The organism is Roseibium sp. MMSF_3544 (genome assembly GCF_030732845.1).
Lineage (GTDB): Bacteria > Pseudomonadota > Alphaproteobacteria > Rhizobiales > Stappiaceae > Roseibium.
Window position 1 is genome coordinate 57,672 of record NZ_JASHKA010000010.1, and the last position, 114,236, is coordinate 171,907.

The 114,236-nt window shown below is 58.1% G+C and carries 107 protein-coding genes, 1 tRNA gene, 1 other RNA gene and 1 riboswitch (1 of these 110 only partly in view); of the genes, 64 read left to right on the forward strand and 45 right to left on the reverse strand.

The annotated features are described in order from the left end of the window. Positions 1-46: 46 nt before the first annotated feature. The 5 genes from RBB47_RS15760 (at position 47) to RBB47_RS15780 (ending at position 5,474) form a co-directional block, all read left to right on the forward strand. A complete protein-coding gene (locus RBB47_RS15760; RefSeq protein ID WP_305986799.1) occupies positions 47-1,873 on the forward strand; it encodes a M3 family oligoendopeptidase in 1,827 nt (608 codons plus the stop codon). Positions 1,874-1,907: 34 nt separating this feature from the next. After that, entirely contained in the window at positions 1,908-2,798 is an 891-nt protein-coding gene (locus RBB47_RS15765; protein WP_305986800.1) for a DUF3445 domain-containing protein, read from the forward strand. A gap of 101 nt (positions 2,799-2,899) precedes the next feature. Further along, a complete protein-coding gene (locus RBB47_RS15770; protein WP_305986801.1) occupies positions 2,900-4,279 on the forward strand; it encodes an AarF/ABC1/UbiB kinase family protein in 1,380 nt (459 codons plus the stop codon). A gap of 162 nt (positions 4,280-4,441) precedes the next feature. Next, the gene (locus RBB47_RS15775) at positions 4,442-4,723 is read left to right on the forward strand and encodes an aa3-type cytochrome c oxidase subunit IV (RefSeq protein WP_305986803.1); all 282 of its coding nucleotides are present in this window, start codon (positions 4,442-4,444) and stop codon (positions 4,721-4,723) included. Positions 4,724-4,802: 79 nt separating this feature from the next. Further along, on the forward strand, positions 4,803-5,474 hold the full coding sequence (locus RBB47_RS15780) for an RluA family pseudouridine synthase (RefSeq protein WP_305986804.1): 672 nt from the start codon (positions 4,803-4,805) through the stop codon (positions 5,472-5,474). Between the two features lie 102 nt (positions 5,475-5,576). Here RBB47_RS15780 and RBB47_RS15785 read toward each other — a convergent pair whose 3' ends face one another. The 3 genes from RBB47_RS15785 to rpsU form a co-directional block, all read right to left on the reverse strand. Continuing rightward, a complete protein-coding gene (locus tag RBB47_RS15785; RefSeq protein ID WP_305986805.1) occupies positions 5,577-6,161 on the reverse strand; it encodes an NAD(P)H-dependent oxidoreductase in 585 nt (194 codons plus the stop codon). 120 nt (positions 6,162-6,281) lie between these two features. Beyond that, a complete protein-coding gene (locus RBB47_RS15790) occupies positions 6,282-7,136 on the reverse strand; it encodes a tetratricopeptide repeat protein (RefSeq protein WP_305986806.1) in 855 nt (284 codons plus the stop codon). 168 nt (positions 7,137-7,304) lie between these two features. Further along, entirely contained in the window at positions 7,305-7,532 is a 228-nt protein-coding gene (gene rpsU / locus RBB47_RS15795; RefSeq protein WP_207142267.1) for a 30S ribosomal protein S21, read from the reverse strand. 650 nt (positions 7,533-8,182) lie between these two features. On the opposite strand from rpsU, the gene RBB47_RS15800 reads away from it, so the two are divergent. Then, positions 8,183-9,580, forward strand: coding sequence for an MATE family efflux transporter (locus RBB47_RS15800; protein ID WP_305986807.1), 1,398 nt, complete (start codon positions 8,183-8,185; stop codon positions 9,578-9,580). 1 nt (position 9,581) lies between these two features. Here RBB47_RS15800 and RBB47_RS15805 read toward each other — a convergent pair whose 3' ends face one another. From RBB47_RS15805 to RBB47_RS15815, 3 genes are all read right to left on the reverse strand, one after another. Then, positions 9,582-10,676 carry a 5-(carboxyamino)imidazole ribonucleotide synthase gene (locus RBB47_RS15805; RefSeq protein ID WP_305986808.1) on the reverse strand — a complete coding sequence of 365 codons (1,095 nt, stop codon included), beginning with the start codon at positions 10,674-10,676 and terminating at the stop codon, positions 9,582-9,584. Positions 10,677-10,700: 24 nt separating this feature from the next. Beyond that, on the reverse strand, positions 10,701-11,195 hold the full coding sequence (gene purE / locus RBB47_RS15810; protein ID WP_305986809.1) for a 5-(carboxyamino)imidazole ribonucleotide mutase: 495 nt from the start codon (positions 11,193-11,195) through the stop codon (positions 10,701-10,703). Positions 11,196-11,332: 137 nt separating this feature from the next. Further along, a complete protein-coding gene (locus RBB47_RS15815; protein ID WP_305986810.1) occupies positions 11,333-11,530 on the reverse strand; it encodes a YdcH family protein in 198 nt (65 codons plus the stop codon). 365 nt (positions 11,531-11,895) lie between these two features. On the opposite strand from RBB47_RS15815, the gene RBB47_RS15820 reads away from it, so the two are divergent. Continuing rightward, positions 11,896-12,075, forward strand: a complete 180-nt coding sequence (locus RBB47_RS15820; protein ID WP_305986811.1) for a YdcH family protein — start codon at positions 11,896-11,898, stop codon at positions 12,073-12,075. A 57-nt stretch (positions 12,076-12,132) separates the two neighbouring features. Here the strand turns inward: RBB47_RS15820 and RBB47_RS15825 are convergent, their stop codons facing one another. Beyond that, entirely contained in the window at positions 12,133-13,767 is a 1,635-nt protein-coding gene (locus tag RBB47_RS15825; RefSeq protein WP_305986812.1) for an acyl-CoA synthetase, read from the reverse strand. Positions 13,768-13,863: 96 nt separating this feature from the next. After that, on the reverse strand, positions 13,864-14,628 hold the full coding sequence (locus tag RBB47_RS15830; RefSeq protein ID WP_305986813.1) for a sulfite exporter TauE/SafE family protein: 765 nt from the start codon (positions 14,626-14,628) through the stop codon (positions 13,864-13,866). 171 nt (positions 14,629-14,799) lie between these two features. Between RBB47_RS15830 and RBB47_RS15835 the strand changes: the two genes are divergently transcribed. Further along, the gene (locus RBB47_RS15835; RefSeq protein ID WP_305986815.1) at positions 14,800-16,707 is read left to right on the forward strand and encodes a propionyl-CoA synthetase; all 1,908 of its coding nucleotides are present in this window, start codon (positions 14,800-14,802) and stop codon (positions 16,705-16,707) included. 136 nt (positions 16,708-16,843) lie between these two features. Continuing rightward, the gene (locus RBB47_RS15840; protein ID WP_305986816.1) at positions 16,844-17,635 is read left to right on the forward strand and encodes an SDR family NAD(P)-dependent oxidoreductase; all 792 of its coding nucleotides are present in this window, start codon (positions 16,844-16,846) and stop codon (positions 17,633-17,635) included. A 60-nt stretch (positions 17,636-17,695) separates the two neighbouring features. Here the strand turns inward: RBB47_RS15840 and RBB47_RS15845 are convergent, their stop codons facing one another. The 8 genes from RBB47_RS15845 to RBB47_RS15880 form a co-directional block, all read right to left on the reverse strand. Continuing rightward, complete coding sequence (locus RBB47_RS15845) at positions 17,696-18,589, reverse strand: DMT family transporter (RefSeq protein WP_305986818.1); 894 nt, start codon at positions 18,587-18,589, stop codon at positions 17,696-17,698. 2 nt (positions 18,590-18,591) lie between these two features. After that, on the reverse strand, positions 18,592-19,467 hold the full coding sequence (locus RBB47_RS15850) for an ABC transporter permease (protein ID WP_305986820.1): 876 nt from the start codon (positions 19,465-19,467) through the stop codon (positions 18,592-18,594). Continuing rightward, a complete protein-coding gene (locus tag RBB47_RS15855; RefSeq protein ID WP_305986821.1) occupies positions 19,464-20,471 on the reverse strand; it encodes an ABC transporter permease in 1,008 nt (335 codons plus the stop codon). Before RBB47_RS15855 ends, RBB47_RS15850 begins: the two co-directional genes overlap by 4 nt. After that, positions 20,468-21,271 carry an ABC transporter ATP-binding protein gene (locus tag RBB47_RS15860; protein ID WP_305986822.1) on the reverse strand — a complete coding sequence of 268 codons (804 nt, stop codon included), beginning with the start codon at positions 21,269-21,271 and terminating at the stop codon, positions 20,468-20,470. Before RBB47_RS15860 ends, RBB47_RS15855 begins: the two co-directional genes overlap by 4 nt. Next, a complete protein-coding gene (locus RBB47_RS15865; protein ID WP_305986823.1) occupies positions 21,258-22,082 on the reverse strand; it encodes a dipeptide/oligopeptide/nickel ABC transporter ATP-binding protein in 825 nt (274 codons plus the stop codon). The genes RBB47_RS15860 and RBB47_RS15865 overlap by 14 nt, the downstream gene beginning before the upstream one ends. Beyond that, a complete protein-coding gene (locus RBB47_RS15870) occupies positions 22,072-23,442 on the reverse strand; it encodes an ABC transporter substrate-binding protein (protein ID WP_305986825.1) in 1,371 nt (456 codons plus the stop codon). The genes RBB47_RS15865 and RBB47_RS15870 overlap by 11 nt, the downstream gene beginning before the upstream one ends. 391 nt (positions 23,443-23,833) lie before the next feature. Then, entirely contained in the window at positions 23,834-24,844 is a 1,011-nt protein-coding gene (gene dmeF / locus RBB47_RS15875; RefSeq protein ID WP_305986827.1) for a CDF family Co(II)/Ni(II) efflux transporter DmeF, read from the reverse strand. Between the two features lie 263 nt (positions 24,845-25,107). Next, positions 25,108-25,884 carry an amidohydrolase gene (locus tag RBB47_RS15880; RefSeq protein WP_305986828.1) on the reverse strand — a complete coding sequence of 259 codons (777 nt, stop codon included), beginning with the start codon at positions 25,882-25,884 and terminating at the stop codon, positions 25,108-25,110. 83 nt (positions 25,885-25,967) lie between these two features. Here RBB47_RS15880 and RBB47_RS15885 point away from each other — a divergent pair, with 83 nt between their 5' ends. Genes RBB47_RS15885 through RBB47_RS15900 form a run of 4 tightly spaced genes read left to right on the forward strand, consistent with a single transcriptional unit; the run spans position 25,968 to position 29,615 of the window. Next, on the forward strand, positions 25,968-26,699 hold the full coding sequence (locus RBB47_RS15885) for a GntR family transcriptional regulator (RefSeq protein WP_305986829.1): 732 nt from the start codon (positions 25,968-25,970) through the stop codon (positions 26,697-26,699). Between the two features lie 23 nt (positions 26,700-26,722). After that, the gene (locus RBB47_RS15890) at positions 26,723-27,673 is read left to right on the forward strand and encodes a tripartite tricarboxylate transporter substrate binding protein (protein ID WP_305986831.1); all 951 of its coding nucleotides are present in this window, start codon (positions 26,723-26,725) and stop codon (positions 27,671-27,673) included. A 3-nt stretch (positions 27,674-27,676) separates the two neighbouring features. Then, positions 27,677-28,126, forward strand: a complete 450-nt coding sequence (locus tag RBB47_RS15895) for a tripartite tricarboxylate transporter TctB family protein (RefSeq protein ID WP_305986833.1) — start codon at positions 27,677-27,679, stop codon at positions 28,124-28,126. 1 nt (position 28,127) lies between these two features. Continuing rightward, positions 28,128-29,615 (forward strand): tripartite tricarboxylate transporter permease, encoded by a 1,488-nt coding sequence (locus RBB47_RS15900; RefSeq protein ID WP_305986834.1) that lies wholly within the window; start codon positions 28,128-28,130, stop codon positions 29,613-29,615. A 45-nt stretch (positions 29,616-29,660) separates the two neighbouring features. Here RBB47_RS15900 and RBB47_RS15905 read toward each other — a convergent pair whose 3' ends face one another. Continuing rightward, positions 29,661-31,514, reverse strand: a complete 1,854-nt coding sequence (locus tag RBB47_RS15905) for an ABC transporter transmembrane domain-containing protein (protein ID WP_371932796.1) — start codon at positions 31,512-31,514, stop codon at positions 29,661-29,663. Positions 31,515-31,772: 258 nt separating this feature from the next. On the opposite strand from RBB47_RS15905, the gene rpmE reads away from it, so the two are divergent. After that, a complete protein-coding gene (rpmE, locus tag RBB47_RS15910; protein WP_008196026.1) occupies positions 31,773-31,997 on the forward strand; it encodes a 50S ribosomal protein L31 in 225 nt (74 codons plus the stop codon). A 280-nt stretch (positions 31,998-32,277) separates the two neighbouring features. Here rpmE and RBB47_RS15915 read toward each other — a convergent pair whose 3' ends face one another. Together RBB47_RS15915 and RBB47_RS15920 are read right to left on the reverse strand one after the other, a co-directional pair. After that, positions 32,278-32,820, reverse strand: coding sequence for a DUF1465 family protein (locus RBB47_RS15915; RefSeq protein WP_371932797.1), 543 nt, complete (start codon positions 32,818-32,820; stop codon positions 32,278-32,280). A gap of 416 nt (positions 32,821-33,236) precedes the next feature. After that, complete coding sequence (locus tag RBB47_RS15920) at positions 33,237-33,431, reverse strand: DUF1192 domain-containing protein (protein WP_305986838.1); 195 nt, start codon at positions 33,429-33,431, stop codon at positions 33,237-33,239. A 147-nt stretch (positions 33,432-33,578) separates the two neighbouring features. Here RBB47_RS15920 and RBB47_RS15925 point away from each other — a divergent pair, with 147 nt between their 5' ends. The 3 genes from RBB47_RS15925 to RBB47_RS15935 all read left to right on the forward strand — a co-directional run bounded on the left by RBB47_RS15925 (position 33,579) and on the right by RBB47_RS15935 (position 36,894). Beyond that, positions 33,579-34,583: an NAD(P)H-quinone oxidoreductase gene (locus tag RBB47_RS15925; protein ID WP_305986839.1), complete on the forward strand. Its 1,005-nt coding sequence runs from the start codon at positions 33,579-33,581 to the stop codon at positions 34,581-34,583. A gap of 154 nt (positions 34,584-34,737) precedes the next feature. Then, a complete protein-coding gene (locus RBB47_RS15930) occupies positions 34,738-35,475 on the forward strand; it encodes a DUF1013 domain-containing protein (protein WP_305986840.1) in 738 nt (245 codons plus the stop codon). A 219-nt stretch (positions 35,476-35,694) separates the two neighbouring features. Continuing rightward, positions 35,695-36,894, forward strand: a complete 1,200-nt coding sequence (locus RBB47_RS15935) for a winged helix-turn-helix domain-containing protein (RefSeq protein ID WP_305986841.1) — start codon at positions 35,695-35,697, stop codon at positions 36,892-36,894. 13 nt (positions 36,895-36,907) lie between these two features. Here RBB47_RS15935 and RBB47_RS15940 read toward each other — a convergent pair whose 3' ends face one another. Then, complete coding sequence (locus RBB47_RS15940; RefSeq protein WP_305986843.1) at positions 36,908-37,384, reverse strand: DUF2141 domain-containing protein; 477 nt, start codon at positions 37,382-37,384, stop codon at positions 36,908-36,910. Between the two features lie 13 nt (positions 37,385-37,397). After that, a complete protein-coding gene (locus RBB47_RS15945) occupies positions 37,398-38,291 on the reverse strand; it encodes a sterol desaturase family protein (protein ID WP_305986844.1) in 894 nt (297 codons plus the stop codon). 87 nt (positions 38,292-38,378) lie between these two features. Here RBB47_RS15945 and RBB47_RS15950 point away from each other — a divergent pair, with 87 nt between their 5' ends. Genes RBB47_RS15950 through RBB47_RS15960 form a run of 3 tightly spaced genes read left to right on the forward strand, consistent with a single transcriptional unit; the run spans position 38,379 to position 40,309 of the window. After that, positions 38,379-38,969 carry a TetR/AcrR family transcriptional regulator gene (locus RBB47_RS15950; protein ID WP_305986845.1) on the forward strand — a complete coding sequence of 197 codons (591 nt, stop codon included), beginning with the start codon at positions 38,379-38,381 and terminating at the stop codon, positions 38,967-38,969. Next, positions 38,962-40,125 (forward strand): aromatic ring-hydroxylating dioxygenase subunit alpha, encoded by a 1,164-nt coding sequence (locus tag RBB47_RS15955; protein ID WP_305986846.1) that lies wholly within the window; start codon positions 38,962-38,964, stop codon positions 40,123-40,125. The genes RBB47_RS15950 and RBB47_RS15955 overlap by 8 nt, the downstream gene beginning before the upstream one ends. A 1-nt stretch (position 40,126) precedes the next feature. Next, positions 40,127-40,309: a hypothetical protein gene (locus RBB47_RS15960; protein ID WP_305986847.1), complete on the forward strand. Its 183-nt coding sequence runs from the start codon at positions 40,127-40,129 to the stop codon at positions 40,307-40,309. A gap of 12 nt (positions 40,310-40,321) precedes the next feature. On the opposite strand, the gene RBB47_RS15965 is transcribed toward RBB47_RS15960, so the two are convergent. Both RBB47_RS15965 and RBB47_RS15970 read right to left on the reverse strand, forming a co-directional pair. Next, positions 40,322-41,008, reverse strand: coding sequence for a M50 family metallopeptidase (locus RBB47_RS15965; protein WP_305986848.1), 687 nt, complete (start codon positions 41,006-41,008; stop codon positions 40,322-40,324). 101 nt (positions 41,009-41,109) lie between these two features. Then, on the reverse strand, positions 41,110-44,163 hold the full coding sequence (locus RBB47_RS15970; protein WP_371932798.1) for an AAA family ATPase: 3,054 nt from the start codon (positions 44,161-44,163) through the stop codon (positions 41,110-41,112). Between the two features lie 352 nt (positions 44,164-44,515). Between RBB47_RS15970 and RBB47_RS15975 the strand changes: the two genes are divergently transcribed. Next, complete coding sequence (locus RBB47_RS15975) at positions 44,516-44,764, forward strand: hypothetical protein (RefSeq protein WP_305986849.1); 249 nt, start codon at positions 44,516-44,518, stop codon at positions 44,762-44,764. A gap of 370 nt (positions 44,765-45,134) precedes the next feature. Here RBB47_RS15975 and RBB47_RS15980 read toward each other — a convergent pair whose 3' ends face one another. Beyond that, entirely contained in the window at positions 45,135-45,614 is a 480-nt protein-coding gene (locus RBB47_RS15980; RefSeq protein WP_305986850.1) for a hypothetical protein, read from the reverse strand. A 244-nt stretch (positions 45,615-45,858) separates the two neighbouring features. On the opposite strand from RBB47_RS15980, the gene RBB47_RS15985 reads away from it, so the two are divergent. From RBB47_RS15985 to RBB47_RS16005, 5 genes are all read left to right on the forward strand, one after another. Further along, positions 45,859-46,569: a glutathione S-transferase family protein gene (locus RBB47_RS15985; RefSeq protein ID WP_305986851.1), complete on the forward strand. Its 711-nt coding sequence runs from the start codon at positions 45,859-45,861 to the stop codon at positions 46,567-46,569. A gap of 147 nt (positions 46,570-46,716) precedes the next feature. Further along, positions 46,717-47,214, forward strand: a complete 498-nt coding sequence (locus RBB47_RS15990) for a GNAT family N-acetyltransferase (RefSeq protein ID WP_305986976.1) — start codon at positions 46,717-46,719, stop codon at positions 47,212-47,214. A 139-nt stretch (positions 47,215-47,353) separates the two neighbouring features. Then, positions 47,354-49,150 carry an FAD-dependent oxidoreductase gene (locus RBB47_RS15995; protein WP_305986852.1) on the forward strand — a complete coding sequence of 599 codons (1,797 nt, stop codon included), beginning with the start codon at positions 47,354-47,356 and terminating at the stop codon, positions 49,148-49,150. Continuing rightward, positions 49,147-51,027: a 2-oxoacid:acceptor oxidoreductase subunit alpha gene (locus tag RBB47_RS16000; protein WP_305986853.1), complete on the forward strand. Its 1,881-nt coding sequence runs from the start codon at positions 49,147-49,149 to the stop codon at positions 51,025-51,027. Before RBB47_RS15995 ends, RBB47_RS16000 begins: the two co-directional genes overlap by 4 nt. Beyond that, positions 51,027-52,076 (forward strand): 2-oxoacid:ferredoxin oxidoreductase subunit beta, encoded by a 1,050-nt coding sequence (locus RBB47_RS16005; protein WP_305986854.1) that lies wholly within the window; start codon positions 51,027-51,029, stop codon positions 52,074-52,076. Before RBB47_RS16000 ends, RBB47_RS16005 begins: the two co-directional genes overlap by 1 nt. Positions 52,077-52,186: 110 nt before the next feature. Here the strand turns inward: RBB47_RS16005 and RBB47_RS16010 are convergent, their stop codons facing one another. Next, on the reverse strand, positions 52,187-53,221 hold the full coding sequence (locus tag RBB47_RS16010; protein WP_305986855.1) for a peptidoglycan -binding protein: 1,035 nt from the start codon (positions 53,219-53,221) through the stop codon (positions 52,187-52,189). A gap of 6 nt (positions 53,222-53,227) precedes the next feature. Next, the gene (locus tag RBB47_RS16015; RefSeq protein ID WP_305986856.1) at positions 53,228-54,217 is read right to left on the reverse strand and encodes a flagellar motor protein MotA; all 990 of its coding nucleotides are present in this window, start codon (positions 54,215-54,217) and stop codon (positions 53,228-53,230) included. A gap of 371 nt (positions 54,218-54,588) precedes the next feature. Here RBB47_RS16015 and RBB47_RS16020 point away from each other — a divergent pair, with 371 nt between their 5' ends. The 3 genes from RBB47_RS16020 (at position 54,589) to RBB47_RS16030 (ending at position 59,850) form a co-directional block, all read left to right on the forward strand. After that, a complete protein-coding gene (locus tag RBB47_RS16020) occupies positions 54,589-55,710 on the forward strand; it encodes a hypothetical protein (RefSeq protein ID WP_305986857.1) in 1,122 nt (373 codons plus the stop codon). A 127-nt stretch (positions 55,711-55,837) separates the two neighbouring features. Continuing rightward, positions 55,838-57,178: an SWIM zinc finger family protein gene (locus RBB47_RS16025; RefSeq protein ID WP_305986858.1), complete on the forward strand. Its 1,341-nt coding sequence runs from the start codon at positions 55,838-55,840 to the stop codon at positions 57,176-57,178. Next, the gene (locus tag RBB47_RS16030) at positions 57,175-59,850 is read left to right on the forward strand and encodes a DUF6493 family protein (RefSeq protein WP_305986859.1); all 2,676 of its coding nucleotides are present in this window, start codon (positions 57,175-57,177) and stop codon (positions 59,848-59,850) included. Before RBB47_RS16025 ends, RBB47_RS16030 begins: the two co-directional genes overlap by 4 nt. 34 nt (positions 59,851-59,884) lie before the next feature. Here the strand turns inward: RBB47_RS16030 and RBB47_RS16035 are convergent, their stop codons facing one another. Beyond that, complete coding sequence (locus tag RBB47_RS16035) at positions 59,885-60,451, reverse strand: TetR family transcriptional regulator (protein WP_305986860.1); 567 nt, start codon at positions 60,449-60,451, stop codon at positions 59,885-59,887. 107 nt (positions 60,452-60,558) lie between these two features. Between RBB47_RS16035 and RBB47_RS16040 the strand changes: the two genes are divergently transcribed. Continuing rightward, complete coding sequence (locus tag RBB47_RS16040; RefSeq protein WP_305986861.1) at positions 60,559-61,335, forward strand: SDR family oxidoreductase; 777 nt, start codon at positions 60,559-60,561, stop codon at positions 61,333-61,335. A gap of 51 nt (positions 61,336-61,386) precedes the next feature. On the opposite strand, the gene RBB47_RS16045 is transcribed toward RBB47_RS16040, so the two are convergent. The 11 genes from RBB47_RS16045 to tkt all read right to left on the reverse strand — a co-directional run bounded on the left by RBB47_RS16045 (position 61,387) and on the right by tkt (position 73,904). After that, positions 61,387-62,955, reverse strand: coding sequence for a radical SAM protein (locus RBB47_RS16045; protein ID WP_305986862.1), 1,569 nt, complete (start codon positions 62,953-62,955; stop codon positions 61,387-61,389). A gap of 33 nt (positions 62,956-62,988) precedes the next feature. Beyond that, on the reverse strand, positions 62,989-64,158 hold the full coding sequence (locus RBB47_RS16050) for a PAS domain-containing protein (RefSeq protein WP_305986863.1): 1,170 nt from the start codon (positions 64,156-64,158) through the stop codon (positions 62,989-62,991). A gap of 105 nt (positions 64,159-64,263) precedes the next feature. Next, positions 64,264-65,064 (reverse strand): inositol monophosphatase family protein, encoded by an 801-nt coding sequence (locus tag RBB47_RS16055; RefSeq protein WP_305986864.1) that lies wholly within the window; start codon positions 65,062-65,064, stop codon positions 64,264-64,266. Positions 65,065-65,134: 70 nt separating this feature from the next. Beyond that, positions 65,135-65,698 (reverse strand): elongation factor P, encoded by a 564-nt coding sequence (efp, locus tag RBB47_RS16060; RefSeq protein ID WP_094074798.1) that lies wholly within the window; start codon positions 65,696-65,698, stop codon positions 65,135-65,137. 157 nt (positions 65,699-65,855) lie between these two features. Next, positions 65,856-66,962 carry a tetratricopeptide repeat protein gene (locus RBB47_RS16065; RefSeq protein ID WP_305986865.1) on the reverse strand — a complete coding sequence of 369 codons (1,107 nt, stop codon included), beginning with the start codon at positions 66,960-66,962 and terminating at the stop codon, positions 65,856-65,858. Between the two features lie 35 nt (positions 66,963-66,997). Further along, complete coding sequence (locus tag RBB47_RS16070; protein WP_305986866.1) at positions 66,998-67,639, reverse strand: thiamine phosphate synthase; 642 nt, start codon at positions 67,637-67,639, stop codon at positions 66,998-67,000. Positions 67,640-67,779: 140 nt separating this feature from the next. Then, positions 67,780-68,847 (reverse strand): class II fructose-bisphosphate aldolase, encoded by a 1,068-nt coding sequence (gene fba / locus RBB47_RS16075; protein ID WP_305986867.1) that lies wholly within the window; start codon positions 68,845-68,847, stop codon positions 67,780-67,782. Between the two features lie 226 nt (positions 68,848-69,073). Further along, positions 69,074-69,442: a VOC family protein gene (locus RBB47_RS16080; RefSeq protein ID WP_305986868.1), complete on the reverse strand. Its 369-nt coding sequence runs from the start codon at positions 69,440-69,442 to the stop codon at positions 69,074-69,076. A gap of 20 nt (positions 69,443-69,462) precedes the next feature. Next, on the reverse strand, positions 69,463-70,656 hold the full coding sequence (gene pgk, locus RBB47_RS16085; RefSeq protein WP_305986869.1) for a phosphoglycerate kinase: 1,194 nt from the start codon (positions 70,654-70,656) through the stop codon (positions 69,463-69,465). Between the two features lie 105 nt (positions 70,657-70,761). After that, complete coding sequence (gene gap / locus RBB47_RS16090; protein WP_305986870.1) at positions 70,762-71,772, reverse strand: type I glyceraldehyde-3-phosphate dehydrogenase; 1,011 nt, start codon at positions 71,770-71,772, stop codon at positions 70,762-70,764. Positions 71,773-71,915: 143 nt separating this feature from the next. After that, positions 71,916-73,904 (reverse strand): transketolase, encoded by a 1,989-nt coding sequence (tkt, locus tag RBB47_RS16095; protein WP_305986977.1) that lies wholly within the window; start codon positions 73,902-73,904, stop codon positions 71,916-71,918. 441 nt (positions 73,905-74,345) lie between these two features. On the opposite strand from tkt, the gene RBB47_RS16100 reads away from it, so the two are divergent. The 7 genes from RBB47_RS16100 (at position 74,346) to RBB47_RS16130 (ending at position 78,266) form a co-directional block, all read left to right on the forward strand. Continuing rightward, positions 74,346-74,624 (forward strand): DUF4164 domain-containing protein, encoded by a 279-nt coding sequence (locus RBB47_RS16100; protein ID WP_305986871.1) that lies wholly within the window; start codon positions 74,346-74,348, stop codon positions 74,622-74,624. 22 nt (positions 74,625-74,646) lie between these two features. Then, a complete protein-coding gene (locus RBB47_RS16105) occupies positions 74,647-75,027 on the forward strand; it encodes a cell division protein ZapA (protein WP_305986872.1) in 381 nt (126 codons plus the stop codon). Between the two features lie 97 nt (positions 75,028-75,124). Beyond that, positions 75,125-75,279: non-coding RNA, 6S RNA (gene ssrS / locus RBB47_RS16110), on the forward strand. A gap of 50 nt (positions 75,280-75,329) precedes the next feature. After that, entirely contained in the window at positions 75,330-75,908 is a 579-nt protein-coding gene (locus tag RBB47_RS16115; protein ID WP_305986873.1) for a 5-formyltetrahydrofolate cyclo-ligase, read from the forward strand. A gap of 14 nt (positions 75,909-75,922) precedes the next feature. Further along, positions 75,923-76,753, forward strand: a complete 831-nt coding sequence (locus tag RBB47_RS16120; RefSeq protein WP_305986874.1) for a TIGR00282 family metallophosphoesterase — start codon at positions 75,923-75,925, stop codon at positions 76,751-76,753. Between the two features lie 102 nt (positions 76,754-76,855). Then, the gene (locus RBB47_RS16125; RefSeq protein WP_305986875.1) at positions 76,856-77,602 is read left to right on the forward strand and encodes a YebC/PmpR family DNA-binding transcriptional regulator; all 747 of its coding nucleotides are present in this window, start codon (positions 76,856-76,858) and stop codon (positions 77,600-77,602) included. 454 nt (positions 77,603-78,056) lie between these two features. After that, entirely contained in the window at positions 78,057-78,266 is a 210-nt protein-coding gene (locus RBB47_RS16130; RefSeq protein WP_305986876.1) for a hypothetical protein, read from the forward strand. On the opposite strand, the gene RBB47_RS16135 is transcribed toward RBB47_RS16130, so the two are convergent. After that, entirely contained in the window at positions 78,255-79,016 is a 762-nt protein-coding gene (locus RBB47_RS16135; RefSeq protein WP_305986877.1) for a sulfite exporter TauE/SafE family protein, read from the reverse strand. The genes RBB47_RS16130 and RBB47_RS16135 overlap by 12 nt on opposite strands. Before the next feature lie 179 nt (positions 79,017-79,195). On the opposite strand from RBB47_RS16135, the gene ruvC reads away from it, so the two are divergent. The 18 genes from ruvC to serA all read left to right on the forward strand — a co-directional run bounded on the left by ruvC (position 79,196) and on the right by serA (position 98,983). Then, a complete protein-coding gene (gene ruvC / locus RBB47_RS16140; RefSeq protein WP_305986878.1) occupies positions 79,196-79,711 on the forward strand; it encodes a crossover junction endodeoxyribonuclease RuvC in 516 nt (171 codons plus the stop codon). Further along, positions 79,708-80,325 (forward strand): Holliday junction branch migration protein RuvA, encoded by a 618-nt coding sequence (gene ruvA / locus RBB47_RS16145; protein ID WP_305986879.1) that lies wholly within the window; start codon positions 79,708-79,710, stop codon positions 80,323-80,325. The genes ruvC and ruvA overlap by 4 nt, the downstream gene beginning before the upstream one ends. Beyond that, positions 80,322-80,567, forward strand: a complete 246-nt coding sequence (locus tag RBB47_RS16150) for an endonuclease (protein ID WP_305986880.1) — start codon at positions 80,322-80,324, stop codon at positions 80,565-80,567. The genes ruvA and RBB47_RS16150 overlap by 4 nt, the downstream gene beginning before the upstream one ends. Next, positions 80,557-81,597 carry a Holliday junction branch migration DNA helicase RuvB gene (ruvB, locus tag RBB47_RS16155; RefSeq protein ID WP_305986881.1) on the forward strand — a complete coding sequence of 347 codons (1,041 nt, stop codon included), beginning with the start codon at positions 80,557-80,559 and terminating at the stop codon, positions 81,595-81,597. Before RBB47_RS16150 ends, ruvB begins: the two co-directional genes overlap by 11 nt. Before the next feature lie 173 nt (positions 81,598-81,770). After that, positions 81,771-83,825 carry a methyl-accepting chemotaxis protein gene (locus tag RBB47_RS16160; RefSeq protein ID WP_305986882.1) on the forward strand — a complete coding sequence of 685 codons (2,055 nt, stop codon included), beginning with the start codon at positions 81,771-81,773 and terminating at the stop codon, positions 83,823-83,825. Between the two features lie 80 nt (positions 83,826-83,905). Beyond that, entirely contained in the window at positions 83,906-84,361 is a 456-nt protein-coding gene (ybgC, locus tag RBB47_RS16165; RefSeq protein ID WP_305986883.1) for a tol-pal system-associated acyl-CoA thioesterase, read from the forward strand. A gap of 264 nt (positions 84,362-84,625) precedes the next feature. Then, positions 84,626-85,333 (forward strand): protein TolQ, encoded by a 708-nt coding sequence (gene tolQ, locus RBB47_RS16170; RefSeq protein ID WP_305986884.1) that lies wholly within the window; start codon positions 84,626-84,628, stop codon positions 85,331-85,333. A gap of 3 nt (positions 85,334-85,336) precedes the next feature. Continuing rightward, positions 85,337-85,789, forward strand: a complete 453-nt coding sequence (gene tolR / locus RBB47_RS16175) for a protein TolR (protein WP_305986885.1) — start codon at positions 85,337-85,339, stop codon at positions 85,787-85,789. Between the two features lie 6 nt (positions 85,790-85,795). Next, positions 85,796-86,740 carry a cell envelope integrity protein TolA gene (locus RBB47_RS16180; protein ID WP_305986886.1) on the forward strand — a complete coding sequence of 315 codons (945 nt, stop codon included), beginning with the start codon at positions 85,796-85,798 and terminating at the stop codon, positions 86,738-86,740. A 110-nt stretch (positions 86,741-86,850) separates the two neighbouring features. After that, entirely contained in the window at positions 86,851-88,134 is a 1,284-nt protein-coding gene (tolB, locus tag RBB47_RS16185) for a Tol-Pal system beta propeller repeat protein TolB (RefSeq protein ID WP_305986978.1), read from the forward strand. 144 nt (positions 88,135-88,278) lie between these two features. Beyond that, a complete protein-coding gene (gene pal / locus RBB47_RS16190) occupies positions 88,279-88,764 on the forward strand; it encodes a peptidoglycan-associated lipoprotein Pal (RefSeq protein WP_305986887.1) in 486 nt (161 codons plus the stop codon). A gap of 267 nt (positions 88,765-89,031) precedes the next feature. Continuing rightward, a complete protein-coding gene (gene ybgF / locus RBB47_RS16195; RefSeq protein ID WP_305986889.1) occupies positions 89,032-89,994 on the forward strand; it encodes a tol-pal system protein YbgF in 963 nt (320 codons plus the stop codon). Next, the gene (gene tilS, locus RBB47_RS16200; protein WP_305986890.1) at positions 89,966-91,351 is read left to right on the forward strand and encodes a tRNA lysidine(34) synthetase TilS; all 1,386 of its coding nucleotides are present in this window, start codon (positions 89,966-89,968) and stop codon (positions 91,349-91,351) included. The genes ybgF and tilS overlap by 29 nt, the downstream gene beginning before the upstream one ends. 171 nt (positions 91,352-91,522) lie before the next feature. Next, positions 91,523-93,439 (forward strand): ATP-dependent zinc metalloprotease FtsH, encoded by a 1,917-nt coding sequence (gene ftsH / locus RBB47_RS16205; RefSeq protein WP_305986891.1) that lies wholly within the window; start codon positions 91,523-91,525, stop codon positions 93,437-93,439. 174 nt (positions 93,440-93,613) lie between these two features. Next, entirely contained in the window at positions 93,614-94,957 is a 1,344-nt protein-coding gene (gene glmM, locus RBB47_RS16210; protein WP_305986892.1) for a phosphoglucosamine mutase, read from the forward strand. A gap of 217 nt (positions 94,958-95,174) precedes the next feature. Next, entirely contained in the window at positions 95,175-95,987 is an 813-nt protein-coding gene (locus RBB47_RS16215) for an outer membrane protein (RefSeq protein ID WP_305986893.1), read from the forward strand. 156 nt (positions 95,988-96,143) lie between these two features. Beyond that, entirely contained in the window at positions 96,144-97,322 is a 1,179-nt protein-coding gene (locus RBB47_RS16220) for a phosphoserine transaminase (protein ID WP_305986894.1), read from the forward strand. 74 nt (positions 97,323-97,396) lie between these two features. Continuing rightward, a complete protein-coding gene (gene serA, locus RBB47_RS16225; RefSeq protein WP_305986895.1) occupies positions 97,397-98,983 on the forward strand; it encodes a phosphoglycerate dehydrogenase in 1,587 nt (528 codons plus the stop codon). A 93-nt stretch (positions 98,984-99,076) separates the two neighbouring features. On the opposite strand, the gene RBB47_RS16230 is transcribed toward serA, so the two are convergent. Next, complete coding sequence (locus tag RBB47_RS16230; protein ID WP_305986896.1) at positions 99,077-99,979, reverse strand: DMT family transporter; 903 nt, start codon at positions 99,977-99,979, stop codon at positions 99,077-99,079. 179 nt (positions 99,980-100,158) lie between these two features. Here RBB47_RS16230 and RBB47_RS16235 point away from each other — a divergent pair, with 179 nt between their 5' ends. The 5 genes from RBB47_RS16235 (at position 100,159) to RBB47_RS16255 (ending at position 107,007) form a co-directional block, all read left to right on the forward strand. Further along, complete coding sequence (locus tag RBB47_RS16235; RefSeq protein WP_305986897.1) at positions 100,159-101,430, forward strand: MFS transporter; 1,272 nt, start codon at positions 100,159-100,161, stop codon at positions 101,428-101,430. Between the two features lie 196 nt (positions 101,431-101,626). Continuing rightward, positions 101,627-102,919 carry an adenylosuccinate synthase gene (locus tag RBB47_RS16240; RefSeq protein WP_305986898.1) on the forward strand — a complete coding sequence of 431 codons (1,293 nt, stop codon included), beginning with the start codon at positions 101,627-101,629 and terminating at the stop codon, positions 102,917-102,919. Positions 102,920-103,171: 252 nt separating this feature from the next. Continuing rightward, a complete protein-coding gene (locus tag RBB47_RS16245) occupies positions 103,172-104,956 on the forward strand; it encodes a hypothetical protein (protein ID WP_305986899.1) in 1,785 nt (594 codons plus the stop codon). A 76-nt stretch (positions 104,957-105,032) separates the two neighbouring features. Continuing rightward, a riboswitch (TPP riboswitch) is annotated at positions 105,033-105,139 on the forward strand. Positions 105,140-105,284: 145 nt separating this feature from the next. Then, positions 105,285-106,043: an ABC transporter permease gene (locus RBB47_RS16250; protein ID WP_371932803.1), complete on the forward strand. Its 759-nt coding sequence runs from the start codon at positions 105,285-105,287 to the stop codon at positions 106,041-106,043. Positions 106,044-106,065: 22 nt separating this feature from the next. Continuing rightward, positions 106,066-107,007, forward strand: a complete 942-nt coding sequence (locus RBB47_RS16255) for an ABC transporter substrate-binding protein (protein ID WP_305986900.1) — start codon at positions 106,066-106,068, stop codon at positions 107,005-107,007. A gap of 121 nt (positions 107,008-107,128) precedes the next feature. Here RBB47_RS16255 and rpoH read toward each other — a convergent pair whose 3' ends face one another. Further along, on the reverse strand, positions 107,129-108,019 hold the full coding sequence (gene rpoH / locus RBB47_RS16260) for an RNA polymerase sigma factor RpoH (RefSeq protein WP_305986901.1): 891 nt from the start codon (positions 108,017-108,019) through the stop codon (positions 107,129-107,131). A gap of 175 nt (positions 108,020-108,194) precedes the next feature. Continuing rightward, a complete protein-coding gene (locus RBB47_RS16265) occupies positions 108,195-109,220 on the reverse strand; it encodes an RluA family pseudouridine synthase (RefSeq protein WP_305986902.1) in 1,026 nt (341 codons plus the stop codon). Between RBB47_RS16265 and RBB47_RS16270 the strand changes: the two genes are divergently transcribed. Together RBB47_RS16270 and RBB47_RS16275 are read left to right on the forward strand one after the other, a co-directional pair. Continuing rightward, positions 109,219-109,575 (forward strand): hypothetical protein, encoded by a 357-nt coding sequence (locus RBB47_RS16270; protein ID WP_305986903.1) that lies wholly within the window; start codon positions 109,219-109,221, stop codon positions 109,573-109,575. The genes RBB47_RS16265 and RBB47_RS16270 overlap by 2 nt on opposite strands. Positions 109,576-109,737: 162 nt before the next feature. Further along, positions 109,738-109,813 (forward strand) — tRNA-Glu (locus RBB47_RS16275). A gap of 61 nt (positions 109,814-109,874) precedes the next feature. On the opposite strand, the gene RBB47_RS16280 is transcribed toward RBB47_RS16275, so the two are convergent. The 3 genes from RBB47_RS16280 to RBB47_RS16290 form a co-directional block, all read right to left on the reverse strand. Continuing rightward, positions 109,875-110,657: a DeoR/GlpR family DNA-binding transcription regulator gene (locus RBB47_RS16280; protein WP_305986904.1), complete on the reverse strand. Its 783-nt coding sequence runs from the start codon at positions 110,655-110,657 to the stop codon at positions 109,875-109,877. 61 nt (positions 110,658-110,718) lie between these two features. Beyond that, on the reverse strand, positions 110,719-112,095 hold the full coding sequence (locus tag RBB47_RS16285; protein WP_305986905.1) for a hypothetical protein: 1,377 nt from the start codon (positions 112,093-112,095) through the stop codon (positions 110,719-110,721). A gap of 421 nt (positions 112,096-112,516) precedes the next feature. After that, the gene (locus RBB47_RS16290) at positions 112,517-113,122 is read right to left on the reverse strand and encodes a DUF1134 domain-containing protein (protein WP_305986906.1); all 606 of its coding nucleotides are present in this window, start codon (positions 113,120-113,122) and stop codon (positions 112,517-112,519) included. Positions 113,123-113,279: 157 nt separating this feature from the next. On the opposite strand from RBB47_RS16290, the gene RBB47_RS16295 reads away from it, so the two are divergent. After that, positions 113,280-113,735 carry a YHS domain-containing (seleno)protein gene (locus RBB47_RS16295; RefSeq protein WP_305986907.1) on the forward strand — a complete coding sequence of 152 codons (456 nt, stop codon included), beginning with the start codon at positions 113,280-113,282 and terminating at the stop codon, positions 113,733-113,735. Positions 113,736-113,947: 212 nt separating this feature from the next. Then, positions 113,948-114,236 carry the 5' end (the start) of a histidine phosphotransferase ChpT gene (gene chpT / locus RBB47_RS16300; protein ID WP_305986908.1) on the forward strand. 356 nt of this gene lie beyond the right edge of the window, so 289 of the gene's 645 nt are visible here — the first part of the coding sequence; it begins with the start codon at positions 113,948-113,950; the stop codon falls past the right edge of the window.

Genomic DNA, 114,236 nt, shown 5'->3' on the forward strand with positions numbered 1-114,236 from the left:
ACAGTTCGTTGCCCCGGCCAGGGGCGACCCCTCACCGGAGAAAAACATGCCTCTGCCGCGCCCTGTCCATGCAGCTCAGTCCGCAGCATCTTCCGACGTCGGAAACCTGCCCGAATGGGACCTGACCGATCTTTACCCGTCGATGGACTCACCCGACGTTGCACAGGACCTGAAAGAGAGCCTAGACCGCGCGACGACGTTCGAGGCCTCCTACAAGGGCCGTCTCTCCGAGATGGCCGAAAACAATGTGTCCGCGCTGGTGACGGCAATCCGGGCCTATGAGGATCTGGAAGACCTCATGGGTCGACTGATTTCATTTGCCGGCCTTGTCTATGCCGGAAACACGATCGATCCGGCGGCCCAGAAGTTTTATGGCGACATTCAGGAGCAGATCACGACCGCAAGCTCGCATCTGCTCTTCTTCACTTTGGAAATGAACACAGTTGATGATGCGGTCATGGACGCGGCGCTCAAGGACGCGCGGCTGGCTCATTATCAGCCGTGGATCGAGGACTTGCGAAAGGGCAAGCCCTACCAGCTCGAAGATCGGGTCGAGCAGTTGTTCCACGAAAAATCGGTCACGGGTGGAAATGCCTGGAACCGTCTTTTCGATGAAACAATGGCGTCGTTGACATTCGACGTAGAGGGAGAAAAACTGGCGATCGAGCCCGCGCTCAACCTGCTTGTGGATCCCTCGCCAGACAAGCGCCGTCAGGCTTTCACGGCGCTGAACGAGACATTTTCGGAGAACTTGAGAACCTTCGCGCTGATCACCAACACATTGGCGAAAGATAAGGAAATTTCGGATCGATGGCGGAATTTCAAGGATATCGCCGACAGCCGGCATCTGGCCAACCGGGTCGAGCGGGATGTGGTCGATGCGCTGGTTGCTGCTGTTCGTGACGCCTATCCGCGTCTGTCGCACCGCTATTACCAGCTAAAAGCCAAATGGCTTGGCGTGGAGCAGCTCAATAGCTGGGATCGAAATGCACCGCTGCCGGACGCCGACACGCGTGTCATTCCCTGGACAGAAGCCAAGGATACGGTTCTGTCTGCCTATGACGCGTTCTCACCCGACATGGCCGAGATTGCGGGCCGTTTCTTCGACAAGGGCTGGATCGACGCCCCGGCCCGTTCCGGCAAGGCGCCGGGCGCGTTTGCGCATCCGACGGTCCCCAGCGCGCACCCTTATGTTCTTGTGAACTACCAGGGCAAGATACGGGATGTGATGACGCTGGCCCACGAACTTGGCCACGGTGTGCATCAGGTGCTTGCCGGACACAACGGGCCCCTGATGGCGCCGACACCGCTGACGCTTGCCGAAACGGCCAGTGTTTTTGGCGAAATGCTGACCTTCAAGTCGCTGCTCGCGAAAGCGGATAACCCGCGCACGCGCAAGATCATGCTGGCGTCGAAAGCCGAAGACATGATCAACACGGTGGTGCGTCAGATCGCCTTTTATTCGTTCGAGAGAAAGGTGCACACGGAGCGGCGCAACGGAGAATTGACTGCGGACAAAATCGGTGAGCTTTGGATGTCCGTCCAGGGCGAGAGCCTGGGACCTGCGATCAAGTTGAACGAGGGGTATGAAACCTTCTGGACCTATATCCCGCACTTCATTCACTCGCCGTTTTACGTCTATGCCTATGCGTTTGGCGACTGCCTGGTGAACTCGCTCTTTGCGGTCTATGAAGACGCAGAAACGGGGTTCCAGGAAAAATACTTCGACCTCTTGAAGGCCGGGGGCACCAAGCACCACTCCGAACTGCTCGCCCCGTTCGGACTGAGCGCGTCGGATCCGGACTTCTGGAAGAAAGGCCTTGCGGTCATCGAACGCATCATCGACGAGCTCGAAGAGCTGGACAGCGCCTGAGCAGTTCCGTGCGGCTGACAAAGAAACGACCTGAATGACGCAAGCAGCCCCTCCGTTTCTGCATCGTCCGTATGATGGAACGAGCCAGCCGTTTACCGTTGGGCTCAGGCCCATCGGTGAGGAGATCTGGCTTGAGCCGGACACACTTCATGGCCGCCACCTGGAGGTAAAGGAAAGGCTGTTTGCCGACAGTCTCGATTCGGTTTTCAGAGCTGAAGACAACACGCAGGCGTCACAGCTCGAAGTTCTTGAACTCGTCGTGGAGCACTTGCGACGGCTCCACGGAAACACGCACGAATTCAAGACCGGCCGTGTGCGGCTCATTGAGACTGGGCGGGAAATCAGCCTGGAGGAACCTCCGCCGCTGCTGACCGCGTCAAGGCTCGTGCAGGAAGATCTGGTGATCATGCGTCCAGGTCCAGATGGCTACCGACTGGTTGCAGCGTCCCTCTGCTTTCCCTCGTCCTGGCGGCTTTCGGAAAAGTTCGGCTTGTCCATGACGGGCATCCACGAGGGCGTTCCCGGTTTCAATGGCGGGCGGATGGGTCAGGTCGTCGCGCGCCTTTTTGAAAACCTCAAGGCGGAACAGCTTCTGTGCCGTTTCAACTGGTCGATCTATCCTGACGAAAACCTGCACCACCCACTTCCTGAGCGTATTCCGTTCAAGGTGTCGGGGGAAACGTTTGCCAGGCTGTTCTTAAGAGTGGAACGACAGACACTGCGCCGGCTGCCGCAAAGCGGTGATATTCTGTTCACGATCAAAATCCACCACGACCCGCTCGAAGTGTTGTCTGCGCAGGAAGACAAATCGGAGATCGCCTCGGGGCTAAGGGCGCAGTTGCTGGAACTGGATGCAGATCAATTGCGCTACAAGGGTTTGGTCAAGGCCCGCGATGAGATTGCGGCTACCTTGGCCCGGATATGACCTTCATGCGGCACCTGGTTGATTGGTCCGACTGGATTTATTTGCCGTAGTTCATATCTGGAGACAGAGAGAAACCGATTTAGAACGGAGCCGCGCGCAAGATGCCGCAGTCCAAGGACAGGGAAAGCAACCGATTGAGTGCCCGCATGGGGCGTTATGCCAAAGTCGGCACGAATATGGGGGGAATCGCCGCCAAATTCGCCGGTGCGCGGTTCTTCGGCATGAACCTGGATAATGCGAAAAACGCGGCTGAGCTGGCGGAAGCACTCGGGGGGCTCAAGGGCCCCTTGATGAAAGTGGCGCAGCTCCTGTCGACGATCCCGGACGCCTTGCCACCCGAATACACCACCGAACTAGCGAAACTGCAGGCAAGCGCCCCGCCAATGGGCTGGGCGTTCGTCAAGCGCCGGATGCGGGCGGAACTCGGTGCGGACTGGCAAAGCCGATTTGCCGAATTTGGTCGGGAACCGGCTGCTGCCGCGTCGTTGGGCCAGGTGCACCGGGCGACCGCACAGGATGGGCGCGTACTGGCCTGCAAGCTGCAATACCCTGACATGGCATCGGCCGTTGAAGCCGATCTGAGCCAGCTTCAGATGCTGTTTTCCCTGCACAGGCGAATGAGTCCGGCCATCGATACGCGTGAGATTGCCAAGGAAATCAGTGCACGGGTTCGCGAGGAACTGGACTATGTGCGCGAGGCTGCTCACATCGCGATGTACCAGGAGATCCTGACGGATTACGAACAGATCCGGGTGCCGAGCGTCATGGCTGACCTGTCGACACGACGTTTGCTGACGATGGGCTGGCTTACCGGCAAACCTCTACTGGAGTTCAAGGAACACAGCCAGGAAGAGCGCAATCTTCTGGCGAAAACGATGTTTCATGCCTGGTGGCATCCTTTCAGCCACTTCGGCGTGATTCACGGTGATCCGCACCTTGGCAACTACACGGTTTTCGAACAGGAAGGGACGCCGGCAGGCATCAACCTGCTCGACTATGGCTGTATCCGCATATTCCCCGACGCTTTCGTCGAAGGCGTTGTCGAGCTTTACCGCGGTCTTCTGGAAGAGGACAACGACCGGGTCGTGTCAGCCTATGAGCGCTGGGGCTTCAAAGATCTGAAAAAGGAGATCATCGAGGTTCTCAATATCTGGGCAAGGTTCATCTACGGTCCGCTGCTGAGCGACCGCGTCAGGTCCATTGCTGACGGGGTTTCTGCCGCCGAGTACGGCCGCAAGGAAGCTTTCAAGGTACATTCGGCCCTCAAGCAGTTGGGGCCCGTGACGGTACCTCAGGAATTCGTCTTCATGGACCGGGCTGCCATTGGCCTCGGGGGCGTCTTTCTGCACCTGCGCGCGCAGCTGAATTTCTATCAGCTCTTCAACGAGCAGATCGAGGGTTTTGAAGCGGCCACGGTCCGGGACCGACAGGCGAGGGTGCTTCAATCGGCGGGTCTCGGAGGGGCCTCTCACGCGGCCTGAGTGCGGATCACAAGCCGGATTTTGACCGGTTCTGCAGCAAATTTCCCCGATCATGCCAAAAAGTCGCGTCCTTCGCGTCCATTTGTGCATCTGTCGTCATTGCCGAACCCGAAGTCTTTATTGTATGAAGTTTGCCAATTGTGAATTTCCCTTGGAGGACTTATGGCTGACGAAAACACGTCCGGGATGGACTACGAAGCGCACGAACGCACTTATGAGGGTTTTATCAACTTCTCCAAAGTCGGTACGGTCGCCGTCCTTAACATTGTTCTTTGCCTGATTCTCTTCGCCTTCGGCGGCACGACCGCAGTTGTCTTTGGTTGGCTGATGTTGATTGCAACCGTGGTCGCCTCTGCAATCGGTCTTGCCCTTGGAGACGCCGGCTGGATCCCGCCGACCGCCGTTTTCGTGCTCACCGGTGTCCTGGCGATCCTGCTGGTCTGACCCTTACCGGTTGATCGACTGAAAGCTCAATGAAGGCGTGGTCCTGTGCCACGCCTTTTGTTTTGACCCAGTGCGAAGCATGACAGCACCCGAGATCAGCACATTCGTCTACAAACCGCCGCAGCAACCGTATTTGTCGGTGCTCCACTGCGACGACGATCTGCTTGTGATCGACAAGCCAAGTGGCCTCTTGAGCGTTCCTGGAAAGGCCACGGAACATTCCGACTGTCTGGAAAGCCGGGCCCGTCATACCTATCCCGAGGCGCGGATCGTACACCGGCTCGACATGGATACGTCGGGAGTCATGGTGCTTGCCATGAATGCCGCCGCACACCGGCATCTGGGTTTGCAGTTCGAGCGCCGGAAAATCCGGAAAACCTATGTGGCTGATATCTGGGGGCATCCGGAAACCGACAACGGTGAGGTGGATCTTCCCCTGATTTGTGACTGGCCGAACAGGCCGAAGCAGATGGTGAGTTTTGAGCACGGGAAACCGGCCCTGACGCGCTGGGAGGTCCTGGAGCGCGGACTCAGGACAACGCGCGTACGCCTTTTTCCGCACACGGGACGCTCTCACCAATTGCGTGTTCATATGCTGTCCCTGGGGCATCCGATCATCGGTGACCGGTTTTACGCTGATGGTGAGGCGCTTGCCGCATCGTCGCGACTGGCGCTCCACGCCGAGAGCCTCGAGTTTCATCAGCCAACTGGTGGCGAACGGATAACGTTCCGCTCCAAGTGTCCGTTCTGACGGTTGTTCGGCAAAGTTATTGCAAATCTTTGGAAACCGAACGGTTTCCTCCAGCTTTGCGCATTTCATCCAAACAAGTTCATTCCGGCTAGTTCAGCCAGATTATTGAGCCCTGGCCCCGAGCGATTCCATTGTCTTCAGCCAGCGGTCAACCTGTGCGGCATCGGCGTGTTCGACCATGCCGAAGACCGTAGACCTGACCGGTTTGAAACCGACGAAGCCAAGGATGTTTCGCTTCAGGCTTTTCAGGCTGTGGGCGCCGTACCAGAATTTGTAGGCAAGGGCCGGCATGCCCGCCGTCAACACGACCCGTGCCGATTTGCCGAGCATCTTGCCTTTCGGCCAGCGGTCTTCCGGCGAACGCTCGAAAGCGGTGTCGTAATGAAGTAGCTGTTCCAGGAAGCCCTTTGTGTATGCCGGCAATGTGCCGAGCCAAAGCGGATAGATCAGAACAAGGTGATCCGCTTCAAGCAGGACGTCGCGCGCCGGTCCAAGGGCTTCGGGGCTGGGTTTTTTGGTGAAATCAGACGGTATGCGCAGGATTGGGAAGTCGATATCCGCAACGCGAATAAGGCTTACGCGGTGTCCGGCATGTTCAGCACCATTTGCGTAGGCCTGCGCAAGCGCGTGGCAGAGGTGACTGTCGTCCGGATCCGGATGACCATCCAGGATCAAAAGGGTTTTCATAGGGCCTTCCATCTGTGCTGAAACTGATGAAGGAAGGTCTCAATGATATCTTCAGGCGGTCTGTTTGCGTTGATCTGGATCAGCCGCGCCCGGCACGCGGTTCCCGCTTGCCGATAGTCGTCAGCCCTGACCGACGCGGCCAAGCCCTTCGCGCGCAAGCTTGTTCGAATTGTCGAGCGTCATCGCCCTTGTGTAATTGCGGCGGGCATCCTGCGGCTTTCCGAGCATCTCCAGGGCGAGGCCGCGGTTTGCCCAGGCAACGGACGAATCCCGGTCAAGATTGACCGCCATTGACAGATCCTCGAAGGCGGCAGTCGGGTCGTTGACGGCCAGATAGGAAATGCCGCGGGCGATATAGGGCGCGCTGGCTTTCGGATTGAGGCCGATCGCCGTTGCGAAGTCCTCGATCGCGAGGCTGTCCTGTTTCTGGGCCTGATAGATGAGACCGCGATTGTAGAACGCGCGCGCATCACTGCTGTCGCGGGTGATCACCGAATTGAAGTCGGCGAGAGCGGCGCCGTAGTTGCCCTGCTGGCGATAGATGTTGCCCCGTCCGACATAGGCAACGTCATAGTCTGGCTTGATGTTGATCGCGCGGGTGTAGTCGGAAACCGCGAGATCGTTCTGCCCCTGCCGACGGTAAACCAGTGCACGGTTCGCATATGTCTGGAAAGACTGCGGATTGAGCTGCAGCGCGGTGTTGAAATCTGCAATCGCCAGGTCAAGTTTACCTGCCTGTCCGTAGGCGATGCCGCGCGTGCTGTAGGCGGTCGCGTCGGATGGATTGGATTCAATGACAGCTGTCAAAGACGCGATGTTGGTCGACGAGCCGGCGGACTTATTGACCGGAACATCATCATAAACACCAGACGTGTTGCACGCAGCCAGCAGTGTCGCCAGGCTGAGCAGGGTCGCGTGTGGCAGAAACTTGCGCATGCGGCACATATGCTCTCTTACAGTCAAGCGATTGGACATGCCGTTCATCTGCCTCCAATAGGGCGGTAATGTGGCTGCGGTTTTTTAACTGGCTCAAGTCCAGAACAAACTTTGCAAAACGCCAAAAAGCCGACCGTTACTTCGGTCGGCCTTACGGCAAACATGCATTGAAAAGGCGGTTATGCCGCCGGGGCCACTCCAGCCGGATTAGCGGCGAGCGGATTTGCCCGGAACAAGACCTTCGCGCTGTGCCCGCTTGCGAGCCAGCTTGCGTGCGCGGCGGATGGCTTCAGCCTTCTCACGCGCCTTCTTCTCAGACGGCTTTTCAAAATGGCCGCGAAGTTTCATTTCCCGGAAGATGCCTTCGCGCTGCATCTTTTTCTTCAGCGCCTTGAGCGCCTGATCGACATTGTTGTCGCGAACCAATACCTGCACGCGTAATTTCCCGTTTTCTATGCTCTGCGGTCAAACCGCAGACAGATTTAGACGTTGATTAAAGCGAGGTCTCGCCAACGATCCACGGCGCTCCCGAAATCACGCAGTGAATGTCCGTTGCAGTCACCTGGCTGCAATGCTTTCACTTGTGTACAGGAACCTGATCGCCGCTGACGCGTCGCTCACATAAGCGGGGTAGATACCAGAACGAACCCTGCCTGTCCACAGTCATTCGCGAGAAATACGACCAAATCGGTCGCCGATTTCGGTCCACAGCAGAAGAAAGATGGACAGCGCACTCAATGGGCAGTAGAGCTGATTTTCCCACCGGAAGCCAGAGCCCTTTTGGACGATACGAACTCACTTTACGGACTCAATTCGGCTCTCATCCAAGGCGCGGAGCGCAGCGTGATGTGGGGTATGGAGCACGCTCCGCAACGCTGGAGATGAACTGAATTGGTCCACCGGAGGTCCGCTTTTCAGGGCCTCCAGACGTCGTTGCGCTCTACTTGCGGTCAGCAAGACCACCACGCGGATCGCGTCAAACCGGCGAACCCGAAAACGGGTCGAGTGGCGTCATATCGCTCAAAAGGGCTATTACTGCCTCGCTCAAGCAGGCACGTCTAACGCCCTCATTATTGGAGGAAACAATGGCGCGTCCTGCGTCAGGAGAGCCCGAAGCAGCCAAGGGCCAATCGTTGTGGCGAAGCGACATTGTCCCGACGCTGTCGCTGGGCATGCCTTTGGCCGGAGCGCAACTCGCACAGATCGCGATCAATGCGACGGACGTCGTTATGATCAGCCGGCTGGGTGCAACCGAACTTGCCGCCTCCGTGCTCGCCTTCAATTTCTACATGCTGTTGTGGTTCTTCGGCATGGGTATCCTGCAGGCGGCCATTCCGCTCGCAGCGCGTGCGCGCAGTCAGCGGAGGCCGCGCGACCTCAGGCGCGCCGTGCGCATGGGCTTCTGGGTTTCAGTGTATTTTTCGGTTCCGGTCTGGGTGGTGCTTTTCTTCACCGAGCACATTCTGCTTGCGCTAGACCAGGACCCCGAACTTGCAAGGCTTGCCGGCATCTACATGCGCGTTCTCCAGTGGACCATGCTGCCGGCTTTGCTGATCATGGCTGTTCGCGGGTTCCTGACCGTCATGGAACGCACCCAGGTGGTGCTTTGGGCAACAATTGCGGGCGCGGTCATCAACGCGATTGTCGACTACCTGCTGATCTTCGGCGAATTTGGTTTTCCCCGCCTGGAGCTGGTCGGTGCGGGCATTGCCTCTGTCTTCAGCGCCACGAGCACGTTTTTGTTCCTGCTCGCTTATGCGCTTTGGCATCCCAAGCTTCGGCGCTACAACATCCTGGGTCGCATCTGGCGCTCGGACTGGCCTGTTTTCTTTCAGATCCTGCGCATAGGAACGCCCATCGGACTGACGATTGTCGCCGAAGGGTCGCTGTTCACGGCATCAGCGATCATGATCGGCTGGCTCGGCGCCGTCCCGCTTGCCGCGCACGGGATTGCCCTTCAAATCGCTTCCATCACCTTCATGGTGCCCGTGGGACTGTCCATGGCCGCAATGACCCGGGTCAGCCTTGCAGCCGGTCGCGGCGACCGGCAGGGGGTCGGCAGGGCCGGCTGGAGCGCGCTTGGCGTCACGATGGTCTTCATGGGCTGCTTTGCCGTTCTGTTCTGGACGCTGCCCGAGACGCTCATTGGGCTCTATCTCGACTTCAACGATCCCGATTCGCAGGAGGTCCTTGCCTATGGCGTGTCGTTCCTCCTGGTTGCGGCCCTGTTCCAGCTTGCCGATGGCGGACAGATCATCGGCGTCAACAATCTGCGCGGTCTGGGCGACACGGCCATTCCGCTGCTCTACGCGCTGTTCGGCTATTGGGTTGTCGGCCTCAGCCTGTCCTATGGGCTCGGGTTCATTGCCGGTTGGGGCGGGGTCGGCGTCTGGTTCGGGCTGGCGGCCGGATTGGCATTTGTGGCGCTTCTGGCCAATACCCGATTTGCACGCAGGGAAAAGCTCCACCTCGTGAGGATATGATCTAGACGGTTTTTGCCGAAATGCGGTTGACGTGACCCATCTTGCGGCCTTCGCGAGTCTCCGCCTTGCCGTAAAGATGGAGCCGTGCATTCGGCTCTTTCAGCACCTCATCCCTGGTATCGGCTTCAAATCCGATCAGGTTCTCCATGATAACGTCGGAGTGCCGGTCCGCGGCGCCAAGCGGCCATCCCGCAACGGCACGAATGTGCTGGTCAAACTGCGAGGTCAGGCAAGCGTCCTGGGTCCAGTGTCCGGAATTGTGAACGCGTGGTGCGACCTCGTTGACGAGAAGCTTTTCCGTCGAGCCGTCGCGGACCAGGAACATTTCCACGCCCATGACGCCGACATAGTCCAGCCCGTTCACGATCTGCTCCGCCATCTTGCGGGCAGCCTCCAGCGTGTCTTCAGAAACGCCGGCCGGTACGGTCGAGGTCTTCAGAATGTGGTTTTCGTGGTGGTTGCGCGCAATGTCGTAACTCTTGCAGCTGCCGTTGAGATCCCGGGCGACGATCACGGAGACTTCGCAATCGAACGGGATCAGCGCTTCCAGAACGGCCGGAACGGCGCCGATCTTGTCAAAGGCGCCTGGAATGTCCGCTGCGCCACGAATCATAAGTTGGCCCTTGCCGTCGTAGCCGAACCGCCGTGTTTTCAGCACGCCTTCGCCGCCAAAAGTCGCGAGGGCATCCTCCAAGTCCTCTTGCGAGTTGATGTCCGCATAACCGGCAATCGCGACGCCGGCGCCCGACAGGAATTGTTTTTCGAACAGACGGTCCTGCGACACTTCGAGGGCGCGCACGCCGGGGCGCACCGGGACCCTGGCGTTCAGGTGTGCGGCCGTGTTGCCTGGCACATTCTCGAATTCGTAGGTCACAACCGAAACAGCATTTGCAAACAGGTTCAGCGCATCGACATCTTCATAGGGGGCAACGGTGAAGGTCGCGCTCACGTCAAAGGCCGGACTGCTCGGATCCGGGCAGAAGATATGGGTCTTCAAACCAAGGCTGGCTGCGGACTGTGCAAGCATCCGTCCAAGCTGGCCACCGCCGAGAATGCCGATCGTGTCGCCGGGGCTGAGCTTATTTGCAGATGTCATCGGTCTGTCCCGTGCCGGAGGGAATTACAGGTTTTCGCTGGTCGGGACTTCGGCAACAGCGGCCGTGCGTTCCGAGCGGTATGAGTCCAGGGCTGCCTCGATCACGGAATTGCTCAGTGCAAGGACAGCCGCGGCCAGCAGGGCAGCATTGGTCGCACCGGCTTTGCCGATTGCAAGGGTTCCGACGGGAATACCACCGGGCATCTGGACGATCGACAAAAGGCTGTCTTCGCCTGACAGCGTCCGGCTTTCGACCGGAACGCCAAACACGGGCAACGGCGTCAGTGATGCCGTCATGCCGGGAAGGTGGGCCGCGCCGCCGGCTCCTGCGATGATAACCTTGAAACCGTTGGCCTTGGCACTTTTCGCGAAATCGTACATGCGTTCCGGCGTGCGGTGCGCAGAGACGATGCGTGCCTCGTAGCTCACCCCGAGTTCGTCGAGCGTATCCGCCGCGTGCTTCATTGTCGGCCAGTCGGACTGGCTGCCCATGATGATTGCGACATCCGCGTTTGCCATTGTTTGCTCCACTAAACGGGGGGCTCAGAAAGGCGCGGAGTATAGGCAGCGCCGCGCGCATCGCAAGTCGGAAACGTGGGTTTCAGGAGAATTTCTGGAGGGCTGTCACTTTGGCGGCGACAAGCGGTGTTTCAAGCTCAGGCGATGATGTCTGGAAACAGCTGGTCTTCCAGTGCCGTAATGCGGTCCTTGATCATCAGCTTCTTTTTCTTCAGGCGCTGAAGTTGCAAAACGTCGTGGTTCGATGTTGCCGCAAGGGCCTCCACGGCAACGTCAAGATCACGGTGTTCCTGACGAAGCTGTGCCAGCTCCATTCGCAAAGCATCAGTATCCATTTGCGCCCTCGATTCCCCCGACTGCTTGAGTCATTTCGTAGTCCATTTCACTGCCGGCGGGCAAGATAGCATCTTTCGCAGGCTTGCGACCGGATTAAAGCGGCCATCCGGTGCGGGTCCCGCCAGATAAAATGCCAAAAACTTGAGCAGGCGGAAAACCTGTGAACTGGCAAAATTTCCGTCGTGATTTTTCTTGCGTTTTTAAGCGGTTATTAGAGCGCAATTCTTCAGGGTTTTCTAAGCATGATGGCACGAATGCATAATTTGACGGCGAAATGGATAAGATATGCGGATTCTGCAATCGACAAGGTCCGATTTCCTGTGGCACGATGGTAATGTTGAGCCAACAGACAGGAGGTTTATCCATGTCAATGCAGTCGCATCTCGAAGAACTTGAGCGCCGTCACGCGGAAATGAAACGCAAGATTGAAGACGCCCTGTTGCACCCGAGTACAGACTCCCTGGAATTGGCTGACATGAAACGACAAAAGCTCAAGATCAAGGACGAGATTGAGCGAATACGGCAAGAAAAGACCCTCCACTAGGGGTATTACCGAACGAGGATCGAAACGCCGCGCATCGCGCGGCGTTTTTGTTTTACGTCACAGGGTTTTGGCCTGCTCTCTCAAGGCGAATTTCTGGATCTTGCCGGTGGAGGTCTTGGGAAGCTCGCAGAAGACGACCGTCTTGGGGGCCTTGAAGTTGGCAAGATGCTCCCTGCAAAACCCGATCAGATCAGCCTCACTCACTTCAGAGCCCTCTTTGCGCTCAACAAAAGCACACGGCGTTTCACCCCATTTCTCGTCGGGCCGGGCAACGACTGCGGCAGCCTGCACGTCCGGATGTTTGTAAAGGACGTCCTCGACTTCGATCGATGAGATATTTTCCCCTCCGGAAATGATGATGTCCTTGGACCGGTCCTTGAGCTGGATATAGCCATCGGGATGCATCACGCCGAGATCGCCGGAGTGGAACCATCCGCCACCAAAGGCCTTCTGTGTCGCGTCTTCGTTTTTCAGGTAGCCTTTCATCACGACGTTGCCTCGGAACATCACTTCGCCGAGGGTTTCGCCGTCGGATGGTACGGGCGCAAGCGTTTCCGGATCGAGCACCTTGAGGTCTTCCAGCGCGACATAACGAACGCCCTGCCGGGCCTTTTTTTGAGCCTGCTGTTCAAGCGTCAATCCGTCCCATTCGGCTTTCCAGTCGTTGACGACGGCGGGACCGTACACCTCCGTCAGGCCGTAGAGATGGGTCACATTGAAACCGGCGGTTTTCATTGCGGCGAGGACGCTTTCGGGCGGCGGCGCGGCAGCGGTGAAGAATTCGACTTCTCGCTCGAGATCCCGCTTCTGGTCCGGGGCAGCGTTCAACAGCGTCGACATGATGATCGGCGCGCCGCACAGATGGGTCACGCCTTCATCGGCAATCAGGTCCCACATGGCCTGTGGACGGACCCAGCGCAGGCAGACATGGGTTCCGGCAACGACGGAGATCGACCAGGGAAAACACCAGCCGTTGCAGTGGAACATCGGCAAGGTCCAGAGATAGACCGGATGCTTGGCCATAGATGCCGTGATCACGTTGGCCTGGGCCAGCAGATAAGCACCGCGATGGTGGTAGACCACGCCCTTCGGATTGCCGGTCGTGCCTGAAGTGTAATTCAGCGTGATGGCGTCCCATTCGTCATCGGGCAGGGACCATTGAAACTCCGGGTCGCCGGTTTGCAGAAAGTCCTCGTAATCCAGATTGCCAAGCCGTTCTCCATCTTGCGGGAACTCGGGATCGGAATAATCAATCACCAGCGGTTTCACCGAGGCCATCGACAGGGCTTCCTTGACAACCGGAGCGTATTCGCGGTCGGTGATCAGCACCTTGCAGTCGGCATGATCGAGCTGGAACGCAATGATCGCCGCATCCAGGCGCGTGTTCATCGAATGCAGCACCGCCCTGGTCATCGGGACGCCGTAGTGGGCCTCTAGCATGGGCGGTACGTTGGAGAGCATCACACTGACCGTGTCGTTCTTGCCGATGCCACGGGATGCAAGCGCGGACGCCAGCTGTCGGGCACGGCGATAGAACGTCCGGTAATCGGTCCGCTGATTGCCGTGAACGATGGCGATCTTTTCGGGGAACACGTCTGCAGATCGTGCCAGGAAACTGAGCGGACTGAGGGCCGCGAAATTGGCTGTGGTCTTATCAAGTCCCTGTTCATAGGGGCTGATGCTCGCGTCCATTGCCGTTCTCCCAATTTATCGCTCTGTTTTGGCTATCAAATCCGGAAATTCCGGGCGGCGCAATCTTCTCCGGCAGATTGATAACACCGGCTGTTGTCAGGACAAAAGACCGGCCACGCCGTCATAGGTGAGCTTAAGGCCGATGATGGCCATGAAGACATAGATGAAGGCATAGAACGTTTCTGCCTTGACGTGGCGCACCAATTGAACGCCCACCAGCGTTGCGATGAACGCTATCGGAACGAGAATTGCGGACGTCGTCAGATTGGTCGTGTCGAACTGGCCGAGGAAAAAATAGGGAACCAGCTTGATGGCATTGCCCGTGGCGAAAAAGATCACGGCGGTCCCGGCATAAATCGCCTGAGGCATACGCAACGGCACGGTGTACATCTGGTAGGGAGGGCCGCCGGTGTGGCTGATGAAGCTGGTGAAACCGGCAATACCGCCCCAGAAATACCCCTTGGCCGCGTTGTGCTCGGCGGCCTGGGCCTGCTTGCGCCGTTTGAACACATAATCGGCGACGAAGGCGATGGAGATCAGGCCGACGAGCAGCCTGACGAAGTCGTCATCGACATAGGCGGCCGTCGCCCAGCCGATGCCGATACCGATGATGGCGGCGGGCAGCAGGATCGACAGACAGTGCCAGTCAGCGCGACCCTTGTAGGCAATGAGCGCGACGATATCCATCAGGACCAGGATCGGCAGCATGATCCCGGCTGCCTGGACAGGCGATATCACCAGCGTCAGGATCGGTACGGCGAGCATGCCCATCGTGCCGCCAAAGCCGCCCTTGGACAGGCCGACGACAATGACCGCAGGGATCGCGGCCGAATAAAACCAGGGATCGTTTATCGGGATCATATGGCGGAAAGATCGGTTGGATACATGGCAGGGACGCGGGAAACAAGCACGCCAGAGTGCTTACGTAAAGTCCCGACCGTCTAATTGCTTACGTTATGAGACTTGCATTTCCGCCTTCCCTTACAGCACTCTATCGCAAAATGCCGACGCGGCTTTTTGGGAGGATTTGACATGGCGAGCCGGTATCACGAGGTCTACCAGGATTGGAAGGACAACCCTCTCGGGTTTTGGAAAGCGGCGGCGTCCGAAATCGACTGGGTGTCCACGACCGACACGGTGTTCGATCCGGATCACGGTCAATATGGCCGCTGGTTTCCGGACTGGGAGTGCAACACCTGTTACAACTGCCTTGACCGCCACGTGGAACGCGGCCGCCCGGGGCAGCCGGCACTGATCTACGACAGCCCGATCACCGGCAAGACGGCGACCTACAGCTTTGCCGAGCTGCTGGCAGAAGTTGAAGCCATGGCGGCGGTTTTCAGCGATCAGGGCCTTGAGAAAGGCGACCGGGCGATCATCTACATGCCGATGATCCCGCAGGCGGTTATGGCAATGCTTGCCTGTGCGCGCCTTGGTGTCATCCACTCTGTCGTGTTCGGGGGGTTTGCGGCCAACGAACTCGCGACACGCATTGACGATGCCTCTCCCAAGGCGATCATCGCCGCGTCCTGCGGGATAGAGCCGGGCCGGGTCATTGCCTACAAGCCCCTCATCGATCAGGCGATCGAACTGTCCACGCACAAACCGGAAGCCTGTTTCGTCTTCCAGCGCGAGGAACAGGGCGCGGACATGATCGAGGGACGTGACCACGATCTCGGCAAACTTGCCGGAGATGCAAAGGCCGCCGGACGCAAGATTGCGCCGGTAACCGTCAAGGCGAATGATCCCCTCTACATCCTCTACACCTCTGGCACGACCGGTCAGCCGAAAGGCGTTGTCCGTGACAATGGCGGCCACATGGTGGCTCTCAAATGGACCATGTCGAACCTTTACGATGTCCAGCCCGGCGAAGTCTTCTGGGCTGCGTCGGATGTCGGTTGGGTGGTGGGCCATTCCTACATCTGCTACGCGCCGCTTCTTCACGGCTGCACGACGATCGTGTTCGAGGGCAAGCCCGTTGGAACACCGGATGCCGGCGTGTTCTGGCGCGTGATTTCCGATCACAACGTGGTATCGCTTTTCACCGCGCCCACAGCGTTCCGGGCAATCCGCAAGGAAGACCCGAATGGCGAATTGATCAAGAAATACGATCTGTCGCAGTACCGGTCGCTGTTTCTTGCCGGCGAACGCGCAGACCCAGAAACGGTGAACTGGGCCATTGATCAACTTCAGGTGCCGGTGATCGACCATTGGTGGCAGACGGAGACCGGCTGGTGCATCGTTGGCAACCCGCTCGGCCTTGGCCAGCTGCCGGTCAAACCGGGCTCTCCGACCGTGCCGATGCCCGGTTACGACGTTCAGGTTCTGGACGACGCCGGTCACCCGCTGGGAGCAAACACGCTCGGCAACATCGTGGTGAAGCTGCCGCTGCCGCCGGGTGTTCTGCCAACACTTTGGAACGCGGACAAGCGGTTCTTCGATTCCTATCTCGCCGAGTTTCCCGGCTACTACAAGACAGCCGATGCGGGCATCATCGATGATGACGGGTACCTGTCGATCATGGCGCGGACCGACGACATCATCAACGTGGCCGGACACAGGTTGTCGACCGGCGGCATGGAAGAGGTTCTTGCGACCCACCCGGACGTTGCCGAGTGTGCCGTCATCGGCATTGCCGACAAGCTGAAGGGCCAGTTGCCCTGCGGTTTCGTGGTGCTGAAGTCGGGCGTGGAGAGATCGCACGAAGACATCGAAAAAGAGCTGGTGAAGCTGGTTCGCGAAAAAATCGGACCTGTGGCGGCTTTCAAGATCGCTATTACCGTCGACCGCTTGCCCAAAACCCGCTCGGGCAAGATCCTTCGCGGGACCATGCGGCAGATCGCGGACGGCGAAAGCTACAAAATGCCGGCGACGATCGACGATCCCGCGATTTTGGATGAGATCACCGACGCCTTGAAATCTCACGGGATTTCAGCCTAGCGGCAGCAGCTTACGTAGCTGGATGGCTTCATCAGCCATCGACATGGACGTCTTTGGAACTTAAGGTCGGGCCGCTAGGAAGCGGCCCGCATCGTTTGTGCGGCGCTCACATTGTCAATCAGCCGTGAGGTTTTTCGTGTCTTTGGAAAATAAGGTTGCCATCGTAACAGGCGCCGCTCAGGGGATTGGGTTTGCCGTTGCCAAGCGGTTCCTCATGGACGGGGCCAAGGTCGTCATCGCCGACATCGACGACACGACCGGCGAGGAAGCGGTGGAAGATCTGTCGACCCTCGGCGAGGTCATTTACATCCATTGCAACGTGGCCGAACGCCTCGATGTGCGCAACATGGTTGCCGAGACACTCAACGCCTATGGCGACATCGACATTCTGGTCAACAATGCCGGCATCGTCGGCGGCGCCGATTTTCTGGAGCTTGAGGAAGACGACTTTGACCGGATCCTTGGCGTCAACCTGAAAGGCGCGTTCTTGTGTTCTCAAGCCGTTGCACGCCACATGGTGGAGAAAATCGAAGGCGGCGGTGACCCGGGCTGCATCATCAACATGTCATCGATCAATTCGGTTCTCGCGATCCCGAACCAGATCCCGTACTGCGTTTCCAAGGGCGGCGTGTCGCAGCTGACCAAGACAACCGCCCTGGCCCTTGCTCCGCACGGTATCCGGGTCAATGCCATCGGGCCGGGGTCGATCATGACCGAAATGCTGGCGGCGGTGAACAGCGATCCGGCGGCCAAGCAGAGGATCATGTCGCGCACACCGCTGTTGCGCATTGGCGAGCCGTCGGAAATTGCCGGTGTCGCCGCGTTCCTGGCGTCGGAAGACGCAGGATATGTCACCGGTCAGACGATTTTCGCCGATGGAGGACGGATGCCGCTGAACTACACAGTGGCCGTGCCTGAAGAGGACTGATTGGGCAACTGCAAGCAGAGCCATCGATCAAATAAATGCGCCACCCTTTTTACAGTCAGATCAGCGCAGGGCCGTCTGAGCCTTCGGTGCCCTGTCTTTAAGGGCAACGACAAGTGTCGCGCAAATGATGCAAGCGGCAGCGGCGTAAAAGGCCGGCTCCGGTAGAATGTCGAAGAAGAGCACATCTGCGATTACGGCAAACACAAGCGACAGGTATTCAAAGGCGGCCAGTTTCGAGATCTCGCTGTACTGATAACTCAGTGTCATCAGGATATGCGCAATGCCGCCAGCAAATCCGGTGCAGACCAGCAGGCCCAGTTGGTGCCAGCTCGGCGTTGTCCAATCGAAGGGAAGGGTCGCAAGTCCGGCAATGGTGCATGTGAGTGCAAAGTAAAAAGCTATGGCGCCGGCGTTTTCTGTCAGGGCAAGGCTGCGAATTTGTATCTTTGCACCTGCGGTCAGGATTGCCATCGCCAAGGCAAGGCCAACACCGGTCAGATAGGTGACGTCGACACTGGCGCTTGTTGCGGTCGGCAGGATCAGAACCAGCATTCCTAGAAAACCGAACAAAACACCGAACCAGCGCGCGGCGTTGACGGTTTCCTTCAGCAGAATGGCTGCCAGGACAACGGCGAGAACAGGAGCCATGTAGCCGATGATCGAAGCATGCGACAGCGGCAGGTACTTCAGGCTCGCGAAACTCGCGAACATGGCAAGGCAGCCGAGGATACACCGGGCGACATGACTGCCAGGGCGTCTTGTCCTGAGCCCGGATGGAAATTCTCGTGTCCACATCAGGAACAGTACCAGCGGGATCAACGCAAATGCACTTCGGAAGAAGACGACCTGGCCAACAGGAATCTCGTCGGACAGCCATTTGATGAAAATAACCATCAACGTGAAGAAGAATGTGGCACCGACACGCAAGCTGATGCCTTTGAAGTCGATCGACATATCTAATCCGAAAGTGCTTCGCCGCCGATGAGATCACGCAGCCTGTCGCCGGTCAGGTTGATGGACAGAACTGTCACAAGGATCGCCAGCCCAGGAAAGATCATCAGGTGCGGCGCGGTTTGCATATAGGCTTTGCCGTCCAGCAACATGGCACCCCACTCCGCGTTTGGAGGCTGAACGCCAAAGCCAAGAAAACTCAATCCTGAAATGGACAAGATGGTCCGCGACCAGGAATTGGTCCACAACACGAGAAGGCTGGGGCCGACATTCGGCAGAATGTGACGGCTCAATATGAGCCATGACGGCAAGCCGTTCAGCCTTGCCTGGGTGACAAAATCCCTGTGAGCAAGATCAACACTGAGCCCGCGCACCAGCCGGGCGAATCTCATCCAGCCGACCAGTATCAGCGCCATCACCATATTGGTCGTGCTCGGTCCAAGGACACCGGCGATCGTGACTGCCGCGATCAGTTCTGGAAAGGCAAAGAAACTGTCAGTCACGCGCATCAGTGTTGTGTCGGCGGCACGACCGAAGTGACCGGCTGCCAGGCCGACAATTGTCCCAACAACAGCCCCGATCGATGTGATCAGGAACGCGAGGCCAATCGACCAAACACCGCCATAGAGGATCCGCGTTGCGACATCCCGGCCAAGCTGATCTGTGCCGAACCAGTGTTCGGCGGACGGAGGCGAGAGGCGATTAAGGAAATCCGCTGCGTTCGGTGCATAGGGCGTGAACGAAAACCCGGCCGCGACAAGTGTTCCAAGTACAAGCAATCCGATGCCGAGATTGAGGAGAAAGCGGTTGAAGTCCCGCTCCCGCATTTTTTTCTCGAGACTGGGCTCCTCCGGAAGAACCAGTTTTTCAGCCACTGTCATGACCGGGCACCTTTCCGGATATCAGCGTCTTTGAACGCGAATAGCGATGTTCGCGGATCCAGAAAATCCTGAAGGATCTCGATCAACGTGTTGATGAAGACATAAACAAGCGCGAAGAACATCACGAGAAAAAGGATCAGCGGATAGTCTCGCGACAGAACCGCCCCTGCGAGGAGCGATCCAATCCCGCCGCGAGCGAATGTCAGCTCAACGATAATCGTGCCTTCGAGCAAGGCGGCAACGTCCAGTCCGATCATCGTGAGTGCGGGAATGGCCGCGTGGCGCAGGATGTGCCGCCAGAAAATTTCGGCCTCGCTCACTCCCCGTAGCCTAAGTGTTTCAACATAAGGTGCAGACTTGGCCTCCAGAAAAAAGGCACGCATCAGACGTGTCTGCGATGCGGTGATCCAGAAAGACAGGGTCAGGGCAGGCAGAACGATATGTGCTGGCGTTCCGGTTCCGTAAGCGGGCAACCAGCCGAGGTGGGCCGCGAAGAGCAGGATTAAAAGCAGTCCGAGCCAGTAATTCGGCATCGCGGCGCCAATGGAAGCGAGAGCGACGGCGCATCGGTCCGCCAGGCTCCCGGGCCGCCAAACCGAAATTGCGCTCAGACAAAAGGCTGCGATCAAACCAATCGTGAGCGATGTGGCAGTGAGCGTCAGGGTCTCGGTGATGTTGGCAAGGAAGACATCCCAAACGGGTGTATTGGAAGCAAATGAATTGCCGAAATCTCCCTGAACAAAGCGCATGAGCCATTCAAAGAACTGCACAAAAAAGGGCTCGTTCAGCGAAAACTCCTCACGAATACCTTCCAGAATTTCCGGCGGGAAACCGTTTGCGTCCGGATAGCGCGCATGTGCAATGGCAGCCGCTTTGTCTCCCGGGGCGAAGAACGTCATTGTGAAGGTTATGAGGCTGACCCCGAATAGCACAGCCAGTAAACCCACCAATCGCCGACCGCTGGACGCGAAAATCTGTTTCAGCCGACCCCAATGATCCGTCATGAGTACACCTCTGCCGGTCGGCCGGAACTTAGGGGTGCTTGCGGCAGACTGCCCAGGTCCCGCGCGGCTTCGATGAGGTCACGACAGTAGCGGCTTGCCGGTTCTGCAAAGAACGAATTTGCCACCTGATAGGCTTCGACCTTGCCGTCTCGGAGCACCAGCATCTGATCGGCAAAAGCTGCGGCAAAGCCAAGGTCGTGGGTCACAATGACAAATGTGATGCCGTAGCGCTCCTGAATCTGTTTCATGGTCTTGGCGATTTGCTTCTGCACGATGGCGTCAAGCGCGCTGAGCGGTTCATCAAAGAAGACGAGATCCGGGCTGGCGATGAGCGCACGTGCGAGACAAGCGCGCTGTGCTTGGCCGAGCGATACTTCAGATGGCTTTCGCGTTGTCATCTCACTGGGCAAATCGACGTCGGAAAGCACTGTCGAAACGGCGTTTTCGAGGTTGGCCTCAGAGAGATTTTTCGAAAAGATGCTTTCAGCAATCGAGGCGCCCAGTGTCAACTTGGGGTTCAAGGCAGCGATGGGGTCCTGCATCACCCACCGGCTTCCCTTCAAACCGGGGCGTCCTTGCCAATGGCCGGCATGCGTCACGGCGAAGCCGGTTTTCGGGTTGAAGACAAGCTGTTCAAAGCGTGCCGGCATCAAGCCATTCAGTGCTTTGAGCAGACTGCTTTTGCCGGACCCGCTTTCACCAGCCACGCACAACGTTTGACCACCGGGAAGCGAAAAGGAAACATCGTCCAGGATCAAATTGCCGGCGATGGAAAGGCTCAAGTGGTCAACTGACAGCATCGAACGACTGCTCGGCAGTGATGGAACCGGACGATTGCGGGTTGCTTAGAACTGTCCAGTCCCGATGTTTTACAAGCAATCGCCCATAGTCGGATTGCGGCGAGGAGAGAAGCGTTGCGGTTTCACCAAACTCGACAACGCGTCCGGAATTCATAATGGCAGTGCTGTGCGCGTTTCGAGCGGCAAGAGATAAATCATGGGTCACGATCAAGACCGCGATGTCATGCAATTCCGCATATGCCTTGACTGCACGGAGCACCTGGGCGGCAATGAGTGGGTCAAGGGCTGATGTCGGCTCGTCCAGAATGAGCAAACGTGGCTCTCCGATCAGCGCCATGGCCACAAGCAGACGCTGTTGCATACCCCGGCTCCACTCATGCGGAAAACTCCTGCCGAATGGCTTCAGCCCAAGTTGTTCAAGAAGCTGTTTCTGCCTGTCAGTAAAATCGCTAGCGCCGGTGATGATCCGGGACGCTTGCCGCCATTGCCAGGCCAGGCGTTTGAGGGGATCGAATCCCTGGTCAGGATTCTGCGGAACATAGGCAATTCGCTCAGGCTTTCGCGCATTTTGCAACAACGGAAAGTGGGTCTCTTTTCCGTTGAAAACCAGTCGGCCCTCAAAGGGGCTCGCGGGACGCGTTAAACCCATCAGGCAGCGCAGAAGTGTCGATTTGCCTGCACCGGACCCGCCGACGACGGCAACGCACTCACCGGTCTTGATGCTCAAACTGACATTGCTCAGAACCACCTGCCGGCCGATGCGGGCCGACAGGTTCTCGAGTTTCAAGAGCAGGTTACGATCATTCGGCAAGCGTCAGATCCGGCGTCACAAGGTAGGTTTCTGCCGGGTGGATCTTGTAGCCCTCCACCTTACCATTACCAACGGACACTTGTGTCTTGTGGAAGACTGGAATCAGCGGCAATTCGGAATTGATGATCTCTTGAATGCGGTCGTAGTGCTCCTTGCGGACTTCATCATCGAAGTTTTCGCGGCCCTTCTTCAGAAGCTCATCCAGTTCCTCGTTGGAATAGCCGGAGAAATTGTAACCGACCCCCGATTCGACCAAAGTGCTTGGGAAGTAATCCGGATCGCCCTGCGGTGCGGTACCCCATGCCTGAAGGTGCATATGGATTTCACCGGCCTTCAAGGCTTCGTTGTTGGCATCATACTCGGCCATGGAAATCTCGGATCCGATTCCGATTTGCTGAAGCAGCGCCTGTGTGATCTCCAAGGTCGGGCGCAATGCAGCACGGCCTTCATATGAGCGGATCTTGAGGGAAACTTCTTCGCCGTTCAGTTCCCGGTTACCGTCGCCGTTTGTGTCGATGATCCCGGCTTCGTCCAACAGCGCCTTGGCTTTCTCCGGATCATAGTCCAGAGACAGATCGGCGTTGGCCCAAGAGGCCATGGTCGCGGGAAATAGGCTGTTCGCGACTTCGCCGCCGACGCCGTTCAGGGACGCGGCAACAATCGTCTCGCGGTCAAGGCCGAGGGAAACAGCCGTGCGCAGTGTGTCATCGACAAGCGGACCGTCGGCTGTCCTGACCTGGAAAAAGAAGAGCCGGGTGGTTGGGTTGGAGAACAGCTGACCTTCGCCCTTTTCCTTCAAAGCAGCGTAATCCGGCTCCGGATAATTGGTCACAAGATCAACATCACCCGCCTGAAGTGCCAACGCAGCAACAGCGGGATCAGACAGCGCATCCATGACAATGCGATCAAGCTTCGGCTCTCCACCCCAGTAATCTGCAAACTTGCGGGTCTGATAAGTCTTGTCCGTCTCAGCCATGACGAACACGAACGGGCCCGTGCCGATAAGTGGCAATTCGTCGGTGCCTTCTCTCAGGACAGCCGCAGACGGTTCGGTAAGAGACCACAAGAAAGCGGAATTCGGTGATTTTGTCTTGAACACCAAGGTGTGGTCGTCTTCAGCCGTGATGCTCTCGATGCCGAGCAACCTGGACAGCCGGGGATTGTGGCCAGGGTGCCCTTCGATATCCAGCTTTTCGAAGGAAGCCTTTACATCTTGCGCGGTCATAGGCGACCCATCATGGAACTTGACGTCCTTGCGAAGCGTCAGTTTCCACTCGGTTGGCGAGATGTTTTCGTATGTCTCAGCCAAGCGCGGCTGCATGGTCATGTCGTAGCCAAGGCCGATCAAAGTCTCCGACACACCGGCTCGGTTGCTAAGCCAGCCATTTTGCCTCGCTCGGGGATCCGGCACACTGCTCTTGGGTCCGAAAGGGACAGCAATACGCATGGTGTTTTCGTCGGCGTACGCTTGGAACGCGGGCATCGCAAATGCGGCGATTGCAATTGCACCCGCGCTCAACAAGGCGGGGATGGACAAACTGATTTTGTGAGTAGACACGATAGGCTCCGGGTGCGGAAAACGTGAGTATAGGATGCAGCTTTTGCCTATATGTAATAGTATTACATTTCAAGCAAAAAACCACTCAACCCATCACGCAAATCGGTTGCAGTCCGCGGGGTGATGGCCCGTGTCATCCTTCGACCGATCAACCTGCCGTCGGCGGACAAATCTGGTGCCTGAAGGGGACTGATCAGGCCGCCTCATTCGAAGTGGTGCAGCGGTGCACTTCGACCGTGATGTGGGCGATTCCGAGGTCCTCCGGTACCAACGATTTATAGTGGTTTGGCCCGTGAGATTGATGACTCACGATCGTGACCTCGGCCGCGTGCTGTCCCTGGCCGATCGCCCAGACATGCACGTCCGCGATCCTGTCGCTCTCATCTGCCATAAGCGCGCTGCGCAGCTGATCGACCACCCGATCCTCCGCCTGCCAGTCCAACAGGACCTTTGCCGACATGCGCAGTAGGCCAAAGGACCAATGTGCGACGAGAATGGCGCCGACAATGCCCATGACCGGGTCGAGCCAGTTCGCTCCGGCAAACTTGCCTGCGAGAAGCGCGAGGATCGCCAGGAGGGAAGTCAGCGCGTCGGCCAGAACATGGAGATATGCGGCCCGCAGGTTGTGGTCTCTGTGGACTTCCGATGTCGTGTCCGCAGCATGGTTGTGGTCATGATGATGTGCGTGATCGTGATGATGGTGGTGATGGCCATGGTCGTGCCCGTGATCATGGTGGTGATGATGCGGGGTGGAGGCGAGCAGCCAGGCGCTGGCGCCGTTGACAAGAAGCCCGAGCACCGCGACCAAAATCGCCTGGTCGAAACTGATGAGCACCGGATTGAACAGCCGCTCGATGCTTTCCACGGCCATGAGCGCGGCAAACCCCACCAGAAGGATCGCGCTGGCGAAAGCCGCCAGGCTGTTGACCTTGCCCGTACCAAAGGAAAAACGCCGATTGGCAGCTTGCCGCCGCGCATAAACATAGGCCGCCACGCTTATTCCGAGTGCAGCCGCGTGGCTTGCCATATGAAGCCCGTCGGCGAGCAACGCCATCGAACCGTAGTAAAGTCCGGCGATGACTTCCACGACCATGAAAACGGCCGTCACAATGACGATGATGAGTGTCCGCCGCTCACCAGGCCGTGCCTTGTCCTGACCGAAAACATGGTCGTGCGTCCAAGTGGACATGTCTTTGGTGTGCATTTTGAAGACGCTCCCGGAATTGACTGGACTGGCTCGCTGCGTACGACTCACAGATGAGTTTATGAACCGCAGAGAAGCTGGTCCACAACTCTGTCAGGCAGGCGCACTGAGACCGGTGGACTGTGAGGACGGCGCCGCGGCGGCACCGTCCATCCAGCCCGATGGAAAGACGCAAAGGACAGCACACAGTCTGCACTTGGTTAAATTTAGCTTTTGTAGCAGGCGGTCTTAACCTGTCCGTTTCAGGTCAGGTTGCCATGCCCCTAACCTGAAAGCCCGAACAGTTTTTTCACGGCTAAGCCATCGTCAATGGTTTTCCAGCGTTCAGCAAAATCGTGAACCTGAGACTCGATCGCCTGGCCTTCGTGTTGTGTGTGTGGCCAGTCGCTTCCCCACACAACGTGCCCCTCGTCGAGCAGTCGTAGCAGCTCTTCTCCATGAGAGGTGAGATCAAAGGGTGTGCGATAGGGTGCTGAAAACTTGTAGAAGATGTTTGATCGGTCGTGAAGTAATCTGACGGCCTTGATCATCGGGTCGTCGACCGGTTTGCGTTCCGATGGCAGGCCGAAATGATCGATCACCAGGTTCAGACCCTGATCCGCCAAAACCGGGAGCAGTGGAGCAAGACGCGGCCCTTCCAGATGAATCTCCAGATGTAGATTGCGAGCCTTCAGCTTTTCAAAAAAAGTCTGACATTGCATCGATAGAGGGATCGGGAGGTCTGCGCCGCCAACAAGATTCCACCTCAGACCGCGTATCCCGGTCTCGACCAGCCGGTCCAGTTCCGCGTCGTCAATGTCGACAGGAACCACCGCAACGCCAGCAAATTTGTCCGGATCCAGACGCTTCAGGGCGTCGCAGAGTTCCGAATTGTCGGTTCCCAAAAAGCTGACCTGAACGATCACACCACCTGTGAGTCCATGACGATCGAGCGTTTTTTTCCAGGTGGAAAGCGGCGCTGCTGTTTCCGGGACATACCTTGCTTGCGAGATTGCACTGACGGCCTCGTACACATGAGCATGGCAATCGAACTGAAACATATCTCGCACCTCCAAATTCATATATATGACTAGTTGACTAAATCAATCAAGCCTGATTTAGTGTGATGCACAGGAGGAAGTTTATGGCCACCAGTTCGTTAAGCTCGGATGATCGTCTGCCGGCCTATGTGAGGCTGCGGGACACGCTTACCGCGCGCATTGCTGCGGGTGAGTGGACGCCGGATGCGCCGATACCGTCTGAAATGCGTCTGGCCAAGGAATACGGACTTTCCGTCGGCACTGTCCGCAAGGGCGTCGATGGGCTCGTCGATGAAGGCTTGCTTGAGCGGCGGCAGGGATCCGGGACATATGTGCGGGCGCCGTCCTTCGACGCGACCCTGTTCCGCTTTTTCCAGCTTCGGGAAGCCGACGGCTCTCAGCTGGCCATTCCATCGAGCCAGTTGATCGTACGCGTTGCTGCGAAGGCGCCCGAGGAGGCGGCCGATGCGCTTGGAACAGATCGCGTGATCAAGACGCTTCGCCTTCGCAGTCTCTCCGATCTGCCGGTTCTTTACGAGGAGATCTACGTTCCGGCGGACCGTTTCGAGGGCTTTGTCGAATTGCCAGCAGGCAGTTTCGGACCGTTGCTCTATCCGCTTTATTTCGAGCACTTCGGCGTGCTGGTCAAACGCGCCATTGATGATCTGTCTTTCGGCAAGGCCAGCGAAACCGTTGCCCAGCGGCTTCGGCTGTCGGCCGGAGACCCCATGGCTGTAATCCGCCGCACGGCCTTCGATCTTGAAGACAAACCGGTCGAATGGCGTATCGCACACGGAAGTGCGGCGCAGTTTCGCTACCGCAGCGAAATCTCTTGATGTGACTTTTCAGGGAGGAACAAATGAAATTTTCAACAACACTTGCCTGTCTCGCCGCGACAGCGGTTCTGGCAACGCCGGCTGTGGCGGAGTATCCGGAGCGCAGCATCGAACTGACCATTCCCGCCGGTGCAGGCGGGGGGACCGACACGAGCGCGCGCAAACTTGCGATTATTCTGGAAGAAGCACTTGGCCAGTCCATTGCGATCCTGAATGTTTCCGGCAGCGGTGGCTCCGTCGGTGCGACGCAGTTCATGCAGGCCAAACCCGACGGGTATTCACTCTTTGCGACCTGGAACAGTCCGCTTACAACGGTGCCCCAGGTGCAGAATGTCGCTTATTCACTCGACAGTTTCACGCCAATCGCATCGACGTCGGAGACCGCCTATACACTGTGCGTGAAATCCGACTTCCCGGCGACCGACGGAGCGGGTTTTCTTGAGGAACTGGCCGCGAACCCGGGCAAGTATACCTATGCCAACGATGGCATCGGTGGAACGATGCAATTGGCGGCTGAGCGTATTTTCCAATCCAAGGGAATTGATGCAGTTGCCATTCCTTTCGGCGGAGCCAAGGAATCGCTTCAAAATTTCCTCGGAGGTCACGTCGACATCTACGGCGGCTCCATCTCCACGGTCTTGCCTCATGTCGAGGCTGGAACGGCTGTTTGCCCGATCGTGACGTCGGCTGCAGACGTTCCGGCATTGCCGGGTGCCTCAGGGTTGGCAGCTCTCGGGATGGCGGACAAGGAAACCCTGCTTTGGCGCGCGATCCTTGGACCCAAGGGTCTTGATCCTGAAATTGTCGCGAAACTTGCAGACGTGATCGAAGTGGCCGTGAACAATCCGGACTATGTCGCGTTCCTTGCCACGAAGGGTGAGGTCCCCAATGTCGTCAAGGGGGATGCCCTCGGTCAGCGCCTTCAGAACGAGTTTGACGGCCTCGCAGAGGTCTCCAAGGCTCTCGGTCTCTGACGGATGGAACGTCAACAGGACATTGCGCTCGGAGCCATTTTCATGGCTCTGGGCATCGCCACGGCCTGGGGTGCCAGCTTCTACCAGGGGGCCGGTGGAACCTATCCGATGGTGCTGGGTCTGTTGTTGACACTTCTCGGCACGACTGTCGCATTGAGAGCCTTGCGCGCACAGGATTCGATCGAACGGGTCCTTGTCGATGCACCGAAGAAATTGTGGACGGGCATTGCGGCGGGCGTTCTTTACATCGCGCTCGTTGTTCCGCTCGGGTTCTACACAGCCTCGCTCCTGCTGATGCTCGCGATGCCCTACGCACTCGGCTTTCGCCGTTTCACTTATGCGCTCATCGTCAGTGTCATTTTCATTGCGATTGTGTACGCGGTCTTTTCGTTCCTTCTCGAAAAACCACTCCCGCGTGAGGCGGTTGTCATTTTGTTGAGCGGGGGTGGCTGATATGGACTTCTACATTGACGCACTTGCTGCGGTGCTGACACTCGGCCCGCTTCTGGCGATGATCGGCGCCACCATTCTTGGTGTCTTTATCGGGGCATTGCCAGGTCTCAATCCTGTCATGGCGATCGCGTTGCTGTTGCCCTTGACCTATTCGATGGATCCGCTCGTCGCGCTCGGGATGGTCGCCGGTATCTACAACGGGTCCATGTATGGCGGTGCAATCCCGTCCATCCTTTTGCGTATCCCCGGAACGCCCGCCTCGATCGCGACAACCTTTGACGGCTTTCCCATGACCGAAAAGGGCGAAGCATCAAAGGCCTTGAAGGTCGCTTGCTGGTCATCGGCAATTGGCGGGATTGCCTCGGCGATCGCGCTCATGACTGTCGGCCCGCTTCTGGCAAAGGTGACACTGCTTTTCGGTCCGGCGGAGTATTTCTGGATTGCTGTTTTCGGAATGGCGTCCGTTGGGGTGATGGTCGGCTCCGACCCGGTGAAGGGGGTTATGTCAGCAACACTTGGTCTGTTGATCGGAACAATGGGGATCGACAGCCTGTCCGGGCAGGCGCGCTTCACCTTCGGACAGACCTGGCTTCTGGGCGGTCTGGATCTGATCGTGGTGCTGGTCGGTCTCTATGCTCTGCCGCCGGTTCTGCAGCTCGCCGAAAAGTCCGATTTCAAGGGGCTCTCGGCCGCAGCTCTCAAGTTGCAGGCCATCCCGTTCAAGTCCGGTGAAATTCGAAGCTTCATTCCAACCTGGATCCGATCCTCCGGCATCGGAATAGCCGTCGGGATTCTGCCGGGAGCAGGCGGTAACATCGCAGCATTCTTGAGCTACAACGCCGCGAAAAACACTGCTAGGGACCAGGACAGTTTCGGCAAGGGCAATCCCAAAGGTGTCGCGGCTGCTGAAACGGGCAACAACGCTGACAATGCTGCGTCCATGATCCCGGTATTGGCGCTCGGCATTCCCGGAAATGTGGTCGCAGCGCTGGTGCTGAGCGCACTCGTGATCCACGGCTTGCAACCAGGTCCGCAACTCTTTCACCAAAATCCGGTGCTGGTGGGTGGTTTCATGATGGAGATGCTGCTCACCTCAATCCTCATCATCTTTCTTGGGGGGGCTTTGGCAACACGTGTCTTTGCTCAGTTTCAGCGTTTGCCAGGGGTGCTGCTGGTGCCCTCGATCATGATTTTGATGTGCGTCGGTGTTTATGTCATCAACGGACGCCCGATCGATCTGTGGGTAATGTTCGCCGCCGGCGTTGCCGGGTACTTCCTTGAAAAGGTGAATGTTCCGCTGGCGCCGATCATTCTCGGGATGATCCTGGGTCCAATGGCAGAACAAAGCGTGCGCAGGGCTCTTCTCATCAGTCGGGGCGATCCGTCGGAACTATTGACGCGGCCCATTTCAGCAACCTTGGCGATTGCCACACTCCTGGTTCTGATCTGGCCAATTGCCAAATCGATCCGGAAAAGCCGCGCCGCTTAAGCGATCACCCGGGCAACGACCTGTTTTGCGCCGTTTGTTTGGTGCTCAAGCCGTCTCTTTTTGCTTGTCCGCTCCGAACTGGAGGCGGGCAAGCTTGGCGTATAGTCCGCCGGCGGCGCTCAGTTCGTCATGAGTGCCGGTTTCAACGATGCGGCCATCTTCCATGACCACGATCCGGTCCGCTTTGAGGACGGTCGCGAGACGGTGGGCAATCACAAGCGTCGTCCTTCCTTCCATCAGCCGATCGAGGGCTTTCTGGACAAGGTTCTCGCTTTCCGCATCCAGCGCGCTCGTGGCCTCGTCAAGAAGAAGGACAGGGGCGTTGCGGAGAACGGCGCGGGCGATTGCGATCCGCTGGCGCTGACCGCCGGATAGAGTAATCCCGCGTTCGCCGACAAGCGTGTCGAAGCCGTTGGTCATGTTGTCTATGAAAGGGGCAGCGAGCGCGGCCTGGGCGGCGGCCACGATCTCATCGCGGGTGGCATCGGGCCGGCCATAGGCGATGTTCTCGGCAATGGTCGCACCGAAAATCGCCGTGTCCTGGGGCACAAGAGCGATATGGCGGCGCAGATCCTGCGGGTCGAGTTGTTTGAGCTCCACACCGTTGAAGCGGACGACACCGCTGCTCGGGTCGTAGTAGCGCATGATGAGGCTGAAAAGCGTCGACTTGCCCGCGCCCGACGGCCCGACAACAGCCACCGTTTCGCCGGGCGAGACCTCTAGCGTTAGGTCCTGAACAACCGGCATTTCCTTGCTGTTTTGATAGGCGAAGGAAACATGATCAAAGGCGATCGTGCCGCGTTTTGTTTCCGGCAGCCTGACAGGGTTGGCCGGTGCCCTGATTTCCGGCTCGATTTCCAGAAGCTCGGACAGGCGCTCGGCGGCACCTGCCGCCAGGGACAATTCCCCCCAGACTTCGGAAAGTGCTGCAAGCGATCCTGCAGCGAGAATGGAATAGAGCAGGAACTGGCTCAGCTCACCGCCCGTAATCCGGCCTGAGAAAACATCACTTGCACCGATCCACAGAACGGCGACGATGCTGGAGCCGATGACGAAGATGGCGAAGCCTGTGAGCGCAGCCCGCGCGATGATCGCCTGCCGCGCCGCGTGAAACGCCGCTTCAACATCCGAGCCATAGCGATCGGCGCTGAGGCGTTCGTGGGTGAAGGCCTGCAGCGTGCGCACTGCGCCCAGCATCTCGCTGGCATAAGCGGAGGCGTCTGCGAGCGTATCCTGTGCAAAGCGGGACCGTTTGCGCACCTTGCGACCGAAGCCCAAAATGGGAACCAGGATCACCGGGATGGCCGCCAGAACAAACACCGACAGACGCGGGCTGGTCACGACCATCATCACCGCAGCGCCTGAAAACATGATCAGGTTGCGCATGGCGAGTGACGCACTTGCACCGAACGCGGATTTGATCTGGGTGGTGTCTGCCGTCAGGCGAGAGAGAATTTCGCCGGACTTTGCGCTGTCGTAAAAAGAGGGGCTCAGACGCGTCATGTGGTCGAAAACGTCGGCCCTGACTTCGGTGACGACCCGCTCGCCAAGCCACATGACAAGGAAATAGCGGACCGAACTTGCCGTCGCCAGTGCGCAGACAACGACGATGAGCACGGCAAAATAGGAATTCACAAGGGCCGGGTCGTCCGCACCAAATCCATAATCGATCATCCTGCGCACTGCATTGGGCAGCACAAGCGTGATCACCGCGGCCGAAAAAAGCGCTGCAATGGCCGCAATCACCATGCCCCGGTGCTTGAAGAGATAGGGCAACAGGCGGGTCAGCGGTTTCAGCGACTTTCGGGACTTTTCCTGTTCGGTCTGCGGGTCTGAAACGGTGGCGTCGGCCAATGGGCTCTCCTTGTTGTGCGTGCCGGCACAGCTTTTCTTTAGCATGTTCAGGCGTTCAAACAATGCCCGCTGTCGGTTAGCCGGTTGAATGTGATGTGCCAGAAAACGGAGCGGAAATCCTTGATCGAAGCCAAAGCAGGATTGAGAGAATTTGCCCCTTGTCTTGGCTGCAGCCTTGAGGTATATCCCCGCCTCATGTTTCTGAGGGCGGCGTCCGCATCCGGATCGGCGGCCCCTTATCTCGTTTTGCGTCAGGGAATTTGCTTTAACGGAGCAGGATCAAGGCGCTTGAAAGGACCGGTCATGAAAGCGGATATTCATCCCGACTACCACACCATCAAGGTCGTCATGACCGATGGTACCGAATTCACCACCCGCTCCACCTACGGCGCGGAAGGCGACACCCTGCAGCTTGACATCGACCCGACCTCGCACCCGGCTTGGACCGGTGGCGACCGTCAGCTGATGGACCGCGGCGGCCGCGTGTCCCGCTTCAAGAACAAGTTCGCTGGCTTCCTCGGCTCCTAAGCCGTTGCGACGACAGTTCAGGTTTGAAAGCCCGGCCTCTGGCCGGGTTTTTTTGTAGTCGCTTCGCGGCTGGCTGCCGGAAGGATGTGAGGCTTCGCTAACTTCACCCCCAGATGTCTGTTCCATGAAAATGCACCTTGTGCAGTTCCGTTCAGGACCTGATCCGGGGCCTTTGCAGCGCTAAAGTGACAAACCCCACCCAAGGCCTGGCCGGCGAAGCGCTTCGCAGCAAAAAAGCCGCCTTGCGGCGGCTTTTCGAAAATTGAAAACGGGGACCGGATCAGCCGAGCTTGGCGAAAGCAGCGTGCAGCTGGTTGAGCTGCGAAGCGACCGGATTGTCGTTGATCGCTTCCTCGACCTCTTCTTCGCCGCCCTTGCGGTACAGCATCTTGTCCAGATGGACGACGCGCTCCTGGAGCCGGATCGACCGTTCGATCAAGTCACGCAGCGTCTGCGGCAGCTCATCCCATGACGGGCCGCCGGTCGCCGAGCTGAGCTTGTCGAGCCGAACCTTGTTCTTCTCGCTTCCTGCCTGTTCGCGGGACATCTCGCCTTCATTGACGGCACGCTGCAGCAGCAGCCAGGAGGCAAGCTGCATCAAGCGCGTGGTCAGGCGCATTGATTCTGTTGCATAGGCGAGTGAAGCGGGACGCGGCAGTTGCTTGGCCTCTTCGCGGCCCTCTCCGTCCAGATACATGGCCGTCTCCTCGACGAGCGACATGCCTTCCTGAAAAAGGCTCTGGAAGTTGTCCGAGTTGGCAAGGTGCTGCGCGATATGCACTGCGCCCTCAGGACCACCGGCTTCTTTCATGTCTTCCGTCATAGGATTACTACGCCTCAACTACTTTTCCGGTTTGACGCACCTTTTTTGTGTTCTGTCCCGGGACGAGACATCCTTTTTCAAGATGTCCCTATTCGGAACGTTGCGCGTCCTCATGCCAGTTACCGAGCAAGCCGTGTGCCAGATCTGCCCGATGCCGGCGGTTAACCAGAACAATGACAAGATACTATGTGGTGGAGGCAAAAAAAAGAGCCGCACGGTTGCGGCTCTGAGTCTTTAACAGGGAGGCGTCAAACAGAGTGGACAGGAGCCACTCAAATCCAGATGACTGGATGGCCTTATTTATAGTTTGGAAAGATTAATGAGAGGTAAACGAGTAAAAATTTACCTACCTCGTTTACCCAGGTTCCAGTCGAGATCTGAAACAAATTCAAAATATCGTAATAACTTACAAGACTTTATTGGAAAATGGAGTTGGCGGCATCGCGAATAGTGCCGCGTTGCTCAAGCTCCCGCTGCGTACGGTTAATTTCCTCGTTTAATGCGGATATGCGCTCGGACAGCTCTTCTTCTGACAAGCGCGCCAAATCTTCGCCAACCGTGATCTTTGCGGATTCGGGTTTTTTGGGGACATCGTCGTCAAAAAGGCTCATCGTCTCGCTTCCTCGCATGCGGTGTTTGCCGATTCAGATTGGTCTTTTGCGTTCGACTTTCTTTCCGATAGGCTGCCGTCGAATTTACCATATTCCAGGCAGGGATTACCTTGCCAGTCCCAAAATGAACCAGAAGGAACGCTCTTCATGCAGACTTTGCCGGACGAAATGACCGCAATCGCAATTTCAGAACCTGGTGGTCCGGACGTCCTCGTCGCCGAGCAAAGACCGCTACCGGCACCCGGGCCGCATGAGATCCTGATCCGGGTCAAGGCGGCTGGTGTGAACCGTCCCGACGTGCTGCAACGCAAGGGTGCTTATCCGCCGCCGAAGGGAGCCTCGGATCTTCCCGGGCTCGAGGTCGCCGGTGACGTGGTGGCAGCTGGCGCGGAAGTGACGCGCTATAAAAGCGGAGATGCGGTCACCGCACTTGCGCCCGGAGGAGGCTATGCCACCCATTGCAAGGTTCATGCGGGCCACGCCCTGCCGGTTCCCGCAGGCATGTCCATGGTGGAAGCTGCCGCCCTGCCGGAAACATTCTTCACGGTCTGGACCAATGTGTTCGACCGCAGCGGATTGTCCGCCGGTGAGCGGTTCCTGGTGCACGGGGGCAGCTCGGGTATCGGGACAACCGCAATTCAACTGGCAAAGGCCTTCGGAGCGGAAGTTTTCACAACGGTCGGGTCGGACGACAAGGCTGAAGCGGTGCGAAAGCTGGGAGCCGATCACGTGATCAACTACCGTGAGCAAGCCTTTGAGAAGGCTATTCACGAGATCACGGACGGGGAGGGTGTCCACGTGATTCTCGATATGGTCGGAGGAGATTATGTGGAACGCAACTGGAAAGCCGCCGCCGTTGAGGGCCGCATCTGCCAGATCGCCACGCTCAACGGCATTGCCGAAAACGTCAATTTCTCCCGTCTGATGGTCAAGCGCCTGACCCATACCGGATCGACCCTGCGCCCCCGCAGCGACGCTTTCAAGGCCGCGATTGCCGACAGCCTGGAATCAAGGGTCTGGCCGCTGATTGAAGCAGGCAAAGTGAAGCCGGTGATGGATTCGACCTTTCCGCTGACACAGGCCGCAGACGCACATCGCCGCATGGAAAGTTCTGGTCACATTGGGAAAATCGTCCTGACAATCGATGACTGATTGACCGCTGTTTGCCGCCCGGATACTGAACGCAGGACTTCATTTGCGTTTCCGCTACGTTCAGCATATATTCGCGCCACTTCCCATGAAACAAGAATGGAACACCGCTTTTTCGCCCTGCCGGGCGGGGGAGCACACGAGAGGAATTTATTCGATGGCGAACACGCCGCTAATGCCGAAGGCCACCGCCGTCTGGCTCGTGGACAACACGGCGCTGAGCTTTACGCAGATTGCCACGTTCTGCAAACTGCATCCGCTGGAAGTCAAGGCGATCGCCGATGGCGAAGCCGCCCAGGGCATCAAGGGCCTTGATCCGATCCTGACCGGCCAGCTGACACGCGAAGAAGTGGAAAAAGCTCAGAACGATCCGAATTATCACCTCAAGCTTCAGGGCTCGAAAGTGGTCGTGCCGGAATCCAAGCGCAAAGGACCGCGCTACACTCCGGTTTCCCGCCGCCAGGACCGTCCGAACGCGATCCTGTGGCTGGTGCGGAACCATCCGGAAATGAAAGACGCCCAGATCATGCGGCTCGTCGGCACGACGAAGCCGACAATTGCCGCGATCCGCGACCGGACCCATTGGAATTCAGCCAACCTGACACCGTCGGATCCGGTCACGCTTGGTCTTTGCAGCCAGCTTGAGCTGGACATGGAAGTCGAAAAGGCGGCCAAGAATGCTCCGCAACCTGCCGTGGGTGAGCCCGTGGAGACGTTGATGCCGGTCGAGGACAGCACCAGCGAAGACGCTATCGCCGCCGCGTTCTCTCTCGATCCGAACCAGCCGGTGAAGCGCGAAGAGGAAGAGGAAATCGACGCGGACGCGGTCTTTGCAAAGCTCAACTCGCTGAAGGAAGAGGGCGAGGCAGGCAGCGAGGACGAGGAAAACAAGTAAACTTCCTCGAACTGAAAAATTCAGGCCACCGGTTGGAAACAGCCGGTGGCTTTTTTGGTTTCAATTGGCTCCGCGCCAGCCAATTGGTGCGATGAGCCGCCAGGGCGCACTTCTCACACTAAATTCACAACCTTGTGCTTCGCGTTTCGGTTAATGATCGCGTAAACGGGCAGACCGTTTGTTTTGGGCAAAACAGACAGCAGAGTTTCAGTTCTCACCATGCAGCTTTCTATCGGAAGATGGCGCCTCGATTTCGGTGCCCGAACTGCAAAGATGGACGGCAACGTACGGCGGCTATCGCCGCGCGCGATGCGGCTGCTTGAGGCGCTGGCAGAGGCCAATGGGGCGACGGTTTCGCGAGCGGAGCTTCTGGACAAGGTCTGGCCTGATGTCCTTGTTGGCGACGACAGTCTCACCCAGGCTGTCGCTGAAGTCCGCAAGGAACTCGACGACCGTAAGGTTATTGAAACGGTAGCCCGGTGCGGCTATCGGCTGACACAGCCCGTTTTGCGCAATGTCGCACCCGCCCATATGAACCAGGCGCCTTCTTTGCGTTCCGCGACCAGCCTGGAAGCGCTGACGCTTTGCCTGGAGGCACGGGACGAGACGGTGCGGTGCGGACCGGGATCCCTGGAGCGGGCGGAAACACTCACCGCTGAAGCCGTTGATCTCGCCCCCGAGTGCCCTGTTGTGCGTGCCGACCATGCGATCGCGCTTGCCCGCAGTCACATGTACTGGTCCGGTGGGCGGAACCTGCTGAATTACGCCATGAAAGAAGCAGAACTTGCCGTGGCGCTTGATCGCTCCTGCGCAAGAGCTCATTCGACACTGGGATATGTGCTTGGAGCGCTAGGCAAGTGGGAGGCGGCGGAAGCGGCACATGCGCACGCCTTAAGTCTGGACCGGACCGACGCCACGTGTTTTCACTACGCGGCCTGGCTGATGATGTCCCGGTGCAAATACCGCGCAGCGATTGCGTTTTTCGAACATGCCGGCGATCTGGAAACCCAGAACATCAAAGGCTATCTGCAGGCGGCGCGCTTGTCTTTGCGTTACGATCCTGCGCGTTCGCGCAAAAATGCGGAACGTGCCCTTGCGCGCGCACGCGCACGCCTTGCAGTGGACGGTCGGGATACACGCGCCTTGACCGCGACCGGCGTTCTCATGGCACTGATGGGCGAACCCGGGGCCGCGTTCGCGACCCTTGACGAAATGGATGTCGGAAATTGCGCACAGGCGGTTTATCACGCTTCGACCTTCGCAATGCTTGGTGAACTCGACCGCGCCGTTCTCATGTTCGAATGTCTTTTCGATCACGGCTGGCGGGACGTCCACTGGCTCGATGCAGATCCGGCCTTTGCCAACATCGCCGGAGACCTCCGGTTCAAGCGCATGCGCAACAGCCTGGCAAGCGCCTGACCCCGTTGTCGCGTCAATCCAGATAAAACAGCTGAACCGTCCGCGCCGGCTCGACCGACGCGGCCCGCTGGAAGGGTGGCTCGTCATAGGCGTCCCTTGCGCCTGAAACGGTGTAGCCTTCGCTCGGAATCTGACCCTCAATGTCCAGATCCCGGTTTCCGTTTTCGTCATGGAATGCAACCACCGCGTAGGGGCCTTCCAGCAGTTCTGGAAAGACAGCCTGCACTGAGCCGGTGGACGCCGGGATTTCCTGGTAACCAACGGCTTTATCGTAGTTTTGGGTGTTGTAGGCCTGCGGGTTGTCGAGCACGAGCATGACAATCTTGCCCTCGCTGTTCCTGACCCTGTTGACCGTGACCTCAAGACTTTTGCGGGTGGTGGCGGTTTCTTCTGCAATGACGGTTGGGACATGGCTCGCTGCAAACGCGCCGCCAACCAGGATCGCGGCGCTGATGCAAATTGCGGTCATTCGCTGAATTGTCGAAGGCATTTGATCTCTCGCTTCATTTTGATGTGGATTTGGAAGGGCGTTTGGGTTGCCAGCCGGGAGGATTCACAAGGACACCGGCCTTGTTGAGTATCCCGTGCATTTTCCAAACGTCCCGGGCGAGCCGGTAGAAGCCATGCAGGAAGGTAACGAGAGGATTGACCGAGTTGATCGGCTGGGTGAGGCCGTATGTGGCCTTTTCCTTTTCCTCCGCGAATGTGCCGAACATTCGGTCCCAGATGATGAAGATACCGGCATAGTTCTTGTCGAGATAATCCGGGTTTGAGCCGTGGTGGACCCGGTGATGCGACGGTGTGTTCATGATCGCCTCGACAGGGCGGGGAAGTTTGCGAACCGCCTCGGTGTGGAGCGCAGTCTGATAGAGCTGAACAACCACTTCCGCAAAGAGAACGACAATCGGATTGAAGCCGAGCAGAACCAGCGGCAGGTGGAACAGCACCGGCCAGAACGAATCCATTGGTCCGAAGCGGTAGGCGACCGAAATGTTGAAAAAAGGCGAGGAATGATGGACCGAATGGGTCGCCCAGCCGATATTCACCCGGTGGAGAAAGCGGTGTTCCCAGTAGTAAACCAGATCCGCGAGCACTATGCAGATCAGCACCGTGACCCAATTGATCTCGATGTTGAAAATCGCGAACTGCCAGACATAGTAAAAGGCAGTGACATAAAACGCGCCCAAAACCAGAAACGTAATGCCGATGAAAAGCCCGAGCGTGACATAATTGGTGAGCGTATCGCCAACCAGGGTCCAGCTCAGTTTCCGGAAGATCCAGTAGCGGAGAAATTCAAAGGCCAGGAACCCAAGGGCGAGTACAAAGAACCAGTCATCTATGAAAGTCTGCAGCTCGTAGAGCCAGTCAGGACTGAGCGGTGTAAGAATGGTTTCCAAGAGAGGACTCCAAAATTATCAAGATTGACAATTAATTGGTTTGCCTTAAATTGATTGTCAATAGTGAAAATCAATGTGAGGTGAAATTTGGCCCGGCCGGAAATCAAGGACGACCGACGAGAACAGATCCTGGATGCCTTTGAAATGTGCGTGGCACGCTATGGGCTGGAAGGGGCGACGCTCGGCAAAACGGCCGAGTTTGCCGGACTTGCAAGACCCTTGATCCGGCACAATGTCGGCAACAAGGAAGACTTGCAGGAAGCGCTTGTGGAAAGGTTTCTGACCCGAAGCAGGCAGGCCATGGAAGCCTTGCTGTTGTCGCTGCCGAAACAAAACCGCCTGAAGACACTGCTCGACTATCTGTTCGATCCGCGCAGCGCCAATCCCCAGCTCGTGCTGGTGTTCAACGCCCTGAGTGCCGCCGCTCCGGATGACGCAAATCTGGCGCGGCAACTGCAGAAATGGCTGGATGATTTCGTCAAACAGCTGGAAGCGGAAATAGCGGACGCCTATCCGGCTGCCTCCACAGACCGGCGGCAGGCCATCGCTGCCGGAATTTCCGGTATCTATTTCAATGTGGAAGCGCTCTACCCGATCAAAATTTCGGACGGGTTCGTGGCGGCTTCAAAGGAGGCAGCGCGCCTGCTTGTCGCAACGTTGGAGCCCGGCAATGGGTGAGGCCTTCAGACTGAAACCAGATGCCTATTTCGACCCGGACTGGCTCAAGCTGGAGCAGCAGCAGCTGTTTCCGGACACCTGGTGTTTTGCCGGAACCGTAAAGGACTTTGCGGCGCCCGGCGACTATCGCGTCGTCGATGTCGGATGGTCGTCTCTTGCCGTTATCCTGGGTAAAGACGGCACGCTGGCCGCGGTCCATAACTTCTGCCGCCATCGTGGTGCGGCACTGTTTGACAAGGCGAGCGGAAATGCGGGCAGCACGATCGTTTGCCCCTATCACCGATGGACCTACGGTCTTGATGGCGCGTTGAGAGGTCTCCCGGATCGGCAAAGCTGCTTTGCCGACCTCGATCGGGCGAATCTGTCTCTCAAGCCGGCGGCAATCGGCGTTTTCCGGGAATTTGTCTTCGTCAACCCGAACGCCGCGGCGCGTTTCGAAGATTGGATCGCACCGGTCGCCGACAAGGCCTGGCCGCACGATCTGTTCGCGAGTGATGTCAAGGAAGCTGTCCCGCTTATCTATGATGTCAAATGCAACTGGAAGATTTTTGCCGAAAACGCCGTCGACGGCTATCACCTTGCCTATCTTCACGAGCAAACGCTGGGAGGTCCGACACCGGACAAGAACGTCTGGGAGCGCGCCGGCGATCACATGGTCTGGTATGCCAATGAAGACGGTATCCGCCATCGGCTGCCCAAAAAAATCCGTGACGAGGCCGGATCTTCGGGCCTTATCAAGAGCGCGTCTGCCACGGGCTATGGCGGTGTCTATTTCCTGTTTCCGCTGACGCTGGTCGTGCCGACGCCCTTCGGCCTGTCGGTGACCTCGATGAAACCGCTGGCACCGGACAGAACTCGGCTTGATGTGCGTCAGTGGGTCGGACCATGGCAAGCGACCGACGAGCGCAAGTATATACCCGGCTACGACAAGACAACCGGCATCATTTCTTCGGAGAACTGGACCCAGCCGCCGCTGGAAACGGGAGATTTTCAGACAGAAGACATCTGGATCTGCGAAAAGGTCCAGCGTGGTCTGGAGATGCCCGGATTTGAGTTCGGCCCGCTGTCGCGGGGCCCTGGTGCTGAAGATCCGATCCGCTGGTTTCACGAGAGCCTTCATCGAACCATGAAACTGGCGCAGCAACAGGACGTCTGACATGGCCTGGACGACACTTCTCGGCATCGCGCTCCTGGTCTGGGTCGCCTATGACCTCGTGACCGGCAAGGTCTGGCTTCACCGCGCGTTTCACCGGGCGAGTGAACCGGCGGGGTACTGGCTGACGATGGGTCTATGGCTGCTGGTCGCGCTGTCCTGCTTTTACTGGGGAGGGTTCGGATAGCTTTGCGCTCTTTCAGCTGCGCGCTTTTTCCCTGAACGAGATATTGCTGCTTTCACCGAGCCCGTAACGGACGCAGCAGAAGATCGCGGCAAGGCTGAGCGCCAGCCAGAGCCCGCCCCAGAATATGGTCGGACCGCCAAATTCCTCCGCCAGCATATAGGCATCAGAGCGAGCGCCGGACCGTCGGATCGTGTCGTCGAATATGTCGTAGGGTACGTAGATAATGCTGGAGAGCCCGATGACGCGCAGTACCATGTCGTTGATCGGGCGACTGAGAAACCGGGCGATTGCCAGCATGGCAAGGCCGGTTGCAGCACAAAAGAACAGTGCGAAGAGGTCACGCACATATAGCGCCGTGACCAGAAGCGTCAGGCAACCGAAAACCGCCAGCACCGCGCGATCCGCCTTGGTCCTGAGTGCGATCAACAACAGCGCGATGCCAATCGCGAGTGAGCCGAGATAGCCCGCGCTCAGTGTGATGAACCGGTTGCCGCCGCGCGAAATCACATGCCCGCCCTGTTGCGGCGAAACGGACAGATCCACCACCGAGCCGCCGGTCACAACCGTTGCAATGGCATGGGCCAGTTCGTGCAGGAACACCACCAGGATCTTCAACGGAATCACCACTGGTGTGTTCCACAAGAGGAACAAGACACAGGTGATCGCGATCAGTTGCCAGTGGCCCTTGAGAAGCTGCATGAGGGTGAGAGGACATGGGAGGGAGGGGGAAAGTCAAGGGAGGAAGCGACGCCGAGGTGTCAATCGGTCGGTTTGCTCCATCTCTTCAAGGGCGCCGCCCTTCAAAGGACCCGGTTGTGTGAGGCCCAGTTGCGCCAATTTGCTGATTGATCTCGTTCAGTTTCAGGTAAATGAGCTGTCCCCATGTCGCCCTTAATGCGAGCGATCCACAGCTGTTCCAAAGGGGAGGCAGATTGGTTTTCATGGCCTGATTTCACCAGGTTCGAAACCAGCTCCAATGGGCGGAAGGCAAAGGACCGCGCAGTCGGTTCAACAGCGGGAACCGGTTTCCCGCTGTCTCCCCGCAAAGCCTGAAAGAACCGCATGGTTGCGAAACTCAGATAGTCTGCCTCGAGAATTTCTGCTTCAACCGCCTCGCCATCCTGTTCAAACAGGGACCATTCCTCAAGCTCCCAGGCAATTTCCATTCGAACGACGCGGGTTTGGATGCGCGACAGCCGGATTCCGATAGATTCAGCACGGTGAACCGCCTTGTTGGCATCTTCCAGACGTGCTTCGGACGGGTCGCTGTACCAACGGAACCTTAGTGCCGGTGCGAGGATGTCCGGCTCGACAAGGCGTACATTCTTCTCCTTGATCAGGTCCAGACAGGTCTGGCCGCAGCGGTCTGCGTCCTGAAACCGGGCCGACGAAAAATAAGCCCATCCAAGGGTTTTGAGCGCGCGGCCCGTGGCATGGGGGTGGTCGGACAGGTCGCACGCTCGCTCGCCTTCTTCAATGGCAATCGCCGTCTGGCGGTTGATCCAGGCAATCACGGAGCGTGCTTCGGCTATCTCGGAAGCGAGGTAACCCGGACCCGGATCGCGTGCGACCCATTGGGCGGCTTGATCGAGTGCGGCGTGGGCTTCTTCAGAGCGATAGTGGCGCGTGTGCAGACGAGCGATCCGCACCAGTGCGAAAACCGCCGGCAATGACGTCTGCGCCCATTCGACACCATTTTCGTAGTGGCTCATTGCCTTGTCTTCGTTACCCAGGTCCACGGCGGCGGAGCCAAGGAAAATCTCAAGCTGCGCGCGTTGATCCGGTGTGCACTTGAGTTTTGTGGCCTGTTCGATCAACGCAACGGACCGGCCGTGCCTGCGGAAATGAAAGGTGTCGCGTGCAACCTTCACGCAGATCGACGCAGCCTGATCAAGGTCGCCAAGCATTGCATGTTCGGCGGCAAGAAGCGGGTCGTAGGTGACGAGCGCCTTGGCCGCCTCCGTATGCAGGCGCCGCCGTTCGTGTTGCGGAAGCGTCAGATAAATGCTTTCGCGCACGAGGTTGTGGGTGAATTGATACCAGCGCCCTGACCGTCGGAGAAACCCGGGTGTTGTCGCAAGAGACAGCGCCTTGTCGTCATATACGGTCTCAGCGACCGCGATTTCAAACCTTTCCCCAAGGATGGACAGCTGACGGAGGAGATCTCGTTCACTGCTGTTGAGCTGGTCGAATTGGACCTGAACCACGCTTTGGATTGTGCCGGGAACGTACTCAAGCGACCGGGCGCCCTTGGCGCAATATGCTTCGACAAGCCGTGTGATGAAGAGCGGGTTACCTCCGGCGCGCTGAACCAGGAGATCCGTTTCCGCTTCGTTCAGTTCCGGCGCGAGGGTCTGGATCAATTCGGCAGACTGTCGTCCGCTCAATGGTGCGAGGGACAGGGCGACGATGTCCCCCTGTGCCTGCTCGGCGACCTCGTCCAGAAAGTCGCGAGAGGAGGGACGGGAGGTAACAAGCAATATCGCCTGCATTTGCGAACATATTGCCGCAAGCTCAAGCGCGAGATCGCGGCTTTCAAGGTCGATCCAGTGAGCATCTTCTATGACGATCAGGATGGGCACCTCTTCCGTGATGCGGCTGAGAAGGCTGATGATCGCGTCTCCAAGCTTCTCGGTGTGTTGGACGGCGTTCCGCCCGATCGATCCGTCCAGAATGCGCTCAAGAACTCGCGCCGCGTCAGGTGCTATTCTTGAGTGGGCCGCCGTTGCAGCCCTTGCCGCTTCGAGGAAGCCCTTGAAGACGTTGCGGTGCAGAACCCCGTCGGCGCTGAGCTCGCGCACGAAGACATGACTGGCGTAGCCACCCGCATCAACGACCATGTCGACAGCGCGGTTCGCAAGCCGGGATTTCCCAACGCCGGCGACCCCTTCCAGCGTGATGCATCCGCCGGACTTGTTCTCGATCATCGCTTCAACAGCACTTTGAATCAGCCCGACTTCGACAAGACGGCCAACAAACGGTGTGCTCGAGTGCACCTGTGGCAACGGCGCTTGCAGACCGACGAGGCGCGCCATCCCTTCCTGGGTCGTTTCCATGCGCGCATGACCGGGCATCTGATCGACGATCTCTGGTGACAGATAGACCTCACCGGATCGCGCCAATCCGACCGCTTGAATGGATCGGAGCATGGCGGTTCCGCGATAGCTTGCGCCACTGCGTGCGATCTTGCCCTTGGCGATTGCCACGGCGAGTTTGGCATCGCCGCCCGACGCCGTCCCAGCAAAATCCAGGGCGAGCCCGGCAGCGCGTTCAATGTCGTTGTCGCGCGCAATCTTTGCACCAAGGAGCGCGTAGATCGTTCCCTCGGTTCCTTCCAAAAGTTCGTCACCATCCGGGTCGATACGTTCAGCGAGCTGGCGATACACGGTCAGTACCAGACGGTCCAGACGCTCAGGATCAAATGGCCGGTCGAGAGCAAGTCTTGGCTGAAACGCAATCACGACGGCCTGCCGCAATTCTTCGCTGACCTTGCGCGGCTGGCGATCCGCAATGGAGCTTGCGTGCGGCTCAGCGCTCGCCAGGTCTTCAAGCACGGTGACTTTCGGCAGAAACTCGTATCCGACGCGGTGGACAGTCCGGATAAGGGATGTGCCGCCTACATCATCAATGGCGCGGCGCAAGCTTCGAATGCGTGTCGTGAGGACGGCATCGCTGATCGCCCGGTTTTCCCAGATGCGCTCGAATATCTCGTCTTTGGTCACGGCGCGCCCGCGACACTCAATCAATAGACACAGGAGTTCAAAAACCTGAGGCTCAACGTGAACCGGTGCGCCGTCCCGCTCCAACAACATTCGCGCGGTGTTAACCCGGCAGGTTCCGAATGAGTAAATCATCGTCGGACGCTCCGTAGGCAGCTAAGTCAGTATATCTCCAATCTTCAGAATTTCTTCAGAAATTTGGTTGGCCGTCTTCAAGTCTTGCTGTGCGGGCTGCCCTAGAAGCTGTTGCTCAGAGATTGACGCAATTTCGCCAGTCTCAGCAACTGAAGGATGGACCTTTAAATGATTGGACACAAAATACTTTGGGACGCAGCCTTGAAGCCTAGCCTTGATGCGAACTCACGCGCCGATTACGGCCGAGCTACAAAAAACTCCCGTTTTGAGCCTATTGAACTGCCGCTTGACCGGTCCCGCACCGGTCGCAAGGGCACTCAAGGCTCCGCCTTTCTGAAATTGAATTAAGTGCATGAAATATTTATATGTATTAACATTCGACGAAGCGTTTGGAACCAACGTCTACGTTCCCTCTGTGCACGGATCTGGCTGGCTGTCGCGCATGTTTACGGACATAGCAGCCTACTGGAAGCGAGGCCGTGACTACGAGTTGCTGTTGGAAATGCCGGACCATGTGCTGGACGACATCGGATTGGACCGATGCACCGTCCGGGAGGCACAGTTTCGGCACCGGCGGCACCTCTGGGGGTGGCGGCGATGATAAGGCGTCTTCGTTTGCTTCTGCGTCAACGTAGTAGTCCAGACAAAATGTCGGCTCAGGTGAGCGACACCGATGCCGCCTTGGCACAGTTGCGGGTGTTCACTGATCGAGAGCTTGCAGACATTGGACTGAGCCGTGGCTGCCTCACGCCCGAAGGGCTTGAGAATTGCAGCAGTCGGCGTTTACGCAGATGACAAAGGTGGCGGGTCGCAAAAACGACCCGCCATCACCTTGCGTGCTCGACGAGGTGCGACGCACCTGTCAACATGGGGCTACCGGTCACAAGCAACGTGACGGCATTGGATCGCAAATCGATCAAATTGTTTCTGCCCGCTCCCTTGTCTGCCAAGCCCGCGCGGCAGCCCTGAAATCAAGCCCCAACCTTGAACTGTGCGCTGATACCCAAGCCGTCCTTACCGGTTTTGATCTCGAATTTTTCTAGGCCCTCCATCTTTTCCCACACTTTGGGAGCAGCACCCAGCAAAGTCGGAGCTGCCTTGTGCGCTCCCCAACCGGTGGCGAAACCCAATGCAGCACCGCCCACAAGTGAAAAGACATCGGTGCGACCGGCAAGGGCTGCAAGACCAGCACCGCTGAGTGCACCCATGGTCGCCGTTACAAATTCGGACTTGTCGAGATTGTCGACGCGGTAGTCTGAATTCTCAATAGCGCTCCTGAAACGCTGTTGTTGATCCGGTGTCATGTCCGAATAACTGGACAGGACTGCTTCGGCTTCAGTATCCGCGTCAGCCACAGCGTCGAGAACGACAGATCCTCCATCAACAAGAGCTTCCGTGTTCCGCGCATTTTGAATGACACTGCTTGCAGGTTTGGTAGATCGAATACTCATTTTTGTATCTCATCTGTAAAAATGTTTGAAATCGGCCGAAAAGGCCACAACAACCAATAGTACAGGCCGTCAAACAAGTACACTCACTTTACGGAAGCTGTCAGGACGTTTTTGGAACGGCTAAGGAGCCTTTTCGTGCGATCGCCTGTCGATCTTTCCCGGTATCTTTGCGTGGTTGATTCAAAGGTTCTCCGCACTGGCGGCTTCGAACCGCCGTCGATGTCTTCGCTTGAGAGGTTTTGGTGTGAGCTACATTCTTTATTCCTACCCGGACTGCGCGAGCCATGTTGTGCGCATGGTGCTGGAAGAGCTGGGGACATCATACCGGGATGAGGTTGTTGATATGCGCGAAGGTGTTCACCGGAGCGCGGAATTTCTGCGGCTCAATCCCCGCGGCATGGTTCCGGTGCTTGCGGATGTGGCTACGGGTGCCACGCTCTCGGAGACTGGCGCGATCCTGAATTTTCTCGCCGAACAAAGCGGCCGCCTGGCGCCACCCCCGACAGATCCAAAGGCAAGGGCGACTTTTCTGCAATGGCTGTATTTTCTCTCCAACACGCTGCACGCTGACGCGCAGGTCCAGTACTACACGGAACGCTATGTGGGCGATGATCTGGCAGAGGCCGCCAGGCCGACAATTCACGAGCGAATGCGAGCCCACTATGCCATGATTGAAGCTGCCATTGCGAAGCATGGCGGGCCCTGGTTGCTCGGCAAGGACCTCAGCATGTGCGACTTTTACCTGGGTGGATGCGTGCGCTGGTCACTGGTCGCGCCGCGGCATGCGCCGCTCGAACCCGAAGCGGTGACGAGACATCTGCACTTAAGCGCTTTGCTCGAAAACCTGGAAAACCGTGCAAGCGTCAAACGAGCCTTCGACGCCGAAGACACCCCTCGCTCGGCCTACTTCCGCGCACCGGTGCGGTCCGACAGAACCAGGGAAATGCCAGGCTAACTGGGGAGAGACTCCTTCCTGACTTGAAGTCAGCAGGGTAAAAGCAACTCACATTGCACGCCAAATACAGGCCATTCACCATCATTCATGATCGCTGACTCTGGCTTCTACTGAGGATCAACGGGGCAATTGATCGAAACGAGCAGATTGATTTTAAGACAGTGGCGTTTGGAGGAACAACCGTTTGTGAATGCCATTCTTGGCGATCCGGACGTCATGCAGTTCAGTGATCGAGGGGTTCTTGGCGAAAAAGACCAGGCCGCCTGGCTTCAAAATGCAATCGCCTCTAACGACCAATATTCATTGCCAGGTTTCTTTGCGATCGAACGCAGGCAGGATCGACGCATCATCGGATATATAAGCCTTTCCAGAGACTTAACGAGGGTGGAGCGTGGGGAGGCCGAGATCGGCTTTCGTCTTGCGAAGCAGGCCTGGGGACAAGGCTACGCAAGTGAAGCAGTCGCAGCAATGATCGAGACCTTTGCGCACTTGCCTGCAACTGCCAAGATTGTTGCAATTGTCGATCCCCACAATCTGAAATCCGTCAAAGTCCTTGAGAAAGCCGGCATGGCCTACTGCCGTGACATCATGTTTCCGGGCTACGATTATCCGGATCATCTTTACGTTCGTGATCTGAAAACCTGAGCGCATTTACGCGCCTCCAAAGTCCCCCCAATTCACAAAATGTCATTGAACATACAAAGCAATCTTTACACGACGCCTAGCAACAGGCTTTAATTTCAGTCAGCCAAATGCATTGGCCTTGATCAGGGAGGACAAGGACGTGCAAGCCACAGACGCGACGAATCCGGAATATTTTCACAAGGTCGTCGACTGCCAATATGCCTGTCCGGCGCACACGCCGGTGCCGGCCTATATTCGCCTGATCGCCCAGCAGCGCTACACCGACGCCTATCTGATCAACTGGGAAAGCAACGTCTTTCCGGGCGTACTTGGCCGCACGTGCGACCGGCCTTGCGAGCCGGCCTGCCGGCGCGGACGGGTGGAAGAAGAGCCAGTTGCGATCTGCCGCCTGAAACGTGTTGCCGCCGACTTCAAGGACGAGGTCGCCGGGATGCTGCCCAAGGCGGGGCCACCCAACGGCAAGAAGATCGCCCTGATCGGTGCCGGTCCGGCGTCGCTGACGGTTGCCCGCGATCTCGCCCCGCTCGGCTATGAGCTGCACCTTTATGATGAGCAAGCCAAGGGCGGCGGCTTCATGCGCAGCCAGATCCCCTCGTTCAGGTTGCCGGAAAGCGTGCTCGACGAGGAGATTGGTTACATTCTTGACATGGGCGGCATCACAACCGTGTTCGACACCTATGTCGACAGCATGGCCGAGATGCTCAACAAGGGGTACGACGCGATCTTCGTTGGTTCCGGCGCACCGCGCGGGCGCGACCTGCCCAAGCTGCCCGGCCGCAAGGAAGCGGATGCCAATATCCATATCGGCATCAACTGGCTGGCCAATGTCGCTTTTGAACACACAAAGGAAATCGGCAAGCGCGTGATTGTGCTGGGGGGCGGCAACACCGCCATGGACTGCTGCCGTACCTCGCGCCGGCTTGGCGGCGAGGACGTCAAGGTGATCGTGCGCAGCCCGTTTGCCGAGATGAAGGCCTCGCCCTGGGAAAAGGAAGATGCCATTCACGAAGGCATCCCGATCATCGACAACCATGTGCCGCGCGAATTTGTGCTCGAGAATGGCAAGCTGGTCGGCATGACCTTCGACAAAGTCCAGCCGGTTTATCACAAGGATGGGCACCGGGAGCTGGTACCGACCGGAGAGGAGCCGGAATTTTACCCGTGCGACGACGTGTTGGTCGCCATCGGCCAGGAAAATGCCTTTCCATGGATCGAAAAGGAAACCGGCATCCGTTTTACAAGCTGGGGTACGCCGATCATCAACGACGACGAGACCTTCCAGTCGACCCGCAAGGAAGTGTTTTTCGGCGGCGATTCCGCCTTTGGACCTTCGAACATCATCACCGCGGTGGCTCATGGCCACAAGGCAGCGGTCTCGATCGACTTTTATTGCCAGGGCAAGACCCTGTCCAAGCGTCCGCCGCCGCACGTCACACTGATTGGCCAGAAGATGGGCATTCACGAATGGAGCTATGATTCCATTCCGATTACCGACGAGCGCAAGATTGTGCCGCTGGAGGATCTGAAAAAATCACTCAACGACCGCATGGTGGAAGTTGAGCTGGGCTTTGATGCGGAAGCCGCTTTCATTGAGGCGGAACGCTGCCTGAACTGCGACGCGCAAACGGTGTTTACCGATTCCAACTGCATCGAGTGCGATGCCTGCCAGGACATCTGCCCGACCAATTGCATCACCTTCACGCAGAATGCGCCCGAAAAGGAATTGCGCGCCAAACTGCTGGTGCCCGCGGACAACACCGAACAGGATCTTTATGTCTCCGGCACGCTGCCCACCGGTCGTGTCATGGTCAAGGACGAGGATGTCTGCCTGCATTGCGGCCTGTGCGCCGAGCGATGTCCGACCGCGGCCTGGGATATGCAGATGTTCTTCTACAACACGGCCAAGGCGACGCCCAACCTGGTGGATGTCAAATGAAGCAGATCAAGGGCGTCAACGATTTCGTGGTCAAATTCGCCAATGTCAACGGGACCGGGTCGGCATCGGCCAACCACCTGTTCGCCAAGGCGATCTTCCGGATGGGCGTGCCGGTCAGCCCGCGCAACATCTTCCCCTCCAATATCCAGGGACTACCAACCTGGTATGAGGTGAGGGTCAGTGCCAAGGGCTATCTCGGCCGACGCGGCGGTGTCGACCTGATGCTGTGCGTGAACCCGCAGACGATGGAAGACGACATCGCCAGCATCGAGCCGGGCGGGTATTTCGTTTACGATTCAACGCGGCCGTTGGCACCGCATCTGAAGCGCGACGACATCACCACCTTCGGCATCCCGCTGACGGAAATGTGCATGCGCGAGTTCAAGGTCGCGCGGCTTCAGCAGCTCTTGAAGAATGTGGTTTATGTCGGTGCCCTGGCGGCGCTCCTCGATATCGAGTTCTCGATCCTCAAGGATCTCTTGAACGATCAGTTCAAGGGCAAGGAAAAGCTGATCTCGCCGAACGTGCACGCGCTGGAAATGGGCTATCAGTTCGCCCAGGAAAACTTCAAGTGTCCGCTGCCGATCCGGCTGGATCCGAGCGTTATCGACGCTCCGCATATCCGCGAGAGCAAGCATATTCTGATGAACGGAAACACTGCAGCGGCGCTCGGAGCCATCTATGGCGGGGCGACGGTTGCGGCATGGTATCCGATCACTCCGTCAACATCGGTGGTCGACGCCTTCTCGAAATATGCAGAGCGAATGCGGATCGACCCGGGTACGGGCAAACGCAACTTCGCGATCATTCAGGCCGAGGACGAACTGGCCGCTATGGGCATCGTCGTCGGCGCCAGCTGGAACGGGGCGCGGGCCTTCACCGCGACATCCGGACCGGGGCTTTCCCTGATGAGTGAATTCCTGGGTCTTGCCTATTTCGCGGAGTTGCCGGTCGTCCTGATCGATGTCCAGCGATCCGGCCCATCCACCGGCATGCCGACCCGCAGTCAGCAGTCGGACATTCTCGCGGCCGCCTATGCCAGCCATGGCGATACGAAACACGTTCTTTTGTTCCCGGCGACGCCGCGCGAATGTTTCGACATGACCGTTGAGGCCTTTGATCTTGCAGAACAGCTGCAAACACCGGTCATCATGATGTCGGATCTGGATTTGGGCATGAACGACTGGATGTCGCCGCCGCTCGAATGGGACGACAATTATGAAATGAGCCGCGGCAAGGTGCTGGACGCGGACGCGCTGGACACTGCGCAGAGCTGGGGACGTTACGTCGACGTGGACGGTGACGGCATCTGCTACCGCACGTTGCCCGGCACGCATCCGGACAAGGGTGCATTCTTCACACGAGGCTCGTCCAAGAACGACATGGCGATTTATTCCGAAAAGGGCGAGGATTACGTTCAGAACGTGGACCGGCTTTTGCGCAAGTTCGAAACCGCGAAGTCCTACGTTCCCGTGCCCAAGGTTCATGACCCGATCCCGGTGGCGAAACCGAAGACCAAGCTGAAGCTCGGTGCGCTCTTTTTCGGCACGTCGGCCTCACCGTCCTATGAGGCGGTCGAAATCCTGGCCGATGAAGGGTATCCGATTGACGTCATGCGGATCCGCGCCTTTCCCTTCCACGAAAGCCTCGACGCCTTCGTTCACGAGCATGACCTCGTGTTCGTGATCGAACAGAATCGCGATGGCCAGATGCGCCAGCTGATCATGAACGAGTGTCATATTGCCCCTGACAAACTGACGTCGGTTCTCAATTACTCCGGGACACCGATAACGGCGCGCACAATCGCCCGCCAGATCCGTCAGGCGCTGAATGCGACCAGTGCCGACATTGTCAAGCTGCATCCGGAGACCGCCTGATGTCCTACTACAAGCCGAAATTCCAGCATCCGAAACTGCCGAAAAACGAGCTTGGGTACACCGTTGCCGATTACGACGGCGCCGTTTCGACGCTGTGTGCAGGCTGCGGACACGACAGCATCTCGGCGGCCATCCGCAATGCCTGTTTCCTCTCCGCCATCCCGCCGCACCGGATCGCCAAATTGTCCGGCATTGGCTGTTCCTCCAAGATGCCCACCTACTTTCTGGGCAGGAGCCACGGGTTCAATTCCGTGCACGGGCGAATGCCGTCAGTCGCAACGGGTGCCAGCGTTGCCAACCGGGATCTGATCTATCTCGGCGTTTCCGGTGACGGCGACACAGCCTCCATCGGCATGGGTCAGTTCGTTCACCTGATCAGGCGCAACGTCAACATGACCTATATCGTCGCCAACAACGGCTGTTACGGATTGACCAAGGGTCAGGACAGCGCGACAGCCGATCTCGGCTCGGTTGGCAAATACGGTACGAAAAATCCGTTTGACGGGATTGACCTGGCCAGTCTCGCGGTTCTGCAGGGTGCAAGCTTTGTCGGACGCAGTTTTTCCGGCGACAAGGAGCAGCTCGAGCCGCTCATCCGCGCAGCCATGGCGCACCGTGGGTTTGCCTTTATCGATGTCGTTTCGCCATGCGTGACCTTTGCCAACAATGTCGGCTCAACGAAGAGCTACGCCGCCACGCGTGAAAATCTCGACGCGATGCCGATCGACTTCGTACCGATGCGCGAGGAGATCAGGACCCAGTACAAGGAAGGGTCCAGCCAGACGGTGACGCTCCACGATGGATCGATTATCCATCTTCTCAAGGCACGCAAGGACTACAAGGCCGATAGCCGAGAAGACGCGCTGATGGCCCTGCAAAAGGCCAACAGCACTGGAAAGGTCCTGACCGGGCTCTTGTACCTCGATCCGAACTCGCAGGATCTCAACCAGGTCCTGGAACTTGCCAGCAAACCGCTGAACAGCCTGGGCATGGACGAGCTGTGTCCGGGCAGCCGGGTTCTAAAGAGCATCAACGAGGGTTTGCGCTAACAGCGGTCCACAAAACGCGCGCATTGATAACCCCTATCCCGATCCGTGGCCTTGCCTTGTTCAATCGCGGAATGAAGCCCGAGCGCAGTGATATTTGGTGAAACGATGACCTAGCGCTCTGTGAGCTTCAACTCGATGCGGCGGTTCTTCGCGAGCGCGTCCGGGGTTTCCCCCTCCTCGAGCGGCTGGAACTCGCCGAAACCGGCAGCGACCAGGCGCTTGGGATCAACGCCTTTCTCGATCAGATAACGGACAACTGAGATCGCGCGGGCGGCGGAGAGTTCCCAGTTGTTGCGCAGGCGGCCTGCGCCCGAAAGAGGACGTGCATCCGTGTGACCGTCAACGCGCAGCACCCAGTTGATTTCGTCGGGTATCTGAGCGCTTAACTCCTGGATCGCCTCGGCAAGCTTGTCGAGTTCCTGTTCACCTGCGGGATTGATGTCCTCAGAACCGGAATCAAACAGAACTTCCGACTGGAAGACGAAACGGTCACCAACAACGGATATATCGGAACGCTGCGAAAGGATTTCGCGCAGGCGGCCGAAGAAGTCGGACCGGTAGCGCGAGAGCTCCTGAACCCGTTGGACGAGTGCGGCGTTGAGACGGCGGCCGAGGCTGGCAATCTTTGCCTGGCTCTCGGCTTCTTTGGCTTCGGAGGCTTCAAGCGCGGCATTGGCTGCCGCGATCTGGCGACGCAGGGCAGCGATCTGCTGGTTGAGAAGCTCCACCTGTGCGAGCGCCTGCTGGCTGACCTGCCGTTCGTCGTCGAGCAGGTTTTCAAGCTGCGCGGCACGGCCGCCAGCGGCATCGGCTGCTCCGGAACTGTTTTCCAGAAGACCTAGGAGGCGCGATTGCTCGGCTTCCGCGTCGGACAGACTTGCCTGCAGACCCAGGATCGTGTCCTCGAGTTCGCCCGACGTTGCGCGCTCCAGCGCCAGCAATTCGGTCAATTCGCTGATCTGGGCGTTCAGCCGGTTCAAGACGGTGTCCCGGCCGGAAAGCTGCTGGGACAGGAAGAACTGCGCGATCATGAAAATCGACAGCAGGAAAATGATCACGAGCAGGAGCGTGGCCATCGCATCGACGAAGCCGGGCCAGTAATCCGTTGTCTGGGCGCGGCGGCGGGCGCGCAGTCCTGCGGCCATTGATCCTTACTCCTTCGCGCGGTCGAACGCTGCGGAAATCGAGGTCAGCAATCCCTCGATCTTCTTTTGCTGCTCACCCTGGGTTTCGGCCCAGTCGCGCATCATCTGCTGCTCGGAGCGCACATGTTTGACGAGCCCCTGGATGCCTTCGGCAAGATTGGCCATCGCCTGGCTGGCATTCTTGCTGCCGCCTTCCTCGATGCTCTTCTGCAGGGACTGGATGGAGGCCTGGATCTGCTCGACGCCTGGCGAATCCGGCGTGCCGAACATGCCGTCTTCCGGATCAATATCGGTGACGGTGGAGAGCCAGTCTTCCAGTTCATTGTAGAACCGGTTCTGTGCCTGACCCGCCTGCAGGTCTAGAAAGCCGAGGACAAGCGATCCCGTCAAACCGAAAAGTGACGACGAAAACGCCGTTCCCATGCCGGAGAGCGGGGCTTCCAGCCCGGCCTTGAGGTCTTCGAAAATAACGTTCGCGTCGCCCGATCCGACGTCAAGCGACTGGATGGTTGCACCGACCGAGCTGACGGTCTGCAAGAGCCCCCAGAAGGTGCCAAGCAGGCCGAGGAAAACGAGAAGCCCGGTGAGATAGCGGGACATCTCACGCGATTCTTCCAGGCGCATGCCGATGGAATCGAGAATCGATCTTGCGGTCGTCGGCGTCAGGGCCATGTCGCCGGCCTTGTTGCCGAGAAGGGCTGCCATCGGCGCCAGCAGAACCGGGGAGCGGGTGTCGAGTGCCGGATCACCCATCCGGAAACTGTTGACCCATGAAATTTCCGGGAATAGCCGGATTACCCTGCCGAACAGCAGGAGCACTCCGAAAACGCCAACCAGAACGATCAGGCCGTTGAGCCCGGGGTTGCTTAGGAAGGCAGTGGAGATTTGCGGAAACAGGATGAAGGCAATGAAGGCGACGATCACCAGAAAGATGATCATGAAAGTCAGATACGCCCTCGGGCTGGACAGGCTGTAGGGGTCAAATTCACGGGCCATATTGCGCAATCAATCACCTACTATGAAGGTAACTCCTTGATAGCGTGATTTTTAACGCCTTGGAAACCTCTTATCGCTGCAAGGGGTCAATAATGTCTGGAAAGCCTGGAAAGACGGGTTTTGGCGGCGGTTTTTCGCCTGGACGACAGCGTTCAGAGTGAACCGCTTGAGCGCCGCCAACCAAAATACTGGACGGCTTGAGGCCGGTCTTTCAATTTCCAAAAAAGAACATGTTCCTTTGCAACTTTGGCACCGCAATTCACATGCAAATGTCATCTTTCCTTGAGACGTTTGGCCAGGAGTTGCACCAACAGAAGTCCGTGACCACCGCCTGCTTCTTTGTTTTTCAAGGTATTTAAGGGACGCCCAACATGCGTTACGTCGATATTCCTTCCCTTGCCGACATCAAAAGACTGGCGCAAAAACGCCATCCGGCGAGCCTGAGTTTTTCCTTGAGAACAACGCCTGTAACGCAGGAAGCCCAGCAGGATCGGATCAAGTTTTCCAATCTCGCGCATGATGCCCTGCAGCAGATCGACGAAGGGCTGATTTCCAAGTCTGACTATGCGGCGCTTGAAGCCAGCCTGGCCGATATTTCCGACGACGATGAGTTCTGGGCGCACCAGTCCGAGAGCCTTGTGGTCTTTGCGACGCCAGACAGGATCAAGACATTTCGTCTGCCCAATCACCTGAGCGATGCCGTTGAGGTTTCGGACAGGTTTCATCTGACCCCTCTGCTGCGCGCCGTTGCGTTTCCGCACCATGCCATTGCTCTCGTGCTGGGACAAAACGGTGCACGTGTGATTGAGATAACCGGCGATCGTCCTGCGGGTGAAATCAAGGTGCCTGACATGCCGACCGACGCTGCCAGCGTCGCCGGAAAGGCCAGCATTCTCGGTCGGTCGCCGAAGGGGCGTTTGCAAGGAAGCGAAGGCCAAAAGGTGCATCTTCTGGCCTATTCAAGACGTGTCGACGCTGCGATGCGCTCCTTGCTGGCGGGCAGCGATGTACCGCTTATCCTTATTGCGCTTGAGCCATTGAGATCGATTTTCTTGTCCGTCTGCAATTATGACAACGTGCTGCATGGGCATGCGGAAGGCATTGCCGAGGACAGCACGGACGCCGAGATCGCTGCAGCCTCGCGGAGTTTGCTCGACTCCTATTATGAGGCTCTGCTTGAAAGTGTTCGCGATACGTATGCCGGCCGCGTCGACGACCGGCGGGCAACCGACAGCATCAGCGAGATTGCGAGGCTGGCGACAAATGGTGGCGTCGAGACGCTTCTGGTGAACATGGAGACAGCGCTTCCCGGACGCGTGGATGATCTGTCCGGAGCGATCAGCTATTCAGAATCCAAGAGCCCGGACAGCTATGACGTGCTGTCGGAGATTGCCTGCCGCGTTATCCGGACCGGCGGCGAGGTCAACAGCGTACGGCAGGAAGACCTGCCGGGTTCTGCCCCGGTTGCCGCGTTGCTGCGATATCCAATCTGAAGGTGGACGCTTCCGGGACCGCCGGAGAGAAGGTTGAGACAATTGTAATTGTGAAATTCACTTCAATTTAATTGCAAAGCGCCAAAAACAAGCGGTTGTTTCTTGGTCCGTACGGGAAACCCGAATTTTGCCCGCAATTGACAAAACCTACCGCTACGCACGCAGTTCTGAATATGTGACAACCGCTGCAGCTGATCAGCTTTGTCTTGTCAGCGACAGTGGTGCGGCACCTGACAGAGCCGAACGCTATCTCGAAGCACGCGCTCTCTTTCCAGATGTGACTGCCAAAGGATTAAGGGCAGTCTCCGAAACGGTGGGGGCGCGCTACTACGTCCCTCCTTCGATGCTGGCAAGGATCCTGCGCGAGGCTGATCCGGTTGCAACCGTCAGTCCAGGCGCGGTGCGGTTCGAGGGGTTCTCTGCCTGTTGCAGCGCTTACGCGCGGATGGACTTGAACGAAGGTGCGCTCGACGTCTCCTATCGCCGGAACGGGACCACAAATGTCGACTTCGGCCCGGACCTGCGCGCAGCGCTCGCAAATGTCGGAAAAGACACGGAGTTGAGGCTCTCGATCGAGGAAGATGCGGTCGGTATCACCCGGAACAACAAGAAGATCGTCGAAAAGAAAGTCCCATTGCCGCTGCGCTGGATTAAGGGATTTGCCGAAGTTCAGGTTGTTCTGTCGCAGATGCGGCCAGCGTTTCGATTGCCACGTGTTGCGGCTCAGCGTTTTTTGCGGGCGTTGCCCCGCGGGAAAAACGATCAGGCTCAATGGCTCTCTTTGCGCAATGGCGCTGTGCATATGGCGGCACGCCAAAGTGAAAGTGCGATCCCGTTGTGCGGCAGCCACAGGCTGCGTGTTCTGGAGCCAATGATCAGCCGGTCTGAGGGATTGGAAGTTTTCGTTTCAGATTCGACCGGTGCAAGCGCATGGGCCCTCGATTTCGGTACTCAGCGTTTCTGGCTGGTTCTGAACGCCGAGCCTTGGCGCGGCTTCTCGGGAGACGGCGGTACTCTGTCGGGCATGGCAAAATCGGGTGGTGACGCTGTTTCAGCACTTCTGGCGCAACTCAATTGGCAGGACCAGATCGACGTCGGCTCCCTGACCGATGCGACAGGATTGGACCGCCATGCCGTCGAACATGCCCTTGCGGAACTCGCGTCCAGAGGGCTGGTCGGCTTCGACCTCAGCCGGAACGGCTATTTCCACCGCGTCCTTCCGTTCGATCTGGCGCCGCTCGACACACTCAATCCGCGTCTGAAAGCAGCGAAAAAGCTGGTTGAGAACGGGGCGGTGACGCTGACAGCTTCGGGAGCGAAGGTCGCGAGTGAGGGCGCCGTTCACAGCGTAAGCCAAAGTGACGAGGGATGGCAGTGTACTTGTCCCTGGTTCGCCAGGAACGGTCGCCAGCGGGGCCCATGCAAACACGTTCTGGCAGTTGAACTGCAACTGGAGACGCAGGAATGAACGACGAAGAGTTTCTTTCGATCCTGACCAGGAACAAGGCGCGCGCCGCCCTTGATGCTCTGGCTGCGATCCCGGCCTCAGAGCGGCGCAAGCATGCGAAAGCGGTTGCCAAGCTCTACACTGACCACGTCCTGTTTGGCTTTCAGCATGACAAAAGCAAAGGCAAAAAACCGCGCGATCCGGATGCCGTGGTCGTGGGGCTGTTCGCGACTGCGACTTTGTCGGAATTCAAAAAGCTCGGCTATGTTCCCATACCGTCATCCGTTCCGATCGAAGACGTTTTCAATATCCTCGCTCTCGACTGGGCTCAGGGCCTTGTCGACTACGAGGTCGAGAACAACCCGCACGCAATCGGAGCCGTGGCGCCGCTGTGGCAGAACGGACTGGCAAGCCGGCCGGAGAGCGATGCGATTATTCTCGGATATTACGGTCTCTGGCACGAACGCTGGGGCATCGACGAAGAGGTCCTTCTGTCCCGGGACGTGTGGCGTTTTTTCGAGGTTGAAGGCAGTGGTGAATTCAGTCTGGCCAACCACGACAAGTTCGCCAAGCAGGGCATGACTACCTGGTCCGCCCGACTGATCAACTATGCAGCGGAAGGGAGGCTCGACCGGCAGAGACTGCTCGACGCGTCCCTCGATGCGCTGGATCGGGATTTCGGGCAGTACCGGGCCGGCTGGTATTCCCGCTTCCATTCGGCACTTGAACCGACCGAGGCGGAGATCGCCGCGCGCGCTGAACGCTACATATCGCTGTTGTCGTCTTCAGTGCCACCGACCGTTTCGTTTGCGTTGAAATATGTGCAGGCGCTGGAAAAGGTGTCTGCTCTTGAGCCAGCTCATTTACTGTCAAATCTGGAACCCGTTCTGCAGGCTCGCGCGAAGGGGCCTGCGCTTGCCGCATTGAAGCTTGTCGAGAAGGCGGCAAAGCGCGACGCATCGATCAGCTCCGAGGCAGCACACGCGGCGTCGCTCGCTCTGGTCTCTGAAGATCCGGGCGTGCAGGGAAAGGCGCTGGATCTCATTGAAAAGCTGGATCAGGGCGCGCGGGAGGATGTCCGTGCAGTCTTGTCCGACTACGTCGATTTGGTCGCCCCATCAGTTCGGACCCGGATCGCGACCATGGTGGGAACCACAACGCAGCAGGTCGTGGCCGAAGACGTCCTTGTGCCGGATGCACCAGCGGTGCCGCCAATCCTGCCGGTCAACAGCGCACAGGAAGCTTTTGCCCTGTTCCTGAAGGTTCTTGAGGCGCCTCGCGACCCGTTCGAAGTCGAGCGAGCCGTTGACGGCATCTCGCGGTTTGGAGTGGAGTTGCGGAAGGACGAGACGGTCCTGTCGCCACTTAAGAAACGCGCCAGACAAGTCTGGAAGAAACCGGGTGATACAGAAATCCGCGCCGTTCTTGCGCTCACCGGTCTTGCGCTGAGCGAGGGCACGGCAATGGAGTTGCTGCGGCGCGAGGAAGACAATGGCGACTACCGCCGGCAGACCGAAGACACCAGGGTCCAAAGTCTGCACCTTGCCCGGAACGCGGAAATGACAGACCGCGTTCTGGCCGGCAGTTCTCTTCCGCTGCTCTCGTTGCCGAGCGACAGCTCCGGGACGGTCAGTGCCAGCCAGCTCTTGGCAAGACTGGCGGAATACCATCGTGCTGGTGAAACCCCCGGCATCGCCGATCTGTCGCTGGCGCTCATGCGCCTTGGCGGCGAGGACCGGAGCACCCTTGAAGACTTGCCGCGTACTTCCGAAGCAGAGCGGGCGGTTGCCTATGCGATGGGGCAGGATGTGGATGTGGGCCCGACCCCGGAATTGTGGGCGGCGGCGTGGTGCGCGAGACGGCCCATCGCAGAAGACAAGCGCGTTGTGTCGCTCTTCGAGAAGCCTCTGCCGGACTGCGGCATAGCTGCGAAAATGAAATTGAATGTCATTCGGAAAGAGAGCCCGGGTGGCGACTATTTCTGGGTCAAGATCGAGGTGCCTATCACACCGGAGCTGAGCGAAGAGAGTAACATGCGCCGCTCGGCGCCTGTCCAATCTGGCGCTAACCGATCCTACCCGCTTCTTGATTGCGGACACTCGTTTGCAGATGTCGCCTGGGCGTCACTCGTGCGCCCGGCTGCGCCGGATCTGTTCTTCCGGCAAGCGATGCTTCATCAGGATGTCTGGCAAAAACTGACGGACAATCATACGCGTGCTTACCTGGAGCCGTTTTTCCGGCCGGGGCCTGATGTCGGCCCGCTCGGAGCCGGGGTGCTTGCTTACTACATGGCTGTCGAGGACAAGTCGGTAACCTCCCTTGCGGGAGAGGCTGCTGTGAGCCTTCTTTCAGAGGGACGGTTGGCAACCACGCTGTTTGCAGAAGCGGTCAAGACGTTCATGCTGTCCGGTGCGTTGCCGACGACGCGATGGACAAAAGGGTTCGCCGCCATGGCACAGGCAGGTGCCTCCGCTCACGTTCGTGAAGCGATCGCTTTCATCCTGGATTTTCCGGCTGAGCAGTGCCCGCGGGATATGGGTGGCATGCTGGAGCTGTTCTACGAGTTGCATGTTGCGGCGGGGACGGCACCCGACCGGCCGGAGACAGTCGCATGTCTGAAATCCATTCCAGGCGGCGGAAAGGTGTCGAAGTTTTCAAGCAAACTGCTGTCTCTCGCAAAACAGGCAGCGTGAGGCTCTTGGGTACGGACCCCAGGGTCAGATTCGCTCAAGATCTGCTATCTGCGTTTTCGGGTTCGAGAGCTGTCTGGCCCAAGCGCGTGAGCAGCGTGCACAAAGCTTCCGGGGTTTTGTCTGCCAGGGCCTCCAATTGAAAGTTTTTCCTCATCAAGGAAACGCCGAAAAGGATCGCCAGGAGCAGCGCGGCCCGTTCCTGCGCTTGCGCACCCCCCAGCTTTTCAGCAAGCGGATCGGCAAGCTTTTGTTGCACCATGCCGCGGATCATGTCGCCCATTTCGGGATCAATGACATTTGCCAGGAGCATGGTGAAAACATTTGCAGCGTCCCTTTCCGGATCAAAGGGGTGCGCAAAACTTTCTGCGGCCTTTTGAAGGAGATCTTCCGGTGCTGCCATCAGCGGCTCCCAGGTCGGGATTTCGGCCAGCGTCGCCTCGAACAGACCCTGCTTGCCTCCGAAATAGCGTGATACCAGCGCCGCATCTACACCGGCGGCACCGGTGATGTCGCGGACAGAGACATTCGAATAGCCGCGCGTCCAGAACAGGTCCCTGGCCGTGTGAATGAGTTTTTCTTTTGTTGAGACTGACTTGCCCATGCCCTCCGACTAGACGCTTGGGAGAAATTTGTCAACGACTGTTGACTTTGTGATCAGGCGACACTATCTCCCAAGTCAACAGTCGTTGACTTTTTCAGGAGAAAAACATGCCAAACACAGCGCTTATTACCGGAGCGTCCTCCGGTATCGGAATGGAGTTCGCTCGCTATCATGCCAAAAAAGGTGGCGATCTTGTTGTCGTCGCCCGGCGGCAAGAGCCGCTTGAGGCGCTCAAGGCAGAGTTGGAAAATGCCCACGGTGTCAGTGTTTTGGTGATCGCCCAGGACATCGGGTCTCCCGAAGAAGCCACGAAACTGTTCAACACCGTAAAAGCGCAAAACATCGACGTCGACATCTTGATCAACAATGCGGGTTTTGGCGGGCACGGCAGCTTTCTGGGGCGCGACCTTGCGAAGGATCAGGCGATGATTGATCTGAACATCTCTGCGCTCGTGACGCTCAGTCACCTGTTCGGAAATGACATGAAGGCCAGAAATGGCGGCAAGATGCTGCAGGTTTCCTCGACAGCCAGCTTCATGCCAGGCCCCTACCAGGCCGTCTATTTTGCGACAAAAGCTTTCGTTACCTCGTTCAGCCAAGCCATCGACCAGGAAATGCGCAAGTATGGCATCACGTCAACGGCGCTATGCCCCGGGCTGGTCAACACGGAGTTTGTGGCGACCGCAGATCTTGCCGGCACAGGCCTTGCGAACCAAAAGGGCGCAACACCGGCATCCGTTGCGAAGTGCGGCTATGATGCGATGATGAAAGGCGAGTTGATTGCCATCAACGATCCAAAGCTTTCAATGATGCTGAACTGGCTCACGCCATTGATGCCACGCCGCCAGGTGCTGAAGATGGTCGCGAACATGCAGGCCAAGTAGGTTTCGCGGGAGGTCTCGAAATCGCTGTGACCTGTGTGCCGGTGCCCTTTACTAATTTACCGGGGCACCAAAAACCGCACCGGCATTTGCAACAGACTTCAGTTTGGCCGGCGGAGGGGTTTTCCACTCGACGCTTTCGGTTGGATTGCCCTTTGCGTCGGTGAGATAAAGCGGTTCGAAATCCGCAGCGAACTTTGCGTCCAGACGATGTGACGGGCGATATGAAACCCCGAGTGGATCGCTCATGGCGCAAAAGGTCCGTTTCGGCTCCTGCCAAGTGTGCCACATCTGGCGAAGACTGCCGATGCGCATCCCGCCGCAGAAGCGCACCAGGGGACCGATCATGCTGATCGTCGTCTGGAGGCGATCGACGGAAGCCCTTTGAGACCAGGCATGTCTTATCGCATGGCGCGCGAGTGCGGTCTTGCGGCCGCGGAACTGGAGCAGGTCGGCCAGAAAGGGAACGACACGCTCCAGAGGTTCCTTCGGCCACTCGACCAGCTTCTGCCCGTCAAGATCGCTCAGGCGGAGATTTGGCATTAGCCGGCCCGCCCGCGCCGTTTCCTCAAAGTGCGGCGTGCCCGGGATTGGAATGGTCAGGGACAGGAGGGCAGGGAGCGGTGTTTCGATACTGTCGAGCACGGCGTCGATCTGCGTATCGACCTCATCGACGGTCTGCCGGCCGAAATCGAGCATCATGCCATAGTCGAAAAGCACACCGTGTTCTGCGCACAAGCGCGCCAGAGACCGAGGGTCCGAAGACAGGCTGTGACGCTTGTTGTAGTTTCTGAGAACCTCGGGATCGAGAGACTCAACGCCGGAAAAGAGTGCCTTGCATCCATTTGCGGCGACCATGGCGAGGTTGTCCGGGTTCTTGAAGAAGTCCCCGGTCACCAGTGCGCCCCAACCGCGATAGTCGCCGCGGCGCCAGCGCTCACCGAGCAGTCTGACCCTTCGCTCAAAGTCTCCACGGTTGTTGCCGTAAAAATTGTTGTCGAGAACCATGAGCATGGACCGACGGCCGGTGGCATCCAACTGACTTGAAATCTCTTGGGTGGAGTAGGGCTGATACGCTCTTCCTTCTCCCGTCAACGAACAAAATGAGCAATTGAAGTTGCAGTTCTTTGTGGTCTCGACAAAGCCAAGGCCAAACGACCATCCCGCGAGATCAAATCGCGGCGCGGGGTCTTCGGCTCGCAAATCGGCTCCGAGGACATCGTCAATCAGGTCATCGAGCGATTCAACGTCGCCCGCGCAGACATGGTCAAACACGTCGGCACAGGCTCTTGGGAAGGCCCGGGCGATCGGTCCGCCGATGGCCACACAGACTTTGGGGTTTGCATTCCGGAAGTAAGCGGAGAGTTGCCTTGCTCTGTCAAAGGCAGCTGTCAGGCCTGTAAAGACCACGAGGTCGGGCCAGCCGAAATGCCGGGGTGCCAGCATGGCGCCATGATAGACCTCGTCATAGACACGCACATCGGCGCGTGCGGACGAAAACCTGCCGGCGAGATAGTAGGGGGCCATGGCCCGAGGGATGAAAAGACGCATGGGTGCCGCAGATCGCCAGGGATCGACATACGCGTTTACGATCAGAATTTTCGGGCGACGTTTTGTTTTCACGTTCGTGTTTTTCAATTCCGCCTTATCGCATTGTCACACTTGATCCAGTCCCGCAAAAACGCCGAGGACGAAGATCGCGTAGACCCCTATGATCGCATGGGAGATGATGGGCGTCACGACGCTGCCCGAGCGCATGAACAGCCATCCCCACAAAAGTGAGGGTGCGATTACCGCAAGCGATACGACCGGATTGAGATGTGCGTGCAGGACAGCAAAAAGCAGCGTTGAGACCAGGTTGGCGATCCATCCGGCAGGCCCGATGACGCCTGTCAGAAAACTCTGCAACGGGGCCTGTATGGCGCACCGCATCGCAAACTGCTGAACGAGCACAGAAAAAAGGTAGATGGACAGGGCAGTCGCAAAGAGCCCTGGAGATCGGACCTGCGTTCCATCGTCCAGAACCAGAAAAGAAAACAGCGCGCTTGTCTGGCTATCAGCGCCCGTTGCGGAGAGGAACAAGTACTTTCCGACCGTCATTGCGGCGCAGAACCCGAGCGACCACAAGATACTCTCGATGACATAACGCGGCTTGGGGCGGAGATTCAGCTTGAAGGCGGTCGAATGTGGCGCAGCCCAGCGGTTTATGTAGTAGGCGATTATCACAAGCGTCAACAACGCGATAACCGGACCGAGATCGTAGAACTGCGCGCGTGCCAGCTTCTGGATCGGCTCCAGAACCAGTGTGAAAAGACTGAAGATCGTCAGAATCGCGACGATGAAGCGCCCGGTCGCCGCGCGTTCCTTTTCGCGTTCAGCCGTCTTTGTCAGCAATTCAACCCGTTCGCTTTCGTCTGACAGCATAACCAGCACGCCGACGCGCTCGTCCGAGTCGCGCCGGTGCAACAAAACGGTACGAACGTTGAGGTGAAGAACGGTGTTTTCACGCTTCAGGCTGATTGCGGCAATGTGTTCCAGCTCAGGTTGGCGGACCGCCTCCAGGACACAGTCGGTGAAGTCATCAAGGTCCTGCAACGGGAGAAAGACTTCGGCGACGGTCTTCCCAACAATCTCTCCCGCGCTCAATCCGAAAATCTTCTCAGCGCGCGGGTTGCAAGATGTCAGGATGCCTTGCGGGTCGATCGTAATGATGCCGTCGGTGGAAGACGCAACGATGTCGTCCGTCATTGCAACGGGAAGCTTGGGCAAGGGCTTTGTGTTGCTCAACGTGAATGCCAGTCGCGACTGCGGGAGTATCGCCGCCAAGCCGAGACTGTCTCTCCTGACAAATGATCGAATCGCCGGGGAATCACGCTAGTACACGGCCCGTGCCGCGTCCAGCATACGGGCTCTTTTGAAGGGGGCTGCGTCCTAAACCGCTGCTTCAGCCTGTTTCAAGAGCCGGAGGAGCTGTCTGTGGGCATATTCGTTGCCGACAAGCACGTCACCTGTTTCCAGCATCTTGTTCTTGCCCTGCAGATCGCTGACGAAGCCGCCCGCTTCGCGAACCATCAAAATACCGGCCGCAATGTCCCAGGAGTTCAGATTGTGCTCCCAGAATGCGTCCAGACGGCCCGAGGCAACCCAGGCAAGATCGAGCGCCGCAGCACCTGCACGGCGGACACCGGAGACTTCCGGCATGACATACCGAAGCTCGCGCAGGGCGCGGCCGTGATCACCATGACCGATAAAGGGCATGCCGGTACCGATCAGCATTTCCGGCAATTCTGTTCGGCCGGCAACCCGCAGACGGCGGTCGTTCAAAAAAGCACCCCGGCCGCGTTCGGCGGTGTAGAGCTCGTCCATAACCGGGTTGAAAATCACGCCGGCAACGATTTCACCGGCACGCTCAAGCGCAATCGAAGTTGCGAAGATCGGAATGCCGTGCAGAAAATTGGTGGTTCCGTCGAGCGGGTCGATGTGCCAGCGGTGCTGGCCGTCGGTGCCATCGACGACGCCGCTTTCCTCCATGACCAGCCCGTAGGTCGGGCGGGCCTTGGTGAGTTCACCGCGCAGGATCTCCTCTGCACGACGGTCGGCAGCCGAGACGAAGTCTCCTGGGCCCTTGCGCGAGACCTGGAGATTTTCCACTTCACCGAAATCACGGACAAGACTGCGTCCTGCCTTGATCACGGCCTGAACCATCACGTTGAGGAGTGCTGTGCGCGCCATAGATTGTCACTTGTTGTTGGGCGGCGCCCGGCCGGACCGGACGCACCATGTCACTTGGTAGGGCCTGAAATCAGTCCGCGCGGCGCACGTATTCCAGTGTGCCGGTGTCCACGATGATCTTCTCACCGGCGGTGATGAACGGCGGCACCATCACGCGAACGCCGTTTTCCATGAGTGCAGGCTTATAGGATGACGACTGGGTCTGTCCCTTCACGACAGCGTCAGCTTCGCTGATTTCCAGCGTGACATGCTGCGGCAACGTGATGCCGATAGGACGTTCCTCATGCAGTTCCACGGTGACCATCATGCCGTCCTGCAGAAAGGCAGCGCGATCACCGACGAAATCAGACTGAAGCTCGAGCTGCTCGTAGGTTTCCGTGTCCATGAAGATCAGCATGTCGTCCTGGGTGTAAAGGTACTGGAAGTCCTTTTGTTCCAGCCGAACCCGTTCAACCTTGTCTTCAGAGCGGAAGCGTTCGTTGAGCTTGCGGCCATCGAGCAGGTTCTTCATTTCAACCTGGGCGAAGGCACCACCCTTGCCGGGCTTGACGTGCTGAACTTTGACGACGGCCCACAGTGTGTCCTGATGCTGAAGCACGTTACCGGGCTTGATTTCGTTACCGTTGATTTTCATGGAACGACCGATGTTATGAATTGTTAGGATCTGAAGCAGCGCGGACGCGGCCACAAGCCACGGCGCCAGAATTTGCTCGCGCCTGTCCACCACAAAAGAAGGACCGTTTCAAGGAAAAAAGGCAATTTCCGCGATGTTTGGCCTGCCCGGAGAGGAATTACGGAGAATCAGCTGCCGGATCTTCCGTCGGTGCCATGAGCGTTGTTGAATGCTGTTCCGCCAGCTTTCGGGCCTCATCCATGGTCTGTTCGTCGAGTGTCTCGACAATTCTGTCCAGACCGAGATCGGGAACGCCGAGCGTGCGCGCAGCCAGATGCCAGCCGGCCGCCGAGGCAAAATCCTGCTCGCGTCCCCGGCCATAGGCATAGACACGGGCCAGGCGGTTCATGGCAACCGGATTGCCCGCCGTTGCTGCGCGCTCGAACCAGTCGGCGGCTTCAGCCTCGTCGGGATCGATCCCCTTACCCTGGTGCCGCAATATGCCGTAGTAGACCTGGGCCGAGGTATGTCCGCGACGGGCCGCCCGCCCGAGCCAGAAGGCGCCCTGGCCTGGATCGTTCAGGCCACTTTGGGCTTCCAGGTAGGACAGTCCGAGGGCGTATTGCGCTTCCGGATCGTTCAGCCTTGCAGCTTGTTCCAAGAGCTCACGGGCCTTTTCCTCGTTAAAGGGACGGCCTTCGCCTTCCTGATATAGGATGGCAAGATTGTAGAGTGCGGCCGCATTGCCGGCATCGGCCGCCTGTTCAAACAGATCCGCCGCCTTGGTCTTGTCGACCTCCACACCGGTGCCGAGGAGATAAAACTGCGCGAGTTGCAGCGCAGATCCGCTGTCACCGGCTGCCGCCGCCAGCGAGTACCAGTCTGCCGCCTTGGTCTTGTCGAGTTCAATGCCGAGACCTTTTTCGTGTAACACACCGAGCAGAGCCTGAGCTGCCTTGTCACCCTGTTCAGCAAGAGGTGTCGCCAATCCGAGCGCGGTCAGAAACCAGCCGCGCTGAAATGCCGAATACGCCGTATCTGCCGTTGCGGTTTTGCTGTCGTCCAATTCGGGAGGGCCAGCGTCGATGATACCGAACAATGTCTTGTTTTGTGTCGTGACATCAATAACCGCGGGGGTCCTGTCGGGTCCTTCGCCAGTCGCTACGGCATCGAAGTCGGTATCCTGCGCGGCTGCATCCGATACGCAGACGGAAAGGGTCATGGCAGCGGCCAAAGCGAATACGGCCAGGCGTGTGTTGCAAGCACAGGCGTATTCCTTCGGCATCAGTCTACTCCGTCGTTTCAACAGGCGTCAGTCGTTCAATCCACATCGGCAAACGGATTGGCGTCCAGTATCCGGTTTGCCTCGGCAATCACAGCGGAAATGTCACTTTCCGACTGCCACACGGCATCCTTCAACGCAACAAAGTCCGCTCCAGTCGCGGCAACTTCGTCAAGCGTTTCCAGTGTGTTGCCGGCAAGCGCCACACAGGGCGTTTCAAACAGCTCAGCCCACCAGGACGCACTTGAGAGCGTCTTGTCGTGTGCCTTTTCCTTTTCATCCAGATCCAGCTTGCCGAAGAATATATAGTCCACTCCGGTTTCCGCCCATTCCATGGCATCGTGTTTCAACTTGGTTCCGCCCGTTCCGACGATCCGTTCCGGTTGAAAGCTCTCAACCGCAAGCTTGAGGTCTTCAAGAGACGTGTCGACATGCACGCCGTCGGCGCCGCTGCGCCCGGCGGCCTGCGTGTCCCTATAGATCAAGGCAGCCGCGCCGCCTTCCTGAATCACGGGGACGAGCGTCGCCGCAGCATCCTGAATGGCCTTCGTTCCGGCGTCCGGCAAATAGATCAAAACGCACGCAACATCGCCGCCCGAAAAAGCTGTCTTCAGTTTTCCTGCCAGATCATTGGTGTCGAATTGTGGTGGCGTTACGAGAAAGAGGCGGGGGCGATTCACTTTTTGGGTCCTGCTTGCGGCAATTCTTCACGCGGGGTGCTCCCGCCGGTCAGTTCATGACCTAAAGACGGCAAAAGAGGGACGCAAGGCCCCTCTTTCAAGAAAGTGAATGGTCTGTTCTTTTCCAGCTTCGCTGCCGGTCAGCCGATTTTCGGATCCAGGCTGCCATCCTGATACTTTGCAGCCATTTCGGCGAGCGTGCTAATTTTCGTGATCTTGGACGCCTGGCCCGCTGTGTTGAAGGCCTCAAGACGCTCAACACACAGCTTCTCCATCGCCTCGCGCGCCGGTTTCAGGTATTTGCGCGGGTCGAATTCGCCCGGATTTTCGGCGAGAACGCGGCGGATCTGGCCGGTCAACGCCATGCGGTTATCCGTATCGATGTTGATCTTGCGCACGCCGTTTCTGATGCCACGTTGGATTTCTTCGACCGGAACACCCCAGGTCTGGGGCATTTCTCCGCCATACTGGTTGATGATGTCCTGCAGGTCCTGCGGAACGGAGGACGACCCGTGCATGACCAGATGCGTGTCCGGCAGACGGCGGTGAATTTCCTCAATCACATGCATCGCCAGGATGTCGCCATCGGGTTTGCGGGTAAACTTGTAAGCGCCGTGACTGGTGCCCATGGCGATGGCCAGCGCGTCGACCTTGGTCTCCTGAACGAATTTCACGGCCTCTTCCGGATCCGTCAGCAGCTGATCGTGGCTGAGTTTGCCTTCGGCGCCGTGCCCGTCTTCCTTGTCGCCCATGCCGGTTTCGAGTGAGCCGAGAACACCGAGCTCGCCCTCAACGGAGATGCCGCCGAGATGAGCCATGTCCGTCACGGTCTTGGTCACACCGACATTGTAGTCCCAGTTGGCCGGGGTCTTGCCGTCAGCTTCCAGCGAACCGTCCATCATGACGGAGGTGAAACCGGCCTGGATGGCGGTCATGCAGGTCTGCGGGGCATTGCCGTGATCGAGATGCACGCAGACCGGAATGCGCGGATAGATCTCGACGACCGCGTCCATCATGTGCTTCAGCATCACATCGTGGGCATAGGCGCGCGCGCCGCGCGACGCCTGGATGATAACCGGAGAGTCGGTCTTGTCGGCCGCGGCCATGATCGCCAGGGCCTGCTCCATGTTGTTGATATTGAAAGCCGGAACGCCGTAGTCGTTTTCCGCGGCATGATCAAGCAACTGGCGAAGGGTAATACGTGCCATCAAAGTCTCCCAGGGTCCGGTTCCGTGCAGTGCGCTGAAGGCTAGCGCAATATTGCGCTTTGTGCAGTTGCGCTGCGTCAAACTCCGGTCGTTCTAACAAGAATTTCGGCTATGGAAAGGCCGTGACCGGTGCCTAAATCAATTAAAATACAACGACATGATGGAATTTCGGCACACACAATTAATTTGATGCGTAAATTAATATTTCCCTGTCCGGGTCCGCGACCTAGATCAGTGAACTGACATCGACGAAGGTTCCGGCAGGGTCTCTGAGAATCATGCGCCGTTGCCCGTATGGCATATCTTGCGGAGCTTCGATGATGTCCGCATTCTCTGCCAAAGCGCGTGCGTGAACCGCATTGCAGTCATCGACAACGAAAGTCAGCATGACACCGGCAGGAGCATTTCGGGCACCAGCCGGGACGATATCGTTTGTCTGTTCAAGAATGCCGAGTTCCAGCGCCGGGTTCTGCGGATCGGCCAGGTTTACGAACCAGTCGGAGGAAAACTTTGGCGTCAGTCCAAGCAGGGTCTCATAGAAGGCAGCCGTCGCGGCGACGTCCGTCGTGAGAATGTTGGTAAAGCAGCGCTGCATGTTTTCCTCCTGATCTGCTGTTAGCCCTCCAGGGCTTTCACACCCGGCAGTTCCTTGCCCTCGAGCCATTCGAGGAAGGCCCCGCCTGCTGTGGACACATAGGAGAAACTGTCCGCAGCACCAGCATGGTTGAGGGCCGCAACGGTATCGCCGCCGCCGGCAACGGAATTCAGCTTGCCGGCTTTTGTGTTTTGTGCCGCATGTTTGGCTGCCGCGACCGTTGCAATGTCGAACGGCGCGATTTCGAAGGCACCGAGAGGGCCGTTCCAGACAAGTGTTCTGGCAGCATCGATCTTGGACTTGACGGTTGTAATGGAGGCTTTGCCAACATCCAGAATCATGCCGTCGGCGGGAATGGCATCGAGCGAGACCGTTTCGTTGTCCGCGCTGGCCTTGAACTCCTTCGCAACGACTGCATCGTCGGGCAACACGATTTCACAGTTTGCCGCTTCGGCTGCCACCATGATTTTTCGGGCAGTGTCGGCCAGATCATGCTCGCAGAGTGACTTGCCGACATCGACGCCTTTCGCTGCCAGAAACGTGTTGGCCATGCCGCCGCCAATTACCAGCATATCGACCTTGGACACCAGGTTCTCCAGAAGATCGATTTTTGAGGAAACCTTTGCGCCGCCGACAACCGCCAGAACCGGACGGACCGGTTCGCCGAGTGCAGATCCGAGGGCTTCGAGTTCGGCCTGCATCGTGCGCCCTGCGTAGGCGGGCAGGAGCTTGGCGATGCCTTCGGTGGAACCGTGTGCGCGGTGGGCGGCAGAGAAAGCATCATTGACGTAGATATCACCGTTCGCTGCCAGGGCCTTGGCAAACTCCGGATCGTTCTTTTCCTCGCCCTTGTGGTAGCGGGTGTTTTCCAGGAGCAAAACGCCACTATCCGGCAGCGCTGCGATAGCGTCTGCTGCTGCCGGTCCGATGCAGTCATTGGCGAAGGCGACCGGCTTTCCGAGCAGATCGGCGACAGCAGGAGCAACCGGCGCGAGCGACATCTCCGCCACGCGCTCCCCCTTCGGGCGGCCGAAATGGGCGAGCAGAACAACCTTCGCGCCTTTTTCGGATAATTCGCGAATGGTTGGCAGAACCCGTTCGATACGGGTGGTGTCGGTGACCCTGCCACCGTCCATCGGAACGTTGAGGTCAACGCGGACCAGAACGCGCTTGCCGGCAAGATCGGACAGGTCGTCGAGAGTTTTGAAAGCCATGGGTGTCACCTGTGGTCAGGAACAATTCGCACAAAAAAGGCGGATGCAGCGATCCCGCATCCGCCAATGGGTTCAAACAGGATGTTTCAACATCCGGCTCACCGTTTAGATCAGCTTCGCCATAGCGATGGCCGTGTCAGACATGCGGCAGGAGAAGCCCCACTCGTTGTCGTACCAGGACAGGATACGAACGAAAGTACCGTCCAGAACCTTGGTCTGGTCCGTGTGGAACACGGAGGAGTGGCTGTCATGGTTGAAATCCATGGAGACCAGTTTGTCGTCGGTGTAGCCGAGAATGCCCTTCAGCTTGCCGTTGGCGGCTTCGCGAATGGCGTTGTTGATTTCTTCAGCCGTGGTCTCGCGCTTGGCGATGAAGTTGAGGTCGACGACGGAAACGTTCGGGGTCGGGACGCGGATCGCAACACCGTCCAGCTTGCCGTTGAGTTCCGGCAGGACCAGGCCAACCGCCTTGGCAGCACCGGTGGAGGTCGGGATCATGGACATGGCTGCCGCGCGGGCGCGATAAAGATCCTTGTGCATGGTGTCCAGCGTCGGCTGGTCGCCTGTATAGGAGTGGATCGTCGTCATGAAGCCCTTTTCGATGCCGATGGCTTCATTGAGCACATAGGCGACCGGAGACAGGCAGTTGGTGGTGCAGGACGCGTTGGAAACGACGAGATCGTCGGCGGTCAGTGCGCTATCGTTGACGCCGAAGACAATGGTCTTGTCGGCACCGGCTGCCGGTGCGGAGACCAGGACGCGTTTCGCGCCGGCTTCCAGATGCATAGAAGCCTTTTCCTTGGCGGTGAAGATGCCCGTGCATTCCATGGCGACTTCAACACCAAGCTCGCCCCAGGGAAGTTCCTTCGGGTCGCGGATAGCAGTCACCTTGATCGGCTTGCCACCACCGACGACGATGCTGTCGCCGTCGACAACCACCTCTGCCGGGAACCTGCCGTGAACCGAATCGTATCGCAGCAGGTGCGCATTGGTCTCAACCGGGCCGAGATCGTTGATGGCGACGACTTCGATGTCCGTGCGGCCGCTCTCGACGATTGCACGCAATATGTTCCGGCCGATGCGACCGAAACCGTTGATTGCTACCTTGGTTACCATTTTCAACTCCCGCAATCTCTAGCGTCTTTCCAGGATTGACGCCGATTGGTGCACCACCGTGTGGTGGTTGCGTTAAAGGGCAATTCTGTGCCCGGGGCCCGGCGACTTATGGAGGAAATCAAGCTGCCGGGAATTGATCTCAATTAAGCGCCGAGCTTTTCCTTCACAGCGGCAACAACGGCGTCCTTGGTGATGCCGAAATGCTCATAGAGTGCCTTGTAGGGCGCGCTCGCACCGAAACCGGTCATGCCGACAAAGGCACCATCGTTGCCGATGAAGCGGTCCCAACCCATGCGGATGCCGGCTTCGACGGCAACCTTGACCGCACCCGTGCCGATCACGGCGGCCTTGTAGTCTTCGGACTGGGCCTCGAACAACTCAAAGGATGGGACAGATACGACCCTCACGGCAACACCGTCTTCGGTCAGATCCTTGTGAGCGGCGACTGCAATCTCGACTTCGGACCCGGATGCGAAAATCGTCACCGCCGCCTCGTCATCGCTGTCGACGAGCACATAGGCCCCCTTTGCGCAGAGATTGTCCTCTTCATAGGTCTTGCGCACGGACGGCAGGTTCTGGCGCGTCAGCGCGAGGATGGACGGTCCGTCCTGGTTTTCCAGGGACAGCTGCCAGCATTCCAGTGTCTCGGTGATGTCGGCCGGACGGAAGAATGTAAGTTGCGGAATGGCACGCAATGCTGCGAAATGTTCGACCGGCTGGTGGGTGGGGCCGTCCTCGCCGAGACCAATGGAGTCATGGGTCATGACATGAATGACCCGCTGCTTCATCAAGGCCGCCAGACGGATTGATGGACGGCAGTAGTCGGAGAAGATCAGGAAGCCGCCGGAATAAGGAATAATGCCCCGGTGCAGCGCCATGCCGTTCATGGCGGCGGCCATGCCGTGCTCGCGAATGCCGTAATGGATGTATCGCCCGGAAAAATCATCCGGCGTGACCGGCACGGTTTGCTCGGTCTTGGTGTTGTTCGAGCCCGTCAGGTCAGCAGAGCCGCCGATCGTTTCCGGAACCACTTCGTTGATGACGCCAAGAACCGCCTCGGATGCCTTTCGGGTGGCCATTGTCGGCTGCTCTTCAGCAAGCTTCTTCTTGTAGTCCTGCACGGCTTGCGTGAAGCCGGCCGGAAGATCGCCGCGGTTACGGCGCTCGAATTCCGCCTTTTTGTCCGCATCCGCATCGGCAAAACGTTTCTGCCAATCCTTGTGGGCGTGAGCGGAGCGCAAGGCTGCAATACGCCAGGCGTCCAGAATGTCGCTTGGGACCTCAAACGGCTCATGCGGCCAGTTGAGCGCTTCGCGGGTTGCAGCAATTTCCTCGGCGCCAAGGGGGGCGCCGTGCGCCTTTGCAGTGCCGGCCTTGGTCGGGGCTCCAAAGCCAATCGTCGTCTTTGCGGCGATCAGCGTCGGGCTGTCACTCGCCTGCGCCTGGCGGATTGCGTCCGCAATGGCTTCCGGATCGTGACCGTCAATGGAAATCGTGTTCCAGCCGGACGCTTCAAAGCGTTCCTGCTGGTTGGTGCTGTCGGTGATCTCGACCTTGCCGTCGATGGATATACCGTTGTCGTCCCAGAACACGATAAGCTTGTTCAGCTTCAGGTGACCGGCCAGCGTCAGGGCTTCCTGGCTGATGCCCTCCATCAGACAGCCGTCACCGGCAAGCACGTAGGTGTAGTGGTCGACAAGATCCTTACCGAAACGGTCAGCCTGCAGGCGTTCGGCGATCGCCATGCCCACAGCGTTGCCCAGTCCCTGGCCTAGCGGTCCGGTCGTGGTTTCAATACCTTCGCCATGACCGAACTCGGGATGGCCGGCGGTGCGGGAGCCAAGCTGACGGAAATTTTTCAGCTCATCCAGCGTGAAGTCTTCATAACCAAGCAGATACAGAAGGCTGTAAAGCAGCATGGACCCGTGACCGGCTGACAGCACGAAACGGTCGCGGTCCGCCCAATTGGGAGCCGTCGGGTCGAATTTCAGGAATTCAGTGAACAGGACCGTTGCGATATCGGCCGCCCCCATGGGCAAGCCGGGGTGACCGGATTTCGCCTTTTCCACGGCATCAATGGCAAGAAAGCGGATCGCGTTTGCCATGCGCTGGTGTTTTTCAAGATCGGTCATCATCTTCCCGTTGCTAACTTTGGAGCGTCCTTGACCGGAATTGACCGTCCGGCAAGGCGATTATGAAGTGCGTTTGTCAGAGACTGACAGTTCTCAGCTTGGTTCAGGCGCCAGACAAATATCAGGAACGCGCACCGAGTCAATAAAGCTCCGGAATGCGTTTGTCGGAATAAATTCCCTACGCTGGCGGTTATAGAGTTGAGGATTCTGCCAATGGTGCCATTGACTGCGGGAAGTTGCGATGCCTAAGCTCGAACGCCTGACAAAGGTTTGCATTTTCGCCGAATTGTGCGTGCTTGATCGTGCCGGGCAGGGCAGGATTCAAGCAAGGAGGCGCATGGGGAGGTGAAAGCGACTCTCGCGACTTTGAGGGAATGGGAAGCTTAGGCGGGCCGCCGCAATAAGATCAGGGCGTTTAAAATAATGGCGGAAATCGAGTGTATGGAAAAAACCAGCCTTGCCGATGCGGTAAATCGGCTGGAATCTGCCGTGGGGCATCTGGAAACAGCGGTGCAGCGGCGCATGGATGCTGACAGGTCCTTGAATTCACTTCAGGACGACCTGCAAAGGCTTGGTGAGGACCGGTCGCAGCTTGCAGCTTCACTTGACGAAAGTGAAGCGCGTGCCTTGCGGCTGGAAGAGGCCAACAAGGATGTTTCCCGCCGGCTTGTCTCGGCGATGGAGACAATCCGAAGCGTCCTGGATGCGCATGGCGGATGACGACCGGAGGGGCTGAAGACGCATGGCGCAGATAACAGTCACGATTAACGGCAAAGCCTTCCGAATGGCCTGTGACGACGGCGAGGAAGACCGTTTGATGGGGCTGGCTGCCCGATTCGATGGCTGGATCTCCGAATTGAAAGGCTCCTTCGGTGAAATCGGCGATCAGCGGCTGACGGTGATGGCGGGTATCATGGCAACGGACCAGCTTTCCGAGCTCGAGCGCAAGATAAAGCAGCTGGAGCAGCAGCTGGCTGACGCAAACCAGCAGAAGCTTGCGGCACTCGACAACATGAGTCAGAACGAGCAGGAGCTTTCCAGAGCCGTCCACTCTGCGGCCGCCAGGATCGAAAGCCTTGCGGAAGGCCTAACCAAAAGCTTGCGTTCACCCGACCCCTCCTGATCGAAGCGCCAACGGGCCGGGCAACAAGCAGAATTTCGTTTGTGATGAAATTGACGACGCTCTGGTAATTGCCGGAGCGCGGGGCTATATGCGGTAATTGCGGCTGTCCGATACGTCAGGAAAATTATCCCCGGGGCCTTAAGCATTCCTTCGGGAGCTGTCCCTGCGCTGGGCCGTGGTCCGTTGCATACGGCGCCCACCTACTTTGTAGGTTTCCCGGGATTGCGATTCCAACGGTCGGACGGCTGCGCTCGCCCCTCAAAGGGGAGCATCCGGGCGTGATGTTGAGATTTTGAGAGCCCATGACAGACGTTTCCACCTTTGCCGCCAAGAAAGACGCTCTACGCAAGCAGGTGCTTGCGCGCAGAAAGGCGATGAGCGACATCGAGCGCATCGAAAAGAGCTTGCAGCTGGTCGATCACAGCCACACCTTGCCGTTGCCGGAAGGGGCGATCGTCGCCGGGTTCTGGCCGATCCGCGACGAGATCGATCCCAGGCCGCTTCTGGACACGCTGCGCCAGAAGGGGCACAGGCTGAGCCTGCCGGTCATGACCGGACCCAGCCTGATTTTCAGAAGTCTCGAACGGGACACGGAACTCGTCGAGGCCGGCTTCGGTTGCCGGGAACCGGGCCCGCAGGCACAGGAGTTGCGCCCCGACGTCCTTCTGATGCCGCTTGCAGGGTTCGACGCAAGCGGGAACCGTATCGGATACGGCCGGGCCTTTTACGACACCACGATCGCGGCGCTCGAAGCATCAGCGCCGCTGCTTTGCATAGGCGTTGCCTTTTCCGTTCAGGAGGTTGACCGCGTGCCCACAGAAGCGCATGACAAACCTTTGCATGGAATTTTGACCGAACAGGGCTTCAGATCGTTCGGCTGATCAGGTGAGGGTGTATGCGTATTTTGTTTCTTGGCGATCTGGTCGGCCGTACCGGCCGTAGCGCCGTCATCGAGCAGCTGCCGGATCTGGTGGAAGCCAATCAACTCGATTTCGTGATTGTCAACGGTGAAAACGCGGCTTCAGGCTTCGGCATTACCGAGGCGATCCTGCAGAACATCCTTGATGCCGGGGCGGACGTTGTCACGACCGGAAACCATGTCTGGGACCAACGGGATACCCTGGTCTATATCGAGCGCCAGGACCGGCTGCTTCGGCCGGTGAACTACCCGGTCGGGACGCCAGGCCGCGGTGCGCATCTTTATACCGCCCGCAACGGTGCCCAGGTGATGGTTGCCAACGTGATGGGACGAGTCTTCATGGACGCGTTGGACGACCCGTTTGCAGCGATCGACAAGGTTGTCGGCGATTGCCCTCTTGGAGAAGTTGCCGATGCGATCGTTGTCGATATGCATGCGGAAGCCACCAGCGAGAAACAGGCGATGGGGCACTTTCTCGACGGGCGTGTAAGCCTGGTCGTTGGAACCCATACCCATGTACCGACGGCTGATTACCAGATCCTGGAGCAGGGAACCGCCTATATGTCGGACGCCGGCATGTGCGGGTCCTATGACAGCGTTTTGGGGATGGACAAAGAAGAGCCGGTGAACCGTTTTCAGCGCAAGATCCCGGGGTCCCGTTTCACACCCGCGTCGGGCGTTGCCACCATTTGCGGCGTCGCGATTGAAACGGACGATCGCACGGGACTGGCTGAACGCATTGCCCCGCTTCGGATCGGTGGTCGTCTGGAACCGGTCCTTCCGCCGTTCTTCGCATCGGCTGGCTGATCTTTTTCAGGCTTGGGCCGCCAAGCTGGATTTTCGCAGTCAATTTGCCTATAAGCGGCGCAGTTTTCATCCAGAGCATCTGCAAAAAAACCGGGAAGAGCCATGGCAGGCCATTCAAAATTCAAGAACATCATGCACCGCAAGGGCCGTCAGGACGCAGCCCGCTCGAAGATGTTCTCCAAGCTTTCCAAGGAAATTACCGTTGCCGCGAAGATGGGCGATCCAGACCCGGATTCAAACCCGCGACTGAGACTGGCTGTCCAGAACGCCAAGGCCCAGTCCATGCCGAAGGACAACATCCAGCGGGCCATCAACAAGTCCCAGACAGGTGACGGCGACAACTACGAAGAGATCCGGTACGAAGGTTATGGCCCGGCAGGCGTTGCTGTTGTCGTGGAGGCTTTGACCGACAACCGCAACCGCTCGGCCTCCAACATTCGCTCCTATTTCACCAAGTGCGGCGGGTCGCTCGGCGAAACCGGGTCGGTTTCATTCATGTTCGACCGGGTCGGCGAGATTATCTACAAGCCCGAAGCCGGTGAAGCTGAAGAAGTTCTGGAAGCCGCCATCGAGGCAGGTGCTGAAGATGTTCAGTCCGACGACAGCGGCCATACGATCTACGCCGCTTTCGAGGACCTCAACGACGTTGCAAAGGCTCTGGAAGAAGCCCTGGGAGAAGCGGACTCCACCAAGATCATCTGGAAGCCGCAGAACTTGACGCCGGTTGATGCGGACAAGGCTCAGACGCTGATGAAACTGATCGACATGCTGGAAGACGATGACGACGTGCAGAACGTCTATTCGAATTTCGACGTTGACGATGAAACCATGGAAGCGCTCGCGTCCTGACGTTTCAGGATTGCGTATCCAAGACCCCGGCAATGCCGGGGTTTTGTTTTGAGAACTGAAAGCTCGATTGTCATCAACTCAATGAGGTGACCCGATCTTGCATGCGTGCGTTTAAAATGATGATGTTTTTGCGCATGACGGTGTCACTCCGGGCGACCAAAGGGAGACCCGGGGCCCGCTCGTTGTTAGAGCTAACCGGAATGGGCAGGATCTTTAGCGTTTCACAAAACCGCACAAGGATGCCTTGAGGCGGGCTGGTCCTGGCTTTTCGCCGCGCACGGCCGGTATGACATTGGGATTGCAAATAAATCTGGTTTCCCTTCTCAGCGGGTGACTTCAGGAGGACAAAGGGTTCGGAATCTACGAACTGACGCGTGCGGACCCGAAAGCGCTCGCTGAACGGGCGCTGAAACTGTCCGAGGAAGCAGGTGAACTTGCCCAGGCGGTGCTGTCGGTGACCAAGGCGCCGGGGAGCGCCTACAAGAACCATTCGCTCGCCGACGTGCGCGAGGAAGCCGTTGATGCTGCGATTGTTGCGCTCAGTGTGCTGGCGCACGCCTCCGAAAGCCAGGCGGAATTTGAAGCCGAGCTGAACAGGCTCATGGGCGAGAAATGCGCCAAGTGGAGCGAGAAAGTCCGATCGCAGAAGGATTTAGCGGAATAGCGGGTCAAGTGCCGGCATGCTGGTGAGGGCTGCAACCGCGATCAGTGCATACGCAACCTTTCTGTAGTGCCCTGGATTTGCGTTTTTGAACCCGCGTGCGCCCGAAAAGATCGCCAGTGCATAGACCGGGACTGCAATGATCAGAAGGTGGAAGACCTCGATCGTGAAAAAGCCATTCAAAAAATAGGCAAAGAAGGTTCCAACACTCGCAAGCGCGAAAAAGACGATCAAGTTGGCCCTGACCACTGCCGGGTCGCTCGAACTGGACAGCCACATGGCGACGACCGGCGGCGCTGAGACCTGCGAGATGCCGCCCAGAACGCCCGAAACTCCCCCGGTTGCGAAGGAGATCGCCGCCGGAGGCTGCTTTTGATAACGCCAGCCGGATATCAGCAGAAGCAACAGGCAGGTCACAATCGCGAAGATGATCCATCGCAGAACAAGAATATCGGTGCTTGCCAGCAGCCAGGCTCCCAGGTGCACAAAGATCACCGATCCGAACACGGCCGGCAGAACCGTCGACCAATTGCACTGCCGCACGGCCCTGATCAGCAGCGGCAGCGTGACGATGCTGTCGATGAACAAGAATGTTGCCGCCGCAGTTGCGGGAAGGATGAGGCTGGTCGCGACCGGAATGAAAATCATGCCGGCACCAAAGCCTGAAAATCCTCTGACACAACCGGCGATGAAAAGGGCAACGGCCAGAAACAACAACACGCCGGGAGCAAAGGAACTGAAAATGTCAAACATGAAGTCTCGCCAACGGAATATGCTGCGGCAGGCGTGAGCCTGACTTTGCTGTTTGCTCCCAGGTCCCCGCGCCGAACTTTCGGGGATCGCGCGAGCCGGGCAGGTTTTGGACAGGCATTGCGGTGGTAAGCTGCGCTTTGGCTGGCGTCAATGGCGAAGTTTTGTTACCGATTTGTTCCATGACACATGCGATTCGATTGCTTGGCATTGACCCGGGCCTGCGGCGCACCGGCTGGGGCATGATCGAGGCGGCCGGAAACCGGCTTTCCTTCATTGCCTCCGGAACGGTCACCTCCGACAACAAGAAAAGCCTGGCGGAGCGCCTTGTCGATCTGCATGAGGGCTTGCGCGCCGTCGTTCACGAACACCAGCCGATGGAAGCGGCGGTTGAGCACACCTTCGTCAACAAGGATGCAGGCGCAACCCTGAAGCTTGGCCAGGCACGGGGCATAGCTCTCCTCGTGCCATCGCTTGCTGGGCTGCCCGTTGCGGAATATGCGCCCAACCTGGTCAAGAAAACCGTTGTCGGCACGGGCCACGCGGAAAAGGAGCAGATCCGGGCGATGGTGAAGGTCCTGATGCCGCGGGCAACCTTCAATTCCGACGATGCGGCAGATGCGCTTGCCATTGCCATCTGTCACGCGCAGCACCGCGCAAGCACCGCCGCGCGCCTTGCGGCACAGGGGGCCGCATGATCGGCAAGCTCAAGGGAACGATCGACAGCTTTGGCGAGGATCACGTGATTCTCGACGTGCACGGCGTCGGCTATCAGGTCCACTGTCCGTCCCGCATTCTGCAGGGGCTGCCACGACCGGGCGAAGCCGCGGTCTTGTTCATCGAAACGATCGTCCGCGAGGACATGATCAGGCTCTACGGCTTCGGCCATGAGGCCGAACGCGAGTGGTTCCGTATCCTGATGACGGTTCAAGGCGTCGGCGCGAAGGTCGCGCTGGGTATTCTCGGCATCTTGAAGGCGAGCGAAGTTGCCAACGCAATTGCTCTCGGTGACAAGGCAACGATTTCAAGGGCGCCGGGCGTCGGCAAACGGGTTGCTGAACGCATTCTCACCGAACTCAAGGACAAAGCGCCGTCGCTGGCAAGCGTCGACCAGGGAACGATCGCCGTCTCGCAAAGCGTTTCGGAAAATGTTGCCGCCCGTCCGGTCGCAGAAGCTGTTTCCGCGCTGACAAATCTGGGCTATGCACAGGCACAAGCGAGCGCGGCTGTCGCCAAGGCCATGCAATCGGCCGGCGAAGATGCCTCGACCGAGACACTGATCCGTCTGGGCTTGAAGGAACTGGCTGGATGATTGCGTTCACATACGCGGTAATTGCGATCGTCTTCGTGACGCTCGGCATTGGCGGGATCATGTATCTCGACCACCGTTTTTCGCAATCGGTTGGAGACCGGCAATTTGCAATGAAAGGCCGCCGGATCGAGACGGACGATCCGTTCGTGCGCAGTCAGTTCCGGAAATTCTATGCGCTTCGGGTTGCCTATTCGCTGGCGCTTATCGTTCTCCTTTTTGTAGTTGTCAGCCATGTCGGATGAAACCCGTATCGTGACGCCGGAAATACGCGGTGATGAGATCGACAGCACGATGCGGCCCCAGACGCTCGACGATTTCGTCGGACAGGCCCAGGCGCGTGCCAATCTGAAGGTGTTCATCGGAGCGGCAAAGGCGCGTGGCGAGGCGCTGGACCATGTGCTGTTCGTCGGCCCGCCGGGCCTCGGCAAGACGACGCTCGCCCAGATCATGGCGCGCGAGCTTGGGGTCAACTTCCGGGCAACCTCCGGACCGGTGATCGCCAAGGCGGGTGACCTTGCGGCGCTGCTTACCAATCTGGAAGAACGGGATGTCCTGTTCATCGACGAAATTCATCGTCTCAATCCGGCGGTCGAGGAAGTTCTTTATCCGGCGATGGAAGACTACCAGCTCGATCTGATCATCGGCGAGGGACCGGCTGCGCGGTCGGTCAAGATCGACCTTGCCAAGTTCACTCTGGTGGCTGCCACCACGCGTCTCGGACTTTTGACCACGCCGTTGCGGGATCGCTTCGGTATTCCCGTCCGGCTACAGTTTTACACGGTCGAAGAGCTGGAACACATCGTCAAGCGCGGTGCCGCCATTCTCCAGATTGGCATAGCTGAAGATGGCGCACACGAAATTGCCAAGCGCTCGCGCGGAACGCCGCGGATCGCGGGCCGTTTGTTGCGAAGAGTGCGTGACTTCGCCGTTGTCGAAGGAATCGCACAGGTCGATCGGAAACTTGCCGACCGCGCTCTGTTGCAGCTGGAAGTGGACGGGGCCGGACTTGACGGTCTCGATCGCCGCTATCTCCGGCAGATCGCCGTCAATTTTGGTGGAGGCCCTGTCGGGATCGAAACCATTGCTGCTGCGCTCTCAGAACCGAGGGACGCGATTGAGGAAATCGTCGAACCCTACCTGATCCAGAACGGCTTTTTACAGCGCACGCCTCGTGGACGAATCCTGACGCCAACAGCCTTCGCACATCTCGGGCTCCAGGCGCCGGAAAGGCCAGACATCTCCCAAATGGGTCTTTTTACCGATCCCGAATAGTTTCCTGTCGGGATAACGTCATTGCATTGTTATTTTTATCCATGTCGCAGGAGTTGTGGTTAAGCATTTATTGGCGAATCCCCTCGTATTGTCCCTACAAATTTGCGGGGGACACTATGCGTAAGCGGCTTTCATCCAAACTGGCTCTTATGTTCTTGGCCGGCGCACTAACAATGTGCGTGGCAATTGTAACAGTAACATCCACACTTTCTCGTGACGTTGCGAACGGACAGGCTGACAGCAGCCTGCAAGCCGCGACCAAGTCGAAGCAAAAGGTTCTTGAGCTGGCGCTGGACCAGGTCACCTACAGCGCCAAGTTCTTTGTCTCTCTCGAAGAGGCCAAGGACAGCCTGATGAAGACGCTTGTCGGCTGGAAAAACCTGAAGAAAGATCAGAAGGAAACCCTCCGCAGGATCTACGTCGATGACAATCCGAATCTGCCGCACGAACTGCATCTGCTGGTGGAACCGGAAGAGTCCAACTATTACGTGAACAATCACAAGGTTGTTCATCCGGTCTACGAGGACGTGATCAGCCAAGGCCTGTTTTCGGATGCAGCCCTGGCCAATCCCGACGGCTTCATCACCTATACCTATCGCAAGGGCCCGGAATTCGCCTTTCATGTCGAAGACGAAGGCATCAAAGGCAATCCCGTTCAATTGGCCATGGGCAAGTTGTTTGAGGCGGCCAAGGCCGAAACGCTTGCAGCCGGTCAGATCTATTCCTCCGGTTTTGTGGTCAGCGAGGATGGATCTGTCGCCCTCGTGCTTGCCGCACCGGTTTTCTATCTGGACCGGTTTTTTGGAGCTGTGGCGTTTTCCGCGGACATGCAGCAACTTGCCATTCTTTTGAACGAACCGACCGGTATCGGCGAAAGCGAGCAGATCTTTCTCGTCGATGCCGAAGGCAAACTGCTGCAACTGGATGATATGGGCCGCGCAGCCGCAAATCATTCCATGGCGGATATTGGCGCGGGCGACCGCCTGATTGAACTCGAAGGCAGCGATTACCGGTTCGCGGAAGCAAAAAACACCTTCGAGAACACACCTTACGGTGTGGTCGAAGCGGTGAAGCAGACGGAATTGTCGGCTGCTGCAGACCGGATCACCTATGGGGCAATCATTTCCGGCTTTTTGTGCCTGGTGCCGATCGTCGGCCTGATTTGGTGGATTACTAGGCGAATGTTTGCCCCGATGGAATGCTTGGCGGTTGCCGCGCGCAAGATCGCAGACGGCGATCTGGAAGTTGCTGTCGAGGCAACGGAAAGGCAGGACGAGATTGGCCGTCTCGCCAAGTGCATCGAGGTCTTCAAGGACAATTCCATCGAACGGGAGCGTCTGGCTTCCGAACGAAAGGTGGGACATATCGCCCGCGAGGAGAGGGAAAAGCTTATCGATTCCCTGATTGCGGACTTCCGTGCCGAATCACAGTCGGTTCTGGAACTGGTGGAAACCAATATTGCGCGCGTCGAGGACGTTTCGTCGGCCTTGAACGACCGGTCGGCGTCCGCTTCCGAGCATGGACAAACCGCGGTCACGACATCGGAAAACGCGTCTTCGAACGTTCAGGCCGTCGCATCGGCAACCGAAGAGTTGAATGCTTCGATTTCGGAAATCTCGCGCCAGGTCGAGACCACGGCCTCCATCGTCGAACAGACCACGGCTGCCGCGCAAAGTTCGAACTCCAAGATTTCCGGCCTCGCAGAGGCGGCCAACAAGATCGGCGATGTTGTTTCGCTGATCTCGGAAATTGCGGAACAGACCAACCTGCTTGCCCTTAACGCAACGATCGAGGCGGCGCGCGCAGGCGATGCCGGCAAGGGATTTGCGGTCGTTGCCTCGGAAGTCAAATCGCTGGCCGGTCAGACGGCGAAGGCAACGGAAGAAATTTCTGCGCAGATTGCCGCCATTCAGGCCTCCACGTCAGAGGCTGTCGACGAGATCGGCCGTGTGTCGGAATCGGTTGAGGAAGTCAATTCCTACACGATGACCATCTCCGATGCGGTTCAGCAGCAGGGGTCGGCGACCAGCGAGATTTCGCGCAATGTCGCAGAAGCTGCCGACGGAACACGCAGCGTCGCGTCTACAGTCGCATCGCTCAATGAAGGTGTTGCAGAGAACTCTGCTGCAGTCGGCGACATGCTGACGGCGACGATCGAGATGAAGCAGCAGGCCGAACACCTGCGGGCGTCGGTCGAGAAATTCCTGTCAGAGGTTGCGGCCGCCTAAGACAGAACCTAGGTAAGCGAGAGGCCTTCCGGTCAGAAGACCGGAGGGCCTTTGTCTTTTTCGATTACGAGGATGAAACCGTGACTGATTGGCCGGATCTGTCGGGACGCCTGGAAGAGGGCGGTCATGTGCTGCCTGTGCGCGTTTATTACGAAGACACCGATTTCACCGGGATCGTCTATCACGGTGCCTATGTGCGGTTCTTCGAGCGGGCCCGATCCGACTTTCTGCGCCTGATCGGCATTCACCACAAGGAACTTGCCAAAGGCGGGCTTGCCTTTGCCGTCAGGGGAATGACGCTCGATTTCCAGAAACCGGCACGGATCGACGATGTTCTCGAAGTTCACACGAGCCTTTCGGAATTCAAGGGTGCGCGCGTCAAGCTCGACCAGCTTGTCTACAGGGGAGAAGAGCTCCTGGTGTCCGCAGCGGTCACGGTCGCGGTTATTACCCAGGAGGGCAGGCCGACCCGCCTACCGGTCAATCTGGCGGAAAAACTCGCACAGCATGCGCCGAGCGAATTGCCAGACGAATGAATGGTTTGTCAGCGGTCGGTCTTTTGTGATCGCGAGTTCTTCGTAAATCATTGCAAAACGTATTCTGCGTTAATCTTGCAGTAACCTTAATTGATTCCTTTTAAGAAGGGCTTGCTTTGCTCGGCAAAGTCCCAGTTTTGACAAATTCAAACGTCAGAGAGGCGGCTGGCTTTTGATGCTGGCGTATTGATTCCGGACTGACGATGCGGTCTCCGGAGACCTGGAAGCACACCATCGCCAGACGGCCAAGGGGTCATTGAATTTATGGAAACACTTGTCCAATCGACATTGGAAGCGCCGCACGGCGATCTGTCTTTCTTTGCGCTGTTCTGGCAAGCGCACATCGTCGTCAAGATCGTCATGGTCGGTCTGCTTGTAGCATCCGTGTGGTGCTGGGCGATCATTGTCGACAAAGTCATGCTGATCGGCCGCACGCGCCGGCAGATGAGCCGTTTCGAGACGGTGTTCTGGTCCGGGCAGTCGCTCGAAGAGCTATATGGGACCTTGCACAACCGCGTGAACCACTCCATGGCGGCACTCTTCGTTGCTGCCATGCGGGAGTGGAAGCGCAGTCACGAAGGTCCGCGGCCGGCTGTCGGCTCTCTGCAGCAACGTATCGACCGCGTCATGGACGTCACTATTCAGCGGGAAGCGGAGCGGCTTGAAAGCCGGCTCCTGATCCTGGCTACGGTCGGCTCCGCCGCACCCTTCATCGGACTGTTCGGCACGGTCTGGGGCATCATGACCGCGTTTCAGGCGATTGCGGCTTCGGAAAGCACGAACCTTGCCGTCGTCGCGCCTGGTATTGCCGAGGCGCTGTTTGCAACGGCGCTCGGCCTCCTGGCCGCGATCCCGGCGGTGATAGCCTATAACAAGTTCGCCTCAGATGTCGGCAAGGCTGTTGCCCGCATGGAAGGGTTTGCCGACGAGTTCTCGGCAATCCTCTCCCGCCAGATCGACGAGAGGGCCTGAACCATGGGCATGCAAGTCGGGTCCGGGGACGCAGGAGGCGGACGGCGCTCGCGGCGTCGGCGCCGGACTGTTCTGATGACCGAAATCAACGTGACGCCCTTTGTCGACGTCATGCTCGTTCTCCTTATCATTTTCATGGTGGCCGCACCGTTGCTGACAGTCGGCGTGCCGATTGATCTGCCGGAAACGCAGGCCAAGGCCCTTGAGGGAGACACTGAACCGATAACCATCTCGGTCAATTCCACGGGAGAAATCTTCATTCAGGATACGCCGATCGCGATCGAAGAGGTCGTGCCGAAGCTCGAAGCAATTGCAGCAAACGGCTACGAAGAGCGCATTTACGTGCGTGGCGACCAGGATGCCGACTATGGCACAATGATGAAACTCATGGGCCGGATCAATGCAGCCGGCTTCAAACGCTTAGGACTTGTCACTCTGGAAGAACGGGACTCGTAACGCGTCATGCGCGCAGGTCTCATCGCGTCTTTGGCCGGTCATTCGGCTATTCTGGTCTGGGGCCTGATCGCCTTTCCGGACGCGGAGAGTTTTTCTGTGCCGCAAGTGGAGTCTCTGCCGGTGGATTTGGTGCCGGTTGAAGAGTTCACGCAGCTCCGGCTGGGAGAAAGAACTGCTGAGGTGCGTGAAGTGGCTGCCGTTGAGCCGAGCGAGAGCGAAGCCGAAGAGCCGCCGCAACCTGTCGACAAGCCAGGCGAAAGCCAGGTCGAACAGCCAACGCCGCCAACGCCGTCACCTGCTCCGGAGCCGCCTCCGGCCCCCGAACCGGAACAGGCCGCAGAACCTGAACCCGCACCGGCGCCCGAACCGGTCCCGGCGCCTGAGCCGACACCAGCTGCGGAGCCTGAGCCGGCACCGGAACCTGCTCCCCAGCAGGAAGCGGCACCTGCGCCGCAGCCGATCGTGACCAGCGCGACGCCCCGGTCAAAACCGAAACCGCCTCAAAGAGCGCCAGAGCCGCCGCAGGATGACTTCAATTCCACCGACATCGCCGCGCTGCTCAACAAAGTCGAACCAGCGCAGCAGCAGGGCAATGCTTCGCAGGAGCCCGCGTCTCTGGGGTCGCGGCAGGGGGCCCAGAATGTGCGCCTCAGCCAATCGGAGCTCGATGCGCTCAGATCGCAGGTCGCCCAATGCTGGAACCCGCCGGTCGGCGCGGTCGGGGCGGAAGACCTGAAAGTACGCGTGCGGTTCAACCTGTCCGAGAACGGTCAGGTCTCCGGTGGTCCCGACGTTTTGAATTCCAGTGGAAATCCCGCCTTCGGAGCGGCCTCAAGCAGTGCTGTTCGTGCCGTAATGCGGTGTCAGCCATATTCTCTGCCAATTGCTAAGTATGAAGCTTGGCAGGAAGTGATCATCAATTTCGATCCCCGCGAGATGCTTGGGGGCTAGTTCGGTCCCATCGTGGACACTGTCGACAAAGGAGCTGAGCGCTCATGCTTGGAACACTAAAAACGCATTTCGTCCCGACAGGTCTGAAGTCCTGCGGGCTGGCCGTTCTTATGACCATAGCCGCTGTTCTCGCTCCCCGTCCTGCTTTGGCGCTTGTTGAAATCGACATCACCCAGGGCAATATCGAACCGCTGCCGATCGCGCTTCCCTCGTTTTCCGCAGAAGGTGGCGACAGCAAGCTTGCCGCGGACATGACCGGCGTGATCGCCTCAGATCTGAGGCGCTCCGGCCTTTTCAATCCGCTCGATCCGGCAAGCTTCATCCAGAAAAACATGAGCGTGAACTCGACGCCGCGCTTCGGCGACTGGCGTCAGATCAGTGCCCAGGCGCTGGTTACGGGCACCGTGATCAAGCAACCCGACGGCCGGTTGCGCGCCGAGTTCCGTCTTTGGGATGTCTTCGCCCAGGAACAGATGCTCGGTCAGCAATTCTACACAACGCCGGAAAACTGGCGCAGGCTCGCTCACATCATCGCAGATGCCATCTACGAACGCCTGACCGGCGAAAAGGGCTACTTCGATACGCGCATTGTCTTCGTTGACGAGACCGGCACCAAGGACAAACGCGTGAAGCGGCTCGCGATCATGGACCAGGACGGAGCCAATGTGCGCTACCTGACGCGCGGCGACGATCTGGTGCTGACACCAAGGTTTTCGCCGACCAGCCAGGAAATCACCTACATGTCCTATGGTGGTACGGATCCGAGCGTCTATCTGCTGAACATTGAAACCGGTCAGCGCGAGATTGTCGGCAACTTCCCGGGAATGACGTTTGCCCCCCGCTTTTCGCCAGACGGCCAGAGCGTGGTCATGAGCCTGCAGCAGGGCGGCAATGCCAACATCTTCAAGATGGACCTGAGATCCCGCCGGACGACACGCCTGACCAATGGGGCGGCAATCGATACCAGTCCGTCCTTTTCGCCGGACGGACGCCAGATTGTGTTCGAATCGGACCGCGGCGGCAGCCAGCAGCTTTATGTCATGAGCGCAAATGGCGGCGAAGCACGGCGTATTTCTTTCGGTCCGGGCAGATATTCAACGCCCGTCTGGTCACCTCGCGGGGATTTGATCGCATTCACCAAGCAGCATCAGGGCCGGTTCATGATCGGTGTGATGAAGCCTGACGGGAAAGGCGAGCGTATCCTGACGGAGGGGTATCACAACGAAGGCCCGGCCTGGTCGCCGAATGGCCGAGTTTTGGTGTTTTTCCGTGATACACCGGGCGCCAATGGCGGTCCGCAAGTCTGGACGGTGGACCTGACCGGCTATAACGAGCAGCGCGTTGACACGCCCGCATTTGCGTCGGACCCGTCCTGGTCGCCGCTCATTAACTAAAAAACACTGGAGAGTCCGCCGACTTTTTGGCGCTTTCATATTTCGTTAACCAGGTTTGAAAAGAGCCCTTTAACCAGGTTTGGCTAGAAAGCGTTTACCTAACAGCGAATGTCGGGTTGGCGGACTGGGGATTAGGAGATGGGAATGTTTAATAGAGAATATGCCGGACAGGGAGCGCGGTGGATTGTGATCTGCTTTGCCCTTCTGTTTGCGGCAGCATGTGCCCAGACAAAGCCGGATGGGCTCGCAAGCAACGTCAAGCCGGGAACCGGCCAGGACTTCGTCGTCAACGTTGGCGACCGCGTCTTCTTTGAAGAAGACCAGTCGGTCCTGAATTCACAGGGTCAGTCGACCCTTGCAGGGCAGGCCAAATGGCTGAACCGCTACTCGCAGTATACGATTACCGTTGAAGGCCACGCAGACGAGCGCGGTACGCGGCAGTACAACATCGCTCTCGGTGCACGCCGCGCACAGGCTGCCCGGGACTACCTCGTCTCGCAGGGTGTGAGTGCCAGCCGGATCAAGACGATCTCCTATGGCAAGGAACGCCCGGTCGCGGTGTGTAACGACAACAGCTGCTGGTCCCAGAACCGGCGCGCCGTTACCGTGTTGAACAACGCCACGAACTGATCGGGCTAAAGCTCTAGAAAAGCGCGAGAGGCCGGGCAATTTGACCGGCCTCGATCGTTTCGCGGTGGCAAAACGGGTGTTTCTTGCTGCTGGCAAGCCAATCGCCAAAATTTAGCCGAACTCCGGGCGCTCTGTGCACTTGAGTGCAGAGCCGGGCATGATTATGACTTCACGCATGAGGAGTTGACGGGCAAATGGCGCGCCCAGCTACGTTTGGCGGGCGGTTTCAATGTCTCTTGCTCGATCGTCTCTGAACCGGAGGACCGAATGCAGAACTATAAGGCACTTGCAGGAATGTTTCTGGCGCTGGTGATGGTTGTTACGGCCACACCGTCAGAAGCACAGCTGTTTGGACGACGCAATGATGAATCGGCTGTTCGCATCAGCCAGTTGGAAGAGCGGATCCGGGTTCTGACCGGACAGATCGAGCAATTGTCCTACCAGATGCGGGAAATGCAGGACCAGATGCGCCGCATGCAGGAAGACAATGAATACCGTTTCCAGCAGCTCGAAGGCGGAACACCGGGCAAACGTTCGGACCTCGCACCGCTTGGAGCGCCTGGAAGCACTGCTCCAGGACTTGGAGCGGACGGAACGCCCCAGACAGGAACGCTGACGACACCCGGCGGCGGCGTGGCGACGCTTCCTGCTGATGGCTCCGGGGATGGGACGTGGTCTCAGTCCGGCGGATATGAAAACGACAACGGTCTGCCGTCGAACGGTCCGATCGACTTGACGGATCTTGCAAAGGGCCTGGATACGATCCCTGGCACCGGCGACGACCTGACCCAAGACCTGTCGCTGGCAACCGATGACGACGCGATTGCCGGAATAATCGGCAGCGGTGATCCTCAGACTGACTATGGGGATGCCTATTCCTTGGCCGTGAATGGGGACTATTCGGGAGCAGAAGTGGGTTTCCGTAATTTTCTTGAAAATTATCCGGACAGCGACCTCGCGGCCAATGCCCAATACTGGCTCGGCGAAAGCCTTCTGGCCCAGCAGGATTATCGCGGTGCCGCCGATGCCTTCCTGAAGACATACACAGATCACCCGGGCAACGACAAAAGCCCCGACAGCCTGCTGAAGCTCGGCGTTTCGCTGCGCGGCCTGGGCGAGGCAGAAGCAGCCTGCGCGACATTCTCCGAACTGCTCAACAAATTCCCGAATGCGGCGCCGGCGGTCTTGAGCGAGGCGCGCAATGAACGCCAGCGTGCACAGTGTTCCTGACGAGCCGGTTGAGCCTTCAGGGCTCCCGGCTGAAACCGTTGACGCGCTTTTTTCCTCTCTAGCTTCGTTTTCAACGCTCGCGCTCGGTGTCTCCGGCGGCGCGGATTCCCTTTGTCTTCTTGTCCTTTTCAGCGAATGGCGGCAACGCGCAAACTGGCGCGGCGATGCCGAGGTCCTTGTCGTCGATCACGGTTTGAGACCGGAAAGCAGCGACGAGGCGCGATTTGTCTTCGAAGCGGCTGCGCGAAACGGCCTGCCCGCAAAGATCATTCTCTGGGATGAACCCAGTCCGACCAGCAATGTTCAGGAAGCCGCGCGGCAGGCGCGGTATCGTCTGATGGCGCACCGTATGAATGAGACGGGTGCCGAGGCTTTGTTGCTCGCACATCATCTGGACGATCAGGTCGAAACTTTTCTCGACCGTCTGACCCGCGGCAGCGGAGTGTCCGGCCTGAGCGCGATGGTGAAAGACACTGCCGATGGGCCGGAAGGTATGCGTCTTCTGCGACCCTTTCTCGGCGTGCGAAAAAACCGGCTGGAAGCGGCCTTGCGCGAGCGCGGCCTGACATGGTGCACGGATCCCTCCAACATTGATCCGAAATACAAGAGAAGCAGGCTGCGGCGCATCATGGACCTGTTGGAGGAAGAAGGTCTTTCGGCAGAACGGCTTGCGGAAACAGCGGCACACATGCGCCGGTCACGCGAAGCGCTGGAGGCAACGGTCAGCGACGTTGCCGCCAGAAAGGTCGAGCATCACCCGGCAGGTCCCGCCCGGATCGCTCGAGAAACCTATAAGAAACTGGCTGAAGATCTGCGTTTGCGGCTGCTTGTAGTCTTGATCACGGATGTGACCGGCCGTCCGTCCAGGCCTCGCTTTCACAAAGTGCAGGCGCTTGATGCTGCCCTCGTATCCGGCGATGCCGTTCACCAATCACTTTCCGGTGCTCTCTTTGCTGCCGACGAGAATTCGGTCTGGTGCTGGCGGGAACCGGGCCGGAACCCCCCTGAAACCGTGAGGGACCTTGGTGCCGGCGGGGATTGGGACGATCGCTATACGTTCTCGCTATTGCCGGATACCGCCTTAGCGGATGTTGCCGATTTGAAGCTGGGGCCGCTGCAAAGTGCGCCGGTGCGTTCCAGGGATGTGGTGTGGCCGGAGGGATGGCCGAAAGCGGCGTTCGACTGCTCACCGATGGTCTGGTCGGAAGACGGGAAGACCTATACCAACCCTGTTTCGCTTCCGACCCGGCTTGAGGAAAATAACCATATCAACGGGTTGGATTTGGCGCGCGTGCCGATCCGGGGTAAATTAAAAGCCAGCAATGGGGACGAAGAGAACTTTTGCGGGGAATTCTAATGTTTTCCTCGTTTCAAACTTCTGATAGAGGTCCGGGCTTAACAAATTAGTCAGCGCATATGCGCAACTATGGCGCACCGCCTTGGCAGCGGGCCTTGGGCGACCTATCTACGGTCCAGGGAAATGTAACCGCGTGCAGTTTAAGTCGCGTCGGGCGGTTAAGGGAACGAAATGAACGCACATTTTCGCAACTTTGCACTCTGGGTGATCATCGCCCTGCTTTTGATCGCATTGTTCCAGCTGTTTCAAAGTCCTGCGCAGCAAGGCGCCACCAACGACATTGCCTATTCGGACTTCATGAGACAGGTCGACAATGGCGAAGTCAGGTCTGTGACCATTCAGGAACAGAAAATCACCGGTCTCTACAACAGCGGTGGTGCTTTCCAGACCTATGCACCTGACGGTGCTCAATATGTCGATGAGCTCCGCGACAAGGGTGTTCTGATCAAGGCCAACCCGCCGGCGGAAAATTCACCTCTGCTCGGGGCGTTGTTCTCGTGGCTGCCGATGCTCATCATCCTCGGTATCTGGATCTTCGTGATGCGACAGATGCAGGGATCGGGCGGCAAGGCGATGGGGTTCGGCAAGTCGAAGGCAAAGCTTCTGACCGAAGCGCATGGCCGGGTCACTTTTGAAGACGTTGCCGGCATCGACGAAGCCAAGGAAGACCTTCAGGAGATCGTTGAATTCCTGCGTGACCCGCAGAAGTTCCAGCGTCTTGGTGGACGTATTCCCCGCGGCGTTCTGCTGGTTGGCCCTCCGGGTACCGGTAAAACGCTGACCGCGCGTGCCGTTGCAGGTGAGGCAAACGTTCCGTTCTTCACGATCTCGGGTTCCGACTTCGTCGAAATGTTCGTTGGTGTGGGTGCCTCGCGCGTCCGCGACATGTTCGAACAGGCGAAGAAAAACGCGCCCTGCATCATCTTCATCGATGAAATCGATGCGGTTGGACGGCACCGCGGCGCCGGTCTCGGCGGCGGTAACGACGAACGCGAGCAGACCCTCAACCAGTTGCTTGTCGAGATGGATGGTTTTGAACCCAATGAGGGCATCATCATCATCGCGGCCACCAACCGTCCGGACGTTCTCGATCCGGCACTGCTGCGCCCCGGCCGTTTCGACCGCCAGATCGTGGTTCCGAACCCGGATATCACCGGACGCGAGAAGATCCTGAAAGTGCATATGCGCAAGGTTCCGCTCGCGCCTGACGTAGACGTGAAAACGCTCGCACGCGGCACGCCCGGGTTCTCAGGTGCTGACTTGATGAACCTTGTCAACGAGGCAGCATTGCTGGCGGCGCGACGTTCCAAGCGTCTCGTCACGATGGCCGAGTTCGAGGATGCCAAGGACAAGGTCATGATGGGTGCTGAGCGCCGTACCCTTGTGATGACCGAGGAAGAAAAGAAGCTGACCGCCTATCACGAGGCCGGGCACGCCCTGGTCGCGCTGCACCAGGAAGCTTCCGACCCGATCCACAAGGCGACCATCATTCCGCGCGGCCGAGCATTGGGCATGGTGATGCGCCTACCGGAAAAGGATCAGGTGTCTTTGACCCGTGCCAAGTGTAAGGCCGACCTCGCGGTTGCCATGGGTGGCCGCGTCGCCGAGGAAATGATCTTCGGCTATGAAAAGGTCACCTCCGGGGCTTCCGGCGATATCCAGATGGCCACGAAACTTGCACGCGCGATGGCGACCCAGTTCGGCATGTCCGACAAGCTCGGTCCGCTGCTCTACGGTGAAAACCAGGAAGAGGTCTTCCTTGGCCATTCCGTGGCGAAAAACCAGAACGTAGCTGATGAGACGCAGAAGATCGTGGATGCTGAAATCAAGTCCTTCGTCAATCAGGGCTATGAAACGGCAAACAAGATCCTCAAGGAGCATGAAGACCAGCTTCACACCATCGCCAAAGGCCTTCTGGAATACGAAACGCTGTCCGGCGATGAGATCAAGGATCTGCTTGATGGCAAGCCGCCGGTGCGCGACACGGATGACGACCAGCCCATTGGCCGCTCGTCTGCGGTTCCGACGGCAGGTGCCAAGCGCGGTGGCGATGAGGCCAGTGGTGGCATGGAGCCCCAGCCGTCCTGATTGGACCTGCCAAAAAACAAGAATAATGAGCAGCCCGGCAGTGCCGGGCTGCTTTGTTTTTGAACGCAGGTGTGGATCGTTAGTGAATAGTAATATTTGCTCACATATTTTGAAGATCGAACCAATTCATTTGCGCTAAAAGAGCGCAAAGCAACTGTTCAGACAGGCACGAAGATGCGCAAGTTTTTCGGCACCGACGGCATTCGCGGCCAGGCCAATTCCCATCCCATGACGGCAGAGATGGCTCTGAAGGTTGGCATGGCTGCCGGTCTGGTCTTCAAGAATGGCGGTCACAAGCACCGGGTCGTGATCGGCAAGGACACGCGTCTTTCCGGCTATATGCTGGAAACAGCGCTGGTCGCGGGCTTCACCTCCGTCGGAATGGATGTCTTTCTGCTCGGTCCGATGCCAACCCCGGCGGTTGCCATGCTCACCCGTTCGCTGCGCACCGATCTCGGTGTCATGATCTCCGCATCGCATAATCCGTTCCACGACAATGGCATCAAGTTTTTCGGTCCGGACGGCTTCAAGCTGAGCGACGAAATCGAGCGGCGCATCGAAGACCTCATAGAAAGTGACCTGACCTCGCGCCTTGCTGGCGACCGCGATCTCGGGCGCGCCAAGCGTATTGACGGTGCCCAGCAGCGCTACATCGAATTTGCCAAACGCACGTTGCCGCGTGAAATGAGCCTTGAAGGCCTGCGAGTGGTGATCGATTGCGCGCACGGTGCGGCCTACAAGGTTGCCCCGGAAGCTCTGTGGGAACTGGGCGCAGATGTCATTTCGATTGGTGTCACGCCGGATGGTTTCAACATCAACAAGGAATGCGGCTCGACCTCGACAGACGCCTTGTCCAGAAAAGTGCACGAAGTCCGCGCCGATATCGGCATCGCACTGGATGGTGATGCGGACCGTGTCATCATCGTCGACGAGAACGGGCAGGAGGTCGACGGCGATCAGCTGATGGCCGTCGTTGCCCAGTCCTGGCAAGCCAATGATCGGCTTTCCGGTCCCGGAATTGTTGCCACGGTCATGTCCAACCTTGGGCTGGAACGATACCTCGGCGACCTTGGTCTCGGCCTCGCCCGGACGCGTGTCGGCGACAGGTATGTGGTCGAGCATATGCGTGCGAACGGCTTCAATGTCGGTGGCGAGCAATCCGGTCACATCGTTCTGTCCGATTTCGCGACCACCGGCGACGGGCTGATTGCCGCCTTACAGGTACTCGCCTGTGTGAAGGATCAGGACAAGCCGGTTTCTGAAGTGTGCCGCCGGTTCGAGCCGGTACCGCAAATCCTCAAAAATGTCCGCTACAAGAGCGGCAAGCCGCTCGAAGTGGACCAGGTCAAGGTTGCCATAGAAGAGGGCGAAGCACGCCTCGGCACTGCCGGCCGTCTGGTCATCCGGGCGTCTGGAACCGAACCGCTGATCCGGGTCATGGCAGAAGGCGATGACGCGGAACTCGTCAAGCAAGTCGTCAATGACATTGCCGGCGTTGTTGCCTCTGTCGCCGCCTAAACGCTTTTCAAGACAATCTTTGCATTGAAGCCGCCTCAACAGGGGCGGTTTCTTAACGAAGTGTAAATTTTATTTTTCATCTTAAGATTTCCTTAAGGTAAAAAAATACGGTTAAAGAACAGAGTTAAGCCACCTTTAATGAATTCCCGTCAGTATGCTTTCGAGTTTGACGTGTCCGGCAACGAAAAGCGGACGCTCACTGGAAGAGGACGAGGACATGAATTTATTCTTCAAGCGTTTGTCTTTGACCGGCTTTGCAGTCGCGCTTTCCACTGCGGGTTACGCAGCGGACCTGCCGGCACCGGTTATTGAACACGTGCCCGAAGTGCCTGTTGTCGGCGGCTTATATTTGCGCGGTGACATCGGCTACAAGTTTTACAACGATCCGAGCGGGAACTTTAATGATCCGGTCATCGGCGATCTGCGGTTTGAGCGGGAGTCGATGGACAATGCCTGGATGATCGGCGTCGGTGTCGGTTACAAGTGGAATAAATACCTGCGCACGGACTTGACCGTTGACTACGAAACACCGGCGACGATCAAAGGCTACGCTGAGTGTGTCGGCTGTACCGGCGGCGGTTTCTCCGAAGAATACACCGATGTCGATGTCTGGACGGTCATGCTGAACGGCTACATTGATCTCGGCACCTGGAACAGGATCACACCTTATGTCGGTGCCGGTATCGGTGCGGCATATGTGCGGACAAACAACACCTATTCGATCACGCCAACGATTGGCCGGACTGATTACGACGGCCAGAACGGCGAATGGAACTTTGCCTGGGCGCTGATGGCCGGTGCTTCCTACGCTGTTACCAACAACTGGGAAATCGATGCCGGATATCAGTATCGTGACCTTGGTGATGCAAAGACCGTGAAGCTCCACGACGCAGGGTCCGGTGAGACCCGCGTGGAATGGGATGACCTGACGGCTCACGAGATCCGCCTCGGCGTACGCTACAACTTCGGTGGCCGCGCTGCAGCGCCGGTCTACTACGAACCTCAAGGCCCGATCAGCAGTAACTTCTGATCAAGCCTGACGGCGAATTGACAAAGGCCGGTCTTCCAGACCGGCCTTTTTGCATTTGAACCGGAATTGAATTGACCGGCAGCGCGGAACGTCCTATCCCCATAGGTGGGCCACCCCTCCCCAACGAGGGGCAACTATCTGCGAGGGTAGACAGATATGACAAGTCTCACTGCCAAGCCGGACCTGCGTCCGGCCAATCCTAATTTTTCATCAGGTCCCTGTTCCAAGCGCCCCGGCTGGTCGCTTGAAGGCCTTTCCGATGCGCCGCTCGGTCGATCGCATCGCGCCAAACCCGGCAAGGCGAAACTCGCCGAAGCCATCGACCTGACCCGCAAGATTCTCAAGGTTCCGGAAGATTACCGCATCGGCATCGTGCCGGCGTCGGACACCGGTGCCGTTGAAATGGCCTTGTGGTCGCTGCTCGGCGCGCGCGGTGTCGACATGCTGGCCTGGGAAAGCTTCGGCAAGGGCTGGGTGACCGATGTGGTCAAGCAGCTCAAGCTGGAAAATGCGCGCGTTATCGAAGCGCCGTATGGCGAACTGCCGGATCTTGCATCCGTCGATTTTTCCAGGGATGTCGTCTTTACGTGGAACGGTACAACGTCCGGCGTTCGGGTTCCGAATGGCGACTGGATTCCGTCCGACCGGGCGGGGCTGACCATCTGCGACGCGACATCTGCCGCATTTGCGCAGGACCTTCCCTTCGACAAGCTCGATGTCGTGACCTTCTCCTGGCAAAAGGTGCTGGGAGGGGAGGCCGCCCACGGCGTGCTGATCCTGAGTCCGCGAGCTGTTGAGCGGTTGGAAAACTATACACCCGCCTGGCCATTACCCAAAATCTTTCGCCTCACCAAGGGCGGCAAGCTGATTGAAGGCGTTTTTCGGGGTGAGACGATCAACACACCGTCGATGCTCTGTGTCGAGGACTATCTGGACGCCCTGAAATGGGCAGACCGGTCAGGTGGTCTTGCCGGGCTGCAGAACCGGGCCGATGCAAACCTTCAGGTGATTGCCGATTGGGTGGACCGCAGCGGTTGGGCCGCCTTCCTAGCGGTTGATCCGGCCACCCGGTCCAACACGTCCGTTTGCCTGAAAGTCGTCGATCCCGACATTCTCGCGTTGGAAGAGGACGGGCAGGCTGCCTTTGCCAAGGCGGTCGCCGCGCAGCTCGACCAGGAAGGTGTCGCCTACGACATCGGTGCTTACCGGGACGCCCCGTCGGGATTGCGGATCTGGGCAGGTGCGACGGTCGAAACAGCGGACCTTCAGGCGCTCACCGCCTGGCTCGACTGGGCTTACGCTTCCGAAAAATCGAAACTGACTCAGGCTGCCTGAGCATTTTCTCCTGTTGTGACGAACCGCCGGGCGGCGCGCTGCCCGGTTCGCCTTTCCATTAAAGGAGAAGCTTTATGGCTCCCAAGGTACTTATATCCGACAAGCTGTCGCCGGCAGCCGTGCAGATCTTCAAGGATCGCGGCATTGAGGCTGATTTCCTGCCCGATGTCGGCAAGGACAAGGAAAAACTGCTCGAGATCATCGGCCAATACGACGGTCTGGCAATACGCTCGGCAACCAAGGTGACGGAAAAGATCATCGCCGCTGCCGACAATCTGAAAGTCGTCGGCAGGGCGGGGATCGGGGTGGACAATGTCGACATCCCGAAAGCGACTGCGCGCGGCATCATTGTCATGAACACGCCCTTCGGCAACGCCATCACGACCGCCGAACATGCCATTTCGATGATGATGGCGGTCGCCCGCCAGATCCCGGCGGCCGACGCCTCGACCCAAGCGGGCAAATGGGAAAAGTCCCGCTTCATGGGGCGTGAGCTCACCGGCAAGACCCTCGGCCTTGTAGGCTGCGGCAACATCGGGTCCATCGTTGCGGAAAGGGCAATCGGCCTGAAAATGAAGGTGATTGCCTATGACCCGTTCCTGACACCGGAGCGGGCGGTTGCGCTCGGCGTGGAGAAGGTCGAGCTGGATGATCTCTTGAGCCGTTCAGACGTCATCACGCTGCACACGCCGTTGACCGACAAAACCCGAAACATCATCAATGGCGACGCCATCGCCAGGATGCGAACAGGAGCGTACCTGATCAACTGTGCCCGGGGTGGGCTTGCAGACGAAGTCGCCGTTCGCGCGGCCTTGGATGAGGGCAAGCTGGGCGGGGCCGCCTTTGACGTTTTTCTGGAGGAACCGGCGAAGGAAAACGTGTTGTTCGGCGCAAGAAACTTCGTCTCCACGCCGCATCTTGGCGCGTCGACCTCCGAGGCTCAGGAAAACGTTGCCCTGCAGGTCGCTGAACAGATGTGTGACTACTTGCTCGACGGTGCCGTTCGCAATGCCATCAACATGCCCTCGATCACTGCCGAGGAAGCACCAAAGCTTGCACCCTTCGTCCGCCTGGCGGAGCAGCTCGGTTCATTTGCCGGCCAGCTCACCGAAACGGGGATCGAGGGCGTGAAGCTTGAATACGCGGGCGCCGTTGCTGAAATGAACGTTCAGGCGCTGACTGCAGCAGCATTAACAGGTCTGCTGACCCCGCTCCTGCAAACCGTCAATATGGTTTCAGCGCCGATCCTTGCAAAAGACCGGGGCATCAAAGTGGAGGAAATTCGCCGCGAGAAGCGGGGAGCCTACGAGACCTATATCCGGTTTACCGTGATCACCGAGCGTCAGGAACGGTCCGTTGCCGGTACCGTCTTTGCCGATGGTAAGCCGCGGATCATCCAGGTGAAGGGCATCAACATGGAAGCCGAACTCGGCGAGCACATGCTTTACATCACTAACGAGGACAAGCCCGGTTTCATCGGTCATCTCGGAATGGAACTTGGCAACAGCGGTGTCAACATCGCCACGTTCAACCTGGGACGCCTTGCCCCTGGCGGGGACGCAATCTGTCTGGTTGAGATTGATGACGATGTCTCCACCGATGTGATGGCGCGCTTGCAAGCGGTTTCCCATGTGAAGCAGGTCAAGGCACTCAGGTTCTAGCTGCTAAGAGATCTCACACCTTGAATACTGGCTCCCGGCCTTGCGCAAAGCGCGAGCCGGGAGGCCAACTCACCGTGCTCCATTGGCACTTTCCTATTTCCCGACGGCGTGACTGCCGCTCCGGCAGAAAATTCTTCCATCCAGCACAACCAGACCCAACAGCAACACCGCAAATCCACCGAGCTGCAGTGCGCTGAGGTTTTCGCCGAGGATCAGCCAGCCAAAAAAGAGAGCACTTGCCGGAACGAGCAGCGTGACAAGCGAAGCGTTGGTCGCGCCTGCCTCTCCCAGAAGCTGGAAATAAATGAGATAGGCGAGGGCGGTCGCGATCACGCCGAGAGCCGCAACGTTGAGCCATGCGGTCATGCTCGTCTCTGAGAAGCTCCACCCGGCGCCTGCGACTATGGCGATCGGCAACATGATCAGGCTCGATCCGAGAAGCTGACCCGCAGCAGCGACTTGTGGCTGGACTTTCTTGAAACGCCGCGCGTAGGTCGCAGCGCAGGCATAGGAAACCGCTGCACCAAGACAGCTCAATTGCGCCCAGACCGGATCGCTGGCAACGCCGGACAGGCTGCTCGACAGCATGATCGCGACACCGGCAACACCCAAAAGAACGCCTAGAAACTTGTTCGGGCTGAGTGTTTCCTGCTTTGTCAGAAGTCCGGCGACGATGACGGTGAAAACCGGTGTCGTTGCGTTCAAGATGGAGGCGAGGCCAGCCCCAATTTCGGTTTGTCCGAGGAACAAAAGCGAGAACGGAACGGCGTTGTTCAAGAACCCCATGATCAGAAACGGTCCGGCCAGACCTAGCGTCATTGCGCCCAGAAGTTTCTGGTACCAGAGCACGACCAGCAGAACCGCGCACGCGCTTGAAACCCGCAAAAACACCAGCACAAACGGGGGGATCTCGGCAACGGCAACCTTGGCGAACAGAAAGGATCCGCCCCAGATGGCGCCCAGCACAATTAGCAAGATCCAGTTTCGCAGTGACATGGCCCCGGTCCGAAAATGTTCAGTTCAATGACCGGGGTATCACGGTGACAGTGGCTCCGACACCCGAAAAGCGATCCCGCGACCCAGTTCGCGACTTGCGCTGAATTCTCATTCTGGCAAAGTGGCCGGTGCGTCCGTACCCTTATTCCCTGCTGGCGCATTCAGGATACCCGTCTCCCATGACACAGATCGCCCAAACCGCCGAAGGCTCGCCCCTTGCCGGCCGGCTCACCCCGATGCTGATCGCAGCCGCATGTCTGTTGGCTGCCAATGGTCTCGCCATGACCATGATCGCCGTGCGTGCAAATCTTGAAGGTCTGCCGGATGGCATGATCGGGCTTTTGGGATCGCTTTACTATGCCGGCTTGATATCGGGCGTGATCCTGACGCCGTTTCTGATTGCCAGGGCCGGGCATATTCGCGTGTTTGCGGCTCTTGCCTCAGTCAGTGCCATCGCTGTTCTGGCCATTGCCTTTGCGCCAGCCGGCTGGCCCTGGATGGTCGCGCGGTTCGTCAGCGGCGCCGCGTTTTGCGGGACGGCCATGGTGCTGGAAAGCTGGCTGAACTCAATCGCAACCAACACGTCCCGCGGGCGCATCCTCTCGGTCTACAGGATCGTGGATCTCGGCGCCGTCATGGGCGGTCAGTTCATGCTGCCAGTCCTGGGAGCAACGGGCCCCAGCATCTTGATGTTTCTTGCCGTTCTGTTCTGCTTTGCAGTCGTTCCCATATCCTTGGCGCGGGAGGGCAATCCGCCGGCTCCTCCGGCCAAGATTGTCAATCCGATGATGCTCTGGCGGGTTTCCCCGGTCGCGATCGTCGGGATTTTTACAATCGGCCTGACAAACGGGGCGTTCCGCATGGTTGGCCCGATCTATGCGGAAAGTATCGGCCTTGGTCTGGAAACGGTGGCAGCTTTCATCGCGATCTGGGTTTTTGCCGGAGCGATCTTCCAGTATCCGGCGGGTTGGGTTTCGGACCGTCTCGATCGACGTCTCGTACTGATCGTCTTCACGATTGGCGCAGGGATCGCTTGCCTCTTTATCGCCCGGTCATCGAGCCAGGCGGAACTGTTTTTGGGCGTGTTTTTCTTTGGCGGTTTCGCCTTGCCGCTTTATTCCCTGTCCGCTGCACACGGGAACGATCACGCAAAACCCGGCCAGTTCCTGGATGTTGCGGCCGGTATCATGCTGGCTTTCGGCTGCGGTGCCATGATCGGGCCTTTTGTCGCATCGCTTCTGATGGGAGTTTTCGGGCCGGCAGCCTTCTTCGTCTACACGGCGACACTGCATTTGTTGCTGGTTCTGTTCGTCATTTTCCGCATGTTCAGCCGTGAAGCGGTTCCTGTCAGTCAGAGACGCCGTTTCGTCTGGCTCCTCAGGACATCACCGATGATCAACAAGCTGGCGGGAGGCGAAAAGCACGATGAGACCACCGAGCCGCCCAAATAAGGTCAAACACTCGACTATAAGCGGTGTTTAAATAGGAAAAGCGGCCTCTTATTTTGGGTGCGGAGACTCGCATGCGCTGGGAAACCTGTCTATAGTCCGCGCCGTTTGCCCCGGCCAGCATGCCGGGGCTTGTCGTGTTGGCACCCTGCTTGTTGCAACGGGTGCAAAGAGCTGCTTTCAGGAGAGCAAAAACTAGATGGCGAATGTGGTTGTTGTCGGTTCTCAATGGGGGGACGAAGGCAAAGGCAAAATTGTCGACTGGTTGTCGGAACAGGCCGATGTCATCGTCAGATTCCAGGGTGGACACAATGCCGGCCATACGCTTGTCATCGACGGCATCAGTTACAAGCTGTCTCTCCTGCCGTCCGGCGTTGCGCGCGAAGGCAAGCTTTCAGTGATCGGCAACGGCGTCGTTCTGGATCCGCATGCGCTCGCCGAGGAAGTTGAGCGGCTGGCGGAGCAGGGCGTTGTGGTCACTCCGGAAACACTGCGTGTTGCTGAAAACGCCACCTTGATCCTTTCGTTGCACCGGGAACTGGACGCCTTGCGCGAAAATTCCAACTCCGGCACGCGCATCGGGACCACGAAGCGAGGCATTGGCCCCGCCTATGAGGATAAAGTCGGCCGCCGCGCAATCCGGTTGATGGACCTGAAAAACCTGACGACCTTGCCGGCCAAAATCGACCGTCTCCTGACACACCACAATGCCCTGCGCCGCGGTCTCGGCCAGGAGGAGATCTCCGCGCAGGCGATCTATGACGAGCTGGCCAGCATCGCAGACAAGGTGCTGCCCTATATGGACAAGGTCTGGTACCTGCTCGACGATTTGCGCCGCAAGGGCAAGCGGATCCTGTTCGAGGGGGCACAGGGCGCCTTGCTCGACATCGACCATGGCACATATCCGTTCGTGACCTCTTCAAATACCGTTGCGGGTCAGGCCGCGACTGGCTGCGGCCTTGGTCCAGGCTCGATCGACTATGTCCTCGGCATTACCAAGGCTTATACGACCCGCGTTGGCGAGGGGCCGTTTCCGACTGAACAGGAGAACGAAGTCGGTGAGTTCCTCGGAACACGCGGACATGAGTTTGGCACTGTCACGGGCCGTCGGCGCCGTTGCGGCTGGTTCGATGCAGTGCTGGTGCGCCAGACGGTTTGCACATCCGGCATCAACGGGATTGCGCTGACGAAGCTCGATGTGCTTGACGGGTTGGACGAGATCAAGATCTGCATCGGCTATGAACTTGACGGCGAACGGATCGATTACCTGCCTGCGTCGCAGGGCGCTCAGGACAGGGTTGTCCCGATCTATGAAACGCTGCCGGGCTGGAAAGAGTCGACGGAAGGTGCACGGACATGGGGCGAATTGCCGGCCCAGGCCATCAAATATGTGCGCCATGTCGAGGAATTGATTGGCGCGCCAGTGTCGCTGCTGTCGACAAGTCCGGAGCGGGACGACACAATTCTTGTGCAGAATCCTTTCCAGGATTGAGATCGGGAGCAGAAAAAGCTCAATATTGCGGGGGCAGTTGTGCATCGCGAATCACGATGCGACGTAAGCGAGTTCTTGGACGCAACTTTCAGGTACGTCCGATAGACTATGATGGGAATAAGCTCTGCAGGGTTCTTTTTCGGTAAGTACGAAGAATTGGCACCAAGCTTCAAAAACTTGCTATAAGCCTGATGGGAATACAAATCCCGGGCTGGCGAAACAGAACAATGCAATTGGCCGGTAGGCAGGAAGATGGCTGATTACTATTCAATACTGAAGAAAACGATCGCGTCTTTGCCAGAAAGCAACGGTGCAGCTCGCCGAAGCGTGTATAGCCGCGCGCGCAACGCCATTGTTAATCAGCTCAAGGCCTACGAACCGCCACTGTCTCCTTCGGAAATCACGGCTGAGCAGCTTCGCCTGGAAGAGGCGATCCGTAAAGTGGAGGCGGAAGCGGCACGCGAAAGTCTCGGGTTGAGCCCGGCTGCCTCAACGTCGGCTCCCGATGTCGAACCTCCAGAACCTGAAGTGACTGAACCACCGGCAGTAGAAGAGCCGCAGGTCGAACCGCCGCCGCCACCACCAGTCGCTGAGGAAACGCTTCCTGAAGAAACGCCAGAGCCAACGGCTGCCAGCGAGGTTCAGGAAACGGTCGAAGATGTCCCTTCACCCCTGAAGGAGACATTGTCGGAAGCCGAATCTCTTGGTGTTGCTGCCAATCAGGCCGTGCAGAACGCCAAGGAAGTCGTCGAGCCGGACAAAGCTGCATCATCACCGCCGCCTGTGCCCGAACCGCGGCAGGAACCCGTTTTCGACAGCGCGGCGTCGCCATCCGACGAAGAAATTTTCGAGCACAAACCGGTTGAGGACGGCAAGGCCGTTCCTCCGATCCAGCCGGACGGGTCGGAAAAGAGTGCACCTGCAAAGGGTAGAGCCAGGCGCGATCGCCCGAGCGCCTCCGAGGCGTTACGGAGCAGCTCTTCTTCCAATCGCATCGTACCGATCGCGTTGACGGTTGTGGCCCTGATCGCACTTCTTGCCGCAGGAGGCTATTTCTTCCTGCCGATCGGTGACCAGCTTGCGCTCACAAGCCAGCAATCCGATGGCGCCGTTTCACAGGGAACGCAAGACACATCGACGGCCGCTGTTTCCGGCTCCCAGACAGACGATACGGAATCGTCGAAGAACACGGACCGATTGCTTAGCGGCGAAACCGAGGATGTGATCGCACCGGATGCGCGCGCCGTAACGACGACGACGATCAACCCGCAATCGGACGATGCGGTGCCTGCTCCTTCGCAGCCCGCAATCGTGGCAAGTACCGGGGGCGAGACGCCTCAGGTCGAGACCGTTGTGCCTGACACCGGGGCGAATACGGCGCCGGCAGACGGCAGCGAGGCCCCGCTCGCTGTGCCTGAAGACAATCTTGCAGCCATTGCGCCGGATGAGGCCGCCCCGGAAGATCCTTCCGTTGGCGTCGCCAGCAGCGCAAGTGGAGCGCAACGCTCGATCCTCTACGAGGAAGGCGAGGACGCAGGCGGTTCGGGTACGGCCTCTCAAGGCGCAGTGGTCTGGGGTGTCGAGGAAACGAACAATCTTGACGGCCAGCAACTGTCTGTCCTGACTGCGTCAGTCGACATTCCCGAGCGGGACGTCAAGGTGAATATCCGTATCAAGCCAAATGACGATACGTCCTTGCCGGCAAGTCACCTCGTTGAAATCATCTATGAGTTTCCCGAGAACTTTGCCGCCGGAGATGTCGTGAACGTGCCCGGTCTTGTCATGAAACCGACTGAGGAGGCGCGCGGGGATGCCTTGATCGGTGCTTCGGTGAAAGTGTCTCCGGGTTACTTCTGGATCGCTTTGTCGAGCCTGCCCAATGAACAGCAGCGCAATCTGGCACTTCTGCGAGAGCGCGGCTGGATCGATATCCCGATGCTCTACGAAAACGGCAAACGCGGTATTCTGACCCTCGAAAAAGGATCGGTGGGTGCAGACGCGGTCGAACAAGCCGTTTCGACCTGGCAAGCCGGCTAATCGCGACCTTAAGACCCTGCCCAAAAAAGTTGCTAAGCAACGGCTTGCCTTTTTTATTCCGGCAGGGCATGTTCCGCCTTGGTCCGAGGGGTGTTCCGGTGTCCGGAACTGAGATGGCGTTGAGCCGAACCCTTAGAACCTGATCCGGGTCATACCGGCGAAGGGACGGAATCCTTAGCCTATTCCCGGATCTCCATTGTCATTTTCGGTGTTTGCCGAAGACGGGAGATCCTATGCGTTCTTGTTTACCAAGGCCGCAGTCGTTGCAGTTGCAATGTCCGCGCGCCGTTCGAGAAATGAAAGCAACGCCGAGTGCGGCCGGGAGGCTGTGTTGAAGGCGTTCTTGACGGTTCTTTCCAGATTCCTCTTTGCGGTTGTCGCTGTTTTTGGCGTGTGGGCGCTACTTGTCGCGGTGTTTCAACCGCCATCGTTCATGTTGCCCGGCCCGGTCGAGGTGTTGCGCACGTATCCTGAAAACGCTGGCTTTCTGTTGCATCACGCGGGCATCACCGCGTCTGAGACCGTGCTCGGCTTCCTGCTTGGCGTCATCTGTGGTGCCATGCTGGCCGTCTCGGTTTGGCTGTTTCCGCTCGCGGGACGGATTGTCATGCCAACCATACTGGTCACGCAGGCACTGCCCGTCTTTGCAATCGCACCGATTTTGGTGCTGTGGCTCGGATTCGGCATGTCATCCAAAATCGTCATGGCGATCCTGGTGATCTTTTTCACCGTCACGTCAACGGTTTATGACGGACTTCGGCGGCTTGACCCCGGTCTTGCCGATCTTGCAAGGCTCTATCGCGTCTCCCGCTTTCAGGAGCTTTGGGTTTTCCGCATTCCGGCAGCGATGCCTGCCTTTGCATCCGGCCTTCGCGTTGCCGCCGTCTTTGCTCCCATCGGTGCTGTCGTTGGCGAATGGGCAGGTGCCAAGGGCGGCCTTGCCTTCATCATGCTTCAAGCCAATGCACGCGGAAATGCAGACGTCCTGTTTGCTGCCGTCATCCTGCTTGCCCTGATGGTGCTGGCGATGCGCTACGCCGTCGAACATCTCACCCGGCTTCTTGTTCCCTGGCAGGTCGAAGACTGACTGCCGCACCCTGGAGGTTTGAATGAAAAAAACGCTTTTGTCCCTATCCGTTGCAGCAGCCTTGTTTGCAAGTGCACCGGTACAGGCCGCAGAGAAACTGACCGTTCTGCTGGACTGGTTCACAAATCCTGACCATGCACCCGTGATTACCGCCCAGACGAAAGGTTTTTTTGAAGCCGAAGGACTGGAAGTGGAATTGATCGAGCCTGCTGACCCGGCAATGCCACCGAAGCTGGTTGCGGCAGGGCAGGGAGACATTGCCATTTCCTACCAGCCGACGCTCCACGCGCATGTCGAGGAAGGTCTGCCGGTCGCCTGGATCGGGACGCTTGTCGAAACACCGCTCAATTCCCTGATCGTTCTAAAGGACGGTCCGATCAAGGAACTCAAGGACCTGAAAGGCAAGACCATAGGGTTTTCCGTCTCCGGATTTGAAGATGCGATGCTCGGTCAGATGCTCAGATCGGTTGACCTGTCGATCGACGACGTCGAACTGATCAACGTCAACTTCGCGCTCTCCCCGGCACTCATGTCCGGTCAGGTGGATGCGGTGATTGGTGCTTACCGCAATTTCGAACTGACGCAGATCGAGATCGAGGGCAAGGAAGGAACAGCGTTCTTCCCGGAGGAAAACGGCGTCCCGATTTTCGATGAGCTGATCTATGTGGTGAACAAGGACCAGACCGGTGATCCGCGCTACGCGAAGTTCCTGGCGGCGGTCGAAGCGGCAACGATCTATCTCACCAATCATCCGGACGAGGCCTGGAACGCGTTCATCGAGGCCTATCCGCATCTGAATGACGAGCTCAACAAGCGCGCCTGGGCTGATACGCTGCCGCGCTTTGCCAAACGCCCGGCTGCGCTGGACGAAGGCCGGTACCAGAGGTTTGCGGAATTCATGGCGGAAGCAGGGTTGATCAGCAAGGTCGTCCCCGTCGACTCCTACGCCGTGGAAATCCGCTGAAGCCGGTGGCATTCAACCCGTCGCGGACAGACTGTGGCGCTACAGGTCGTCAAATGTCTGGCTGAAAAGCAAAACGCCGGAGCAGGGCTCCGGCGTTTTTGATTTGGTCTCGCTTGACGTATCAGGCGACCGGTTGCTGGTGCTCTTGCGCACGCGCGTTGTTGCGCACAGCCTTTTGCACTTTTTCGAAGGCGCGCACTTCGATCTGGCGGACGCGTTCGCGGGAAACACCGAATTCTCCGGAAAGGTCTTCCAGTGTCATCGGGTCTTCCGCCAGACGGCGTGCTTCGAAGATGCGGCGCTCACGCTCGTTGAGCACGTCCATGGCATCGCTCAGCAGCTTGCGGCGCATGTCCAGTTCTTCCTGGTTGGCGAGCAAGGTCTCCTGACTGTCGCTTTCATCGACAAGCCAGTCCTGCCATTCGCCTGCATCGGCTTCCGCGCGTACCGGTGCGTTCAGGCTGGCGTCGCCGCCCAACCGGCGGTTCATGGAAATCACTTCCTCCTCGGACACACCGAGGCGGGTTGCGATTTCTTTCACCTGATCCGGTTTCAGATCGCCCTCATCGAGCGCCTGGATCTTGCCTTTCAAACGACGCAGGTTGAAGAAAAGCCGCTTCTGGTTGGCTGTGGTTCCCATTTTGACCAGGGACCAGGACCGCAGGATATATTCCTGGATCGCCGCCTTGATCCACCACATTGCGTAAGTCGCAAGCCGGAACCCCTTGTCCGGTTCGAACCGCTTGACCGCCTGCATCAGGCCGACATTGCCCTCGGAGACGACTTCTCCGATCGGCAGGCCGTAGCCGCGATAACCCATTGCGATCTTGGCAACAAGGCGTAGGTGGGAATTGACGAGGCGTTCGGCAGCTTCAGGGTCTTCATGCTCTTTGTAGCGCTTGGCGAGCATGTACTCTTCCTGCGGCTGCAGCATGGGAAACTTACGAATCTCATCCAGGTAACGGCTTAGGCCACCTTCCCCGGCTGTGAGAGTAGGTACGTTTTGGGCCATAGCATGCACCCCCTTTCGTAAAGTTTGCGCCCTTTCCCTCCCGCTGCCCCGCAGAGTTACGCAAGCAAGCACTGTCAGAGGAAAACGAACGCAGAATCGTGTCCATTACGGCACACAGAGAATCTAATATAGGTTGGATATTAGCGATTACATGGCAAGAATTCAGAATTTTATCCTAAAAAGTTTGTAATGAAGACAAAAGATTTGCGAAATCAGCCGGATATGGGCTTTCAAAGCGCAAAGTTTTGCCATTCGCCGGATGTTCGAACGCGAGCAGGCCGGCATGAAGAGCCTGCCGTTCGAAGCCCGCGACAGCTGATTTGAGCGGCTCTTCCAGGCGATTGATTTTCGTCTTGAATCCGGATCCATAGTCGTCATCACCGATCAGGGGATGCCCGATATGGGCCATGTGAACGCGGATCTGATGGGTGCGCCCTGTTTCAAGGCGGCACTCCATCAAGGAAGCGAGGGCGGGCTCGTCTTGAGCACCGAACCGCTCGCGCACCTGCCAGTGGGTCACCGCGTGACGTCCGCTGGTCTTAACAACGGTCATTTTCTGCCGGTTCGTTTGCGAGCGGGCAAGATTGGCGTCGATCGATCCCTTCAGTCCGGAGGGTGCTCCCCAAACCAGGGCGGAATAAGCGCGTTCGAGCGGACCGGTGCGGCCGTGATCGGCAAATTGCGCTGCCAGGCCCTGATGCGCCTGATCGGTCTTTGCCACCACAAGCAGACCAGACGTGTCCTTGTCGATGCGATGAACGATACCGGGGCGCCGGATGCCGCCTATCCCTGAGAGACTGTCCCCGCAGTGATGAATGAGCGCATTGACCAGTGTGCCCGTCCAGTTTCCCGCTCCCGGGTGCACCACAAGCCCGGCAGGTTTGTCGATGACGATCAGATGCTCGTCCTCATAAACGACGCTTATTGGTATCGCTTCACCCTTCGGTTCCGGGTCCTCCGGCTGGGGGAGGGTGAGGGTAAGCATATTGCCTTCATTGACCCGGAATTTCGGTTCCACTATTTTCGCGCCGCCGACGGTGACGTCTCCGGACTTGATTAGGGACTGGATCCTATTGCGGCTGAGCGTTTCCAAATGCGCTGCCAAAACCGCATCGAGCCGTTTCCCGGCATCGGCTGCATCAACTGTTAATCGGAAATCCGGATCGAGATCGGCCGGATCTTCATGGGAATTGTCTGTCATGTCACAACCTGATTTTCGGGAAGAAGACCAGAAGGAGCCGCCGCTCGATCCGGCTGCCGAACGCATCCAGGCGCGGTTGAAGCGTCTTTTGTTCGGTTCGTCCCTGATCATGTTTGCCGGTTTGTTCGCTGTCTTTGCAGCAATTCTCTACAAGATCAACTCCGATGATACTGAAATGTCCGGCGCGGACTTCGCCTCGAGTGTCGTGGTCGGACCGGAGGCCGACATCCTTCAGGCGACAGTCTCCGACGGCGTGCTCTTCGTGCTTGTCCGGGAGGGTAGCAAGACTGCACTGCTGCGTTTCGATCCGGCGTCGGGAAGACAGATCGGTCGAACGGATTTTGTGGCTCGATAAGGCAAGGCCGTGGGAAATTGCTGATGTTTTTTCTGACCGTCAGACAGCAACTGTGGTTATGAGCGTGCGGGCGACGAAAAAATGAAAAAAGGGGTTGCGTCTTTATCGATGCAGCCTTATACGCACGATCCTCGGCTTGAGCGAAAGCGTTTCAAGCATTGCGCGCCCATCGTCTAGCGGTCTAGGACGCCGCCCTTTCACGGCGGAAACACGGGTTCGAGTCCCGTTGGGCGTGCCACTTTTCTTCGAGCTGAAATCCAGATCGAATATTTTTTTCTCCAGCCCTGAGAATGCTGAATTCAGGCGCGCTCGGCTTCCGGCTGAACGCCGGTCTCGATGAGGTTCACCTCGGCTTCTGCAGCGATTTTGGCGAAGTTCGGATCTGAACAGTGATCGGTGACAAAGGTTGTCACTTGCGACAGATGCCCGACCCGAACCGGCGCGGTGCGTTCGAATTTCGTGCTGTCGGCCGCCAGAATAACGTGGCGGGCGTTGTCCATGATCGTCTTGGTGACCTTGACTTCGCGGTAGTCGTAATCGAGCAGAGATCCGTCCGGATCGACAGCAGACGCACCGATAACGGCGAAGTCGACCTTGAACTGCTTCATGAAGTCGACGGCCGCTTCACCGACAATACCGCCATCGGAATGGCGCAGCACGCCACCTGCGATCACCACTTCAATCTGGGAATAACCACGCATCAGGCTCGCGACATTGATGTTGTTGGTAATGACCATCAGGCCTCGATGCTGCAGCAGAGCCTGGGCAACAGCTTCCGTTGTCGTCCCGATATTGATGAATATCGACGCGTTATCCGGAATGAGTGCGGCAACGCTTTCTCCGATATCAGCCTTTTCCTTGCTGGATATGATCCGGCGGGCCTCATAGCCGACGTTTTCGATGCCCGAAGACAAAAGCGCGCCGCCATGTGTCCTGGCGAGCAACCGGCGCTCGCATAGCTCGTTCAGGTCCTTGCGAATGGTTTGCGGACTGACATCGAAGCGCCTAGCGAGATCGTCGACATTGACACGTCCCATCTGGCGCGCGAGTTCCAAAATGGCATTATGGCGTTCGATCAGCATTTAATGAGGGCTCTTGAGGTGTCGATACATACACCTAAAAGACAGCTCCGACCCCGTAAGATCAAGCTACATCTTTCTTTTTCTGTTTGCTGGTTTTTGCGTCAGCCTTTGCCGCGGGCTCGGCCGAGGTCTCGGGATTTGCAGGTTCGCCGTTAGCGGCTGCAGTGTTGTTTTCTTCCCGGTCTTTCTTGCGGTTGGAGGCGACGATCCTGCTGACCAGCGCTTCGGCTGCCGAAGCGATTTCGGAGGATTTCGCGGATGCAGCTTCGTCAGCGGCGGAATTGGATTTGGATTTGGACGCTTTGACTTTGACCAAAGGAGGTTTCTTGAGCGGTGCTGGAGCGACAACAACACGCTGCGCGCGCTTCTTGCGGTTCGAGCCGGTCTCAGGCGGCAGTTCAATTGCCTCCCCTGCAGTGTCGTCTTTCACTGCTGCGGCAGGACTTTCAGCGTTGGCGAGCTTGCTGGCAAGTGCCCGGAACTCTTCACGCAACTGGACAAGAGCAGGGGTTCCGGCCAGATCGTCGCGAAGCTTTTCAAGCTGGCCGGTCTGACGTTTCAGAACCTGCTCCTTTTTCTTCAGTTGGGACCGCTGCTCGGCATTTTCCTTGGTCAGGGAGTCCAGCTTTTCGGCCATGTCGGCTTCACGATCCGAATCGCTTGCGTCAGCTGAATCCAGCATCATCGAAAGACGGGTGACCTCGGCTTGCGCAGCGACATACCTTGCTTCCGTGTCCACCAACTGGGCTTCGAGGTCCGCGAGCTGCGTTTTCGGGTCACTCTCGGGATCTTCATCGATCTCGCTGGCAATGGCAGGATCATATTTGGCCAGCTTGCTTTTCAACGTTGCGACCTCGGCTTCCAGGCCGGTGATCGTTGCCAGGGCCATCGTGTCGGCAGCCGGCATCCAGTCGCTGTCTGCGCCGGATTTCTTTTCGCTTTCGCTGGCGTCTTTTGTCGCTTCGTCAGCGCTGACTTCCAACTTGCCGCCAACTGGCTCTTTCCAGCTTTCGGCAAGGGCCTTTTCGGATTCGGCAAGTTTGTGCTTGAGCGTTTTGACTTCAGCGGTCAGCAGGTCGATGGCCTTCTGGTCTCCCTGCAAAGCGCCGATCTGCGATTCGAAATCGGCTATCCTGGCAAGGTGAGACCGTCGCACGTCATCGATTTCCGTCCGCAACCTTGATGCTTCAAGATGATGTTTGGCAGCTTTAGCCCTTTCGCCATCGAGTTGGCGTTCCACGCGCCGCAGTTCAATGGCGTGGCGGGCTCGTGCCTGGTCCTGAGCGGCCCGGACCTCTGCATAGCTTGACGGATTAACGGCGCGAAGCGCTTCTTCTGTGAGGCGCGCGGCACGGCGATAGAAGGCAGGCAGGATTGCAAGACCGATCAGACCGGCCGTACAAAATCCCAATGCCATATACATTGCCGCTTCAATCACACCAGGCTCCTGCTCGCATTCCCAAGCCCATCTAAAATCATTATCGGCTTCATCAATGGGTCCGTACCCCAGGGTATGGTCCCACTAATGAAGTCAATTTGGTTTGGATCGTTTTGACCAACTGCGAGGAGCGAAAGTGCAGGAAATGTGGTACATTTTCAAGCCTTTCGCGACACAGCAGATGGCCAAAACGGCCAAATCCGAAGGACGGCAAAATGGCTTTATCTCGCAGCGTCATCGTGCTTGACCGGGCACAAAGCCCGTTCTGCACACGCTTCCTCGTGAGGTTTTGCCATTTCTGCCGCCAAATCGGCTTCATTAATGCGTCCATACCCTAGACGACAGCAGCACTGCCGCCAAGTGTGCATGATACTGCAGGCTTACGGGACGTCATGCAATCGGCAGTGCCAAGGTCAATGCGTCAGAAGGGGTTCCAGGTCGGTTTCGACGTGACCTTGAGATATCCCATGTTCAAGCCGAGCCGGGCACCGACACCCGCCTTGACCGGGACAAGAACGATTTCGTTCTTGAGCAGAACCGTCATTCCTGCGCCGCCGACGAGATAGGCCGAACCGTTCACGCCCGCAAAACGGTCATAGATCGAATTCACATTCGGCAGCCCATAGACAAGCATCATGACCCTGGCGCCATCAGCACCGAAATCCCATCCGACCGAAGGCCCCTGCCAGAAGATCTTGTGAGTGCCGGCATTGCGGGTGTAGAGGTGGCCTTCACCGTAGCGCGCGCCTGCCACGAATGCTCCCGAGCCTTCTTCTCCCAGAATATACCCGTTGGGTTCGCCATATCTGGAAAAGGCCCGTTCGATGACCGAAGCCAGTCCGCCGGACACTGCGCCGAAAAATTCGTGTCCGGTCTTGAGGATTTCATCCTCGTCAAAGGTCTGATTGTTCGGAATCGGTTCCGCACCGGACGATTGAGCGAATGAGACGGTCGGGTTGGCAATCAAACACAAGCACAGGAACGCGGCTGCAATCAGGGGCGCCACTCGCCAGGAAATTTGTGCCATTGAATATAGACTCCTCGTAATCTGATGGATGCGGCGCATTGTTTTCCGATCCCCCAGATCGCAATGCTAAACTCCAGCAGAATCATGCTGATTCGCACAAGCTTCTGCACTTACATAAGCCGAATCAATGAAAAGCTGGCCTGAAAAAAAGACGTGGATGTGTCTTTGCCTTGCCTTAAGCGCCGTTCTGGCTGTTTTTGCGGGTTCCAGTGTCGCGCGTCCCCAACTTTTCGTCCCCGATCCGATAACGGGCTACGCGATCGGCGGGCACGACCCGGTGTCCTTTTTTGTGGACGGCCAGCCGCGCAAGGGTGACCGGCGCCACGAACTTTATTGGGGCGGTGCCGAGTGGATCTTCGTCAACGAGGGCAATCTTGCTGCTTTTGAAAGAAACCCCGAAACCTACGCGCCGCTCTTTGCCGGCTGCGGCGGGTACGCCCTTTCGGAAGGGTTTGCGACTGCAGGCAGTCCCTTCATCTATGCCCTTGTTGAGGGAAAGCTGGTTTTTTTCCATTCGGTCGTCAATCGTTTCCTGTTCATCGTCAACGGAGCGGAACTTTTGAAAGAAGCAGAAGCAAACGCCGGTAAAGTCGGCTGTGTTCCCGAACGGTAGTGCGGGAGCGCAAAAAAGAGCCAAATCGGTCTGAGGTGATATCAGAAACCGGCCTTTTCCGCCCAAACGTTCCAAATCCGCAACTTTCATCTGGATGACCGGAATTGCTGCCGGACGCTGCCTTGGCAGCGGCTTTGAGGATGTGTAACGCTTGCGCAAACCCACGCGAATCAGAATTTCGCTTAGACCCTGTAGAAGAGCCCTAAATCGTCATGTCTGCACTTCAAGAGCTTTCCTCTCTGGACCTAGCCGCTTTGGTCGCCAGCCGTGTCTGTCACGACATCATCAGTCCGGTCGGCGCAATCACAAACGGTCTTGAAGTCCTCGACGAGGAAGGATCGGAGGACATGCGCGAGTTTGCGATGGACCTCATTCGTAAAAGTGCCCGGCAGGCTTCGGCAAAACTCCAGTTTGCACGATTGGCATTCGGGGCAGCTGGATCTGCGGGTGCGGAAATCGACCTTGGCGATGCGCAGGTTGTTGCCACAGGGTTTATGGAAA

Excerpts from the sequence above, each read along its gene's own strand:
- RBB47_RS16295 (WP_305986907.1), top strand. The coding sequence starts at position 113,280 with ATGTGTCTTTGCCTTGCCTTAAGCGCCGTTCTGGCTGTTTTTGCGGGT.
- RBB47_RS16265 (WP_305986902.1), bottom strand. The coding sequence starts at position 109,220 with ATGACAGACAATTCCCATGAAGATCCGGCCGATCTCGATCCGGATTTC.
- RBB47_RS16120 (WP_305986874.1), top strand. The coding sequence starts at position 75,923 with ATGCGTATTTTGTTTCTTGGCGATCTGGTCGGCCGTACCGGCCGTAGC.
- RBB47_RS16040 (WP_305986861.1), top strand. The coding sequence starts at position 60,559 with ATGCCAAACACAGCGCTTATTACCGGAGCGTCCTCCGGTATCGGAATG.
- RBB47_RS16080 (WP_305986868.1), bottom strand. The coding sequence starts at position 69,442 with ATGCAGCGCTGCTTTACCAACATTCTCACGACGGACGTCGCCGCGACG.
- RBB47_RS16010 (WP_305986855.1), bottom strand. The coding sequence starts at position 53,221 with ATGGCCGCAGGACTGCGCGCCCGCCGCCGCGCCCAGACAACGGATTAC.
- RBB47_RS16000 (WP_305986853.1), top strand. The coding sequence starts at position 49,147 with ATGAAGCAGATCAAGGGCGTCAACGATTTCGTGGTCAAATTCGCCAAT.
- RBB47_RS15930 (WP_305986840.1), top strand. The coding sequence starts at position 34,738 with ATGGCGAACACGCCGCTAATGCCGAAGGCCACCGCCGTCTGGCTCGTG.
- RBB47_RS16065 (WP_305986865.1), bottom strand. The coding sequence starts at position 66,962 with ATGCCGAAGGAATACGCCTGTGCTTGCAACACACGCCTGGCCGTATTC.
- RBB47_RS15880 (WP_305986828.1), bottom strand. The coding sequence starts at position 25,884 with ATGTTTCAGTTCGATTGCCATGCTCATGTGTACGAGGCCGTCAGTGCA.
- RBB47_RS16150 (WP_305986880.1), top strand. The coding sequence starts at position 80,322 with ATGATTGCGTTCACATACGCGGTAATTGCGATCGTCTTCGTGACGCTC.
- RBB47_RS15765 (WP_305986800.1), top strand. The coding sequence starts at position 1,908 with ATGACGCAAGCAGCCCCTCCGTTTCTGCATCGTCCGTATGATGGAACG.
- RBB47_RS15940 (WP_305986843.1), bottom strand. The coding sequence starts at position 37,384 with ATGCCTTCGACAATTCAGCGAATGACCGCAATTTGCATCAGCGCCGCG.
- RBB47_RS15890 (WP_305986831.1), top strand. The coding sequence starts at position 26,723 with ATGAAATTTTCAACAACACTTGCCTGTCTCGCCGCGACAGCGGTTCTG.
- pgk (WP_305986869.1), bottom strand. The coding sequence starts at position 70,656 with ATGGCTTTCAAAACTCTCGACGACCTGTCCGATCTTGCCGGCAAGCGC.
- purE (WP_305986809.1), bottom strand. The coding sequence starts at position 11,195 with ATGGCAAACGCGGATGTCGCAATCATCATGGGCAGCCAGTCCGACTGG.
- RBB47_RS16160 (WP_305986882.1), top strand. The coding sequence starts at position 81,771 with ATGTGCGTGGCAATTGTAACAGTAACATCCACACTTTCTCGTGACGTT.
- gap (WP_305986870.1), bottom strand. The coding sequence starts at position 71,772 with ATGGTAACCAAGGTAGCAATCAACGGTTTCGGTCGCATCGGCCGGAAC.
- RBB47_RS15770 (WP_305986801.1), top strand. The coding sequence starts at position 2,900 with ATGCCGCAGTCCAAGGACAGGGAAAGCAACCGATTGAGTGCCCGCATG.
- RBB47_RS15955 (WP_305986846.1), top strand. The coding sequence starts at position 38,962 with ATGGGTGAGGCCTTCAGACTGAAACCAGATGCCTATTTCGACCCGGAC.
- RBB47_RS16290 (WP_305986906.1), bottom strand. The coding sequence starts at position 113,122 with ATGGCACAAATTTCCTGGCGAGTGGCGCCCCTGATTGCAGCCGCGTTC.
- RBB47_RS16280 (WP_305986904.1), bottom strand. The coding sequence starts at position 110,657 with ATGCTGATCGAACGCCATAATGCCATTTTGGAACTCGCGCGCCAGATG.
- RBB47_RS16215 (WP_305986893.1), top strand. The coding sequence starts at position 95,175 with ATGAATTTATTCTTCAAGCGTTTGTCTTTGACCGGCTTTGCAGTCGCG.
- RBB47_RS16270 (WP_305986903.1), top strand. The coding sequence starts at position 109,219 with ATGTCACAACCTGATTTTCGGGAAGAAGACCAGAAGGAGCCGCCGCTC.
- RBB47_RS15775 (WP_305986803.1), top strand. The coding sequence starts at position 4,442 with ATGGCTGACGAAAACACGTCCGGGATGGACTACGAAGCGCACGAACGC.
- RBB47_RS16220 (WP_305986894.1), top strand. The coding sequence starts at position 96,144 with ATGACAAGTCTCACTGCCAAGCCGGACCTGCGTCCGGCCAATCCTAAT.
- glmM (WP_305986892.1), top strand. The coding sequence starts at position 93,614 with ATGCGCAAGTTTTTCGGCACCGACGGCATTCGCGGCCAGGCCAATTCC.
- RBB47_RS16035 (WP_305986860.1), bottom strand. The coding sequence starts at position 60,451 with ATGGGCAAGTCAGTCTCAACAAAAGAAAAACTCATTCACACGGCCAGG.
- RBB47_RS16135 (WP_305986877.1), bottom strand. The coding sequence starts at position 79,016 with ATGTTTGACATTTTCAGTTCCTTTGCTCCCGGCGTGTTGTTGTTTCTG.
- RBB47_RS16245 (WP_305986899.1), top strand. The coding sequence starts at position 103,172 with ATGGCTGATTACTATTCAATACTGAAGAAAACGATCGCGTCTTTGCCA.
- RBB47_RS15800 (WP_305986807.1), top strand. The coding sequence starts at position 8,183 with ATGGCGCGTCCTGCGTCAGGAGAGCCCGAAGCAGCCAAGGGCCAATCG.
- RBB47_RS15790 (WP_305986806.1), bottom strand. The coding sequence starts at position 7,136 with ATGTCCAATCGCTTGACTGTAAGAGAGCATATGTGCCGCATGCGCAAG.
- ruvA (WP_305986879.1), top strand. The coding sequence starts at position 79,708 with ATGATCGGCAAGCTCAAGGGAACGATCGACAGCTTTGGCGAGGATCAC.
- RBB47_RS15760 (WP_305986799.1), top strand. The coding sequence starts at position 47 with ATGCCTCTGCCGCGCCCTGTCCATGCAGCTCAGTCCGCAGCATCTTCC.
- RBB47_RS15895 (WP_305986833.1), top strand. The coding sequence starts at position 27,677 with ATGGAACGTCAACAGGACATTGCGCTCGGAGCCATTTTCATGGCTCTG.
- RBB47_RS16105 (WP_305986872.1), top strand. The coding sequence starts at position 74,647 with ATGGCGCAGATAACAGTCACGATTAACGGCAAAGCCTTCCGAATGGCC.
- RBB47_RS15935 (WP_305986841.1), top strand. The coding sequence starts at position 35,695 with ATGCAGCTTTCTATCGGAAGATGGCGCCTCGATTTCGGTGCCCGAACT.
- RBB47_RS15925 (WP_305986839.1), top strand. The coding sequence starts at position 33,579 with ATGCAGACTTTGCCGGACGAAATGACCGCAATCGCAATTTCAGAACCT.
- RBB47_RS16180 (WP_305986886.1), top strand. The coding sequence starts at position 85,796 with ATGCGCGCAGGTCTCATCGCGTCTTTGGCCGGTCATTCGGCTATTCTG.
- RBB47_RS16115 (WP_305986873.1), top strand. The coding sequence starts at position 75,330 with ATGACAGACGTTTCCACCTTTGCCGCCAAGAAAGACGCTCTACGCAAG.
- RBB47_RS15780 (WP_305986804.1), top strand. The coding sequence starts at position 4,803 with ATGACAGCACCCGAGATCAGCACATTCGTCTACAAACCGCCGCAGCAA.
- pal (WP_305986887.1), top strand. The coding sequence starts at position 88,279 with ATGTTTAATAGAGAATATGCCGGACAGGGAGCGCGGTGGATTGTGATC.
- RBB47_RS15965 (WP_305986848.1), bottom strand. The coding sequence starts at position 41,008 with ATGCAGCTTCTCAAGGGCCACTGGCAACTGATCGCGATCACCTGTGTC.
- RBB47_RS16030 (WP_305986859.1), top strand. The coding sequence starts at position 57,175 with ATGAACGACGAAGAGTTTCTTTCGATCCTGACCAGGAACAAGGCGCGC.
- RBB47_RS15970 (WP_371932798.1), bottom strand. The coding sequence starts at position 44,163 with ATGATTTACTCATTCGGAACCTGCCGGGTTAACACCGCGCGAATGTTG.
- rpoH (WP_305986901.1), bottom strand. The coding sequence starts at position 108,019 with ATGGCCCAAAACGTACCTACTCTCACAGCCGGGGAAGGTGGCCTAAGC.
- RBB47_RS16015 (WP_305986856.1), bottom strand. The coding sequence starts at position 54,217 with ATGGCCCGTGAATTTGACCCCTACAGCCTGTCCAGCCCGAGGGCGTAT.
- tolB (WP_305986978.1), top strand. The coding sequence starts at position 86,851 with ATGACCATAGCCGCTGTTCTCGCTCCCCGTCCTGCTTTGGCGCTTGTT.
- ftsH (WP_305986891.1), top strand. The coding sequence starts at position 91,523 with ATGAACGCACATTTTCGCAACTTTGCACTCTGGGTGATCATCGCCCTG.
- efp (WP_094074798.1), bottom strand. The coding sequence starts at position 65,698 with ATGAAAATCAACGGTAACGAAATCAAGCCCGGTAACGTGCTTCAGCAT.
- RBB47_RS15815 (WP_305986810.1), bottom strand. The coding sequence starts at position 11,530 with ATGGATACTGATGCTTTGCGAATGGAGCTGGCACAGCTTCGTCAGGAA.
- RBB47_RS15850 (WP_305986820.1), bottom strand. The coding sequence starts at position 19,467 with ATGACAGTGGCTGAAAAACTGGTTCTTCCGGAGGAGCCCAGTCTCGAG.
- RBB47_RS15820 (WP_305986811.1), top strand. The coding sequence starts at position 11,896 with ATGTCAATGCAGTCGCATCTCGAAGAACTTGAGCGCCGTCACGCGGAA.
- tilS (WP_305986890.1), top strand. The coding sequence starts at position 89,966 with ATGAACGCCAGCGTGCACAGTGTTCCTGACGAGCCGGTTGAGCCTTCA.
- RBB47_RS16020 (WP_305986857.1), top strand. The coding sequence starts at position 54,589 with ATGCGTTACGTCGATATTCCTTCCCTTGCCGACATCAAAAGACTGGCG.
- tkt (WP_305986977.1), bottom strand. The coding sequence starts at position 73,904 with ATGACCGATCTTGAAAAACACCAGCGCATGGCAAACGCGATCCGCTTT.
- RBB47_RS15920 (WP_305986838.1), bottom strand. The coding sequence starts at position 33,431 with ATGAGCCTTTTTGACGACGATGTCCCCAAAAAACCCGAATCCGCAAAG.
- RBB47_RS15835 (WP_305986815.1), top strand. The coding sequence starts at position 14,800 with ATGGCGAGCCGGTATCACGAGGTCTACCAGGATTGGAAGGACAACCCT.
- RBB47_RS15845 (WP_305986818.1), bottom strand. The coding sequence starts at position 18,589 with ATGTCGATCGACTTCAAAGGCATCAGCTTGCGTGTCGGTGCCACATTC.
- dmeF (WP_305986827.1), bottom strand. The coding sequence starts at position 24,844 with ATGCACACCAAAGACATGTCCACTTGGACGCACGACCATGTTTTCGGT.
- RBB47_RS16100 (WP_305986871.1), top strand. The coding sequence starts at position 74,346 with ATGGAAAAAACCAGCCTTGCCGATGCGGTAAATCGGCTGGAATCTGCC.
- RBB47_RS15915 (WP_371932797.1), bottom strand. The coding sequence starts at position 32,820 with ATGACGGAAGACATGAAAGAAGCCGGTGGTCCTGAGGGCGCAGTGCAT.
- RBB47_RS15855 (WP_305986821.1), bottom strand. The coding sequence starts at position 20,471 with ATGACGGATCATTGGGGTCGGCTGAAACAGATTTTCGCGTCCAGCGGT.
- RBB47_RS15860 (WP_305986822.1), bottom strand. The coding sequence starts at position 21,271 with ATGCTGTCAGTTGACCACTTGAGCCTTTCCATCGCCGGCAATTTGATC.
- RBB47_RS15830 (WP_305986813.1), bottom strand. The coding sequence starts at position 14,628 with ATGATCCCGATAAACGATCCCTGGTTTTATTCGGCCGCGATCCCTGCG.
- serA (WP_305986895.1), top strand. The coding sequence starts at position 97,397 with ATGGCTCCCAAGGTACTTATATCCGACAAGCTGTCGCCGGCAGCCGTG.
- RBB47_RS16005 (WP_305986854.1), top strand. The coding sequence starts at position 51,027 with ATGTCCTACTACAAGCCGAAATTCCAGCATCCGAAACTGCCGAAAAAC.
- RBB47_RS15885 (WP_305986829.1), top strand. The coding sequence starts at position 25,968 with ATGGCCACCAGTTCGTTAAGCTCGGATGATCGTCTGCCGGCCTATGTG.
- RBB47_RS15825 (WP_305986812.1), bottom strand. The coding sequence starts at position 13,767 with ATGGACGCGAGCATCAGCCCCTATGAACAGGGACTTGATAAGACCACA.
- fba (WP_305986867.1), bottom strand. The coding sequence starts at position 68,847 with ATGGCACGTATTACCCTTCGCCAGTTGCTTGATCATGCCGCGGAAAAC.
- RBB47_RS15980 (WP_305986850.1), bottom strand. The coding sequence starts at position 45,614 with ATGAGTATTCGATCTACCAAACCTGCAAGCAGTGTCATTCAAAATGCG.
- RBB47_RS16055 (WP_305986864.1), bottom strand. The coding sequence starts at position 65,064 with ATGGCGCGCACAGCACTCCTCAACGTGATGGTTCAGGCCGTGATCAAG.
- RBB47_RS15960 (WP_305986847.1), top strand. The coding sequence starts at position 40,127 with ATGGCCTGGACGACACTTCTCGGCATCGCGCTCCTGGTCTGGGTCGCC.
- RBB47_RS16255 (WP_305986900.1), top strand. The coding sequence starts at position 106,066 with ATGAAAAAAACGCTTTTGTCCCTATCCGTTGCAGCAGCCTTGTTTGCA.
- ruvC (WP_305986878.1), top strand. The coding sequence starts at position 79,196 with ATGACACATGCGATTCGATTGCTTGGCATTGACCCGGGCCTGCGGCGC.
- tolQ (WP_305986884.1), top strand. The coding sequence starts at position 84,626 with ATGGAAACACTTGTCCAATCGACATTGGAAGCGCCGCACGGCGATCTG.
- RBB47_RS16230 (WP_305986896.1), bottom strand. The coding sequence starts at position 99,979 with ATGTCACTGCGAAACTGGATCTTGCTAATTGTGCTGGGCGCCATCTGG.
- RBB47_RS16125 (WP_305986875.1), top strand. The coding sequence starts at position 76,856 with ATGGCAGGCCATTCAAAATTCAAGAACATCATGCACCGCAAGGGCCGT.
- RBB47_RS15905 (WP_371932796.1), bottom strand. The coding sequence starts at position 31,514 with ATGCTAAAGAAAAGCTGTGCCGGCACGCACAACAAGGAGAGCCCATTG.
- ybgF (WP_305986889.1), top strand. The coding sequence starts at position 89,032 with ATGCAGAACTATAAGGCACTTGCAGGAATGTTTCTGGCGCTGGTGATG.
- RBB47_RS15785 (WP_305986805.1), bottom strand. The coding sequence starts at position 6,161 with ATGAAAACCCTTTTGATCCTGGATGGTCATCCGGATCCGGACGACAGT.
- RBB47_RS15975 (WP_305986849.1), top strand. The coding sequence starts at position 44,516 with ATGAAATATTTATATGTATTAACATTCGACGAAGCGTTTGGAACCAAC.
- RBB47_RS15900 (WP_305986834.1), top strand. The coding sequence starts at position 28,128 with ATGGACTTCTACATTGACGCACTTGCTGCGGTGCTGACACTCGGCCCG.
- rpmE (WP_008196026.1), top strand. The coding sequence starts at position 31,773 with ATGAAAGCGGATATTCATCCCGACTACCACACCATCAAGGTCGTCATG.
- RBB47_RS16240 (WP_305986898.1), top strand. The coding sequence starts at position 101,627 with ATGGCGAATGTGGTTGTTGTCGGTTCTCAATGGGGGGACGAAGGCAAA.
- ruvB (WP_305986881.1), top strand. The coding sequence starts at position 80,557 with ATGTCGGATGAAACCCGTATCGTGACGCCGGAAATACGCGGTGATGAG.
- RBB47_RS16235 (WP_305986897.1), top strand. The coding sequence starts at position 100,159 with ATGACACAGATCGCCCAAACCGCCGAAGGCTCGCCCCTTGCCGGCCGG.
- tolR (WP_305986885.1), top strand. The coding sequence starts at position 85,337 with ATGGGCATGCAAGTCGGGTCCGGGGACGCAGGAGGCGGACGGCGCTCG.
- RBB47_RS15805 (WP_305986808.1), bottom strand. The coding sequence starts at position 10,676 with ATGACATCTGCAAATAAGCTCAGCCCCGGCGACACGATCGGCATTCTC.